Origin of the sequence: Nocardioides carbamazepini (assembly GCF_024614185.1) — a bacterium.
GTDB lineage: Bacteria > Actinomycetota > Actinomycetes > Propionibacteriales > Nocardioidaceae > Nocardioides > Nocardioides carbamazepini.
In genome coordinates this window covers 112,104-215,749 of the sequence record NZ_JAHTLF010000012.1, presented here as the reverse complement: position 1 = coordinate 215,749, position 103,646 = coordinate 112,104, and the positions used below count along the sequence as shown (strand labels likewise).

General features: G+C 72.1%; 103 protein-coding genes, 4 tRNA genes and 1 pseudogene (1 of these 108 only partly in view). 65 read left to right on the top strand and 43 right to left on the bottom strand.

All coding sequences use genetic code 11. The features are described from left to right. Positions 1-46: 46 nt before the first annotated feature. Positions 47-121: pseudogene (locus KVF89_RS30575) on the top strand (LON peptidase substrate-binding domain-containing protein); the annotation flags it as partial. Positions 122-153: 32 nt separating this feature from the next. Here KVF89_RS30575 and KVF89_RS06515 read toward each other — a convergent pair. Both KVF89_RS06515 and KVF89_RS06510 read right to left on the bottom strand, forming a co-directional pair. Next, complete coding sequence (locus KVF89_RS06515; RefSeq protein ID WP_257424412.1) at positions 154-1,131, bottom strand: hypothetical protein; 978 nt, start codon at positions 1,129-1,131, stop codon at positions 154-156. Further along, positions 1,128-1,646 carry a SigE family RNA polymerase sigma factor gene (locus KVF89_RS06510; protein WP_257424411.1) on the bottom strand — a complete coding sequence of 173 codons (519 nt, stop codon included), beginning with the start codon at positions 1,644-1,646 and terminating at the stop codon, positions 1,128-1,130. Before KVF89_RS06510 ends, KVF89_RS06515 begins: the two co-directional genes overlap by 4 nt. A gap of 148 nt (positions 1,647-1,794) precedes the next feature. Between KVF89_RS06510 and KVF89_RS06505 the strand changes: the two genes are divergently transcribed. Continuing rightward, a complete protein-coding gene (locus tag KVF89_RS06505; RefSeq protein ID WP_257424410.1) occupies positions 1,795-2,826 on the top strand; it encodes a DUF3048 domain-containing protein in 1,032 nt (343 codons plus the stop codon). 9 nt (positions 2,827-2,835) lie between these two features. Here the strand turns inward: KVF89_RS06505 and KVF89_RS06500 are convergent, their stop codons facing one another. Next, positions 2,836-3,558 (bottom strand): TetR/AcrR family transcriptional regulator, encoded by a 723-nt coding sequence (locus KVF89_RS06500; RefSeq protein WP_257424409.1) that lies wholly within the window; start codon positions 3,556-3,558, stop codon positions 2,836-2,838. A gap of 182 nt (positions 3,559-3,740) precedes the next feature. Between KVF89_RS06500 and KVF89_RS06495 the strand changes: the two genes are divergently transcribed. The 9 genes from KVF89_RS06495 (at position 3,741) to KVF89_RS06455 (ending at position 13,254) form a co-directional block, all read left to right on the top strand. Further along, positions 3,741-4,286 carry a hypothetical protein gene (locus KVF89_RS06495; RefSeq protein ID WP_257424408.1) on the top strand — a complete coding sequence of 182 codons (546 nt, stop codon included), beginning with the start codon at positions 3,741-3,743 and terminating at the stop codon, positions 4,284-4,286. A 113-nt stretch (positions 4,287-4,399) separates the two neighbouring features. Further along, positions 4,400-4,960: a YqgE/AlgH family protein gene (locus tag KVF89_RS06490; RefSeq protein ID WP_257424407.1), complete on the top strand. Its 561-nt coding sequence runs from the start codon at positions 4,400-4,402 to the stop codon at positions 4,958-4,960. Between the two features lie 67 nt (positions 4,961-5,027). After that, positions 5,028-5,588, top strand: a complete 561-nt coding sequence (locus KVF89_RS06485) for a TetR/AcrR family transcriptional regulator (RefSeq protein WP_257424406.1) — start codon at positions 5,028-5,030, stop codon at positions 5,586-5,588. Then, on the top strand, positions 5,585-7,081 hold the full coding sequence (locus KVF89_RS06480) for an MFS transporter (RefSeq protein ID WP_257424405.1): 1,497 nt from the start codon (positions 5,585-5,587) through the stop codon (positions 7,079-7,081). The genes KVF89_RS06485 and KVF89_RS06480 overlap by 4 nt, the downstream gene beginning before the upstream one ends. A gap of 20 nt (positions 7,082-7,101) precedes the next feature. Next, the gene (locus KVF89_RS06475; protein WP_372497868.1) at positions 7,102-7,389 is read left to right on the top strand and encodes a DUF3039 domain-containing protein; all 288 of its coding nucleotides are present in this window, start codon (positions 7,102-7,104) and stop codon (positions 7,387-7,389) included. Next, a complete protein-coding gene (locus tag KVF89_RS06470) occupies positions 7,386-9,155 on the top strand; it encodes a DEAD/DEAH box helicase (RefSeq protein ID WP_257424404.1) in 1,770 nt (589 codons plus the stop codon). Before KVF89_RS06475 ends, KVF89_RS06470 begins: the two co-directional genes overlap by 4 nt. 58 nt (positions 9,156-9,213) lie before the next feature. Next, a complete protein-coding gene (locus KVF89_RS06465) occupies positions 9,214-10,017 on the top strand; it encodes an ABC transporter ATP-binding protein (RefSeq protein ID WP_257424403.1) in 804 nt (267 codons plus the stop codon). A 56-nt stretch (positions 10,018-10,073) separates the two neighbouring features. Next, positions 10,074-11,105, top strand: coding sequence for an iron-siderophore ABC transporter substrate-binding protein (locus tag KVF89_RS06460; RefSeq protein ID WP_257424402.1), 1,032 nt, complete (start codon positions 10,074-10,076; stop codon positions 11,103-11,105). A gap of 19 nt (positions 11,106-11,124) precedes the next feature. Then, the gene (locus KVF89_RS06455; protein ID WP_257424401.1) at positions 11,125-13,254 is read left to right on the top strand and encodes an iron ABC transporter permease; all 2,130 of its coding nucleotides are present in this window, start codon (positions 11,125-11,127) and stop codon (positions 13,252-13,254) included. A gap of 14 nt (positions 13,255-13,268) precedes the next feature. Here the strand turns inward: KVF89_RS06455 and KVF89_RS06450 are convergent, their stop codons facing one another. After that, complete coding sequence (locus KVF89_RS06450; RefSeq protein ID WP_257424400.1) at positions 13,269-13,775, bottom strand: winged helix-turn-helix transcriptional regulator; 507 nt, start codon at positions 13,773-13,775, stop codon at positions 13,269-13,271. 65 nt (positions 13,776-13,840) lie between these two features. Here KVF89_RS06450 and KVF89_RS06445 point away from each other — a divergent pair, with 65 nt between their 5' ends. Next, the gene (locus tag KVF89_RS06445; RefSeq protein ID WP_257424399.1) at positions 13,841-14,314 is read left to right on the top strand and encodes a PaaI family thioesterase; all 474 of its coding nucleotides are present in this window, start codon (positions 13,841-13,843) and stop codon (positions 14,312-14,314) included. Positions 14,315-14,463: 149 nt separating this feature from the next. Here KVF89_RS06445 and KVF89_RS06440 read toward each other — a convergent pair whose 3' ends face one another. Together KVF89_RS06440 and KVF89_RS06435 are read right to left on the bottom strand one after the other, a co-directional pair. Continuing rightward, positions 14,464-15,738, bottom strand: coding sequence for an MFS transporter (locus KVF89_RS06440; protein ID WP_257424398.1), 1,275 nt, complete (start codon positions 15,736-15,738; stop codon positions 14,464-14,466). Then, positions 15,735-16,166, bottom strand: a complete 432-nt coding sequence (locus KVF89_RS06435; protein ID WP_257424397.1) for a MarR family winged helix-turn-helix transcriptional regulator — start codon at positions 16,164-16,166, stop codon at positions 15,735-15,737. The genes KVF89_RS06440 and KVF89_RS06435 overlap by 4 nt, the downstream gene beginning before the upstream one ends. Before the next feature lie 76 nt (positions 16,167-16,242). Between KVF89_RS06435 and KVF89_RS06430 the strand changes: the two genes are divergently transcribed. The 3 genes from KVF89_RS06430 to KVF89_RS06420 are packed head-to-tail and all read left to right on the top strand — an operon-like array spanning position 16,243 to position 17,705. After that, entirely contained in the window at positions 16,243-16,782 is a 540-nt protein-coding gene (locus KVF89_RS06430; RefSeq protein WP_257424396.1) for a DUF1697 domain-containing protein, read from the top strand. A 49-nt stretch (positions 16,783-16,831) separates the two neighbouring features. Further along, positions 16,832-17,116, top strand: coding sequence for an ATP-dependent Clp protease adapter ClpS (gene clpS, locus KVF89_RS06425; RefSeq protein ID WP_257424492.1), 285 nt, complete (start codon positions 16,832-16,834; stop codon positions 17,114-17,116). Between the two features lie 7 nt (positions 17,117-17,123). Further along, on the top strand, positions 17,124-17,705 hold the full coding sequence (locus KVF89_RS06420; protein WP_257424395.1) for a DUF2017 domain-containing protein: 582 nt from the start codon (positions 17,124-17,126) through the stop codon (positions 17,703-17,705). A 23-nt stretch (positions 17,706-17,728) separates the two neighbouring features. Here KVF89_RS06420 and KVF89_RS06415 read toward each other — a convergent pair whose 3' ends face one another. The 4 genes from KVF89_RS06415 to KVF89_RS06400 are packed head-to-tail and all read right to left on the bottom strand — an operon-like array spanning position 17,729 to position 21,166. Then, positions 17,729-18,133: a universal stress protein gene (locus KVF89_RS06415; RefSeq protein ID WP_257424393.1), complete on the bottom strand. Its 405-nt coding sequence runs from the start codon at positions 18,131-18,133 to the stop codon at positions 17,729-17,731. Continuing rightward, positions 18,130-19,644, bottom strand: coding sequence for a tripartite tricarboxylate transporter permease (locus KVF89_RS06410; RefSeq protein ID WP_257424389.1), 1,515 nt, complete (start codon positions 19,642-19,644; stop codon positions 18,130-18,132). Before KVF89_RS06410 ends, KVF89_RS06415 begins: the two co-directional genes overlap by 4 nt. Beyond that, the gene (locus tag KVF89_RS06405; protein ID WP_257424388.1) at positions 19,644-20,183 is read right to left on the bottom strand and encodes a tripartite tricarboxylate transporter TctB family protein; all 540 of its coding nucleotides are present in this window, start codon (positions 20,181-20,183) and stop codon (positions 19,644-19,646) included. The genes KVF89_RS06410 and KVF89_RS06405 overlap by 1 nt, the downstream gene beginning before the upstream one ends. Next, a complete protein-coding gene (locus KVF89_RS06400) occupies positions 20,180-21,166 on the bottom strand; it encodes a Bug family tripartite tricarboxylate transporter substrate binding protein (RefSeq protein ID WP_257424386.1) in 987 nt (328 codons plus the stop codon). Before KVF89_RS06400 ends, KVF89_RS06405 begins: the two co-directional genes overlap by 4 nt. 108 nt (positions 21,167-21,274) lie before the next feature. On the opposite strand from KVF89_RS06400, the gene KVF89_RS06395 reads away from it, so the two are divergent. From KVF89_RS06395 to KVF89_RS06365, 7 genes are all read left to right on the top strand, one after another. Then, a complete protein-coding gene (locus KVF89_RS06395) occupies positions 21,275-22,999 on the top strand; it encodes a sensor histidine kinase (RefSeq protein ID WP_257424384.1) in 1,725 nt (574 codons plus the stop codon). Then, the gene (locus tag KVF89_RS06390; protein WP_257424382.1) at positions 22,996-23,703 is read left to right on the top strand and encodes a response regulator; all 708 of its coding nucleotides are present in this window, start codon (positions 22,996-22,998) and stop codon (positions 23,701-23,703) included. The genes KVF89_RS06395 and KVF89_RS06390 overlap by 4 nt, the downstream gene beginning before the upstream one ends. A 10-nt stretch (positions 23,704-23,713) precedes the next feature. After that, a complete protein-coding gene (locus KVF89_RS06385) occupies positions 23,714-24,688 on the top strand; it encodes an acyl-CoA desaturase (protein WP_257424380.1) in 975 nt (324 codons plus the stop codon). A gap of 156 nt (positions 24,689-24,844) precedes the next feature. Beyond that, complete coding sequence (locus KVF89_RS06380) at positions 24,845-25,300, top strand: M67 family metallopeptidase (protein WP_257424379.1); 456 nt, start codon at positions 24,845-24,847, stop codon at positions 25,298-25,300. Position 25,301: 1 nt separating this feature from the next. Next, positions 25,302-25,589 carry a MoaD/ThiS family protein gene (locus KVF89_RS06375; protein WP_257424378.1) on the top strand — a complete coding sequence of 96 codons (288 nt, stop codon included), beginning with the start codon at positions 25,302-25,304 and terminating at the stop codon, positions 25,587-25,589. A gap of 15 nt (positions 25,590-25,604) precedes the next feature. Continuing rightward, the gene (locus KVF89_RS06370) at positions 25,605-26,582 is read left to right on the top strand and encodes a PLP-dependent cysteine synthase family protein (protein ID WP_257424376.1); all 978 of its coding nucleotides are present in this window, start codon (positions 25,605-25,607) and stop codon (positions 26,580-26,582) included. A gap of 74 nt (positions 26,583-26,656) precedes the next feature. Beyond that, positions 26,657-27,505: a DUF3152 domain-containing protein gene (locus tag KVF89_RS06365; protein ID WP_257424374.1), complete on the top strand. Its 849-nt coding sequence runs from the start codon at positions 26,657-26,659 to the stop codon at positions 27,503-27,505. Positions 27,506-27,567: 62 nt separating this feature from the next. On the opposite strand, the gene KVF89_RS06360 is transcribed toward KVF89_RS06365, so the two are convergent. Then, positions 27,568-28,608 (bottom strand): alkaline phosphatase family protein, encoded by a 1,041-nt coding sequence (locus KVF89_RS06360; protein WP_257424372.1) that lies wholly within the window; start codon positions 28,606-28,608, stop codon positions 27,568-27,570. Between the two features lie 89 nt (positions 28,609-28,697). On the opposite strand from KVF89_RS06360, the gene murI reads away from it, so the two are divergent. Both murI and KVF89_RS06350 read left to right on the top strand, forming a co-directional pair. Beyond that, the gene (gene murI, locus KVF89_RS06355; protein WP_372497865.1) at positions 28,698-29,519 is read left to right on the top strand and encodes a glutamate racemase; all 822 of its coding nucleotides are present in this window, start codon (positions 28,698-28,700) and stop codon (positions 29,517-29,519) included. Between the two features lie 23 nt (positions 29,520-29,542). Further along, entirely contained in the window at positions 29,543-30,346 is an 804-nt protein-coding gene (locus KVF89_RS06350; RefSeq protein ID WP_257424370.1) for an MBL fold metallo-hydrolase, read from the top strand. Between the two features lie 118 nt (positions 30,347-30,464). On the opposite strand, the gene KVF89_RS06345 is transcribed toward KVF89_RS06350, so the two are convergent. The 5 genes from KVF89_RS06345 to KVF89_RS06325 are packed head-to-tail and all read right to left on the bottom strand — an operon-like array spanning position 30,465 to position 33,420. Next, on the bottom strand, positions 30,465-30,866 hold the full coding sequence (locus KVF89_RS06345) for a type II toxin-antitoxin system VapC family toxin (RefSeq protein ID WP_257424368.1): 402 nt from the start codon (positions 30,864-30,866) through the stop codon (positions 30,465-30,467). Further along, positions 30,863-31,087, bottom strand: coding sequence for a FitA-like ribbon-helix-helix domain-containing protein (locus KVF89_RS06340; protein WP_257424367.1), 225 nt, complete (start codon positions 31,085-31,087; stop codon positions 30,863-30,865). The genes KVF89_RS06345 and KVF89_RS06340 overlap by 4 nt, the downstream gene beginning before the upstream one ends. 51 nt (positions 31,088-31,138) lie before the next feature. Next, positions 31,139-31,480 carry a hypothetical protein gene (locus tag KVF89_RS06335; RefSeq protein ID WP_257424365.1) on the bottom strand — a complete coding sequence of 114 codons (342 nt, stop codon included), beginning with the start codon at positions 31,478-31,480 and terminating at the stop codon, positions 31,139-31,141. A 39-nt stretch (positions 31,481-31,519) separates the two neighbouring features. Then, positions 31,520-32,197 (bottom strand): response regulator, encoded by a 678-nt coding sequence (locus KVF89_RS06330; protein WP_257424363.1) that lies wholly within the window; start codon positions 32,195-32,197, stop codon positions 31,520-31,522. Further along, positions 32,194-33,420 (bottom strand): sensor histidine kinase, encoded by a 1,227-nt coding sequence (locus tag KVF89_RS06325; RefSeq protein WP_257424361.1) that lies wholly within the window; start codon positions 33,418-33,420, stop codon positions 32,194-32,196. The genes KVF89_RS06330 and KVF89_RS06325 overlap by 4 nt, the downstream gene beginning before the upstream one ends. 129 nt (positions 33,421-33,549) lie before the next feature. Between KVF89_RS06325 and KVF89_RS06320 the strand changes: the two genes are divergently transcribed. The 7 genes from KVF89_RS06320 (at position 33,550) to KVF89_RS06290 (ending at position 48,407) form a co-directional block, all read left to right on the top strand. Next, entirely contained in the window at positions 33,550-34,488 is a 939-nt protein-coding gene (locus tag KVF89_RS06320) for an ABC transporter ATP-binding protein (protein ID WP_257424360.1), read from the top strand. Continuing rightward, entirely contained in the window at positions 34,485-35,282 is a 798-nt protein-coding gene (locus KVF89_RS06315) for an ABC transporter permease (RefSeq protein ID WP_257424358.1), read from the top strand. Before KVF89_RS06320 ends, KVF89_RS06315 begins: the two co-directional genes overlap by 4 nt. 96 nt (positions 35,283-35,378) lie before the next feature. Further along, positions 35,379-36,137, top strand: a complete 759-nt coding sequence (locus KVF89_RS06310) for an SGNH/GDSL hydrolase family protein (protein ID WP_257424356.1) — start codon at positions 35,379-35,381, stop codon at positions 36,135-36,137. 21 nt (positions 36,138-36,158) lie between these two features. After that, a complete protein-coding gene (gene rph, locus KVF89_RS06305; protein WP_257424354.1) occupies positions 36,159-36,866 on the top strand; it encodes a ribonuclease PH in 708 nt (235 codons plus the stop codon). Then, complete coding sequence (gene rdgB, locus KVF89_RS06300; protein WP_257424352.1) at positions 36,863-37,471, top strand: RdgB/HAM1 family non-canonical purine NTP pyrophosphatase; 609 nt, start codon at positions 36,863-36,865, stop codon at positions 37,469-37,471. The genes rph and rdgB overlap by 4 nt, the downstream gene beginning before the upstream one ends. A gap of 101 nt (positions 37,472-37,572) precedes the next feature. After that, entirely contained in the window at positions 37,573-38,181 is a 609-nt protein-coding gene (locus KVF89_RS06295) for a hypothetical protein (RefSeq protein ID WP_257424350.1), read from the top strand. Beyond that, positions 38,178-48,407, top strand: coding sequence for a carboxypeptidase regulatory-like domain-containing protein (locus tag KVF89_RS06290; RefSeq protein ID WP_257424348.1), 10,230 nt, complete (start codon positions 38,178-38,180; stop codon positions 48,405-48,407). Before KVF89_RS06295 ends, KVF89_RS06290 begins: the two co-directional genes overlap by 4 nt. Before the next feature lie 18 nt (positions 48,408-48,425). Here KVF89_RS06290 and KVF89_RS06285 read toward each other — a convergent pair. From KVF89_RS06285 to bcp, 3 genes are all read right to left on the bottom strand, one after another. Beyond that, positions 48,426-48,507 (bottom strand) — tRNA-Leu (locus KVF89_RS06285). Positions 48,508-48,555: 48 nt separating this feature from the next. Further along, complete coding sequence (locus KVF89_RS06280) at positions 48,556-49,815, bottom strand: hypothetical protein (RefSeq protein ID WP_257424345.1); 1,260 nt, start codon at positions 49,813-49,815, stop codon at positions 48,556-48,558. Positions 49,816-49,836: 21 nt separating this feature from the next. Next, positions 49,837-50,331, bottom strand: coding sequence for a thioredoxin-dependent thiol peroxidase (bcp, locus tag KVF89_RS06275; protein ID WP_257424343.1), 495 nt, complete (start codon positions 50,329-50,331; stop codon positions 49,837-49,839). 139 nt (positions 50,332-50,470) lie between these two features. Between bcp and KVF89_RS06270 the strand changes: the two genes are divergently transcribed. The 9 genes from KVF89_RS06270 to KVF89_RS06230 all read left to right on the top strand — a co-directional run bounded on the left by KVF89_RS06270 (position 50,471) and on the right by KVF89_RS06230 (position 55,858). Then, complete coding sequence (locus tag KVF89_RS06270; protein WP_257424342.1) at positions 50,471-51,157, top strand: energy-coupling factor ABC transporter permease; 687 nt, start codon at positions 50,471-50,473, stop codon at positions 51,155-51,157. Next, complete coding sequence (locus tag KVF89_RS06265; RefSeq protein ID WP_257424340.1) at positions 51,154-51,453, top strand: PDGLE domain-containing protein; 300 nt, start codon at positions 51,154-51,156, stop codon at positions 51,451-51,453. The genes KVF89_RS06270 and KVF89_RS06265 overlap by 4 nt, the downstream gene beginning before the upstream one ends. 10 nt (positions 51,454-51,463) lie before the next feature. Continuing rightward, entirely contained in the window at positions 51,464-52,153 is a 690-nt protein-coding gene (cbiQ, locus tag KVF89_RS06260; protein WP_257424338.1) for a cobalt ECF transporter T component CbiQ, read from the top strand. Continuing rightward, positions 52,150-52,920 (top strand): energy-coupling factor ABC transporter ATP-binding protein, encoded by a 771-nt coding sequence (locus KVF89_RS06255; protein ID WP_257424335.1) that lies wholly within the window; start codon positions 52,150-52,152, stop codon positions 52,918-52,920. The genes cbiQ and KVF89_RS06255 overlap by 4 nt, the downstream gene beginning before the upstream one ends. Next, positions 52,917-53,165: a DUF3618 domain-containing protein gene (locus KVF89_RS06250; RefSeq protein ID WP_257424334.1), complete on the top strand. Its 249-nt coding sequence runs from the start codon at positions 52,917-52,919 to the stop codon at positions 53,163-53,165. The genes KVF89_RS06255 and KVF89_RS06250 overlap by 4 nt, the downstream gene beginning before the upstream one ends. Positions 53,166-53,190: 25 nt before the next feature. Continuing rightward, positions 53,191-53,514 (top strand): GroES family chaperonin, encoded by a 324-nt coding sequence (locus KVF89_RS06245; RefSeq protein WP_257424332.1) that lies wholly within the window; start codon positions 53,191-53,193, stop codon positions 53,512-53,514. Between the two features lie 147 nt (positions 53,515-53,661). Beyond that, complete coding sequence (locus KVF89_RS06240) at positions 53,662-54,594, top strand: WYL domain-containing protein (RefSeq protein ID WP_257424330.1); 933 nt, start codon at positions 53,662-53,664, stop codon at positions 54,592-54,594. Next, entirely contained in the window at positions 54,591-55,607 is a 1,017-nt protein-coding gene (locus KVF89_RS30370; RefSeq protein ID WP_257424328.1) for a helix-turn-helix transcriptional regulator, read from the top strand. The genes KVF89_RS06240 and KVF89_RS30370 overlap by 4 nt, the downstream gene beginning before the upstream one ends. Before the next feature lie 83 nt (positions 55,608-55,690). Continuing rightward, a complete protein-coding gene (locus tag KVF89_RS06230; protein WP_257424326.1) occupies positions 55,691-55,858 on the top strand; it encodes a hypothetical protein in 168 nt (55 codons plus the stop codon). A gap of 1 nt (position 55,859) precedes the next feature. On the opposite strand, the gene KVF89_RS06225 is transcribed toward KVF89_RS06230, so the two are convergent. From KVF89_RS06225 to KVF89_RS06210, 4 genes are all read right to left on the bottom strand, one after another. After that, positions 55,860-56,570, bottom strand: coding sequence for a GAF and ANTAR domain-containing protein (locus KVF89_RS06225; RefSeq protein WP_257424325.1), 711 nt, complete (start codon positions 56,568-56,570; stop codon positions 55,860-55,862). Positions 56,571-56,659: 89 nt separating this feature from the next. Further along, complete coding sequence (locus KVF89_RS06220) at positions 56,660-58,099, bottom strand: serine/threonine-protein kinase (RefSeq protein WP_257424324.1); 1,440 nt, start codon at positions 58,097-58,099, stop codon at positions 56,660-56,662. A gap of 78 nt (positions 58,100-58,177) precedes the next feature. Next, positions 58,178-58,253 (bottom strand) — tRNA-Lys (locus KVF89_RS06215). A gap of 71 nt (positions 58,254-58,324) precedes the next feature. Then, entirely contained in the window at positions 58,325-59,902 is a 1,578-nt protein-coding gene (locus tag KVF89_RS06210) for a phytoene desaturase family protein (RefSeq protein ID WP_257424322.1), read from the bottom strand. Between the two features lie 88 nt (positions 59,903-59,990). Between KVF89_RS06210 and KVF89_RS06205 the strand changes: the two genes are divergently transcribed. Continuing rightward, positions 59,991-60,944 (top strand): pirin family protein, encoded by a 954-nt coding sequence (locus tag KVF89_RS06205; RefSeq protein WP_257424320.1) that lies wholly within the window; start codon positions 59,991-59,993, stop codon positions 60,942-60,944. A 3-nt stretch (positions 60,945-60,947) separates the two neighbouring features. Here KVF89_RS06205 and KVF89_RS06200 read toward each other — a convergent pair whose 3' ends face one another. Further along, positions 60,948-61,808 (bottom strand): bifunctional helix-turn-helix transcriptional regulator/GNAT family N-acetyltransferase, encoded by an 861-nt coding sequence (locus KVF89_RS06200; protein WP_257424318.1) that lies wholly within the window; start codon positions 61,806-61,808, stop codon positions 60,948-60,950. A 101-nt stretch (positions 61,809-61,909) separates the two neighbouring features. On the opposite strand from KVF89_RS06200, the gene KVF89_RS06195 reads away from it, so the two are divergent. Then, positions 61,910-62,701, top strand: a complete 792-nt coding sequence (locus KVF89_RS06195) for a nucleotidyltransferase domain-containing protein (protein ID WP_257424316.1) — start codon at positions 61,910-61,912, stop codon at positions 62,699-62,701. 79 nt (positions 62,702-62,780) lie between these two features. Here the strand turns inward: KVF89_RS06195 and KVF89_RS06190 are convergent, their stop codons facing one another. Together KVF89_RS06190 and KVF89_RS06185 are read right to left on the bottom strand one after the other, a co-directional pair. Next, positions 62,781-64,046: an HNH endonuclease signature motif containing protein gene (locus KVF89_RS06190; protein WP_257424313.1), complete on the bottom strand. Its 1,266-nt coding sequence runs from the start codon at positions 64,044-64,046 to the stop codon at positions 62,781-62,783. Between the two features lie 167 nt (positions 64,047-64,213). Continuing rightward, positions 64,214-64,882 carry a DnaJ family domain-containing protein gene (locus tag KVF89_RS06185; RefSeq protein ID WP_257424311.1) on the bottom strand — a complete coding sequence of 223 codons (669 nt, stop codon included), beginning with the start codon at positions 64,880-64,882 and terminating at the stop codon, positions 64,214-64,216. Between the two features lie 69 nt (positions 64,883-64,951). Here KVF89_RS06185 and KVF89_RS06180 point away from each other — a divergent pair, with 69 nt between their 5' ends. Beyond that, on the top strand, positions 64,952-65,554 hold the full coding sequence (locus KVF89_RS06180) for a TetR/AcrR family transcriptional regulator (protein WP_257424310.1): 603 nt from the start codon (positions 64,952-64,954) through the stop codon (positions 65,552-65,554). Positions 65,555-65,711: 157 nt separating this feature from the next. Here KVF89_RS06180 and KVF89_RS06175 read toward each other — a convergent pair. Both KVF89_RS06175 and orn read right to left on the bottom strand, forming a co-directional pair. Beyond that, positions 65,712-65,787 (bottom strand) — tRNA-His (locus KVF89_RS06175). A 67-nt stretch (positions 65,788-65,854) separates the two neighbouring features. After that, on the bottom strand, positions 65,855-66,472 hold the full coding sequence (gene orn, locus KVF89_RS06170) for an oligoribonuclease (RefSeq protein ID WP_257424308.1): 618 nt from the start codon (positions 66,470-66,472) through the stop codon (positions 65,855-65,857). Between the two features lie 94 nt (positions 66,473-66,566). On the opposite strand from orn, the gene KVF89_RS06165 reads away from it, so the two are divergent. The 3 genes from KVF89_RS06165 to KVF89_RS06155 are packed head-to-tail and all read left to right on the top strand — an operon-like array spanning position 66,567 to position 68,855. Next, the gene (locus KVF89_RS06165; RefSeq protein ID WP_257424306.1) at positions 66,567-67,070 is read left to right on the top strand and encodes a MauE/DoxX family redox-associated membrane protein; all 504 of its coding nucleotides are present in this window, start codon (positions 66,567-66,569) and stop codon (positions 67,068-67,070) included. Then, a complete protein-coding gene (locus KVF89_RS06160) occupies positions 67,070-67,804 on the top strand; it encodes a DsbA family protein (protein WP_257424304.1) in 735 nt (244 codons plus the stop codon). Before KVF89_RS06165 ends, KVF89_RS06160 begins: the two co-directional genes overlap by 1 nt. 31 nt (positions 67,805-67,835) lie before the next feature. Continuing rightward, on the top strand, positions 67,836-68,855 hold the full coding sequence (locus tag KVF89_RS06155; protein ID WP_257424301.1) for an adenosine deaminase: 1,020 nt from the start codon (positions 67,836-67,838) through the stop codon (positions 68,853-68,855). A 79-nt stretch (positions 68,856-68,934) separates the two neighbouring features. Here the strand turns inward: KVF89_RS06155 and KVF89_RS06150 are convergent, their stop codons facing one another. Both KVF89_RS06150 and KVF89_RS06145 read right to left on the bottom strand, forming a co-directional pair. Next, on the bottom strand, positions 68,935-69,591 hold the full coding sequence (locus tag KVF89_RS06150) for a hypothetical protein (RefSeq protein ID WP_257424300.1): 657 nt from the start codon (positions 69,589-69,591) through the stop codon (positions 68,935-68,937). A gap of 18 nt (positions 69,592-69,609) precedes the next feature. Then, complete coding sequence (locus tag KVF89_RS06145; RefSeq protein WP_257424298.1) at positions 69,610-70,416, bottom strand: ABC transporter ATP-binding protein; 807 nt, start codon at positions 70,414-70,416, stop codon at positions 69,610-69,612. 178 nt (positions 70,417-70,594) lie between these two features. On the opposite strand from KVF89_RS06145, the gene KVF89_RS06140 reads away from it, so the two are divergent. Beyond that, positions 70,595-72,172 carry a 2-isopropylmalate synthase gene (locus tag KVF89_RS06140; RefSeq protein ID WP_306809137.1) on the top strand — a complete coding sequence of 526 codons (1,578 nt, stop codon included), beginning with the start codon at positions 70,595-70,597 and terminating at the stop codon, positions 72,170-72,172. On the opposite strand, the gene KVF89_RS06135 is transcribed toward KVF89_RS06140, so the two are convergent. The 4 genes from KVF89_RS06135 to KVF89_RS06120 form a co-directional block, all read right to left on the bottom strand. Continuing rightward, a tRNA-Arg gene (locus KVF89_RS06135) sits at positions 72,134-72,206 on the bottom strand. The two genes, KVF89_RS06140 and KVF89_RS06135, sit on opposite strands and share 39 nt — an antisense overlap. Before the next feature lie 19 nt (positions 72,207-72,225). Next, positions 72,226-73,566 carry an NAD-dependent malic enzyme gene (locus tag KVF89_RS06130; RefSeq protein ID WP_257424489.1) on the bottom strand — a complete coding sequence of 447 codons (1,341 nt, stop codon included), beginning with the start codon at positions 73,564-73,566 and terminating at the stop codon, positions 72,226-72,228. 119 nt (positions 73,567-73,685) lie between these two features. Then, positions 73,686-74,129 carry a universal stress protein gene (locus KVF89_RS06125; protein ID WP_257424296.1) on the bottom strand — a complete coding sequence of 148 codons (444 nt, stop codon included), beginning with the start codon at positions 74,127-74,129 and terminating at the stop codon, positions 73,686-73,688. A gap of 78 nt (positions 74,130-74,207) precedes the next feature. After that, the gene (locus tag KVF89_RS06120; protein ID WP_257424294.1) at positions 74,208-75,638 is read right to left on the bottom strand and encodes an aminopeptidase P family protein; all 1,431 of its coding nucleotides are present in this window, start codon (positions 75,636-75,638) and stop codon (positions 74,208-74,210) included. Positions 75,639-75,709: 71 nt separating this feature from the next. On the opposite strand from KVF89_RS06120, the gene KVF89_RS06115 reads away from it, so the two are divergent. From KVF89_RS06115 to ettA, 5 genes are all read left to right on the top strand, one after another. After that, a complete protein-coding gene (locus KVF89_RS06115) occupies positions 75,710-76,831 on the top strand; it encodes a PrsW family intramembrane metalloprotease (protein ID WP_257424292.1) in 1,122 nt (373 codons plus the stop codon). Then, on the top strand, positions 76,828-78,567 hold the full coding sequence (locus KVF89_RS06110; protein WP_257424290.1) for a GTPase domain-containing protein: 1,740 nt from the start codon (positions 76,828-76,830) through the stop codon (positions 78,565-78,567). Before KVF89_RS06115 ends, KVF89_RS06110 begins: the two co-directional genes overlap by 4 nt. An 8-nt stretch (positions 78,568-78,575) precedes the next feature. Continuing rightward, complete coding sequence (locus KVF89_RS06105) at positions 78,576-80,159, top strand: GTPase (protein ID WP_257424287.1); 1,584 nt, start codon at positions 78,576-78,578, stop codon at positions 80,157-80,159. A 190-nt stretch (positions 80,160-80,349) separates the two neighbouring features. Next, positions 80,350-80,763, top strand: coding sequence for a single-stranded DNA-binding protein (locus KVF89_RS06100; protein ID WP_257424285.1), 414 nt, complete (start codon positions 80,350-80,352; stop codon positions 80,761-80,763). A gap of 9 nt (positions 80,764-80,772) precedes the next feature. Further along, positions 80,773-82,455 carry an energy-dependent translational throttle protein EttA gene (gene ettA / locus KVF89_RS06095; protein WP_257424283.1) on the top strand — a complete coding sequence of 561 codons (1,683 nt, stop codon included), beginning with the start codon at positions 80,773-80,775 and terminating at the stop codon, positions 82,453-82,455. Positions 82,456-82,692: 237 nt separating this feature from the next. On the opposite strand, the gene KVF89_RS06090 is transcribed toward ettA, so the two are convergent. The 3 genes from KVF89_RS06090 to KVF89_RS06080 all read right to left on the bottom strand — a co-directional run bounded on the left by KVF89_RS06090 (position 82,693) and on the right by KVF89_RS06080 (position 85,138). Further along, positions 82,693-83,202 (bottom strand): MarR family winged helix-turn-helix transcriptional regulator, encoded by a 510-nt coding sequence (locus KVF89_RS06090; RefSeq protein WP_257424281.1) that lies wholly within the window; start codon positions 83,200-83,202, stop codon positions 82,693-82,695. A gap of 4 nt (positions 83,203-83,206) precedes the next feature. Then, positions 83,207-83,776 (bottom strand): GNAT family N-acetyltransferase, encoded by a 570-nt coding sequence (locus tag KVF89_RS06085; protein WP_257424280.1) that lies wholly within the window; start codon positions 83,774-83,776, stop codon positions 83,207-83,209. Between the two features lie 147 nt (positions 83,777-83,923). Beyond that, a complete protein-coding gene (locus KVF89_RS06080; RefSeq protein ID WP_257424278.1) occupies positions 83,924-85,138 on the bottom strand; it encodes an acetyl-CoA C-acetyltransferase in 1,215 nt (404 codons plus the stop codon). Between the two features lie 56 nt (positions 85,139-85,194). On the opposite strand from KVF89_RS06080, the gene KVF89_RS06075 reads away from it, so the two are divergent. Next, a complete protein-coding gene (locus tag KVF89_RS06075; RefSeq protein WP_257424276.1) occupies positions 85,195-86,100 on the top strand; it encodes an acyl-CoA thioesterase in 906 nt (301 codons plus the stop codon). Here KVF89_RS06075 and KVF89_RS06070 read toward each other — a convergent pair whose 3' ends face one another. From KVF89_RS06070 to KVF89_RS06050, 5 genes are all read right to left on the bottom strand, one after another. Next, a complete protein-coding gene (locus KVF89_RS06070) occupies positions 86,101-86,886 on the bottom strand; it encodes an enoyl-CoA hydratase/isomerase family protein (protein ID WP_257424275.1) in 786 nt (261 codons plus the stop codon). It lies immediately after the preceding gene. Positions 86,887-86,907: 21 nt separating this feature from the next. Continuing rightward, positions 86,908-87,471 carry an RNA polymerase sigma factor gene (locus KVF89_RS06065; RefSeq protein WP_257424273.1) on the bottom strand — a complete coding sequence of 188 codons (564 nt, stop codon included), beginning with the start codon at positions 87,469-87,471 and terminating at the stop codon, positions 86,908-86,910. A gap of 90 nt (positions 87,472-87,561) precedes the next feature. Then, positions 87,562-88,224: a hypothetical protein gene (locus KVF89_RS06060; protein ID WP_257424272.1), complete on the bottom strand. Its 663-nt coding sequence runs from the start codon at positions 88,222-88,224 to the stop codon at positions 87,562-87,564. A gap of 137 nt (positions 88,225-88,361) precedes the next feature. Continuing rightward, positions 88,362-88,763 (bottom strand): globin, encoded by a 402-nt coding sequence (locus tag KVF89_RS06055; protein ID WP_257424270.1) that lies wholly within the window; start codon positions 88,761-88,763, stop codon positions 88,362-88,364. Positions 88,764-88,770: 7 nt separating this feature from the next. Beyond that, positions 88,771-89,745 (bottom strand): mechanosensitive ion channel family protein, encoded by a 975-nt coding sequence (locus tag KVF89_RS06050; protein WP_257424268.1) that lies wholly within the window; start codon positions 89,743-89,745, stop codon positions 88,771-88,773. An 83-nt stretch (positions 89,746-89,828) separates the two neighbouring features. Here KVF89_RS06050 and KVF89_RS06045 point away from each other — a divergent pair, with 83 nt between their 5' ends. Together KVF89_RS06045 and KVF89_RS06040 are read left to right on the top strand one after the other, a co-directional pair. Beyond that, positions 89,829-90,209 (top strand): hypothetical protein, encoded by a 381-nt coding sequence (locus KVF89_RS06045; RefSeq protein ID WP_257424266.1) that lies wholly within the window; start codon positions 89,829-89,831, stop codon positions 90,207-90,209. A 9-nt stretch (positions 90,210-90,218) separates the two neighbouring features. Next, complete coding sequence (locus KVF89_RS06040; protein ID WP_257424264.1) at positions 90,219-90,578, top strand: DUF5130 family protein; 360 nt, start codon at positions 90,219-90,221, stop codon at positions 90,576-90,578. Between the two features lie 166 nt (positions 90,579-90,744). Here KVF89_RS06040 and pepN read toward each other — a convergent pair whose 3' ends face one another. After that, positions 90,745-93,318, bottom strand: coding sequence for an aminopeptidase N (pepN, locus tag KVF89_RS06035; RefSeq protein WP_257424262.1), 2,574 nt, complete (start codon positions 93,316-93,318; stop codon positions 90,745-90,747). 162 nt (positions 93,319-93,480) lie between these two features. Between pepN and KVF89_RS06030 the strand changes: the two genes are divergently transcribed. The 10 genes in view from KVF89_RS06030 to KVF89_RS05985 are tightly spaced (at most 57 nt apart) and all read left to right on the top strand, a layout consistent with a single transcriptional unit that may run on beyond the window. After that, positions 93,481-94,905, top strand: coding sequence for a CHAP domain-containing protein (locus KVF89_RS06030; protein WP_257424260.1), 1,425 nt, complete (start codon positions 93,481-93,483; stop codon positions 94,903-94,905). Positions 94,906-94,962: 57 nt separating this feature from the next. Then, positions 94,963-95,604, top strand: a complete 642-nt coding sequence (locus KVF89_RS06025; RefSeq protein ID WP_257424258.1) for a mycothiol-dependent nitroreductase Rv2466c family protein — start codon at positions 94,963-94,965, stop codon at positions 95,602-95,604. Positions 95,605-95,658: 54 nt separating this feature from the next. Beyond that, positions 95,659-96,819, top strand: coding sequence for an N-acetylmuramoyl-L-alanine amidase (locus KVF89_RS06020; RefSeq protein WP_257424256.1), 1,161 nt, complete (start codon positions 95,659-95,661; stop codon positions 96,817-96,819). A 35-nt stretch (positions 96,820-96,854) separates the two neighbouring features. Beyond that, positions 96,855-98,654: a methionine--tRNA ligase gene (gene metG / locus KVF89_RS06015; RefSeq protein ID WP_257424255.1), complete on the top strand. Its 1,800-nt coding sequence runs from the start codon at positions 96,855-96,857 to the stop codon at positions 98,652-98,654. 25 nt (positions 98,655-98,679) lie between these two features. Further along, on the top strand, positions 98,680-99,516 hold the full coding sequence (locus tag KVF89_RS06010) for a hypothetical protein (protein WP_257424488.1): 837 nt from the start codon (positions 98,680-98,682) through the stop codon (positions 99,514-99,516). A gap of 1 nt (position 99,517) precedes the next feature. Then, positions 99,518-100,408 carry a GNAT family N-acetyltransferase gene (locus tag KVF89_RS06005; RefSeq protein ID WP_257424253.1) on the top strand — a complete coding sequence of 297 codons (891 nt, stop codon included), beginning with the start codon at positions 99,518-99,520 and terminating at the stop codon, positions 100,406-100,408. 41 nt (positions 100,409-100,449) lie between these two features. Further along, positions 100,450-101,352, top strand: a complete 903-nt coding sequence (locus KVF89_RS06000; RefSeq protein ID WP_257424252.1) for an alpha/beta hydrolase — start codon at positions 100,450-100,452, stop codon at positions 101,350-101,352. A 51-nt stretch (positions 101,353-101,403) separates the two neighbouring features. Beyond that, complete coding sequence (locus KVF89_RS05995; RefSeq protein WP_257424250.1) at positions 101,404-102,429, top strand: FecCD family ABC transporter permease; 1,026 nt, start codon at positions 101,404-101,406, stop codon at positions 102,427-102,429. A 27-nt stretch (positions 102,430-102,456) separates the two neighbouring features. After that, on the top strand, positions 102,457-103,434 hold the full coding sequence (locus KVF89_RS05990) for an ABC transporter substrate-binding protein (protein WP_257424248.1): 978 nt from the start codon (positions 102,457-102,459) through the stop codon (positions 103,432-103,434). Then, positions 103,431-103,646, top strand: partial view of an ABC transporter ATP-binding protein gene (locus KVF89_RS05985; RefSeq protein ID WP_257424247.1) — the beginning only. The gene runs 567 nt beyond the window's last position; 216 of the gene's 783 nt are visible here — the first part of the coding sequence; it begins with the start codon at positions 103,431-103,433; the stop codon falls past the right edge of the window. Before KVF89_RS05990 ends, KVF89_RS05985 begins: the two co-directional genes overlap by 4 nt.

Genomic DNA, 103,646 nt, shown 5'->3' with positions numbered 1-103,646 from the left:
CTACGAGGTCGGCGACCACGGCAACCAGTCGCTCTACCGGGTCGGCGTGCGACTGCAGCTGACCGACGTCGAGGCCCGTGAGGACGGAAGCTTCGACATCGTCGCTGTAGGCCGCGACCGGATCCAGCTCGACCGGCTGCTGACCCACGGTGACTACCCCGTCGGCGAGGTCACCTGCTCAAGCGAGAGCGGCGGCTCGTCGGACACGACCGTCGTCGGTTGGGTGTCGCCGTCGGGGCTGTTGAAGGCGCTGACGTCGACCGTCCAGCCGTCGGCGCGGCAGATCGAGGCCCAGTTGCCCGTGAAGCCGCTGGTGTCGGAGCCGTCGCCGCCGTCGCCGGAGCGCGGCCACAGCCAGGACCCGTCGGGGAGCTGACGGCCCTCGGGCCCACACCTCTTCTCCGGCGAGTACGCCGTCCGCTTGGCCAGGCAGGCCGGATCGGCGGCGCACTTCTGCTCGCGCATCCCGCTGGCCCACGAGATGCACTCCTGTTCAGGGGAGCGGGGAGGCAGCGCCGGCGGCGGGTTGGCCCGATCGAACCCTCTCACGTCCGTGGCGGTCTCGGCGGCGTCGCGGATGGCCTGGCTCCAGGTCTTCTGGTCCGCGTCGACCAGCGACGCGTCACAGCCCGCGGGCTTCGGGCCGGGGTCCAGGGACCGGGCCCAGCCCTCCGGGTCGACGCTCCCGTCGTAGAACCTGACCTCGACGGCCGCGCCGTCGAGGCGCAGTCCGATCTCCAGGCCGCGCTGGTAGGGCGCATCGGGCTGGTCCCACACCGGCGTGGTCGTGAGGTCGGTGACCTCGCCGTCGGGCAGGTGGTCGAGCAGCCGCTGCACCAGGGCGTCGTCGTCGGGCAGGCCGCGCTGGCCGTCGCCCGGCGCGGTGCTTCCGCCCGCGGGCGGGGTGGCGACCGGGAGGTCGCGCGCCGTCCCGCCGCCGGGGGACGACGCCCAGGCGACGGCGCCGACGGCCAGGGCGGCGACCACCGCGCCGGAGACGCCGACGGTCGCGCGGCGCCGGCGCAGCCGACGGCGGCCCCGGCGGGCGCCGCCGGCCACCAGGTCCGCGACGTCCGGGTCCAGCCGCTCCGCGGCGCGCTCCATGACGGTGGTCAGGTCGTGCTCGTTCATCGCAGTGCCTCCTTCCGCATCCGCGCCAGGGCGCGCATGCTCCGATTGCGGACCGCTCCCGAGGTGAGTCCCAGGGCGTGCGCGACCTCCTCGACGGACAGGCCGTCGAGGTGCCGCAGCACCACGACGGCCCGGTCGACCGGCGCGAGGTCGGCGAGTGCCTCGGTGAGCGCGAGTCGCAGGTCGGTCGTCCCGGCGTGATCCGCACCGCCGTCGGCGCCGGCCGTGTCGAGGCCCGGCAGGTCGGCGTACGGCACCTCGGTGCTGCTCGCCCGCCGCCGGGCACTGATGAAGGTGCGGGTCAGCACCGTCTGGGCGTACGCCGCCGGGTTGTCCAGGCGCGGTCCGCGGCGGCGGTGCATCCGCACGTAGACCTTCGCCAGGGTCTCCTGGACCAGGTCCTCGGCCTCGGCCCGGTGGCCGCAGAGCAGCCACGCGGCGCGGTAGAGGTGTGGCGCCCGCGCGCGGGCGAACTCCTCGAACGGATCGGGGACCGGGGGGTCAGGCTCGAACACGGCACTCCTGGGACGTCGTTGCGCTTCCTCCTGTACGACGCATCGTGCGCCCATCCCGTCACAGGCCGTCGCCGCGGAAGCGGACCCCGCCGCGCGACACGCGGGGGCGGCTCCATCCTCGGGGCGCGGCGTGGGACAGACTGACCGGGTGCGTGCTTCCACCCTCCGCAGCGCCCTGCCCGCCTCGCTCGTCGTGCTGAGCCTCGTGCTCGCCGGATGCGGAGGTGGGGACGACGGTGACAAGAAGTCGGGGGACGGCGGGAGCTCGGAGACGACCCCGGAGCCGGAGGTGCCGCAGATCTGGCCGCTGACCGGCCTCGAGGCGGAGGCGGGCGAATCCGTCGAGCTGGACCATCCGGTGGTGGTGACCAAGATCGACAACTCGCCGTCGAGCTCACCGCAGGTCGGGCTCAGCAAGGCCGACCTCGTGGTCGAGGAGCTGGTGGAGGGCGGGATCACCCGGCTCGCTGCGTTCTACTACTCCCAGCTCCCCGGCGACATCGGCCCGGTCAGGTCGATGCGGGCCAGCGACATCGGCATCGTGGCGCCCGTCGGTGCAGTCATCGCGACGAGCGGTGCCGCTCGGGAGACACTGCCCCGCATCGACCGCGCCAAGATCAAGTATTTCAGCGAGGGCGGGCCCGGCTTCTACCGCAAGTCCGGCCGCAGCGCGCCGTACAACCTCTTCACCGACCTGAAGAAGGTCGCCGAGGCGGCCGAGGACGGCAAGACGTCGCGCCCGGCCGACTACCTGCCGTGGGGCACCGAGGCGGACTTCGCGGGCGGTACGCCGGCCCCCACCCTGTCCGCGCACTTCGGCAGCCGGACGACGAACTGGCGCTTCGAGAACGGCACCTACACCAACACGAACTCCAACGCCGCCCAGGGCGACCACTTCGAGGCTGGCTCGGTGCTGGTCCTGCGGGTGAAGGTGGTCGACGCCGGCTACACGGATCCCGCGGGCAGCTTCGTGCCGGAGAGCAGGTTCGAGGGCACCGGCGCCGCGCAGCTGTTCCACAACGGCCAGGTGGTCGAGGGCACCTGGTCCAAGGACAAGGTCAACTCGACGCTGACCTTGGCCACGGCTGACGGCGCGGAGCTCAAGGTCCCGGCCGGCAAGGTCTGGATCGAGCTGGTGCCGGTCGACGCCGACAACGGATCGGTGACCGTCGGCCAGTAGCGGCGGCCGTCACTCCGGGTCGGCGGTGCCCTTGCCGTCGGCGACCTCGACCGTGCTCGGCAGCGCGATGCCCTGCTCCACCAGGCTCTGCACGCCGGCGAGCAGGAAGCCGATGGCGCTCTCGACCCGGCGGGCCGCGGCCTCTGGGTCGGCGGCGGTGGCGACGGACTCGCCGGCCGAGGACATCGCGCCGAAGAAGATCCGCGCGAAGGTCTGCAGCATGTCCTCGTCGAGGTCCCACGCGCCCGCGTCGAGGGTGGCCCGGACGATCTCGACGATATTGGCGAAGGTCGAGCGCTCCTCCTGCTCGCGGTAGCGCTCGTAGCCGAGGACCGCGGGCCCGTCCTGGATCACGATGCGCCGGTACGGCGACTCCTGGACGACGTCGAGGAAGGAGCGCAGGCCCTCGGTCGCCTTGCGCCACGGGTCCTTCTGGCCACGCAGCGACTTCTGGATCCGCTTCGCCGCCTCCTGCTCGACCCGTTCGAAGACGGACTCGAACAGGGCCTGCTTGCCGGAGAAGTGGTGGTAGAGCGCGCCCTTGGTGACCCGGGCCCCGGACACGATCGCGTCGAGCGAGGTGGCGGCGTACCCCTTCTCGGCGAACAGTCGCTCCGCGACGTCGACGAGGGCTCGCTTGGTCGAGGCGGAGTACGACGCCCGCCGCGAGCCACCTGGAACGCCCGGCACGGGGACCTTGGGGACGAGTTTCGACACCGATGCCTTCGCCACCGACTCAGCATAGGCGCGCGTCGCGGTCGCGCGTGACACCGGTCACTGCCCGTCGTGGGCGGGATCACGGTGTCGTGCCCTTGGGCGTACCGCTGGTCTGCTCCATACTCGTAGTACGTACCAGCGGTATGTCGGATCTCCCGAGTCCGAACGACCGCCGATCGAACCGAGGAGTGCTGACCATGACCTGGACGGCCTTTCACAACCGGGGCGAGACCCTCCGCTCCGTCATCGCGACCTCCGCCGTCCGCCGTGACGGCATCCTGCCCATGGACGTCGACGGCGTGTCCACTGCGTTCCGCGACGAGCTCGACCTGCTGGCTGCCCTCACCCTGAAGTGGCACACCCGCCTGTCCGGGCAGATCGAGCGGATGCTCGCCCACCAGCCGATGGACCTCGACGAGGCCGTCGCGATCGCGTGGAGCAACACCGCCCACGAGCTGCCCGGCGTGCGGATGATCATCGACCACTACCGGACCCACCCGCTCGACGACGCGATGGCGTCGGCGATGGCCGTGGCCTGCTTCAAGGAGCGCCACCTGCTCGCGGTGATGGCCGGCCGCACCAGCCTCGGCGACGCGGCGGCGGCCCGGATCGGTGCCGAGATCGAGGAGCGGGCCCGCCTGCTCCACCGCGGCCTCCCGATGATCGCCCCGGACGCGGTGTACGTCGAGCCCGAGGTCCGCGGTTCGCTGTTCGAGCGGCTGCGTGCCGTGGTCGCCGCCTGAGGCGCCGGCCCACCGAACCCCTCCGGGTGCGGCCCCGGGCCCGACGCGACCTCCTCCCGGAACCGCGCCCGGGTCCGGGGTCGCTTTGCGTCCGCACAGGGGATGATGGAGGCATGTCGAGCGAGCTGAGTGCCGGAGACCTGCTGCTGGCGTCGCCCGACCTGTTGGATCCCAACTTCGTCGACACCGTGGTGCTGCTGCTCGACGTGAACGACGACGGCGCCCTCGGCGTCGTCCTCAACCGACCCACGGCGCTGCCGGTCTCCGAGGTGCTGGGGGAGTGGGGCGAGGTGGTCGAGGAGCCGGAGGTGCTCTTCCAGGGCGGCCCGGTCGCGACCGACGGCGCCCTGGCGGTGGCGCTCGCCGCGCCGGGAGGCGAGGACGCCGCCGGGTTCCGCCCGGTGTGGGACCGGATCGGCCTGCTCGACCTCGACACCCCGCGCGAGCTGGTCGACGGCAGCGTCGACCGGCTGCGGATCTTCGCCGGGTACTCCGGCTGGGGTGCGGGGCAGCTCCAGGCGGAGATCGCCGAGGGCAGCTGGTACGTCGTACCGGGGCAGGTCGACGACGTCTTCGGCGGTGACACCCGCGACCTGCGGCGTCAGGTGCTGCGACGCCAGCCCGGCGACCTGGCGCTGCACGCCACACGCCCGTCGGACCCGGAGCTCAACTGACCTTCCGCCTCGATTTGATACTTCAATGTCTCATGTGAGACATTGAAGTCTCATCTAGGAGGAGATCATGACGACCCGGGACACGGTGCTGGCCGCCGCCCAGCGCCTGCTCGCCACCGACCCGACCGCGTCGATGGCGCAGATCGCCACCGCGGCCGGTGTGGGGCGAGCGACCGTCCACCGGCACTTCGCCAGCCGCGAGGACCTGCTTCACGAGATCGGCCGCCGCTCGCTCGACCGCTGGGCCGAGAGCATGGCCGAGGCGGGCCTGGCCGAGGCCGTCGCGTCCGCCGATCCCGAGCGGATCCGCGCCTGCCTCGACGACGTGATCGGGCGCTTCGTCGTCGACGCCGACGAGCACGGGATCGCGTTGACCGACCCGACCGTCGTCAACGCCCCCGCCCTGCGCGAGCGCGCCGACGAGCTCTTCACCCAGGAGATCACGCTGTACGCCGCGGCCCAGGCCGCCGGCCTGCTGCGCTCCGACGTCCCGGCCCGCTGGCTGGGCCACACCGTCTACGGCCTGCTCGTCGCCATCCGCGACGCCCTCCTCGCCGGTGACATCGCCCCACGGGACGCGCAGGCGCTCGTCCGCTCCACGTTCCTCGAGGGAGGTGCGGTCCGATGACCGCCACGGCCCCCCGCAGCGCGACCCCGCGCACCGCCGCTCATCAGGACCGTCGCCGCTGGGGCGGCCTGGCCGTGCTCGCGGCCAGCCTGCTCGTCGTCGTGATGGACATGACCGTCCTCAATGTGGCGCTGCCCGACCTGACCGAGGACCTCCACGCCGGCGCGCTCGCGCAGCTGTGGATCGTCGACGTCTACTCACTGGTGCTCGCCGGCCTGCTCGTCCCCGTGGCGGCGCTCGCCGACCGCTGGGGCCGGCGCCGGATGCTGCTCACCGGCTTCGCCATCTTCGCCGTCGCCTCCCTCGGCGCGCTGATCGCGCGGAGCCCGGGTGACGTCATCGCGGTGCGCGCCCTGCTCGGCATCGGCGGCGCGATGATCATGCCGGCCACGCTCTCGCTGATCCGGGCGCTCTTCCCGGACGCCAGGGAGCGGGCGTTCGCCCTCGGCCTGTGGGCCGCGACCGCCGCCGTCGGCGGTGCCATCGGCCCGATCGTCGGCGGTGCGCTGCTCAGTGCGTTCAGCTGGCACGCCGCCTTCCTGGTCAACGTGCCCCTCATGGTGGTCGCGCTGGTCGCCGGGCTCCTCCTGCTCCCCGAGAGCCGGTCGGAGAAGCCCGGCCGGGTCGACGCGCTCGGCGTACTGCTCTCCGTGGGCGGCATGATCGCGGCCGTCTACGGCATCAAGCACCTCGGCAAGGGCGATCTCGACGTCGTCACCGTGCTCGTCCTGGTCGCCGGCTTCCTGCTGCTGACGCTCTTCGTGCGACGCTGCCTGCGTCAGGACGAGCCGATGCTCGCCGTCCGCCTCTTCGCCAACCCGGTCTTCCGCTCCGGTGTCGCCACGGCGCTGGTGAGCAGCACCGCGATGATCGCGCTGCTGTTCGTCGGCTCGCAGTGGCTGCAGCTGGTCCAGGGCTGGAGCCCGCTGATGGCAGGGGTCGCACTACTGCCGATGGCCCTCGGTGGCCTGATCGGCCCGCCGCTCGCTCCGGCCGTCGCCGACCGGTTCGGCGCGCGCAACGTCATCGTCGCGGGTCTCGTGGTCCTCGCCGCCGGACTGCTCACGCTGTGGCTGCTGCCCCGCCCGATGCCCTACGTCGGCATCGCCGTCGCGCTGCTCCTCGTCGGCTTCGGTACCGCGGCCCTGGGTCTCGGCTCCGCGCTGATCATGGGCTCGGCGCCGGTCCACCAGGCCGGTTCCGCCGCCGCGGTCGAGGAGATGTCCTACGAGGTCGGCGGCGTGCTCGGCATCGCCGTGCTCGGCAGCCTCGCCGGCGTGGTCTACCGCCACGGCCTCCCGGTGGGTGCGGATGCCGCGGCCGTCGAGTCCGTCTCGGGCGCGCTCGGGACGCCGTTCGAGTCGGCGGCGCTGGCGTCGTACACCGACGCGTTCGGGGTCGTCGGCCTCGTCGGCGCGGTGATCACCCTGGTCGTGGCGGTCCTGGTGTGGCGCGGACTCCCGAAGGACGTCGATGTGTCCGGCGGTCACTGACGACCACTAGACTGCACGACGTGACCACGATCGGCTTCTCGACAGAAACGGACGTCCGCGAGGACCGCCGCACGGTCCCGACCGATGAGGGCGACCACGAGCGTTTCTCCCACTACGTGGAGAAGGACAAGCTCACCGAGGCGATGGTCATGGGCACGCCGGTCGTGGCCCTGTGCGGGAAGGTCTGGGTGCCCAGCCGGGCGCCGGAGAAGTTCCCGGTCTGCCCGGAGTGCAAGGAGATCTGGGAGGGCCTGGGCGACGGCAAGGGCGATGGCAAGGGTCCGGAAGGGTCCGGTCCCGACGCATGACCTCGCTCGGTCCGGCCTGGCCGGAGCGGGCAGCCTGGGGCACGGCGCCGTCGCTGCGTGCCTGGCAGTCCGCCGCGCTGGCCGACTACCTCGCCCGCACCCCGCGTGACTTCCTCGCCGTCGCGACCCCCGGCGCCGGCAAGACGACCTTCGCCCTCACCGTCGCCGCCGAGCTGCTCGGCCGGCGGCTGGTCGACCGGCTGATCATCGTCGCGCCCACCGAGCACCTCAAGATGCAGTGGGCCGAGGCCGCCGCGCGGGCGGGCCTGCCGATCGACCCGACCTACTCGGCCGGCTCCGGCAAGATCTCCAGCGACTACGTCGGCGTCGCCGTCACCTACGCCGGGGTGGGGGTCAACCCGCTGGCGATGCGGATCCGCACCGAGCGCTTCAAGACCCTCGTCATCCTCGACGAGATCCACCACGCCGGTGACTCGATGAGCTGGGGCGAGGGGGTGCGGGAGGCCTTCGAGCCGGCGGCGCGCCGGCTGGCGCTGACGGGTACGCCGTTCCGCTCCGACATCAACCCGATCCCGTTCGTCACCTACGCGCCCGGCGAGGACGGCGTGCCGACGTCGGTGGCCGACTACACCTACGGGTACGCCGAGGCGCTGTCGGACCACGTCGTGCGGCCGGTGCTGTTCCTGGCCTACTCCGGACAGATGAGCTGGCGGACCCGGGCCGGCGACGAGGTCGCCGCGTCGCTGGGAGAGCCGCTCACCAAGGACATGACCTCGCAGGCGCTGCGCACCGCGCTGGATCCCCAGGGCGCGTGGATCCCGTCGGTGCTGGCCGCGGCCGACAAGCGTCTCTCCGAGGTGCGCCGCCACGTGCCTGACGCGGGTGGGCTCGTGATCGCCTCCGACCAGGACAGCGCCCGCGCCTACGCCAAGCTGCTCAAGCAGATCAGCGGCGAGTCGGCGACGGTGGTGCTCTCCGACGAGAAGGCGTCGTCGAAGAAGATCTCGGCCTTCAGCGAGGGCGACAGCCGCTGGATGGTCGCGGTCCGGATGGTGTCCGAGGGCGTCGACGTCCCCCGGCTCGCGGTCGGCGTGTGGGCGACGACGACGTCGACGCCGCTGTTCTTCGCGCAGGCCGTCGGCCGCTTCGTGCGCGCCCGCAAGCGCGGTGAGATCGCCTCGGTGTTCCTGCCGTCGGTGCCGAACCTGCTCTCCTTCGCCGGGGAGCTCGAGGCGCAGCGCGACCACGTCCTCAAGCGCAAGGTCAGCAGCGACGGCGACATCTTCGCCGCCGAGGAGGACCTGATGAACCAGGCCAACCAGGGCGACGGCGCCTCCGACGAGCTGGAGATGATGCCGTTCGAGGCGCTCGGCTCCGAGGCGCGCTTCGACCACGCGCTGTACGACGGCGCGCAGTTCGGTCACGAGGGCGAGGTCCACGTGGGCTCGGAGGAGGAGATGGACTTCCTCGGCATCCCGGGCCTGCTCGAGCCCGACCAGGTCAGCGCGCTGTTGCAGCAGCGGCAGGCGGACCGCCGTCGTACCCGGCGCCCGGAGTCGTCCGGGACCGAGCGTGCGGCCGACACGGTCGCCGAGGTGACCACGCACGAGCACCTGGGTCTGCTGCGCCGCGAGCTGAACTCGCTCGTCGCCTCGTGGCACCACCGCACCGGGCAGGCGCACGGGATCACCCACGCCGCCTTGCGCAAGGAGTGCGGCGGACCGGCGGCGGCGGTCGCCAACGGCGACCAGCTGCAGAAGCGGATCGACCGGATCCGGGAGTGGGCGGTCCGCAAGACGTCGTGACCCACGCACGGGCCGCCCTATAGGGAAGCCTGGCCTAACTTAGGTTACGCTGCGTCGCGTGACGACGGTGCTCGAAGGACGCGACCTGGTGCTGGGCTACCAGCGCGCCACGGTGGTGCACGGGGTCTCCGTGCGCCTCGTGCCCGGTCAGGTGACCGCGTTGATCGGTCCCAACGGCAGCGGCAAGTCCACGGTGCTCCGCTCGCTGGCCCGGCTCCATCCGGTCGCCGAGGGGCGGATCACCCTCGACGATGCGGACGCCGCCCCGCTGAGCGCGAAGGAGTTCGCCCGCCGGGTGACCCTGCTGTCCCAGTCGCGGCCGCACCCGTCGGGCCTCGAGGTCCGCGACGTCGTCGCCTTCGGCCGCCATCCCCACCGCGGCCGCTTCGCCGGCGTCACCGACGCCGACCGGGCCGCCGTCGACCATGCCATGGAGGTCACCGGCATCGACGACATGGCCGACCGGCCCGTCGACCAGCTCTCCGGCGGCGAGCTCCAGCGGGTCTGGCTGGCCACCTGCCTGGCGCAGGACACCGCAGTCGTGCTCCTCGACGAGCCGACCAACCATCTCGACCTGCGCTACCAGGTCGAGACCCTCGATCTGGTCCGCGATCTCGCGGACCGGCATGGGACGGCGCTCGGCGTCGTTCTCCACGACCTGAACCATGCCGCCACCGTGGCCGACCAGGTCGTGCTGCTGCACCAGGGCACCGTCCGCGCGGTCGGCGCGCCCGCCGACGTACTCACGGCCGAGCACCTCTCGGCCGTGTACGGACTGCCCATCCGCGCCTTCGTCGACCCGGACACGGGCGCGGTGCGGGTGGAGGCCCAGGGCAGGCACCACCGGCACCGCTCCGGCTGACGCGCCGACCCACCGAACGCCAACCGAACCCCCACCGAACCACAGTGAGGAACCCGATGAAGACCCGACCGATGACCGCTGCCCTGACGCCGGCGCTGGCGCTGCCGCTCGGCCTGCTCCTGGCGGCCTGCGGCACCACCGACACCGGATCCGACGACAAGGCGGCCCCCAAGGCCAACGACTCGGCCGAGTGCTCCGCCGACGAGACCACGACCTCGACCGGGCCGGTGACGCTCACCGACAGCTACGGCCGGACCGTGGAGCTCGACAAGCCCGCCGAGCGCGTGGCCGTGCTCGAGTGGCAGCAGGTCGAGGACGTGCTCACCCTGTGCCTGACCCCCGTCGCGGTCGCCGACGCCGAGGGCTATGCCACGTGGGACACCGCGGAGGAGCTGCCCGATGGCGTCACCGACGTGGGCACGCGCGGCGAGCCGAACCTCGAGACCCTGTTCGGGACCAACCCCGACCTGGTCATCGTCGAGGCCTACACGGCCGAGGACGAGATCCTCAAGCAGCTCGCGAAGTACGACGTCCCGGTGCTCGCCACCAAGGGCGCCGACGCCGCCGACCCGGTGGCCAACATGCTCGGCACCTTCGAGCTGATCGCGCAGGCGACCGGCCGCGAGGAGCGGGCGCAGGTCGTCGTCGACGACTTCAACGCCCACCTGGCCGAGGCGAAGGAGAAGGTCGCGGCCACCGACGCCACGGAGTTCGTCTACTTCGACGGCTGGGTCCAGGGCGGCAACGTCTCGATCCGGCCCTTCGGCCAGGGTTCGCTGATCGGCGAGCTGGGCGAGGCGCTCGGTCTCACCAACGCCTGGACGGGAGAGGTCGACGAGGCCTACGGCCTCGGCCAGACCGACATCGAGGGCATGAGCGAGCTGGGTGACGCCACCTTCTTCTACACCGGAACCGTGGATCCCGAGGGCGACGTGAACGCCACCCTCGCCGAGAACGCCGTCTGGCAGAAGATCCCGGCCGTCGCCGAGGGCCGCAGCCACGCCTTCCCGGCCGGCATCTGGACCTTCGGCGGTCCGCGCTCGGCGGAGCAGATCATCGACGCGTACGTCGACCTCCTGACCAAGTAGGCAGCGTAGGCACGCAGCGATGACCGTCGAGCAGCAGCAGCCCGTCACCGCGGACCGGACCGAGCCGACCGAGGCAAGGCCACGGCTCGGGGCCCCCGGCCTCGCGGGCGCCACCGGCGCGCTGCTGCTGCTCGTCGTCGTCCTGCTGGGGGCGTCGCTGTGGCACCTGACCCAGGGCACGTCGGCGATCGGCGCGGGCGACCTCGTCCGCTGGCTGTTCGGCGACCGTGACGGCTCGGGCCCGGGGGCCGACGCCGGCGACGTCCTGATCGGATCCCGCGTCCCGCGGCTCGCGGCGGGCATCGCCGTCGGCTTCGCCCTCGGCGTGGCGGGTGCCCTCTTCCAGTCGCTGGCCCGCAACGCCCTCGCGTCGCCCGACACCCTCGCCGTCACCGGCGGCGCCTATCTCGCCGTGACCGTCGTGGCCGCCTTCGGCGTCACGGTGCCGATCTGGGCGTCGGGCCTCACCGCCTTCGTCGGCGGCTCGATCGCCGCCTTCCTGGTGCTCGGTCTCGCCGGCGGCGCCGGTACGGCCACGACGCGGCTGGTCCTGGCCGGCTCGGCGGTCGCCCTGGCCCTGCAGGCTGGCACGTCCACGCTGCTGATCCTGTTCCAGGAGGAGACCACCAGCCTGTTCGCCTGGGGGAGCGGCTCGCTCAGCCAGCTGGGCCTGCGCACCTTCCAGCAGGCCGCGCCGGTCGTCGTCGTGTGCACCGGCGCGGCGCTGCTGCTCGCCCGCCGCCTCGACCTGCTCGGCCTGGGCGACGACAGCGCGGCCGTGCTCGGCGTACCGGTCCGCTCGACGCGTGCGGTCGGCACGGTGCTCGCGGTGCTGCTCACCGCGGCGTCGGTGACCCTGGCCGGCCCGATCGGCTTCGTCGGCCTGTTCGCCCCCGTGATCGTGCGCCTGTGCGGCCGGGTGCTGCCGGCGCTGAACCGGCACGCCGTGCTCATCCCCGCGGCGGGACTGACCGGTGCGGTCGTCGTCGTCGCCGCCGATGCCCTCATCCGGGCGATGCTCGGCGCCGACGAGGCGATCTCGATCCCGACCGGCATCACCACCACGCTGATGGGTGCGCTGGTGATGATCGTCCTGGCCCGCCGCAGCCGCGACTCCGGGCCGACCCGGCAGACCGCGGCGGCGCGGGTGCGGGTGGGCAGCCGGGTCCGCTTCCTGGTGGTGCTCGCGGTGGTGGTCGTGGCCACTGTCGCCGTGACCCTGCTCAGCCTGCTCGCCGGCGACACCTGGCTGAAGGCCGGCGACCTCTCTCTGTGGCTGCGGGGGGAGGCCGCGCCGCTCATCCAGTTCGCGCTCGACGAGCGCGCCCCCCGCGTGGCCGCGGCCGTGCTGGGCGGCGCGGCGCTGGCGCTCTCCGGCGCCCTGGTCCAGGCGACCTGCCGCAACCCCCTGGCCGAGCCGGGGATCCTCGGCATCACCGGTGGCGCCGGCGTCGGCGCCGTGGTGGTCGTGACCGGTGCCGGCGTCTCGCAGGCCGCGAGCAACGGCGCGATCCTGGTGGGCGCGGTGACCGGCGCCCTCGTCGCCTTCGCCCTCGTCTACGGCCTCGCCTGGCGGCACGGACTCGACGCCGATCGACTGCTGCTCATCGGCATCGGCACCTGGTACGGCGCCGCGGCGCTCACCACGTTCCTGCTGGTGCGCTCGAACCCCTGGGACACCCCGCGGATCTACACCTGGATGTCGGGGACGACGTACGGTCGCACCTTCGAGCAGGTGCTGCCCGTCGCGGTCGTGCTCGCTCTGGCGCTGCCGCTGGCCTGGCTGGTGCGTCGCGAGCTGGACCTGCTCGCCCTCGACGAGGACACGCCGCGCCTGGTGGGGGTGCGCCTCGAGGCCGTCCGGCTCGTCGTGCTGGTCACGGCGGCCCTGCTCGCCGCGACCAGTGTCGCCGCGGTCGGCGTGGTCGGCTTCGTGGGACTGGTCGCGCCGCACATGGCGCGGGCGCTGGTCGGCGGGCGGCACGCCCGCTCGGTGCCGGTGGCCATCCTCATCGGCGCGGTGCTGCTCGGCGGCGCCGATCTCATCGGCCGGACCGTGATCGCGCCGGCCCAGGTCCCCGCCGGGCTGGTGGTGGCGCTGATCGGCGCGCCGTACTTCGTCTACCTGCTGGCCCGCTCCCGGGCCTGAGTCCCGCTGCCGGGTCAGCCGGCGAAGGGTCGGACGCCCGGCCCCGGTCGGGTGGCGACCTGCCGGGGGTCGGCCAGGTGGTGACCGGCCGCGCACCGCAGCTCGACGTGCACCGGCTCCTCGCAGTCGCGGTGCACGAACACGGTCGGCGGGCCGCCGGGGTCGGCCAGGTGGCGGTCGCCCCAGTGGCTGATCGCGAGCAGGATCGGCTGCAGCTCGAGTCCCTTCGCGGTGAGCCGGTACTCGTGCCGGGTGCGGGCGCCGTCCTCGCGGTAGGGCTCCTTGCGCAGGATGCCCTGCTCGACCAGGGACGTCAGCCGGTTGGTCAACACCTGGCGGGGGATGCCGGCGTGCCGGCGGATGTCGTCGAAGCGGCGTACGCCGAGGAACACCTCGCGCAGCACGACGACCGTCCACCGCTCGCCCAGGATCGCCATCGCCCGGCCGAGCGTGCAGTTGTCGACCGACCAGGCGAGCGCGGGCGGGGAGCTCGGGGGAGCGTCGGTGGTGGTGCTGCTCATCGGGCCAGCATAGGGCGACCCAGGTCTCATTGACAGACTCAGCCTGCGCTGGTCTGATGGCAGCCATGACTGAGTCCGCGACCAAGACCCAGCTCGACGCCGTCGACCCCCTGACCCTCGACGGCTTCGAGCAGCTGCACGCGATGCTCGAGGGCCGGCTCCCGACCGCGCCGATCGCGGAGACCCTGGGGTTCGTGGGCTTCGAGGTGCCCGAGCGTGGGACCGCGATCTTCGAGCTCGACCCCGAGCTGCGCCACTACAACCCGATCGGCAGCGTGCACGGCGGGGTGTTCGCGACCCTCCTCGACTCCGCCTGCGGGTGCGCGGTCCACTCCACGCTCGCGGTCGGCGAGGGCTACACCTCGCTCGACCTGACCGTGAAGTTCCTCAGGCCCGTCACCGTCGACTCCGGTCGGCTGCGCGCCGTCGGGACGGTGCTGCAGCGTGGTCGCCGTACCGCTCTGGCGGAGGCGAAACTGTACGACGGCCGCGGGAAGCTGGCCGCCTACGCCAGCTCCAGCTGCATGATCTTCAGCTAGCGCGACCCGGCGCAGTTTGAACCCCGATTCGCCCTGACCCGGCGCAGATTGAACGGGCAGTCGTTCAACCTGCGCCGGGTGGGCGTCGAATCTTGTTCAATCTGAGCCGGGTCGGCGTCAATCCGAGCTCAATCTGAGCCGGGTCGGCGTCAGGCCAGATCGCCCAGCGCCTCGGCCTGGGCCTCCTCGGGCGAGTGCGGGGCCGGTGCCTCGTCGTGCAGCGCGGTGCTGACGGTGCGCGCCCCGGCGAGCATCACCACGACGCCGACGGCCACGGCGATGCCGCCGAACCAGAACGGCGCCGCCGAGCCCTGGTGCTCGGCCAGCTTGAGCGCGACATACGGTCCGACGGCGCCGCCCGTGAAGCGCACGAACGAGTACGCCGACGACGCGACCGGTCGCTCGACCGGGGCCGCGCCCATGACGGCCTCGGTGACCAGGGTGTTGATGACGCCGAGGAAGGCGCCGGCCACGACGATGCCGACGATCACGACGGCGGCGGTGTCGGCGCCGAGCGCCATCGCGAGCAGGTCGAGCGCGAACAGCGCAAGCGCCCCGACGAGGGCGGGCACGGTGCCGACCCGGCGCCGCACCCACGGCGCGAGCGCGACGGACGCGATCGCGAGCAGCACGCCCCAGCCGAAGAAGATCCAGCCGATCTGCATGATCCCGGCCTCAGGCAGGGCGAACGGTCCGGCGGCGAGCAGCGAGAAGAAGCCGAGGTTGTAGCAGACCGCGACGGCCGCGATCACCGCGAGGGCAGGGTGGGCGAGCGCCTTGAACGGGTCGGCGAGCGTCGTACGACGCGGCGCGGGCGGGGTCGCGGGCAGCAGGACCGCCGTCGCGACGAGTGCGACCGTCATCAGCACGGACACGCCGAAGAACGGGCCGCGCCACGACTGCTCGCCGAGCAGGCCGCCGACGAGGGGGCCGGACGCGATGCCGAGCCCGAGGGCGGCCTCGAACAGGATGATGGCCTGCCCGAGCGAGCCCTTCGACGAGCTCACGATCGTGGAGAGCGCCGTCGCGATGAACAGGGCGTTGCCCAGGCCCCAGCCGGCACGGAAGCCGATCACGGCACCCACCGAGCCGGACATGCCGGCCAGGCCGGCGAAGACGATGATCAGGGCCAGGCCGGTGAGCAGCGTCCGCTTGGCGCCGATCCGGGTCGAGACGACACCGGTGATCAGCATCGCGACGCCCATCACCGCCATGTAGCTGGTGAACAGCAGCGACACCTGGCTCGGCGTCGCCTCGAGCTTGGCGGCGATCTCCTTGAGGATCGGGTCGACCAGGCCGATCCCCATGAACGCGATGACGCAGGCGAAGGCGACCGCCCACACCGCGCGCGGCTGGCGCAGGAACGAGCCGCCGGAGTCGGCGGCGATGGGCGTATGGGTGCCGGAGTCGGCGGTGGCGGTCACGAGTGTCCTTCCGTGGGTTCGAGGACGGCCTGGAGCACGGCCACGGCGGTCGCGAGGTCGTCAGGGGAGAGGTCCGTACGACGGGCGAGGCGCTCGGACACGAGCGCGGCGCTGAGCCGCCGGATGCGCCGCAGCTCGGCGCGGCCGGCGTCGGTGAGGTCGACGAGGCTGCTGCGGGCGTCGGCCGGGTTGGGCGCCTTGGACACCCAGCCCAGCTCGACGAGCTGGCGGATCTGGCCGGTCATCGTCGGCTGCGAGCAGCGGTCGACCTGGGCGAGCGCGGTGATGCCGAGGGGGCTGAGCTCGTCGAGGATCGAGAGCACGCGGGTGCCGGCGCTCGGGGCGTGCTCGCGCCGGACGAGTCGCACCAGCCGGGCGGCGTACACCGTGAGGTCGCTGCTGAGGCCGTCGGTGTCGGGGGTGCTCACATCCGCCAGTCTACATAGGAAACCTATGGAAAAGTCACGGGATGGTGGCGCACCCCACACCGGGATAATGAGCACCATGCCGACCTACGTCGCGTTCCTGCGCGCCATCAACCTCGGGCCGAACCGCAAGTTCCCGAAGGCCGACATCGTCGCGGCCACGGAGGCCGCGGGCGGGACGGACGTCCGCACCCACATCAACACCGGCAACGTGCGGCTCACGATCGGGCTGCGGTCGCGCGCCAAGGTGGAGGCGGCGCTCGAGAACGCCTACGAGGCGCAGACCGGCTTCGCCGTCCCCACCATCGTCTTCACTCCTGCCGAACTGGTCGCGATCGCCGAGGACGCCCGTGCCCTCGGCGCCGAGCGCCCTGACCTCGAGCGCCACTATCTCTACCTGCTCAAGCAGGAACCGGACCCGGCGGCGATCGCCGCGATGGAGCAGCGCGGCGACGACGTCAACACCGTCGTGGTCCGCGGCCGGGTGGCGCACGTGCTGCTCGGGCCGGGGTACGTCGCCGGGGGAGTGGACCCGTACAAGACGGAGAGGGGGCTCGACGTCGTGGCGACCAACCGCAACGTCAACGTCGTCACCACCCTGGCCGAGAAGTGGGCCTGATCGCCTCCTGTGACACCATGGAGTCGTGACAACCGCGAGCCCTGTCGAGGTGGATCCGGGAGTCCAGGAGGACCTCTCCCTCGACGCGACCACGAGACTCGACACCCCCTGGGTGACGATCGTGTGGAACGACCCCGTGAACCTGATGTCCTACGTCACCTTCGTCTTCCAGAAGCACTTCGGCTACGGCAAGAAGAAGGCGGAGAAGCTGATGCACGAGGTCCACGAGGAAGGGAAGTCCGTGGTCAGCACCGGGACCCGCGAGGAGATGGAACGCGACGTCCAGGCCATGCACGAGTACGGCCTGTGGGCCACCCTGTCGAAGGCTGAGTGAGCGCACCATGTCTGGTTTCGTCCGGCATCGCCGGAGCAAGCGCATCCACGCGACCTTCCCGGTCTTCGAGGCGGACCTGCTCCGGTCCCTCGCCGCGCAGATCGTCGAGCTGCTCCACAACGAGTCGGCGATCCCCAGCGCCACCCGCGATCCGCTGGAGCAGATGCTGGACTTCTCGGGTCCGACCACCGAGCCCGAGGACCCGGTCCTGTTGCGGCTGTTCCCCAACGCCTACCGCAACGACGAGGAGTCGGCGGGGGAGTTCCGGCGGTTCACCGAGGGAGCCCTGCGCGACGGCAAGTCCCGCGCCGCCGCGACGATCATCGACGTGCTCGAGGAGGCCGGGCTGCCGACCGAGCCGACCGACGAGGACCTCACGATCGACGTCGAGCTCGACCAGGAGACGGCGCTGGTCTGGATGCGCTCGTTCACCGACCTGCGGCTCGCGCTCGGCACCCGGCTCGGGGTCGAGGAGGGCGACGAGGAGTACTGGTACTCCCTGCCCGACGACGACCCGCGGGCCCAGGCCCACCACATCTACGAGTGGCTGGGCTTCCTGCAGGAGACCCTGGTCCACGCCGTGCGCTGAGCCGGGGATCGCCGCCGGTCACATCAGCCAGCCGGCTTGACCGCCAGGACGGGGCACTGCGCCTCGAGGATGATCCGCTGGGCGACGCTGCCGAGCAGCAGCTTGCCGACCGGGGTCCGGTGCCGGATCCCGACGACGATCAGCGTGGCCTGCTCCTGGTCGGCGGCCGCGATGACCGCGTCGGCGACGTCGTTCACCACGTCGTGGCGTACGACGACCTCGAGCCCGTCGGCGACCAGCCGGTCGCGCAGCGCGGCGATGTCCGCGTCGTGGGCGAACCGGGCGTCGACCAGGCTGCTGCCCAGCGTCGCGTTGACGACGACCAGGCGGGCGCCGTCCTTGCGGGCGAGTCCGGCGGCGTGCTCGAGGGCGGCCTCGCCGTACCGGTCCGCGCTGTAGGCGACCACGATGCTCGCGGGGTGGCTCATCGCTCGATCAGCTCCTTCTCGTCCTGCGGGCTGGGGGCGGGCGGCTCGGCCGGCCTGCGGAGGCCCGCGACGGCCATGGCGACGAGCAGCAGCGCCATGACGGCGTACACGACGACGGCGACCGGCTCGCTCCACAGGGTGCTGACGTCGCCCTGCGAGATCTTCAGTGCGGTCGTCAGCTGCTCCTCGAGCTTGGGGCCGAGGATCACGCCGATGATCAGTGGCAGCACGGGGATCCCGAAGCGGCGCATGAAGAAGCCGAGGATGCCGAGGACCAGCAGCAGCGCCAGGTCGAAGGCCTGGAAGTTCACGCTGTAGGCGCCGAGGGAGGCGAAGAAGAGGATGCCGGCGTAGAGATAGGGCCGGGGGATCCGCAGCAGCCTGGCCCACAGTGGCGCCATGGGCAGGTTGAGGACGAGCAGCAGCGCGTTGGCGACGAACAGGCTCGCCAGCAGGCCCCACACCAGGTCCGGGTGGTCGTCCATCAGGGTCGGGCCGGTCTGGAAGCCGTAGCCCTGCAGCGCGACGAGCATGATCGCGGCGGTCGCCGTGGTCGGCAGGCCGAGGGCGAGCAGCGGCACCAGGGTGCCGGCGGCCGAGGCGTTGTTGGCGGCCTCCGGTCCGGCGACGCCCTCGATCGCGCCCTTGCCGAACTCCTCGGGGTGCTTGGTGAGCCTCTTCTCCGTCGCATAGGACAGGAACGTCGGCAGCTCGGCGCCGCCGGCCGGCAGCGCGCCGAACGGGAACCCGAAGGCGGTGCCGCGCAGCCACGGCTTCCAGGAGCGGCCCCAGTCCTCCTTGCTCATCCAGGGCTGCCCGACGGGGATGATCTCCAGCGGCTTGCGGCGCAGGTGCGCGGCGACCCAGAGGGCCTCGCCGATCGCGAACAGCGCGACCGCGACCACGACGATGTCGATGCCGTCGGCGAGCAGCGGCTCGCCGAAGGTGAGCCGGGCCTGCCCGGTGCTGGTGCCGACCAGGCCGATCGCCAGGCCGAGGAAGAGCGCGATGAACCCGCGCAGCTTGGACGCGCCGAGCACGGCGGTGACGGCGAACAGCGCCAGCATCATCAGCGCGAAGTACGACGGCGAGCCGAGGGTGACCACGATGTCGGCCACCTGCGGGGTGACGATCCACAGCAGCACCGTCGCGATGCTGCCCGCCACGAACGAGCCGATCGCGGCGGTGGCGAGGGCCTGCGCCGCTCGTCCGGCCTTGGCCATCTTGTTGCCCTCGATGGCGGTGATCACCGAGGACGACTCGCCCGGCGTGTTGAGCAGGATCGAGGTGGTCGAGCCGCCGTACATGCCGCCGTAGTAGATGCCGGCGAACATGATGATCGCGCTGTCGGCACCGACGCTGTAGGTCACCGGGAGCAGCAGGGCCAGGGTCATCGCCGGCCCGATGCCGGGGAGTACGCCGACAGCCGTGCCGAGCAGTACGCCGAGCGCGGCGAAGAGCAGGTTCTCCGGGGTGAGGGCGGTCTGGAAGCCGTCGAGCAGCAGGTCCATCAGAGCACACCGTCCAGAATGCCGGCGGGGATGGGGATCCCGAGACCGACGTAGAAGCCGTACCAGCTGCCGAGCGACAGGGCGACGCCGACGGCGATGTCCCGCACCCAGTTGCGGCTGCCGAGCACGGCGGCCGAGCCGGCGAAGAGCAGCGCGCCGGTGATCGCCCAGCCCAGCACGTCGATCAGCGCGATGTTCGCGACCAGCACCAGGGCGAGCAGGCCCACGGTGCGCACGTCGGTGCCCTGGGTCAGGTCGATGTCCTCGCCCTCCTCGGCCTCCGGCCGGTCGCCGCGCGCGGTGGCGACGGCGAGCAGGACGCCGAGGAGCACCAGGACCCCGCCGACGACGTACGGGAGGGTGTAGGGCTGGACCGGCTGGTCGGCGAAGCCGTCCTCCAGGCCCCCGGCGTCGATGAGGACATAGCCTCCGGCGAGCACCAGGAAGGCGGCCAGGCCGTACTGCGCCTTGTCGACGACCCGGCTGCCGGGCTGGCTGCCGGGCTGGCCGCCGGGCTCGGGGATCTCGTGGGTGCTCATGCCAGTCCCAGCTCCTTGAGGGTGTCGGCGACGCGGTCGTCCTGCTCGGCGAGGAAGTCCTCGAACTCCTGGCCGGTGGCGAAGTTGTCGGTCCAGCCGTTGGCCTCGAGGGCCTCGCGCCACTCGGCCGTGTCGTGCATCTCGGTGAGGAGCTCGGTGAGGTACTCCCGCTGTGCGTCGGAGATGCCGGGCGGCGCGAGGACACCGCGCCAGTTGGTGAAGACCAGGTCCACCCCGGCCTCGGTCAGGGTGGGTGCGTCGATCCCCTCGAGCCGCTCGGCGCCGGAGACGGCCAGTACCCGCAGCTTGCCGTCCTCGATCTGGCCCTCGAACTCGCCGAGACCGGACATGCCGACGTCGATCTTGGCGCCGAGGAGCGCGGTCGTGAGCGGGCCGCCGCCGTCGTAGGAGATGTAGTTGACCTTCGTGGGGTCCACCCCGATCGCGTCGGCGAGCTGCATCGGGAACAGGTGGTCCGGGCCGCCGTTGCTGGAGCCGCCGCCGACGGCGAGGCCGCCCGGGTCCTCGCGCCACGCGTCGACCAGGTCGTCGATCGTCTCGAACGGCGAGTCGGCGGGCACGAGGATGCCCTCCTGCTCCTCGACCAGCCGGGCGATCGGCGTCATCTTGAGCGGGGTGGCTCCGGACCTGTTGGTGTAGACGGCGCCGACCACCCCGAGCCCCATCAGCATCATGAGGTCGTCGGCGCCCTTCTCGTTGACCAGCCGCTGCATCGCGACCGTGCCGCTCGCGCCCTGCACGTTGGTGATCTCGAAGCGGCCGGTGAGGTCGTTGTCCTCCATGGCCCGGGCCGCCGCCCGGCCGGTGAGGTCGTAGCCGCCGCCGACGCTGTTGGGGATCATCATCCGCAGCCGCCGATTGCTCGGGTCGTCCGAGCCGCGGGTGACCCCGCAGCCGCTGACGACCGCGGCGAGCGCCAGGGCGAGGAGGAGCGCGACGAGCGTGCGTCCTGGGCGATGCATGGGAACCTCCGGATCGGGTGGTGACCGCTGTCACGTGCGATCCGTGCCAGCATGTCGGTGGCTGTGGCGGGCGTCACGCTTGCGGACGCAAAGGAGGTTGTGGTCGTTGTGGTCACGCCGATCAGGCGGTTGAACTGGCGCCGCGGCGAGCTGACGCTGGCGGCGAAGGTGCTGCTCCTGCAGCTCGTCGTGATCGTGGTGCTGCTCGTCGCGGTCGGCGTGCTGAGCATCCGCCAGTCCAACGCCGACTTCGCCGACGAGCGGGGCGCGCAGATGCGCTCCGTGGCGGAGTACGTCGCCGTGCAGGACTTCGTCCGGACCGGGCTCGAGGACGTGCGCGGCGGCGCCGAGCTGTGGCAGGTCACGGCCGACCTCACGTCGTACGCCGAGCGGGGGGTGCGTCTCTCGGGTGCGACCGACGTCCTCGTCGTCGGTCCCGACGGCACCGTCCTCGCGGCCACCGACGCCAGCCGGGTGGGCGAGCGGGCCGACCTCGGCGGCGACGAGGTGGCGGCCGGCCGGGGCGGGACGACCGACGTCGACGCGGGGGGCGAGCGCCGGGTGGCCGCCTACGCGCCCGTCATCGCGGACGCTCCCGGGGACAATGGCGCCGTCGGTGCCATCGTCGCCGAGGCCGCCTATCCGTCCCTGGGCGACCAGCTCGCCGAGGCGGTGCCCGAGCTGGGCCTCTTCCTGGGGCTGGGCGCGGTGCTCGGCCTCGTCGGTACCGGGCTGGTCGCGCGCGTCGTCCGGCGCTCCACGCGCGGCCTCGGCACCACCGAGCTCACGCACCTGGCCGACCACCGCGAGGCGCTCCTGCACGCCATCCGGGAGGGTGTCGTCGGCGTCGGCACCGACGGCCGGGTGACGGTGATGAACGACGCGGCCCGCGCCACCCTCGGCCTCGACGGCGTGCCGGACCCGGTCGGCCGAAGGGTCGACGACCTCGGCCTGGACCCGCATGTCGTGGCACTGCTGACCGGCGCGGGCGCCCCGGACTCCGAGCAGGTACGCGACGCGCTCGCGCTGGTCGGCACCCGGGTCGTCGTGTTCAACCGCGGCGACGCCTCCGCGGAGGGCCGCGGGATCGGCACCGTCACGACCCTGCGGGACCGCACCGAGCTCGTCTCGCTGCAGAGCCAGCTCAGCTCGAACCTGTCGATCACCGACACCCTGCGCGCGCAGACCCACGAGTTCGACAACCGGCTGCACACGATCTCCGGGCTGGTCCAGCTGGGGGAGTACGACGAGGTCGCCGCCCTCGTCGGCACGCTGACCCGGCATCGGGCGGACGTGGGGGAGCGCGTGGCGCGGCGGCTCGCGGACCCCGCGGTGGCCGCGCTCGTGGTCGCCAAGCACGCCGTCGCCGAGGAGCGCGGCGTCGTGCTCGAGCTCGACCCCGGCTCGCGCCTGCCCGCGCTCGCGCCCGACGCGAGTGCCGACCTGACGACGGTCCTCGGCAATCTCGTCGACAACGCGGTCGACGCCTGCGCCGGGCGGCCGGGCGCGCTGGTCGAGGTCTGGGTGCTCGCCGACGACCTCTCCGTCCAGGTCCGGGTCCGCGACAACGGCTCCGGCATTCCCGACGACCTGCGCGACGCCATCTTCGTGCGCGGCTTCTCCACCAAGGAGGAGGTGCTCGGCGGTCGCGGCATCGGGCTGCCCCTGGTCCGGCTCATCTGCGTGCAGCGCGGCGGCGAGGTGGTCGTGGACGACGCGGACCCGTCGCTCGGAGGAGACAGGCCGGGGGCCGGAGGAGACGGGGGAGGCGGCGCCGAGTTCCGTGTCGTGCTCCCCATCGGTCCCGTCGTCGGTCAGGATGGGCGACCGTGAGCCGGGTGTTGCGCGTCCTCGTCGTCGACGACGACTTCATGGTCGCGCGCATCCACGGCCGGTTCGTCGAGCAGACCGACGGCTTCGAGGTCGCCGGCACCGCCCGCACCGGCGCCGAGGCCCTGGAGCTCGCCGCCACCCTGCGGCCGGATCTGGTGCTGCTCGACGTACACCTGCCCGACCTCTCCGGACTCGAGGTCCTCGAGGGACTGCGCGGCCAGTCCCGGGAGCAGGGCCGCGATGTCGCGGTGGTCATGGTCACCGCCGAGCGCGGTGCCGCCGCCGTGCGTGCCGCCCTCCACGGCGGCGCTCTGCAGTACCTCGTCAAGCCCTTCGAGTACGACGACCTGGCCGACCGCCTGCGCCGGGTCGCGGCCACGCTCGCCACCTTGCCGGGCAGCGGCGGCGAGCGCGAGGAGGAGGTCGACCAGGCCACGATCGACCGGGCGTTCGGGGCGGGGCGCCCCGCTGACCCGCCGCCGGGCCTGCCCAAGGGACTGAGCCCGGAGACGGCTGAGCTCGTGCTGCGGGCCGCTCGTGCCGCCGGCGAGATCTCGGCGTCGGAGACGGCCGAGGCCGTGGGCCTCTCCCGGGTCACGGCACGGCGCTATCTCGAGCACTTCGTCGACATCGGCACTGCCGAGGTGCGGCTGCGGTACGGCGGCACCGGACGCCCGGAGCGGCGGTACCGGGTCAAGGCTTAGGCTTGGCTTCGTGACCGCGATCGACGATCGTCCCGAGCCACCGACCCAGCCACCGACGCAGCCGGCGGCCCTGCGGGCCACCATGGCCGGCGACACCCAGGGCTTCTGGGAACGTCTCGCGCTCGGACTGTTCATCGCCGTGCCCTTCATCGCCTTCCTCGCCGCCGTCCCGGTCGCGTGGGGCGGGTGGCTCGGCTGGAGCGACGTCGCGATCACCTTCGTGATGTACGGCCTGACCCTGCACGGAGTGACCGTCGGCTACCACCGGCTCTTCACCCACAAGTCCTTCAAGCCCAACCGGGCCGTGAAGATCACCCTGGCGGTCCTCGGCTCGATGGCGATCGAGGGCCCGGTGATCCGCTGGGTCGCCGACCACCGCAAGCACCACAAGTACTCCGACCGTGACGGCGATCCGCACTCCCCGTGGCGCTACGGCAACAGCCTGCGCGGCCTGACCAAGGGCTTCGTCTGGGCGCACGTCGGCTGGCTGTTCGATCCCGAGCAGACCCCGATCGACAAGTACGCCCCCGACCTGGCCAAGGACCGCGACCTGATCCGGATCTCCCGGCTGTTCTGGCTGTGGGTGCTCACCTCGATCCTCCTCCCACCGCTGCTCGGCTTCCTGCTCACCTGGTCGTGGCAGGGCGCGCTGACGGCGTTCTTCTGGGGCACGGTGGTCCGGATCGGCCTGATCCACCACGTCACCTGGTCGATCAACTCCATCTGCCATACGCTCGGCGAGCGCCCCTTCGCGTCGCGCGACTTCTCGGGCAACGTGTGGTGGCTGGCGATCCCGTCGGGTGGCGAGTCCTGGCACAACCTCCACCACGCCGACCCGACGTCCGCGCGCCACGGCGTGCAGCGCTTCCAGTTCGACACCTCCGCCCGGATCATCTGGGTGCTGGAGAAGCTCGGCTGGGTGCGCGACGTCCGCTGGCCCACGCCGGAGCGGATCCGGGCGAAGTCGGTCACGCCCGCCGGCTGAGTGGCGGAATGACTCGTCAGTAATCGTTGCGGTTTGGGACCAAACCGCAACGATTCGGGTCTGCGGCATGGGGTTTGTGCCCAATCGCCGCCGCTGCCGTGGCCGCCCTTCGGGCCGATGCCGGCCGAGCCCGCGCGACGCCCTACGCTTGACCGCGTGTTGCGCATCGATCAGGCGACGTACGACGCCATCGTGGAGCATGCCCGGCGGGACCACCCGGTCGAGGCGTGCGGGATGGTCGCGGGCCCCCTCGGCAGCGACCGGCCCGTGCGGCTGATCGAGATGGTCAACGCTGCGGGCAGCCCCACCTTCTACGAGTACGACTCGACGGACCTGCTGCGTCTCTACCGCGAGCTCGACGACCGCGACGAGGAGCCGGTGGTGATCTACCACTCCCACACCGCGACCGAGGCATACCCGAGCGTCACCGACATCAACCTGGCGAGCGAGCCCGGCGCGCACTACGTGCTGGTCAGCACGCAGGAGCACGGGAATAACGCGGGCCCCGTGGAGTTCAGGTCCTACAGAATCATCGACGGCGTGGTGACCGAGGAAGAGGTCACGATCGCCGCGGCAGTCGACACCAATGACGCAGCAGAGGAGCACAGCTGACATGGCCATCGAGGTCCGGATCCCGACCATCCTGCGCACCTACACGGGTGGCGAGAAGGCGGTCAACGCCGACAGCGCCGGTGCGGGCACGCTGAGCGCGCTGATCGACTCCCTCGAGGCCAACCACCCCGGCATCAAGGACCGCCTGATCGACGGCGAGGACCTGCGCCGGTTCGTGAACATCTACATCAACGACGAGGACGTTCGCTTCATCGGCAGCCTCGAGGCAGCGCTCTCCGACGGCGACCAGGTCGTCATCCTGCCGGCGGTCGCCGGCGGCGCGCGCTGATCGCCCGCTGAGCCCATGACGCGCTACGACAGCCTGCTCGCCTCCGTCGGCAACACGCCGCTGGTCGGGCTCCCGCGGCTGTCGGCGCCGTTCAACACCGCGGGCTCGCCGGACGGTCGCGGGATCCGGATCTGGGCCAAGCTCGAGGACCGCAACCCGACCGGCTCGATCAAGGATCGCCCGGCCCTGCGGATGATCGAGGAGGCGGAGAAGGACGGCATCCTGCGTCCCGGCTGCACGATCCTCGAGCCCACCTCGGGCAACACCGGCATCTCGATCGCGATGGCGGCCAAGCTCAAGGGCTACCGCACCGTCTTCGTGATGCCGGAGAACACCTCCGAGGAGCGGCGCCAGCTGCTGCGGATGTGGGGCGCCGAGATCGTGTCCTCGCCGGCCGCCGGCGGCTCCAACGAGGCGGTCCGCGTGGCCAAGCAGATCGCGGCGGAGCACCCCGACTGGGTGATGCTCTACCAGTACGGCAACGCCGCCAACGCGCTCGCGCACGAGGAGGGCACCGGCCCCGAGATCCTCGCTGACCTGCCCTCGATCACGCACTTCGTCGCTGGCCTGGGCACCACGGGCACGCTGATGGGTGTCTCCCGCTTCTTCCGTCGCGCGAAGCCCGACGTGCGCATCGTCGCCGCGGAGCCGCGCTACGGCGAGCTCGTCTACGGCCTGCGCAACCTCGACGAGGGCTTCGTTCCCGAGCTGTACGACGCGGAGCTGATCGACAGCCGCTTCTCGGTCGGCCCGCGCGACGCCGTACGCCGGGTCCGGGAGCTGCTCGAGCTCGAGGGCATCTTCGCCGGCATCTCCACCGGCGCGATCCTGCACGCCGCGCTCGGCCAGGCCGCGAAGGCGGCGAAGGCCGGGGAGGCCGCCGACATCGCGTTCGTCGTCGCCGACGGTGGCTGGAAGTACCTCTCCACCGGTGCCTATGAGGGCACCGTCGACGAGGCCGAGGACCGGCTCGAGGGCCAGCTCTGGGCATGAGATCACCCCACGGCGTTCTTGTCCTCCGCTTCGCTCCCCCGAACAACGCCACGGGACCCCGATTCCTCAGCCGGATGATGGTTCCTAGAGCGCTCATCGGGCTCCTGCTGGCACTCTCCGCCGCGCTGGCGTTCCCGGCGGCTCCCGCGGCCGCCGATGACCTGCCGCCGCTCGCCCAGGTCCAGCCGCCGTCGTACGACGGCGCCCGGAAGTATGGCCGCACCCTGAAGGCCGACCCCGGCACCTGGGCGCCGGCACCCGAGCGGATCGGCTACCAGTGGCTGCGCGACGGGGTCCCGATCTCCGGCGAGGTGAGCCGCCGGCACGAGATCGTGCCCGAGGACGTCGGCCACCGGCTCGACCTGGTGGTCGTCGTCGGCGCGACCGGGTACGCCGACACCGCCGTCCAGGTGCGGGTGGGTCGGGTCAAGCATCGGGTCGGCGTGCGTCGTACCGTCCGCTACAGCGTCCGTACCCGCGGCGCGGTCGGCGGCGTCGACGTCGCCGACTTCCGCCGTCTCGCCCAGGAGACCTACGACGACCCGCGCGGCTGGCGGGCGCGGGGCGTCCGCTTCCGGCAGGTGAAGCACGGCGGCGCGTTCACGCTGTGGCTCTCCCAGGCGCGGCTGGTGCCGTCGTTCTCGGGCTCCTGCAGCGCGACCTGGTCGTGCCGGGTCGGCCGCAACGTGATCATCAACGTGGACCGCTGGCGCGACGCGTCACCGGCGTGGAACGGCGCCGGCCGCTCGCTGCGCGACTACCGGCACATGGTCGTCAATCACGAGACCGGGCACTGGCTCGGCCGCGGTCACGCCTCCTGCCCGCGCCGGGGTGCGCTCGCGCCGGTGATGATGCAGCAGTCCAAGGGGACCCAGGGCTGTCGCTTCAACCCCTGGCCCACGCCGCGCGAGCTCGGCCGCTGACCTGGTGTGAGAGACGCCGACGGGCGGAGCCCGCCAGGTCCTCACGTCCAGGCGGGTCCAGGTCACTTCCAGGTCAGGTCCTGGGCGTGGTTCCACAGGCTGTCGGGCACGGGCCCGACGCCGAGGATGTCGAGGCTGACGTTGGCGACCTCGCCGTTGCGGATCGGCTGCGGGACGGCCCCGAAGCCGGGGCGGGCGCGACCCGGCTTGGCGCGGTCGGGGTTGAGCTTGTAGAGCTCCGTGTTCGGCACCCCGGCGCCGGGGCCCCAGAAGGCGAACGCGACCCGGTAGTTCTCGCGGTTGGTCTTGATCGCGTGGTTCCGCGTGCCGGGGATGCCGCCGTGGTCGGAGGTGAGCACGACGACCGTGTTGCTGCGCAGCGCCGGCGTGGACTCGATCTGGGCCATGATCTTGCCGACGATCCGGTCGACCTTCGAGACCGCCTTCAGGTAGGTCGCGGACATCCAGCCGTGGTCATGCCCGACCTGATCGGGCTTGCCGAGGTGGAGGAACGAGAACGACGCCGGGTCGGTGGCGAGGTCGGAGCGCAGCGCCTTCGCGACGGCACCGTCCTTCTCGACCTGGATCACGTTGGGCTCGATGGCGGCCGGCCAGGACCGCTCGAACAGCCAGAACTTCGACTTGGTCGCGTAGACCGCGGTGGTGCCGCCGGCCGCCCGGACCTGGGAGAACACCGAGTCGACGTCGTGACCGGCGGCCTGCTGCACCGTCTTGGTCACGGTGTCGTCGTTCCAGGTGACGCCGTGTCCGCCCTTGGCCGCCTTGATCCGGCGGCCGGTGACCATGCTGGTGTGGTTGGGCAGGGTGACCGTCATCTCGAGCTGGGTGCGGGCGTTCAGGGTGCCGGCGCCCTCGTCCTTGATGAGTCGGTGCAGGTTCGGCGTGCCGGTCCGGCCGAGCCTCTTCAGCGCACGGGGGTTGAGGCCGTCGACCGAGATCGCGACGACGTGCTTGTTGTTGACCGTGTCGCGACCGGGGTCGGCACGGTCGGCCGTGGCGGGCCCGGATCCGGGGAGCCCGAAGCCGGCCACGACGGCGGCGATGGCAACGGCCAGGGCAGCAGGACGACGCAGGATGATCACCGGACGAGCCTACGTCGCCGGCACGCCGGGGACGTGATCTCGGTCCCGGAATGCCGACCGGGGCCACTACGACGCCGTAGTCTGACCGGGTGCGGCACCTGGACCACCCCGACCTCGACGCGCCGATCGGGATCTTCGACTCCGGCTTCGGGGGCCTCACGGTCGCGCGGTCGGTCATCGACCAGCTGCCGCACGAGTCGATCACCTATGTCGGCGACACGGCGCGCCAGCCCTACGGCCCCAAGCCGATCGGCGAGGTCCGCGAGTACGCCCTCGAGTGCCTCGACCACCTCGTCGCGCAGGGGGTGAAGGCCCTCGTCATCGCCTGCAACTCCGCCAGCGCCGCGATGCTGCGCGACGCCCGCGAGCGGTACGACGTCCCCGTGGTCGAGGTGATCTACCCGGCCACCCGGCGCGCGGTGGCCGCCACCCGCAACGGCCGGATCGGCGTGATCTGCACCCGCTCGACCGCCGAGTCGATGGCCTACGACGACGCCTTCGCCGCGGCGCCCCAGATCTCCCTCACCACGCGGGCCTGCCCGCGCTTCGTCGACTACGTGGAGGCGGGGGTGACCGGTGGTGACGAGCTCATCGCCGTCGCCCACGAGTACCTCGACCCGCTCACCGAGCTCGGCATCGACACCCTGATCCTCGGCTGCACCCACTACCCGCTCCTGACCGGCGTCATCTCCTACGTGATGGGCGACGACGTCACGCTGGTCAGCAGCGCGGAGGAGTGCGCCAAGGACGTCTACCGGATGCTGGCCGACACCGGCCTCATGCGGCCGACCGGCGCGCCGTCGTACTCTTTCGCGACGACCGGCTCGCCGGCGGAGTTCGAGACGATCGGGCAGCGGTTCCTCGGACCCGAGCTCGTCGCGGCAGGTCAGTTCGCAGGGGGTGTGCGTTGACGGGTGACAGCAACGATGCCGAGATGGCGCCGGAGACGACGGCGCTGCGGGTGCCGCCCGCCGACAATTCCGTGAAGGTGACGATCGTCGGCTGTTCGGGCTCCTACCCGGGTCCGGACTCGCCGGCCAGCTGCTACCTCGTGCAGGCCACCGACGCGCTGCGCACCTGGAGCCTGGTGCTCGACATGGGCAACGGCGCGCTCGGCGCCCTGCAGCGCTACGTCGACCCGCTCCAGGTGGACGCCGTCTTCATCAGCCACCTGCATGCCGACCACTGCGTCGACATGACCAGCTACTACGTGCTGCGCAAGTACCACCCCACCGGTACCCAGCCGAAGATCCCCGTCTGGGGCCCGAAGGGCACCGCCAAGCGACTGGCCAAGGCCTACGACCTGCCCCGCAAGCCCGGCATGGAGGAGGAGTTCTCCTTCCGCGTCTACGGCGACCCGGTCGACATCGGTCCGTTCCGCGTCGAGCCCTACGAGGTCGACCATCCCGTCCCGGCGTACGGCCTGCGCGTCTCCGCCTTCGGCAAGGTCCTGGCCTACAGCGGCGACACCGGCCCCACCCCGGCATTGATGGACATCGCGGCCGACGCCGACCTCTTCCTCTGCGAGGCGTCCTTCCGCGACTGCGACGACAACCCCCCGAACCTGCACCTCACCGGCGTCGAGGCCGGCGAGGTGGCGACCAAGGCCGCCGTCAAGCGCCTCGTCGTCACCCACGTCCCGCCCTGGCACGACGCGCAGACGATGCTCGCCGAGGCCGCGGGGGCGTACGACGGGCCGACCGAGCTGGCCGCGCAGGGCACCGTCTACGAGCTGTGAGGTGGACGACGCCACCGGGCGAGCTCCAGGAGTCGCTGGCGAAGGCCGAGGAGCCGAGGAAGCGACGAGAGCCCGGCTCGGGCCGGTGATCGATCCGCGCCGCCGGCCGCGTGACCGGTCAGGCGACCACGACATCCGCGTTGCTGTGGCCCGAGGCGCCACGGCGCAGGCGAGCGTCGCAGGTGACCAGGGTGGCATCGAGGCTCTCGGCCAGCGCCAGGTAGGTCGCGTCGTAGGCGGTGAGGTTGTCGCGCAGCGACCAGATCCGGGGGAGCAGGTCGTCGACCGCCCATCGACGCGCGGGGAACACGGCGAGGTCCTCCAACGCGGCGGCGGCCCGCGATGCGGTGATCTGATCGCTGCGTGCCCAGCCGCGCAGGACCGAGGCCGTCTCGACCACGGCGAGATGCGGGAGGTGCAGGTCGCCTGCATGGCCCGCGAGGCGCTCGTCGATCGCGGCGGCTCGCGGGGTGTTCATGACGAGCTCCGCGAGGGCCGAGGCGTCGAGGACTGCCGTCACCGCTCGCGCTCGGCCTGCAGGACGTCGGCCGCGCTGGTGGCGGGTGCCGTCGCACCCCGGAGCCGAACCCGGTCGCGCCACTCTTCGTAGGTCGGTCGGGAGGCCGTCCGTTCGAGCTCCTCGCGGACGTAGTCGGACAGGCTCATGCCCCGGCGAGCCGCGCGCTCCTTGAGGACGCGACGCAGGTCGTCGGAGACGTTGCGGACCTGGAGGGTGGACATGCATTCCAGTCTAGCCGCATGCAATACGCATGCCGCGTCCCTGCGATGAACTCAGTCCGGAACGGACGCGAGCCGTTGCTGGCCCCAGCCGAACCGGGTCTCGCACACCCAGTCCTCCAGGTCGCTCGAGAGCTGATGGATCTCGGCCTCCCAATCCCGGTACGGCTCCGGCCCCCAGATCTCCTTCTGGAACACCTCGTCGTCGATCGCCACGACCGTCAGCCGCAGGGCGACCCACCCGGGCTCAGGCAGGTCGAAGTGGTGCGCGCGGGGAGTGACCCACTCGAGCCGCACCTCGCAGAGCTCGGCCGGGCTCAGCAGGCTCGCGACCAAGCCGTGCAGGCGTCGCTCCACGCGCTCGGGGCTCTCCGGCCAGGGGAACGGAAGGGGCACCCGCGTCAGTCAACAGCACCCGCGTTCGGGTGGCCATCCCTATTCGGGCGGGTGACCCGCGTCCCTGATCGTCAACGCGATCTGGACCCGGTTGGTGGTCTCCAGCTTCTCGAACAGCTTCGACACATGCCCCTTGACGGTCGGTACCGACAGGTGGAGCTCGGCGGCGATCTCGGCGTTGGAGAGACCGCGCCCGACGGCGCCGGCAACGTCGAGCTCGCGCTCGGTCAGGCGGTCGAGGCGGCGCTGGGCGTCGGCGGCGCGGCCGTCGCCGGAGCCGGTGCGGACCCGCTCGATCAGGGTGCGGGTGACGGACGGGGAGAGCATGGGGTCGCCGTCGGCCACCTTGCGGAGGGCGGCGACGATCTCCGGCGGTGCCGTGTCCTTGAGCAGGAAGCCGTCCGCCCCGGCCGCGAGGGCGCCCACGACGTAGTCGTCGGCGTCGAACGTCGTCAGCACGATCACGTGGGGCGGACACGGGTCGGCGTGCAGGATCCGGGTCGCCGCGAGGCCGTCGAGGACGGGCATCCGGATGTCCATGAGGACCACGTCAGGCCTGAGCTCGCGGGCGAGGGCGATGCCGGCGCGGCCGTCCGCGGCCTCGCCGACGACCGCGATGTCGGCCTGGCCTCCGAGCATCAGGGTCAGCGCGGAGCGCACCAGCGGGTCGTCGTCGACGACGACGACGCGGATCTGCTCGCTCGCCTGGTCCGTCATGGTGTCTCCTCGTGGCCGGGTTCCTGCTCGGCCGCCCACGGTAGCCAGGCGTGCAGGACGAAGACGTCGGCCCCCGGGGTGTCGGGGCACCGCTCGATGCGGTGCTCGAGGGTGCCGCCGCGCAGCTCGGCCCGCTCGGTGAGGCCGACCAGGCCGAGGCCGGCGCCGGGGGTCCGAGTGGGGCCGAAGCCGAGGGCGTTGACCAGCACGACGTCGACCCCGTCGGCCGGCGAGCCGCTGACCCGGATCCGCAGCGTGGCCGCGGGCGCGTGCTTGGCGGCGTTGGTGATGCCCTCCTGCACGATCCGGTACACGGTGCGGCCGACGATGTCAGGCAGCGCGCCATCGGCAGCCACCAGCTCGTCGTCGTACTCGATGGCGGTGCCGGCCTGCCGGGCGTCCGCGATGAGTGCCTCGAGGTCCCGGTGGGTCGGCTGCGGCCCCGTCAGCGGGCCGGTGCCCTCGGTGCCGTTGGTGTCGCGAAGCACGCCGAGCACCTCGCGCAGGTCGTTGAGGGCCTCGTGGGCCTTGGCCTGGATGACCGCGACGCTGCTGCGCATCTCGTCGGCGGAAAGGTCTTCGCGGTAGGTGAGAGCGCCGGCGTGCATGGAGATCTGGGAGATCCGGTGGGCGAGCACGTCGTGCATCTCGCGGGCGATCCTGGCCCGTTCGGTCGACCGGGCCTGGGTGGCGCGCAGGTCGCGGTCCGCCTCGGCGGTCTCGGCGCGCTGGCGCAGCGTCCACACCAGCTCGCGACGCGAGCCGATGAACATGCCCCACGCCATGATCGCCAGCACCACTGCCACGGTGACTGTGACGTTCACCCACCACGGATCGACCGTCTCGCTCGGCTGGACGGCGTAGTAGATGAGGCTGACCACGACGTTGAGGACGCCGGCGACGATCACCTGCCACCACCGGCGCCGCGTGGCCAGCGACACCGTCGCGAGCGTCGCCGGCCCCGCGGAAAGTGAGCTGACCGGCGCCACGAGCAGGGTGAGGATCGCGATGGTGAACGGCCACCGCCGGCGGAAGGCGACAAGCACGAAGGCGAGCAGGCCGACCACGAGATCGACCCAGAACAGCACCGGGCTGCGGTCGAGCTGCGCGTCCATGATCGGTGTCCACACCAGCAGGCCGATGGCGGCGGCGAGGAGGTAGCGCCAGACCTGGCTGTACCAGCGCAGGGGAGGCTGGTAGTCGTCGGGCGTGGGCGCGTCCATGGGTCGAGGCTAGGACCTGCGGGCGGGTGGCGGGCAGCGCCCCGGGACCGGAGCGACACCTACTTTGGTCGGGGCGACTCGCGACGCGGGTTCGATGTGCGCGGGCGTCGGGTCGGGCAGGCTGGAGCCATGATCACAGTCGATCGACTCACCAAGACCTACGGCGCGTACACCGCCGTGGACGACGTCAGCTTCGCCTGCCAGCCCGGCCGGGTGACCGGCTTCCTCGGTCCCAACGGTGCCGGCAAGACGACCACCATGCGGGTGATGGTCGGCCTCACCCTGCCGACCCGTGGCCAGATCACCATCGGTGGCCTGCAGTACCACGACATCCCGAACCCGGGCCGTCACGTCGGCACGCTGCTCGACGCGTCGGCGCAGCACGTCGGACGCTCCGGCCGGGAGATCCTCTCCATCGCCGCGCAGACGATGGGCCTGCCGAAGACCCGGGTCGACGAGATGCTCGCCCTGGTCGGGCTCAACGACGACGAGGCCGGTCGCCGCCTGCGCAACTACTCCCTGGGCATGAAGCAGCGCCTCGGCATCGCCCACGCGCTGCTCGGCGACCCCTCGGTCCTCATCCTCGACGAGCCCGCCAACGGTCTCGACCCGGCCGGCATCCGCTGGATGCGCGGCCTGCTCAAGGGGTACGCCGACCGCGGCGGCACGGTGCTGCTGTCCAGCCACCTGCTGCACGAGGTCGAGCAGATCGCCGACGAGATGATCCTCATCGGGCGGGGCAAGATCGTCGCCCAGGGCGACCGCGACACCCTGCTCGCCGGGGCCAACGGCACGCCGGTCACCATGGTGATCTCGCTCGACAACACCGCGCTCGGCGCGGCGCTGACCCATGCCGGTCACGCCGTGGAGCCCGCCGGCGCGGGCCTCAAGGTGCAGGCGAGCCCGGAGCAGGTCGGTCGCGCCGCCCTGACCGCGGGCGTCGTCCTCACCGACCTCCGGTCCGGCGGCGCCGGCCTGGAGGACCTGTTCCTCGAGCTGACCTCGGCCGACGCCCGCGAGGCCGTCGCCGGCGTCGGCGCCCCGACCACCGGAGGTATCCCGGCATGAGCACTACCGCAGCCCCCACCCTCGACGTCTCCGGTACGCCGCGGACGCCGCTCTCCCGGCTGGTCGGGGTCGAGGTCCGCAAGGCTATCGACACCCGCGCCGGCTTCTGGTTCGCGACCTCGATCGTGGGCCTGGTCCTCGTCGTCCTGCTGATCTACACCCTCGCCGCGCCCGACAGCGACAAGAACTTCGAGGACCTGCTCGGCGTCGGTGGCGGTGTGCTCGGCTACTTCCTGCCGATCCTGGTCATCATGCTGGTCACGAGCGAGCAGTCGCAGCGCAACGGCCTGGTCACCTTCACGCTGGAGCCCCAGCGCTCGCGGGTGGTGGTGGCCAAGTTCCTGGCCGGAGTCAGCCTGGCCGCCACGGTGATGGTGCTCGCCGCACTGCTGGCCGTCGTCTTCACCGGGATCGCCGCCGCGACCGGCGCCTCGCCCGAGTGGTCGGTCGACGGCAACCTGCTGTTCAACGGCTTCGTGCTGGCCAACCTGATCGGCATCCTCGTCGGCTTCGCCATCGCGACGCTGCTGATGAACACCCCGGCGGGCATCGTCGCCTACTTCGTCTACGCCCTGATCCTGCCGACCGCGGTCGGCATCCTCAGCGAGCTGAGCTCCGGATTCGAGAAGATCGCGCCCTGGATCGAGTTCAACACCGCCCAGATGCCGCTGTTCACCGGCGACTACCAGCCCTCGGGCGAGGAGTGGGCGCAGATCGCGACCTCCGGGGTCATCTGGCTGGTGATCCCGCTGGTCTTCGGCGTGATGCGTCTGCTGCGCATCGAGTTCAAGTGATCGACTAGCACCACCCACCCCGGCGCTTCACCGAAGATTGCCGGACACGTCACCGTGGCGGAGCCTGCGTGTAGCGGGCTCCGCCACGGTTGTCCCGTGGGCAACGGATACCTGCGGTTCGCCGCCCTCGGCGACAGCACCACCGTCGGGCTCGGAGATCCGCTCCCCGGCGGGGGATGGCGGGGCTGGGCCCGGCTGCTGGCCGAGTCGTTGCGGGCGTCGTACGACGTCTCGTTCTGCAATGTCGCCGTCTCGGGCGCCACCGCCGCCATCGTGCGGGAGCGCCAGCTCGACGAGGCCCTGGCCCACCGGCCGGACCTCGCCTCGCTGCTCGTCGGCGTCAACGACACGCTGCGCTCGACCTGGGACCCCGACCGGCTGCATGCCGACCTGCACCACGTCGCGGGAGCGCTGGTCGGTGGCGGCGCCACGCTGATGACCGTCCGCTGGCACGACCACGCGGCGCTGCTCGGCCTGCCGCGGGTCCTGGTGCGACCGATGGCGGACCGCATCGCCACCGTCAACGAGGTGTACGACGACCTGCACGCGACGTACGGCGGGCTCCGCCTCGACCTCGCGCTGATGCCGGAGGTGCTCGACCGCGCCTGCTGGTCGATCGACCGGTTCCATCCCTCTGAGTCCGGGCACCGCGCCCTGGCGCGGGCGTGGGGGGAGCGGCTGCGCGCCACCGGCCTGGAGTTCCCCCTGCCGAGCCTGGAGCCCGGCGGCGGCCGCCCGCCGAGCTGGCGCCGCGACGTGGCGTGGATGGTCGCCGAGGGGGCGCCGTGGTTCGGCCGGCGTGCGCGGGACCTGGGGCCGTGGGCGGTCCGCCGGGCGCTGGCGGCAACGCGCTGAGTCCTCGGTAGGTTGCTCTCCATGAGCACCCGTGAGGACGGCCGCGCCGACGACGAGCTGCGCCCGATCAAGATCACCCGCAACTGGCTCGACCACCCCGCCGGCTCGGTGCTGGTCGAGTTCGGCCGGACCCGTGTGCTGTGCGCGGCATCCGCGTCCGAGGGCGTGCCGCGGTGGCGCAAGGGCTCCGGTCTGGGCTGGGTCACCGCGGAGTACGCCATGCTCCCCGCCTCCACCAACACCCGCTCGGACCGCGAGTCGGTCAAGGGCCGGATCGGCGGCCGCACCCACGAGATCAGCCGCCTCATCGGCCGTTCCCTGCGGGCGGTCATCGACGACAAGGCGCTGCGGGAGAACACGATCCAGATCGACTGCGACGTGCTCCAGGCCGACGGCGGCACCCGCACCGCCGCCATCACCGGCGCGTACGTCGCCCTCGCCGACGCCTGCGCGAAGCTCGGCGTTCCTGGCGCGCTCACCGGCTCGGTGGCCGCCGTGAGCGTCGGCATCATCGACGGCGTACCGCGCCTCGACCTGCCCTATGTCGAGGACGTGCGGGCCGAGACCGACATGAACGTCGTGATGACCGGCGACGGCAAGTTCGTCGAGGTCCAGGGGACCGCCGAGGGTGCCGCCTTCGACCGCGCCGAGCTCGACGCCCTCCTGGCGCTCGCCGAGAAGGGGTGCGCCGATCTCACCCGCCTGCAGCAGGATTCCCTGCGTTCGTGAAGGTCCTCGTCGCGTCCCGCAACGCCAAGAAGCTCGAGGAGATGCGCCGGATCCTCGCCGAGCACCTGACCGAGCGCGCGGTCGAGGTGGTCGGTCTCGACGACGTCGCCGCGTTCGACGAGCCGGTCGAGGACCAGCCGACGTTCGAGGGCAACGCCCTGCTCAAGGCGCGCGCGGGGGTGGTGGCCACCGGCCTGCCCACCCTCGCCGACGACTCCGGTCTGTGCGTCGACGCCCTCAACGGCATGCCCGGCGTGCTGTCGGCCCGCTGGTCCGGCCCGCCGAAGAGTGACGACCGCAACAACGAGCTGCTCCTCGCCCAGCTGCACGACGTCCCCGACGAGCGTCGTACGGCCCACTTCACCTGCGCCGTCGCCGTCGTCCACCCCGACGGCCGCGAGCTCGTCGTCGAGGGCCGGATGGACGGCCGGATCATCCGCGAGGTGCGGGGGAGCGGCGGCTTCGGCTACGACGTCCTCTTCGTCGCCGACGAGCACCCCGGCCTCACCACCGCGGAGCTGTCCCGCGAGGACAAGGACGCCATCTCCCACCGCGGCAGGGCGCTGCGCGAGGTCGCGCCACTGGTGGCGCGGCTGCCGGGCTGATCCGGTCGAGAGTCAAGAATCTCGCGAAGCCCTCCGGCGGCCGTGGGGCTGGCCCTAGGCTCCGAGGTCGAATCCGGGATCCTTCGCTCCGAGGTGGCCGTATGTCCTTGTCGTCCCGTCTGTCCCGAGAGACGGGCGCTGGCGTCGTGCTCGCCGTCGTGCTTGCCGGCCTCCTCAGCGCGTGCTCGGACGGGACGGGGCCGACGAGCACACCGGTCGCGGGCCCGACGGCGGATCTGACAGCGGCGGCCGCGGCCGACCCGCCGCCGAGGCCGAGCGACGAGACCGAGCTGCTGGCACGACCGGAGACCCGGGTGATCCAGCGGTGGGCCGCCGCCTTCGCCGAGGTGGTCAACGCCGAGGAGGACGACTTCGCGGCGGCGGCACCCACCATGACGAGCGCCGGCCTGGAGCGGATGGCGATCTACACCCGGCGCGACCGGGGGCGGTACTTCCCCGGACCGCTGCCGGTGACGGTGGTCGGCATCCCCGAGCCGAACGACGAGGACGTGACCATGGTCCGGGCGTGCGTCTGGATCGGCGGCTGGTCGCAGGAGTCGCGCACGGACCCGCGACGCGAGCCGCGCGAGGTCATCCCGGTCGTGATCGGCGTGGTCGAGCAGGACGGGACCTGGCTGGTCGACGGCATGGGCAACCGCAAGAAGGGCAGCTGCGCAGGCATCGACGTCCCCGGACGGAGTGAGGGGTGAGTACGCCGGTGACCGGCCCGCGCCGGGCCGTGGCGTGCCTCGCCGCCCTGCTGTTGACGCTCGGCCTGTGCGCGTCGCTGGGCCCTCGGGCCGTCGCCGCCGAGACCACTGCCACCACCCCCAGGGCGATCGCGACCGAGGGCGCCGGAACGGTCTCGGGCGCGGTGACCGACACCGACAGCGGCCTGGGGCTCGGCGGGATCGACGTCACCGCCTACTGCAGCTACGACGGCGACGGATACTCCTACTGGGAGTGGTGCTGGGACGATCTCGGCGAGCCGATCACCACGGTGACCGCGAGTGACGGGCACTACCAGCTGACGATGCCACCGGGCAGCTACCGGATCGGGTTCGTCGACCCCGAGCGGAGCCACTTCGCCGAGTACTACCCGCGGGCCGAGCTCGTCGAGAACGCCGCGGACGTGACACTCGGCGCCGACGCCGTGGTCACGGGGATCGACGAGAGCCTCCGTCGCGGCGGCCGCATCACCGGGCGGGTCACCGACCCCGACGGCCTGTCACTGGACTCCGCCGACATCGAGGCCTACCGCGAGGACGACGGTGACCTGGGGGCCGAGGAGCTCTACGCCTTCACCGACGACGACGGGTACTACACCCTCGGGCCCCTGCCCGACGGCGACTACCGGCTCGCCTTCTCCGCCTGGGGGTACGTCTCCGAGTTCTACGCCGACCAGCCCAGCCTCCAAGCGGCGGATCCGCTGCAGGTGCGCGACGCAGCGACGCTCACCGCCGACGCCGGCCTCGGGACGGGCGCCTCGATCTCCGGCACCGTCACCGACGAGGACGGTGCGCCGCTGGAGGACGTGAGCGTGACGGTGTACCAGTACGAGCCGGTCTACGACTACTGGGACTGGTGGGACAACACCACGACGGATGCCGCCGGTCACTATGCGCTGCGCGCCCTGACGCCTGGGACGCCGTACCGGATCGGCTTCGAGTCGAACGACGGCACGTACGTCGGCGAGTTCTACGACGACCGGGACAGCCTCGACCGGGCCACGGACATCGTGCTCGCCGAGGAGCAGACCTTCACGGCCGACGCGGCCCTGGCGACCGCCGGCAGGATCGCCGGAGTGGTGACCGCGGCCGACGGAGAGCCGATGCCGGACGTCGAGATCGAGGTCCACCGCGAGGTGGACGGGGACCTCTCCGCGGCCGAGTTCTACGGGTACACCGAGGCGGACGGCTCCTACGAGGTCGGCGGCCTGCCGGACGGCGACTACCGCGTCGCGTTCCAGCCCTATGACGAGGTCCACGCGCACGAGTTCTACGACGACCGGCCCACCCTCGAGCAGGCGGACGTGCTGCACCTGGCCGGCTCCGCGACGCTGGCCGCGGATGCGCAGCTGGGCCTGTTGAGCGTCATCACCGGCACCGTCACCGACGAGGGCGGTGCTGCCTTGGCCGACATCTCGGTGGAGCTGTACGACGGCGACGCCGGTACCGGCGAGTGGAACTCGTCGACGTGCTGCTGGCAGACCGACGCCGGCGGTAACTACCGGATCGCGGTCGCCCCAGGGCGCTACACGCTCGGGTTCGAGGACCCCGCCGGGGTCCACCGCAGCGAGTTCTACGACGATCAGTCGACCCTCCAGCAGGCCGACGAGATCATCGTCGGCGAGAACGGCACCGTCGTCGCCGACGCCAGCCTCGAGCTCGGCTCCTCGATCACCGGCACCGTCAGCGACGAGGACGGCGCGCCGCTGGAGGCCGTCCGCGCGGTGGTCTACCAGTACGAGCCCGACTACGACTCCTGGTACTGGTGGAACGACTCCGCGACCGACGAGGACGGGCACTACGCGATCGGCGGGCTGAGCCCGGACACGACCTACCGGGTCCGGTTCCTGTCGGACGACGGCGCGTACGTCGAGGAGTACTACGACGACCAGGACAGCCTCGCGCAGGCCACCGACATCGTGCTCGGTGGCCAGCAGACCTTCACCGCCGACGCCGTGCTCGCCCGGGCCGCACAGATCACCGGGACGATCAGGGGAGAGGACGCACAACCCCTGGCCGAGGTGGGCGTCACGGCCTACCGGCTGGACCCGGCGAGCCAGGACTGGCTCTGGGCGGACAGTGCCTGGAGCCCGGACGGCAGCTATACGATCGGCGGACTGGTCCCGGGGACCTACCGGGTCGAGTTCCGGCCCGACGACCCGTTCCACCGCGAGGAGTACTTCGACGACGCCGCCACCCTCGAGGACGCCGACGACGTGACGCTCGCCCAGGGACAGGTCGCCACCGTCGATGCGACGTTGACCCTCGCGTACGGCGCGATCTCGGGCGTCGTGACCGGCGCCGACGACGAGCCGCTGGCCGATGTCTGGGTGAGCGCCGAGGACGGCAGCGGCTCGTGGTACTCGACCATCACGGCCGAGGACGGCAGCTACCGCCTCGCCCGACTCACTCCCGACGCCTACCGGGTCCTCTTCGACACCGGGGCCGACGACTTCCACGGACCGGAGTACTACGACGGCGCGGCCACCGCCGACCAGGCCACGCCGGTCACGGTGACCCTCGGCGACACCACCACCGCGGATGCGGACCTGCCCGTCGTCGGCGGCGCCCTCACCGGGACCGTCCGCGGAGCCGAGGGCTCGCCCCTCGATCACGTCCGGGCGACGCTTTACCGCCACGACGGCGATCCCGGCGGCTGGTACGCCGTGGCCTGGACGTCGACGACGAGCGATGGTGGGTACCGCTTCCGTCGCCAGCCCGCCGGCACCTACCGGATCGGCTTCGAGACCGACGACGGCGTGCACCTGTCCGGCTTCCACGGCGGCGCGGACCTGGCCGGCGCCACCGACATCGACCTTCGACTCGGTGAGCTGACCACCGTCGACGCGACCCTCGCGGTCGGCGCGGCGATCGCCGGGCTCGTGACCGGCGCCGACAGCGAGCCGCTCACGGACGTGACGGTCACGCTCTATCGCGTCGACCCCGACACCGGCACGTCGGCCGAGCGCACGGCGTCGACCGGAGCGGACGGTCGCTATCGCTTCGGACCGCTGCCCGCGGGCACCTACCGCCTCGGCTACCGGCACGAGCAGACCCATGCCACCGAGTACTTCGACGACACCGCCTCCCTGGACCAGGCGCAGGACCTGGAGCTCGACCTGGGCGAGAGCGTCACCGCCGACGCCGTGCTCGCTCCTCGGATCGCCAACGTCGCGGCCCCCACGATCGAGGGCACCCCGCGGATCGGGGAGCTCCTCACCGTGGACGTCGGCACCTGGAACTACGACGACGCGACCTACACCTACCAGTGGTACCGGGACGGGGCGCCGATCGTCGACGGGAACCAGACGGACGGCTCCATGTACGCCGTCGGCCCGTCCTACACGCCCACCAACGACAACGCCTGGCTCTACGGCACCGACCTGGGCACCCAGCTCACGGTCCACGTCACCGCGGCCAAGCCGGGCCACCTCCCGACGGAGGTCGCGTCCGCGGCCGTCGGCCCCGTCCTGCCGGGCCTCATCGCCAACCTGACGCCGCCCGCGATCAGTGGCACGGCCCGGGTAGGGGAGACGCTGTCGGCCGGGGGCGACACCTGGCAGCCGGCCTCGGTCACGCGCGCCTACACCTGGCTGCGCGACGACCGGCCCACCGGAGTCACGGGCACGTCCTACCCACTCGCCGCCGCCGACCTCGGCGCCCGGATCTCGGTCCGGGCGAGTGCCAGCAAGGACGCGTACGTCACGGCCTCGGCGAGCAGCGCGGTGACCGAGGAGGTGGCGCTGGGCGTCATCGTCAACCAGAGCAGCGCGGCCCTGAGCGGCATCCCGCGAGCCGGTGAGACCCTGACCGCCGACCCGGGGACGTGGCACCCCGCCGACGTGACCCCGCGCTACCAGTGGCTCCGCGACGGTCAGCCCATCGGCGGCGGCACCGAGCAGACCTACCTGCTCACCGAGGCCGACGCGACCCACGCGGTCTCCGTCGAGGTGACGGCCACCAAGACGGCGTACGCCCCGACCGGCTCGACCTCCTCGGCCACCCCGCGAGTGACCTACGGGCTCATCGCGAACACGACGGCGCCCTCGGTCGGCGGCACCATCCGGGTCGGGCAGATGTTGAGCGTCGATCCCGGTGCCTGGAGCACCGACGACCTCACGCTCGCCTACCACTGGCTGCGCGACGGCCAGCCCACCGGAGCGACGGGCGACAGCTACCAGCTCGCGGCCGCCGACCTCGACCACGAGATCTCGGTCCGGGTCGAGGCCACCCGCGCGGACTACGACCCCGGCTCGGCCACCTCGGCCGCGGTCGGGCCGATCGCGCTCGGACACTTCGCCAGCATCGCGCCGCCCTCGGTCGAGGGCACCCCGCAGGTGGGCGGAAGACTGAGCATCGCCGGCAACTCCTGGGAGCCGACGCCGCAGGCCGCCACCTACCAGTGGCTGCGCGACGGCGACCCGATCGACGGGGCGACCGAGACCTCCTATCTGCCCGGCCCGGCCGACGTCGACGGCCGGATCTCGGTCGAGGTGCGCGTCACCCGCGACGCCTACGAGCCGGCGGTGCTGCGCAGCGAGGACACCACGGCGGTCGCGCTGGGACAGCTCGACAACACCGAGGAGCCCACGATCAGCGGCTCGGCCCGGGTCGGGAAGACGCTCAGCGCCAGCGCCGGTGCCTGGGCACCGGCCGGAGTCACGCCGGCCTACCAGTGGCGCCGCGACGGGGAGCCGATCGGGGGAGCCACCGCATCGACGTACCTGCTCGTCCCGGCCGACGCGAACGCCCGGATCACGGTCGCGGTCACCGCGACGCTGGAGGGGTACGCCGCATCGCCGGCGGTGAGCCCCGAGGTCGGTCCGGTCACCTACGACGTCGTCACGAGCCTGGCACCGCCGAGCGTCACCGGCACCGCTCGGGTCGGCGAGACGCTCACCGCCACCGACGGCGACTGGGCGCCGACCGGCACCGCGGCGGCCTACCAGTGGCTCCGCGACGGCTCGCCCATCCCCGGCGCGACGGCGCGCACCCGGGTGCTGCGCGCCGCGGACCTCGGCGCGCGCATCAGCGTCGAGGTCACCGCGTCGCTGGCGGGTCACGATCCCGGTCGGACGACCTCGGCGGAGACGGCCGCGGTGACGGAGGGGGTGCTGAGCAACGTGACCTTGCCCTCGATCAACGGCATCACCCGCGTCGAGCGGACCCTGAGTGCCGAGCCCGGAGCCTGGTCGCCGGTCTCGGTGGACGCCTACGCCTACCAGTGGCTGCGCGACGGCGACCCGATCGACGACGCCACCGACGCCACCTATCTCCTGACCGACGAGGACCTGTCGAGCGAGATGGGTCTGCGGGTCACCGCCACCAAGGCCGGCTATCAGCCGGCCGCCGCCGCGTCGGCCCCGACGGCGGCGATCCGGGCGGCCAACCACGCACCGTCGGCCGAGGTCACCGTCACGCCCGGCCCGACCGGCGCGGCGCCGTACCAGACCACGATCGAGGTCCGCGGGGACGACCCGGAGGGCGATCCGCTCACCTACCGCATCGACCTCGGGGACGGCACGGCACCGCAGACCGGCAGCCTCTCCGACTCGACCGCGGTGATCGACCACCTCTTCACGGCCGTCGGCTCGTTCGCGGTCCGGGTCCAGGTCGGCGACGGGGAGAGCACGACGACCCGGATCTTCCGCGTGACCGCGCTGCTGCCCGAGCCGCTCGTGGCAGTCGGCGGCGACCCGGTCACCGCTGTGGCCGGAGCATCGGTCGCTCTGGACGCGGGCGCCTCCCGGCCGGCCGGTCTCATCGACTCGTATGCCTGGGACTTCGGCGACGGTCACCACGGTTCCGGAGTGGCGGCTCGCCACACCTATGCCGCTCCCGGCACCTACACCGTCGCCCTCACCGTGACGGCCGGCTCCGAGGTGGCCACGGCCACGACGACGGTCACCGTCACGGCAGCGCCGGTCGCTCCCGGGCTCCAGGTCCGGATCAAGGACGGCTCGACGCCGCTGTCCGGTGCTCAGGCGACGGTCAGGCTTCCCGACGGGTCTCGGATCAGTGGCGTGACCGACGGCACCGGAAGCACCACGCTGCACGGGCTCCCGGATGGCAGCGCGGCCGTCGACGTGTGGGCGCCGGGCTACCTGCCTGCCACCGTGGCGTCGACCCTGACCGACGGCGGCGGCAGCCTCGATGTCGCCCTGGTCCGCGGCGATGTCGGCTCGGCGGTCATCGAGTCGCACCCGCTCACTCTCGACGAGCTCTGGGATCGTGGCATCGACCTGGACGCCGCCGAGAACCAGCACATCTTCGAAGCCGAGATCCAGCTCCACTTCGTCCAGGAGGTGGAGCAGCCCGAGCCGGAGGATCCGCGCACCTACGAGCCCGCCAGCCTCCCGGTCACGCTCGTCGCCGTGGAGGGCGGCGGCTACCACCTCGGCTGCGCGGCCGGATGCCCGGGCGGGGGCGGCGGCAGCGGCGGCGGGCTCACGCTGGGCGGCGCGACGTACACGCCTACGATCATCGTTGTCGAGGGTGCCCCGATCATCGAGTGGCTGGTGATCCCGGTCCGTGGCTCGTGGGCGAAGGAGTTCTTCGACGTGTCCATGATCGTGCAGAACCTCGGGACGGGAGCGGCCGCCTTCCGTCCGGGTCTGGCCACCCTCGAGCTGCCGACGGGCCTCTCGCTCGCGACGACCTGGGAGGGCGACCAGCAGGCGCTGACCCGTGACGTGCCTGCCATCCCGGCCGGCGGCAGCGAGACCATCAGCTGGACCGTGCGCGGGGACATGCAGGGTCGCTACGACCTCCATGCGAGCTACGACTCTGTCCTGGACCCGTTCGACGCCCCGATCAGTCTCCTCGCCAGGAGCGCGAGCCCGCTGCACGTGTGGGCGGGCTCGGCGCTGACCCTCGGGGTCGAGGTCGACGCCGAGGTGGAGCGGTGGATGCCCTACCGGGTCACCACCACGCTGACCAACAGCACCTGCGCCGCGCTCGGAGCCGGCTGCGACGAGATCGGGCCGACGTTGCACAACGTCCGGCTGGCTCTCGGCGAGCGACCGGAGGACGCACCGGCCGACCAGGCGCGCTTCGTGTACGGGCCGAACGAGCAGACCGAGGCCTTCGCGATGAGTCTGGCTCCCGGCGAGTCGGTCTCGGTGGACACGATCGTCATGCCGGGCATCGGGACCGATGACGACGATCCGGCGACGCCGGTCCCTTTGGGGGATGCGGAGGTGGTCAAGGAGAAGGTCGTGCGCGTGATGCAGCTCGACACGGCCCGAAGCATGCTGGCCCAGACCGGTGGTACCGAGATCAACATCGACGACGAGATCCACGTCCACCCGGACCTCACCCCGCACACCCCTGTCACGATCGAGACCGCCGACAACGGCACGGGCGACGAGCGGATCGAGCTCACCTGGGACCCGGTGAGCCTGCCGGGTCGGACGGTGACGGGCTATCGCGTCTACACGCGTGACTCACTCACCGGCGGGACCTGGCGGGTGCTTCCGGCCGGGACGGGGTCCACGACCTGGCCCGCCGGCACCACACAGGCGAGCTATCCCCTCGGGATGCCCGGCCTCGGCGGCTACTTCACCGTGATCGCCGTCTACGCCGGCGGCACGCTGGCGACGCACCGGCTCGCCTTCGGGCCACCGCGCTACGTCGCGATGGGCGACTCGTTCAGCTCCGGGGAGGGGGTGCCGGTCTTCGACCCGGGCACCGCAACCGATCTCGATCCCGACGACGGGCCCTCGACCTGGGAGAAGGCCTGGGCCCTCGTCACGGGGGACGAGGTCGGTAACACCTGTCACCGCTCGGGCAAGTCCTACTCCCGCCTACTGGCCTCCGAGCCGCAGTTCGAGGAGTGGCTGACGCCGGCCATGTTCGCCGCCTGCAGCGGTGCCATCGCCAAGGACCTCGCCGAGCCCAACCCGAACAACCAGCACGAGCCGGCCCAGAACGCGTCCCTCTCCCAGGCCACCCGGGCGGTGACCCTGACGATGGGCGGCAACGACGCCGACTTCGGCGGCATCATCGCGTCCTGTCTCAACCCGGTGAAGTCGTGTGCCGCCGAGCTGTACGGCAACTCAGGGGTGCGCTGGGAGTGGCTGGCGCGCACCGAGGTCGAGCTGACCAAGGCCTTCGACACGGTCACCAGCGCAGCCGAGGTGGTGAGCACGTGTGCCGCGGCGGCCACGATGATCGGACTCGTCGACTGCGCCAGAAAGATGCGCGACTACGGGCTGGCGCTGAAGCGCCTCGGCGGCGACCGGGACCGGGACGCGTCGGCGATGTTCGTCTACGCCGGACAGCTCAGCAAGCGGCTGGAGGCGTCGTACGAGGATGCCCTCGGCAAGGCCCCGAACGCGACGCTGTACGTCGCCGACTACCCCAAGCAGCTGAGCGCCGGCCGCGCCTCGAAGGCCTGCGAGGTGACCCCGCTCGGCGGGTTTAGCGTCATCGACCCCGTCGAGGGCGTGCTGCTCAACGGCTTCGTCGACGACCTCAACGAGCAGATCCGGGCCGCGCTGGCGAAGGTGCAGGCCCGCCACCCGGACCGGTCGGTGGTCTACGTCCCGGTGGCCTCCAGGTTCCAGGGTCATGAGCTGTGTGTCGACGGCGAGCTGAACCCCGAGACGGCCTTCAACCCGCTGATCAATCCCGCCTTGAGCTGGCCCGACGCCTACGGCGCCGTCGCGTACTCCTTCCACCCCAACAAGCGCGGGCAGGAGCTCTACCGCGACGCGTTCCAGGCGGCGATGACCGGCCAGACCCGCGAGCTGGTGGAGATCGACACGTCCTCGATCCAGGCGGCGCAGGGCGAGGTCCCTCCCTTCACGGCGGCCGTGGTGGCCCGGGTCCGCCACTCCGCGGTGACCCCGGTCGAGGTGAGCCTCCTCGGTCCCGGTGGGCAGATCGTCCGTGCGGGAGACGAGGGCACCACCTCCGGGGACGCCGACGGTGTGGCCTGGCTCCGGCTGGCCGATCCGGCGCCCGGACTGTGGAGGGTCCAGGTCGAGTTGGCCGACCCGGCACCGGCCGAGGGCGCGAGCCTGCGGACGCTCCTGGCCGGGGTCGTCGACCCCGACGAGCCGTCGGCCCCCACACTGGTCGAGGTCGAGCTGTCGGTCCAGTCGGATCCGGGGACACCGGTCGCGTCGGCCACCGTGTCCGGCCCCACTGCCGGCTCCTACCGGTTCGACGCCTCCGACTCCCACGGCCAGGGCGACGAGGAGCTTGACGTCGACTGGCTCTTCGCCGACGGCACCACCGCCACCGGGCGAGTCGTCGACCACCAGTTCCCGACGGGCGTCGCGCCGTCGGCCATGGTGACGGTCACGACCCAGGACGGTCGCTCCGCGTCAGCCGATGTCACCCTCGCCCCGCAGCCGGATCCGGCACTGGTGTCCGTGGGTGAGCCGGCCATCACCGCCGACGTGGCGCCGGGCGAGCCCATCGTGCCCGGTGTCACGCTCACCGCATCGGGCGACTGGATCCCGCAGCCGGCGAGCTCGGCGATCCGGTGGCTGCGAGACGGTGAGCCGATAGGCGGGGCGAGCGCCGCCACCTACCAGGTCACGGCGCAGGACGCGGGACACGCGCTGCGCGTCGAGATCACCGCCGTACGGGACGGGTTCCAGCCCGGCGTCGCCCGGAGTCCGGTGCTCGCCGTCGCCGACGGGCCGCAGGAGCCGACGATCGCGAACGACGTGCGCCCGGCGATCACCGGCACTCCCACGGTCGGTGAGACGCTCACCGTCACGACCGGCACCTGGTCGCCGGTGGACGTCGTGTTGAGCTATGCGTGGTTCGCCGCAGGCACGGCGATCCAGGGCGCCACCGGCACCGGCCTCACGCTGACCATCGCCGAGCTGGGCAAGGCGATCACGGTGCAGGTGACGGCGACGAGAAACGGCGCGTCGCTCCGCGTCACGACCGCCGCCACGGCCGAGGTCCGTGCGGCCGTCGGCGGTGGGGGCGGGGGTGGTGTGACGGATCCCTCTGTCGGTCCGGACAGCCCTGCCTGTGCGAGCGCGACCGACACCCTCGCCTCGGCTCAGGCCGTGCTGGCCGAGGCCGGCGAACGGCTCAAGAGCGTCAAGGCCAAGCTCAAGAAGGCGAAGAAGACGGCCCAGGTCAAGAAGCTGAGGAAGAAGGCCAAGAAGCTGAAGCAGCGCCGCAACGACGCTCGGGCCACCGTCGCGACCGCCGTCGCGTCGGTGGACTCCGTCTGCTGAGCCCAGGACGAGGGCCGGTGCCGAAGGCGGGACTCGAACCCGCACACCCGAAGGCACAGGTACCTAAAACCTGCGTGTCTACCAGTTCCACCACTCCGGCCTGAGCGGGCACGAGTCTAGTGACTCTGGTGACGTGGCCGGATCCGGCTCACTCCGTCCACTGCCAGGCGTCGAGGATCTCGGTGAACCTGTCGAGCACGTCGTCATCGCCGTCCTTGAGGGAGACGGTGATGGAGTAGGCCGTGTCGCCGCTGATGACGAGATAGGAGCGCTGCGCGACGTCGACGTCGTTGTCGTTGGTGCGGCTGATGTCGACGCCGAGCGCGCTCTGGCCGTCGATCGTGGTGTCGTCGATGTCGATCGTGGACGCCGTGGCGTCGCCGGCCGTCAGCGCCTCCTTCCAGTCGTCCTTGAGGTCCGCCGGGTCGCTGCTGCCGTAGGCCGACTGGATCTCGACGATCACGTTGCCGCGCGCGGCGTTGAAGGTGGCGCCCCAGATGAACACCCGGTCGAGGGTGGCCGCGTCGGGGCTCTGCGCCGTGAGCTCGTCGGTGCCGTCGATCCAGCCCTTCGGCAGGTGTGCCTCGTAGCCGGTGCCCTGGATCGCCGGACCCCCGAGGTCGGGGGCGTCGCTGCCGTCGTCAGTGGGCTCGTCGGTGTCGTCGGGGTCGTCGGAGGGGTCCGTGGAGTCCGTGGGCTCGGCCGAGTCGGTGGTCTGCGATGCCGGATCGTCGGCGGCCTTGTCGTCGTCGCTGCCGACGACGGCGATGATGCCGATGATGCCGGCGACGACGAGCACGAGGGCCACGGCGATGGCCGCGACGATGAGGCCGGTCTTGGACTTCTTCGGCGGCGTCGGCTGGGACCAGGCCGCCGGGGGCGGAGCCGGCGCGCCGTACGGCGGGGCGGGCTGCTGCGGCGTGGGCTGGGGCGGCGGCATGATCGGCTGCTGCGGGGGTGTCACCGGCGAGGTCGTCGGCGGTGCCATCGGCGAGGTGACCGGGGGCTGCGTGGGGGCGGTGCCGCCGGGGCCGTAGCCCGGAGGAGCGGCGGTCCCGGCATCCGGGTCGAGGCCGGCGACCAGCGGCTCGGGCACCCGGCCCAGCGCGAAGCCGAGCACCGCGACCGCCCACTGGCAGCCGCGGACGTCGGCGCTGCCGCGGTCCCGGGCGAGGCGCTGGCCGGCGGACTCGACCGCGTCGGTCGGGTTGGCGCCGCTGTCGAGCATGGAGACGAGAGCGTCGAGGGCGCCCAGTCGCACCGCGTCGGTGAGCAGGTTGATGGTGCCGCCGGAGGCCTGGCCCTCGTCGAGGTAGTCGTCGAGGGAGCCGCGGAAGGCGGCGGCGTCGCGGAACAGTGTGTGGCCGTGGTCGCGGGCGAGCTGGGCGAGCGACTGGTGCAGCTTCATCGGGTGTCCTTCGGATCCGGGTCAGGCAGGCGGGACGGGAAGGCCGAGGTCCTTGCGGAGCTTCGCCACGTGTCCGGTCGCCTTGACGTTGTACTGCGCGAGCTCGATCCCGCCGTCGGTGTCGACGACGAAGGTCGAGCGGATGACGCCCTCGACGACCTTGCCGTAGAGCTTCTTCTCGCCGTACGCGCCGTACGCGCGGTGGACGGCGAGCTCGGGGTCGGAGAGCAGGGTGATGGTGAGACCGTCGCGCTCGCGGAACTTGGCGAGCTTCGTCGTGGTGTCCTTCGAGATGCCGACCACGGTGTAGCCCGCTGCCTGCAGGGAGTCGAGGGAGTCGGTGAAGTCGCACGCCTGCTTGGTGCAGCCGGGCGTCATCGCCGCCGGGTAGAAGTAGACGATCACCTTCCGGCCCTGCTTCAGGAGGTCGTAGAGGTCGACCTCCCCGTCCTGGTCGGACGCGAGGGAGAAGTCCGGCGCGCGGTCGCCGGCGGACAGCCTGGCCTGGTCGCTCATGGGATGCGTACTCTCTTGGTGGGCGGGTGCTGTTGCAACAGCAATGCAATAAGGTGGCCGAAGAATGAGTCAGTGCTCGTGACCATCTAACTACCCCGGTGGCGGACCGCCGAACACCGGATCGAGTACAGGAGCAACCATGCACGTCCCGGACGGCTTCCTCGACGCCCCGACCTCGGTCGCGACCGGCGTCGTCGCCGCTGCCGGCGTGGGCATCGCCCTGCGCAGGGCGCGCGCCGAGCTCGACGACCGCACGGCGCCGATGGCCGGACTGGTGGCCGCCTTCGTCTTCGCGGGCCAGATGATCAACTTCCCGGTCGGTGCCGGCACCAGCGGCCACCTGCTCGGCGGTGCGCTGGCGGCCGTGCTGGTCGGCCCGTGGACGGGGGCGCTGTGCATCAGCGTCGTCCTCCTCGTCCAGAGCCTCTTCATGGCCGACGGCGGCCTGACCGCCCTCGGCACCAACATCACGCTGATGGGCCTGGTCGGCGTCGTCGTCGGGTACGCCGTGTTCCGGCTCGTGCTCGTCGTCCTGCCCCGCAAGCTCGGCTCGGTGCCGGTGGCCGCCGCCCTCGGCGCCCTCGTGTCCGTGCCCGCGGCCGCCACGGTCTTCACCCTGCTCTTCGCGATCGGCGGCACCGCCGACGTCTCCGTGGGCAAGGTGCTGGCCGCGATGGTCGGCTGGCACGTCGTCATCGGCATCGGCGAGGCCGTCGTGACCGGCCTGGTGGTCAGCGCGGTCATCGCCTCACGGCCCGACCTGGTCCACGGCGCCCGCGGCCTGGCCCGGCGGACGGCCCTGCGCACCGGGGAGGTCGCGGCATGAGGAACCGTCGCTTCCTGCTCGCCGGGCTGCTCGTCGCCCTCCTCCTGGCCGGCGTCGGCAGCTACTACGCCAGCAGCCACCCCGACGGTCTCGAGTACGTCGCCGGCAAGACCGGGTTCGGCGACTCGGCGAAGGACCCGGTCGACACCGGGTCCCCGTTCGCGGACTATGAGACGTTGGGCGTCGACAACGACCGGCTCAGCGGTGGCGTCGCCGGCGTCGCCGGCGTCGGACTGACGCTGCTCATCGGCGGCGGCCTGTTCTGGGCGCTGCGCCGCCGCGAGCCCCAGGACTGACGGGACCGCCATGGGCGCGGGGCACGGGCACCGGCTGCACTTCCACGGACACTCCGTGGTGCACCGCGCTCCGGCCCACCTGAAGATCCTGCTGCTGCTCGGCTTCGTGCTGACGGTCGTCGCCACGCCCCGGGAGTGGTACCCCGTCTTCGGCGGCTATCTGGCGCTCCTGCTCGGTGTGGTGCTCCTGGCACGGGTGCCGCTGACCTACCTGCTGCCGCGGATGGTCGTCGAGGTGCCCTTCCTCCTGTTCGCTGCGCTGATGCCGTTCGTCGCCGAGGGCCCGCGGGTCGCCCTCCCGCTCGGCGGGTGGGAGGTCTCGGTGTCCGAGTCCGGCCTGATGGCCGCCTGGGGCCTGGCGGTCAAGGGCACGCTCGGCGTGCTGGCCTCGCTGACCCTGGCCGCGACCACAGAGCCGACCGACGTGCTCCGTGGCCTGCAACGGCTGCGGCTGCCCGACCTGCTCGTCCAGATCATGGGCTTCATGATCCGCTACCTCGACGTGGTCACCAGCGACCTCGGACGGATGCTCACCGCCATGCGCTCGCGTGGGGTCGACCCCCGGTCACCGCGCCACTGGCCGGCGCTGGCGCGTACGCTCGGGGCGCTGTTCGTGCGGTCCTACGAGAGGGGGGAGCGGGTGCACCTCGCCATGCTGTCCCGCGGGTACGACGGCCGGCTGCCCGGGGACGCGCGATGACGCCCGTCCTGGAGATCCGCGATCTCGCCTTCGCCTATCCCGACGGCCACCAGGCGCTCTTCGGCGTGGACCTCCACGTCCACCAGGGCGAGCGGGTCGCGCTGCTCGGGCCCAACGGTGCCGGAAAGACCACGCTGGTGCTGCACCTCAACGGGATCCTGTCCGGGGAGACCGGCCACGGGGACGGCAGTGTCGCGGTCAGCGGCCTGCCCGTCACGAAGAAGAACCTGCTCGAGATCCGCCGCCGGGTCGGCGTGGTCTTCCAGGACCCCGACGACCAGCTGTTCATGGGCTCGGTCCGTGCCGACGTCGCCTTCGGCCCGGCCAACCTCGGTCTCAAGGGCGCCGCGCTCGAGAAGCGGGTGCTGGACGCGCTCGACCGGGTCGGCATGGCCGACTTCGCCGACCGGCCGCCCCACCACCTCTCCTTCGGCCAGCGCCGCCGGGTCGCGGTCGCGACCGTGCTGGCGATGGAGCCGGAGATCCTGGTGCTCGACGAGCCCAGCTCCAACCTCGACCCCGCCTCGCGTCGCGAGCTCGCCGACATCCTGCGCGACCTGGACGTCACGCTGCTGATGGTCACCCACGACCTGCCCTACGCCCTGGAGCTCTGCCCGCGGGCGGTCGTGCTCAGCGACGGCAGGGTCGTGGCCGACGGGAGGACGTACGACGCGCTCACCGACGAGGCCCTGATGCGTGCCCACCGGTTGGAACTGCCCTGGGGTTTCGACCCACGCACCATCGCGGTTGATAGCCTGCCCCGGTGAGTGAGACTCCCTCTGACATCGAGCGTGAGATCGAGGAGGCGCGCGAGCGCCTCGCGGGCACGATCGACCAGCTGCTCTACCGCTCGCACCCCAAGACGATCGTCAGTCGCGAGGTGGCCCAGGTGAAGGCCCACTTCGTCGACACCGTGACCGGGGAGCCGCGCACCGACAACATCCTCAAGGCCGTCGGTGGCGTCGTCGGCGTGATCGCGCTTTTCGCCGTCCTGCGCAAGATCACCCGCTGAGACCCCGACCAGGGTGAACGCGCACGTGTCCGACAAGACCCCCATCAAGATGCTGCACGACCGCATCCTGTGCGAGGCCGACACCGAGGCCGGCGAGCGCCGCTCCTCCGGGGGCATCGTCATCCCCGCGACCGCCGCGATGGGCGCCCGCCGCCTGGCCTGGTCGCGTGTCGTGGCTGTCGGCCCGCACTGCCGATCCGTCGTCACCGGCGACAAGGTGCTCTACGACCCCGAGGACAAGGCCGAGGTGGAGGTCTCCGGCGACGTGTACGTCGTCATGCGCGAGCGGGACATCCACGCGGTCGCCGCCGAGCGTCTCGGCGACGAGGCAGCGGGCCTCTACCTCTGACAGCCGGCCCGAGCCTGGGGCCTGGTGCGGACGGTCGTCGTACGTGGCAAGTAGCGTCATCCCCACGGGCTCACACAGGACGAGTGGGGAGGGGCCGGGGTGGCCAAGGTACCGGGACGGGACCAGCGCGGACCGATGGAGCGACTCGTGCGCATCGCTGCCGTGCTCCAGGCCTATCCCCAGGCCGGCGTGAGCGCGGCTCGGCTCGACCGGGTCGCCGGGTTCCCCGCGTCGCCGGGGCACGACCAGCTCAAGCGCGAGATCCGGCACCTCGAGCGGCAGGGCTGGCGGATCGAGAACATCGCCCCGGCCGGCTCGCCCGCGGTCTACCGGATGACGACGGTCGACAACCGCCTGCGCGTGCGTCTCACGCTCGGCCAGCAGGCGGCGCTGCGGCGGGCCGTGCTGCTCGCCGACCGCGGCGATCTCGCCCAGCGGCTCGGCCTGACCGACGACATCGGTGCGCCCACGAGAGACCGGTCCGACGCGCCGGTTCCGACGGTCCCGGCCGCGGTGCAGGTGGCCGCGCCGGAGCCGCTGCGCCTGGTCGTCGACGCGGTCCGCGACCAGCGGGTGCTGCGGTTCGGCTACAAGGGCGCGCCGCGCGTCGTCCATCCGGAGTCGGTCCGCAGCCAGAACGGTGTCTGGTACGTGCGCGGCATCGAGGAGGGCGATGTCGCCGATCCCGATCCCGATCCCGAGGGCGCGGTCGTGAAGACGTTCGTCGTCTCCCGGATGCTCGACGTCGAGTCCGACGACCTGCGCAGCGCACGGTCGCTGCCGCCGGTGCGACATCCCGAGCTGCACCCCCTGTCCTGGGAGATCGACCCGCCGGTCGAGGTGACCCTCCGGACGCCGGCCGGCTTCGAGCCCGACGTACGCCGTTGGCTGGGGGAGCCGCTCGCGGTCGAGGCCGACGGCGACGACGTGCTGCTGCGCTACCGGGTCACCCATCGCGCGGCGCTCCATGCGCGGCTGGTCGAGCTCGATGACCGGGTCCGGATCGAGGGCCCTCCCGAGGCACAGGCGGACCTGGTCGCCTTCCTGGCGGCCGCACGAGGCGCGGGGGCCGACCGGTGAGCGACGTCCCGAAGTACGTCACCAGGATCGCCCGGCTGCCCGAGGTGTTCGCCCGGCTCGCGGCCAGCCCCGACGGGCTCGCCCTGCAGGACCTGGCCGACGCCTTCGACACCTCCGTGGCCGAGCTGCGGCAGGACCTGCTGGCGTTCTACACCGCCGACATCGGCGGCGAGTGGCTGCTCTCGCGACCTGAGGTGCTGGAGTTCCTGGGACCCGACGGCGACACCGAGGACCCCGGGACGGCCGACGTCGTCCGGCTCGTCGCGGAGAGCCCGATCGACCTGGGCGTCGAGTACGTCGACGCCGGTGAGCTGGGCCGCGTCCACGCCGCGGCCCAGGCGCTGCTGGAGATCGAGCCGGACAACGTCGAGCTGGCCGAGGCCCTCGACGTACTGGCCGAGACGATGTTCGGTCAGGCCGCCGGCGAGGCGACGACCGACGGCGCCGGCACGGAGTCCCCGGCCGCCGCCCCGAACGGGCTGCTGCCGCGGCTGCGCCGGGCGCAGGGGGAGGGCCGGGTGGTCCGGATCGTGTACTCGCGGGCCTGGGAGCCGGGCGTCACCGAGCGCGAGATCGAGCCCTGGCGGCTGGTGCAGACCCGACGCGGCTGGGAGGTCGATGCCGGGCCGGTCGACGACCAGGGGCGGATCCGCACCTACCTGATCTCCAACATCCGCTCGGTCGAGGTGCTCGACCGCGCCTTCGTCGTCCCCGATGACGTGGACGACCTGCTGGCCCGCCAGCGTGCCACCACGCGCGTGCGGGTGCTGCTGCCGCAGGAGTCCCGCTGGGTGGCGGACTTCTATGCCGAGCAGGTGAGCTTCGTCGAGGACGACGAGCGGGACGTCGTCGTCGACCTCGAGCTGCTCCCGCCGGTCGAGGACCGGATCGGCCGGCTGCTGCTCACCGCCGGCCCGACCGCGACGGTGCTCGACCCGCCCGCGCTCGACAGCGCCGGGGTCGTGCTCGCCGAGGAGCTGCTCCTCCACCACACGTCGCCGCGTCCCGCGTGACGGGCGCCGGTACGATGGCGCCGCAGCTCAGGACGCGGGCTGCCACGGGGGTCGGTCGACCCCACGGCACAGCAGGAGCCCGCATGTCCGACCAGGCCAGCGTCCACGTCACCGTCGACGGCTCGCCCGTCCCCGGCCTCGTCCTGAAGTGGGACCGCCACCGGGCCAACGCGCTGGTCACCTACGAGGCCGACGGCCGCGTCCACACCCAGTGGGTCCCCGCCGACCAGGTCGTCCCGGTCGGGTCCTGAGTCAGCCTCCGTTCGGGGGAGGGTCGGCGAACTGCCGGCTGGCCGTGTCGACGACCTCCTGCGCGATGTCGCGCAGCTTGATGTTGCCGGTGCTGCTCGCGCGCACGAGGAACTGGAAGGCTCGGTCCTCGGGGATCCGGTAGCGCTCCATGATGATCCCGATCGCCGTACCGATCGCCTGGCGCGTCGTCACCGACTCGTTGAGCTGGTGCTCGTGCCTCGCCCGGCCCAGCGCGATCGACGCGTGCGCGGCGAACAGCTCGGCGAGCTGGATCGCGTCGGGATCGATGCCCGGCTCCCAGGAGTAGAAGTTGAGGCCGCCGAGGGTGCTCTGGTCGCTGTAGAGCTGGAGCCCCATCTGGGCGTGGAGGCCGTGACCGGCCGCCTCCTCGACGTAGCGCGGCCAGCGCTGCTCGGTCGCGATGTCCTCCATGACCGTCACGCCGCCGGTGCGGATCGCGTCGTAGCAGGGACCCTCCCCGAGCTTGTACTGGAGCTCGTCGATCTCCCACACCAGCGGGCCGGTCCCCGATCGGGTCTCGATCCGTCGGTTGCCGTGGGTGATCGAGATCCCGACGTGCTCGAAGCCCGGCACCGTCTGCTGCGCCGCGCGGACGATGGCGTCGAGGGTGTCGTCGAGGGAGCGGTGGCTGTTGATGGTCAGGGCCGCTTCGGTCAGGGCCGCGGCGACGCTGCCTTGGTCGTGGAGCATCCGGGGGACACCTCCTGGGGTCGGGCACCAGGTACCCGGCCCACGTCCGTGTCAGACGACCGCGGCCGGGATCGGCGCACCGACCGCTCTCAGGACGTCGACCGCGCCAGGCAGGCGAACCAGCGCTGACCCTGCACGAACGCCGTGCCGCTGGGCGGCAGCACGAACACGTCGTACTCGCCCTTCGGGCGGGTGCCCCCGGTGCCGGCGTCGTAGGCGCGCAGGGTGGCGGCGGTACAGGTGCCCACCGCCTCGGTGTCCGCATCGACGGCGTCCGTGGTGACGTCGGTCGTGTCGTCGGCGAGCTGCCCGACCGCGAAGGTGAACCAGTTGTCGTCGGCGCAGTCGCCCTGCGTGGCGCTCAGGGTCTGGCCCAGCTGCTGGACCCCGCTGTAGCAGGCGCCGAGCTCGGGTGCGCCGGTCAGCGGGTCCACGGCGTTCGTCCGATCCGTCGCGTCCGTCTCGTCCGTCGGGCCAGGCCGGGCTCCGGCGGGTGGGTCGCCGCCGTCCTCCGGGGCGAGCAGCACTCCGCCCAGGCCGCCGATGCCGAGCCCGGCCACCGCGGCGGCGAGGGCGAGCGGCCAGCGTCGACGCGCGGACGTGGCCGGCCGGGACGGCGGAGGCGGCGGCAGGGGGCGGAGCTGGGTGAAGCTGGCCTGCGGGCCACCGACGACGACCCCGCCACTCGCCTCGGCACCGCCCGCCCGGATCTCCCGCAGCGCGTCGTGCAGCTCGCGCGCGGTCCGATACCGGTCGGCGGCGTCGTACGCCGTGGCGACCCGGATCACCCGCATCAGCGCCTCGCTGCCGGGCACCGAGGGGTCGGGGAACTCCGTGCGCAGGCTGGCGAGCACCTGGTCGATCGGGACCGGGCTGCCGTCCCGGGAGCGCCGGGGTGAGGCGCCGGAGATCATGGCGTGCAGGGTCGCGCCCATCGAGAACACGTCGGACTGGGGCGCGGGGGCCGAGAACGAGAAGGCCTCCGGAGAGGCGTAGGCGGGGGTCAGGGCCTCGAGGCTCACGGACGGGTCCTGGCCGGGCTGGGGGAGCGCGGCCAGGCCGAAGTCCGAGAGCCGCGGGGTGCCCCAGGCGTCGATCAGGATGTTGCCGGGCTTGATGTCGCGGTGCAGGATCCCGGCCTCGTGCGCGGCGGCGAGGGCACTGGTGACGGCGAGCCCGACCTCGATCGCCTCCGCCACCCGCATCGGCCCGTTCTGCGTGAGATAGGAGGCCAGGCTGCCGTGGGTGCACAGCTCCATCACGAGGTAGGGCCGGTTGTCCCGGGTGATGCCGACGTCGATCAGCGACACCACGTGGGGGTGGCCGCTGATCCGGCTCACCGCCGTGGCCTCGCGTACGAACCGACGGCGGTTGCTGCCCTCGTCGAGCACCCGGTTGTCGATCTTCACCGCGACGTCGCGGTCCACCGCGAGCTGCCGCCCGCGCCAGACCGTGGCGAAGCCGCCCCGGCCGATCTGCTCGATCAGCTCCACGCCGGGCAGGAGGAGAGCGGGCTGGGTCGGTTCCACGCCGGGCATCGTAGTGAACGCCGGCCCGAGACGACTCGAGGCCCTCGTCCCCGGGGGGAGGAGGGCCTCGATCCTGCTTGGTACGCCATCAGGGACTCGAACCCCGAACCCGCTGATTAAGAGTCAGCTGCTCTGCCAATTGAGCTAATGGCGCATGCGTTGAACGCGAGATGGAACATTACCAGCGTACGCCGAGCCGGGTGAAATCGCCGCCCGTCCCCGGCCTCAGCGGGACTCGAGCGCGGCCCGCGCGGCGTTGTGCCCGCCCAGGCCGGAGACCGCGCCGCCGCGCCGGGCTCCCGATCCGCAGAGGAGCACGGCGCTGTGCCCGGTCTGGACACCCCAGCGCTCGGCCGGTGTCTCGAGCCGGGCGCGGGCCGGGGCCCAGGGCCACTCGAGGTCCCCGTGGAAGATGTGCCCCCCGGGCATCGCGAGGTCCGCCTCGATGTCCTGGGGGATCTTGGCCTCGATGCAGGGCGTGCCGTCGGGGGCGCGCAGCACGACGTCCTCGATCGGGTCCACGAGCACCGCGTCGAGTGACGCGATCGCCCGGCGGACCGCCTCCTCGCGCATGCCGTCGGGGTCGGCGTCGAAGAGACGGGCCGGGGTGTGCAGGCCGAAGTAGGTCAACGTGTGGGTGCCGGGTGGGACGTCGCCGAGGATGCTCGGGTCGGTGAGCGAGTGGCAGTAGACCTCGCCCGGCAGCGGGTCGGGCAGCTCGCCGCGCCGGGCCGCGGCCCAGGCGACCTCGAGGTCGGATGCCGTCTCCGCGAGATGGAGGGTGCCGGCGAAGGCGACCTCCGGGTCGACGCCGGAGCGCAGCCGGGGCAGCCGGGAGAGGAGGAGGTTCACCTTGAGCTGGGCACCCTGGGGCTTGCTGGCGGGGTCCTCCCCCTCACCGAGCAGGATCCGCAGCACCCAGGGCGCGACGTTGGCCAGCACCGACGTCGCCTCGACGGTGTGCTCGCGGGCGCCGTCGTGCCAGCGCACCTCGACCGGGTCGCCCGCCGCGTCGCCCTGCGGGCGGATCGCGCTCACGCCGGCGCCGGTCACGATCTCGGCGCCTGCCTCGGTCGCGGCCCGGGCAAGGGCGTCGGTGACAGCGCCCATCCCGCCGATGGGCACCCGCCACTCGCCCGTCCCGTTGCCGATCAGGTGGTAGAGGAAGCAGCGGTTCTGCACCAGGGACCGGTCGTGGAGTGACGCGAAGGTCCCGATCAGCGCATCGGTGCCCACGACGCCGCGCACCAGGTCGTCGCGGAAGCGGCGCCCGATGGCGACGCCGATCGGCTGCTCGACGACGTCGCGCCAGATCTGTGGGTCGACCTGGGCGCGCAGCGCGGCGTCGGTGGCCAGCGGCTGGGTCAGGGTGGGCGCCACGGCCCGGGCGAGATCAGACACGCCGTCGTAGAACGCGCGCCAGGCGTCGTACTCGTCGTCGTTGCCGGTCAGCTCGCGGAAGGAGGCGCGGGTGGCCTCGCCCTCGGTGCGCTCCACCAGGAGCCCGGTGGGGCGGCCGTCGCGCACCGTGGGGGAGTACGACGCCGTCGAGCGGCTCACGAGGGCGAGGTCGAGCCCGAGGTCGGTGACGATCCGGTCGGGTAGCAGCGACACCAGGTAGGAGTAGCGCGACAGCCGGGTCGGGAAGCCGGGGAACGCCGGGGCCGAGACCGCGGCGCCACCGACGTGGCCGAGCCGTTCGAGCACCAGGACCGAGAGTCCGGCGCGGGCCAGATAGGCCGCCGCGGTCAGGCCGTTGTGGCCGGCGCCGACGATGACGGCGTCGTACTTCCCCCGGGTCATGAGGGGAGCCTAGGGGTGCGGGAATGACTCGTGGTGAGTTATGGTTGACATGGCAACCAATCCGACCAGCCACCTGGAGGTGGATGCGATGCCTGCCATCACCGTCGACGACCTGACCGTCCTGCCGCGTCTCACGACGCCGGGACTCGGCGACCAACCCCGCCCTGTCTGGCAGGTGAGCACCGCGCCGCAGGGCTACGAGGGGGAGGGCTTCCCGGTCCGGCGGGCGTTCGCCGGGATCGACATGTCGCACCTCGACCCGTTCATCATGATGGACCAGATGGGCGAGGTGGAGTACGCGCCCGGTGAGCCCAAGGGCACGCCCTGGCACCCGCACCGCGGCTTCGAGACCGTCACCTACATCATCGACGGCGTCTTCGACCACCAGGACAGCCACGGGGGCGGCGGCAGCATCACCAACGGCGACACCCAGTGGATGACCGCCGGCAGCGGGCTGCTGCACATCGAGACGCCGCCCGAGTGGCTGGTCCAGCAGGGCGGCCTGTTCCACGGCATCCAGCTCTGGGTCAACCTGCCCAAGGCCGACAAGATGAACGACCCGCGCTACCAGGACATCCGCTCCGGGGAGGTCGCGCTGCTCACCACCGACGACGCGGGCGCCCTGGTCCGGGTGATCGCGGGCAGTGTCGACGGGCATGCCGGCCCCGGGTCGACGTACAGCCCGATGGCCCTCGTGCACGCCACGATCGAGCCGGGTGCCCGGCTCGACCTGCCGTGGCAGGTGGAGCACAACGCCCTGGTCTACGTCCTCAACGGCTCCGGCACGGTCGGCGCCACCGAGCCCAGCCCGCTCCACACCGGCCAGACCGCCGTCCTCGGCGGCGGCGACTACCTGACCATCACCGCCGACGGACGGCAGGAGGGCCGCTCGCCGAAGCTCGACGTGATCGTGGTCGGTGGCCGCCCGATCCGCGAGCCGATCGCGTGGGCGGGGCCGTTCGTGATGAACACCAAGGCCGAGGTGATGGCTGCCTACGAGGACTTCCAGAAGGGCCGGTTCGGGCTGCCGATCGGCGGCTGATCGCTAGAGCGGCTTCTCGAAGAACGCCTCGGCGTACGGGTTGTCGTTGTAGCGCGCTATCCGCGTGTAGCCGGCGCGCTCGTACATCGCGATCGCCTCGAGCAGGGTCCCGTTCGTGTCGAGGACGACGCGGCGGTGGCCCTGCCCGGCCGCGAGCGCCTCCAGGTGGCGCAGCATCCGCCCGCCCAGGCCGGCGCCACGCCAGTCGCCGTGCACCCACATCCGCTTGATCTCGGCCGTCCCGTCGTCGAGGACGGGACGGATCCCGCCGTACGCGACCGGTTCGCCGCCCGAGGTCGCGATGACATACGTCGCCCCTGGCTCGGGTGCGTCGGGCCCGCCCGGATCGAACCCGGCGGGGAGGCGGGCGTCGAGCTCGGCGAAGTAGCGCCGGGTCGCCTCCCGGGCCACCGGCGCGTCCGAGGCCACCTCCTCCAGCCGGACCGTCGCCGCCCGCACGAGGATGTCGGCGGTCCGCAGGGCGTCGGCCAGGCGCTCCTGCTGGCGCCCGGTCAGTGGGGCGACCAGCTCGACGGCTCGCCGTTCGGAGCGATGCTCGAGGTCGTCGTACGCGTCCTGGCCGGTGGGCGTGAGCCGGACCAGCCGGCGGCGGCGGTCGGTCTCGTCGGGAACGGTCGTGACCAGGCCGTCGGCCTCGAGCCGGCGCAGCATCCGGGACAGCTGGCCCGAGTCGAGATCGAGCCGGTCGCGCAGCGCGCGCACGGTCGTGCCGGGGGTCTCGCCGACCTCGAACAGCAGCCTCGACACCGCCAGCGGTCTGCCGGTCCCGAGGAAGGAGTCGTCGAGCACCCCGATCCGCTGGGTGTAGGTCCGGTTGAACCGGCGCAGGACGTCCGTGAGCATTCTCTGACTTTAGTCAGATGAAATATCGCTGTCGAGTGGCGTGCTCCGCTTGTTACGGTGCTCCGCCTCTGCCGGACTGCTGAGCCGCAAAGGATGACGACGTGCATGCGCACATGGAGTTCCTCGACCGACTGACGCCGATCCTCCAACGGGACGAGAGGATCGTGGGACTGGGCCTGTCGGGCTCGATGGCCGACGGGACGGCGGACGAGCACTCCGACGTCGACCTCGTCGTCGTCCTCCGTGACGAGGCCTACGACGAGGTGATGGCCGACCGGCTCGGGCTGCTCCGGTCCTGGACGTCGTTCGTCGACGGGTTCACCGGCGAGCACGTCGGCGAGCCGCGGCTGATCATCGCGCTCGTCGGCCCACCGCTGCTCCACGTCGACTTCAAGTTCGTCCGGATCTCCGACGTCGCGGACCGCGTCGGCGACCCGGTCGTCGTCTGGGAGCGCGATGGCACCGTCGCCCGGGCGTTGGCGGCGCAGCCCCCGGCGAGGGAGCGGTACGACGCCCCGTGGGTCGAGGACCGCTTCTGGACCTGGATCCACTACGGCGCGACGAAGCTCGCCCGGGGTGAGCTCTTCGAGGTGATCGGCTTCCTCGGGTTCCTGCGCGAGGTGGTCTACGGTCCGTTGGCCGCGGAGCTCACCGGCACCGGTCCCCGCGGCGTACGTCGCATCGAGGCCTTTGCACCGGACCTTGCGAGCGACCTCCGGTCGACCGTCAGCGGGTACGACGCCGCCGAGGCGGCTGCGGCACTCACCGCCTGCGTCGACATCTACCTGAGTTGGACCGCGCGACTGGCCACGCCTCCGCGCCGTAACGAGTTGGCGGCGCGCCTGGTGGGGGACTTCCTGCGCGGGGTCGTCGGGCAGCTCGAGCGCGACTGAGCGTGGTGCCGGCAGGCGAGTGAGTCGCCGGCGGGTGCCTCGGCCGTCGCGTCCGGAAGGACGAAGAGCATCTGTCGGCCTATGTGCGTCGGTGGAAGCGGATGTCGCCGTTGGGGAGCCGGTCGTGGATATAGGCGTGGTCGTGGATGCGGTGATGGTGGTGGTTGCACAGGCTGATCGCGTCGGCGAGGTCGGTGGATCCACCTTCGGACCAGGGGGTGAGGTGGTGGGCCTCGGTCCACGCGGCGGGGATCGAGCAGCCCTCGGCGCGGCAGTGTCGGTCGCGTAGCCGCAGCGCACGGCGTTGGGCTTTGGTGAACAGTCGCATCCGTCGGCCGAGGTCGAGGACCTCGCTGTTGGCGCCGAGGACGGCGGGGATGATCGAGGCCTGGCAGGCCAGCCGGCGTGCTTCCTGCGCGGAGATGGCTTCTTCGCCGTCGCCGGCGATCACGCCCGCGGACGCGAGGTCGCTCAGCAGTTGGGCGAGGCTGAGGGTCACGAGCACGGTGGTGGCATCGCCGCCGTGCTCGGGGAGCTGGTCGGGGTCGAGGGCTTCGAGCAGGGCGGTCAGGGCGTGGGCGTAGGCGCGGTGCTGTGGCATCCGTTCGCCGATGTCCCCGGTCTCGCCGTTTGTCGATCCACGGTGGAGACGCCGGGGTGAGGTGTAGGCGTGCAGGTAGTGCTGGAGCCGTTGTGTCACCGGGGTGGGCAGGGTTCCGGTGATCCGGGTGCGGCCGTCGCCGAGGTCGCGGAAGCGTAGGGATGCCTTCTGGCGGGCTCGGCGTTCCTCGTCCTCGAGTCGTCGACCGTCCTCGGCCTCGGCGATGTCGGGGGCGACGACTTCCAGGATCCGCTGGCCCAGCCGTTTGAGGTCGCGGGGCGGGTGGTGGGCGGCGTACCCGATCAGCGTCGCCTCGGCCTCGGCTGCCAGCTCGGGACCGAGGTCGGTGGGGAGCTCGTCGACCGCGGTGGTGATGACCCGGGCCTGGGCTGTGGACACGGTCCCGGCGCGCATCCCGGCTGCCACCGCGGGGTGCTGCTCCAACGCCGTGGCGAGGTGCAGGTCGGCGCGGGCGGTGCGGGGGTCGGTCCGGGTCGCGTGGGCCAGCCAGGCCGCCACGTCATGAGCACCGTGCTCGGCGGCGATGTCGTCGCTGGTGGCGAGGATCCGGGCCTTGAGCTCGGCGACCTGGGCCTCGGCCCGGGTGAGGTCGACCAGCGCGGCCTGTTTGTCGGTGACCGACATGAACACCGGCTGCACATCCGCAACCCGGTCCAGCACGTCGCAGACCTCGCTCGCGCACGCCACCACCGGGTGCAACGCGGCGAGTGTGGCGGCGGACATCGGCTGCTCCTTCCGGTGGGCGCGACAACGAGGTCTCGCCTTCCAGGAGGAGCCTCGGCGGCTCAGCGGTCGTAACGCACCTGGCAGGTGCGCGCCCTGTCCTGCAACGCTGGGCCTCAGGTCCCCGGGACCACTCGGAGCATCCCGCCGTACGGCCTGCGCCCATCCTACCCTCGACCGAACAGACGTTCTAACCCGTCGCCCAGGCTGGGGATAACGGGGTTGGGGGCGACGGACTCGGGAACGACGTGCCTTCGCGAGGTCGCCGGGGCGGGAGGGGTCCTGCGCCGACGGGTTCGCCTTCGGAAGAGTCGTCGGCGATTGCGGTCATTCGGCTTCGCTTCTGCGCGCGCCTTGGCAGCTTCGTCGGCCTTCTTGCGGGCTTCCTCGGCTCGGGCCGCTCTGCGATCGGCCCACGCGGCCACGGTGGCCTCGATGTCACGCGGCATGGTGATCAGGGGCGGCCCCGCTGGGAGTTGGTAACGGGCGCGGATGACTCGCTCGTTGAACTGCTCGACCTCGCGGCGCACGGCGAACTCGTTCGAGAGTCGATCGAGCTGCTCGTCCAGCGCGGCGTCATCTTTGCGGAGCTGGATCGACGGCGGCACCATCACGATCCGCTCCCGCCTCATGAGGCTCTTGAACCACCAGTCGGGGTCGTGGTGGTCGGGCAGGTCGAGCGGCTTGCCGCTGCCCGGCAGGTTGTCGAACTCGCCGCGCTCGATCGCCTTGCGTATCCGCATGTCGGCGATCAGCGCGATCGCCACCTCGGTGTCGAACGCGAAGGCGGCGGGGTCGTAGAACGCGAGGGGCGGTCGCGACTCTGGCTCCGTCATCAGCCCTCCTGTCGGCCGGGTCTCCAGTCACCTGTATTATGTCATGTGTATTGGAAACGAGGAGGCACGGTGCCCAAGCAGGTCGATCATCGCGAGCGACGCGAGTCCATCGCCCATGCGCTGTGGACGATCGTCGACCAGCAGGGCTGGGCGCGAGCGACCATGCGCGAGGTCGCCCGCGAAGCGGGGGTGTCGCTGGGACAGCTACAGCACTACTTCTCGTCTCGTGCGGAGATGCTGGCCTTCGCCATCGAGTTCGCCGCCGAGCGGACGTCGCAGCGTGTCGCGCAGGGCATGGCTGTGCTCGACCAGCCTCCGCATCCTCGCGACGTGCTGCGCGTGGTTCTCGTCGAACTTCTCCCTCTTCGACCTGACGCTCGGGCCACGAGTCGTGTGAACGCGGCTTACGTTCTCGAAGCGATGCACGACCCGACGCTGCATCAGCAGGTTGCCGTCGGGCTACGCGACGGCCGCGCGATGGTCGAGCGCCTCGTTCGACAGGCGGTGAGCGACGGGCAGATATCCCCGAACCGCGACCCGGCGATCGAGACGGATCTCATCCTTGCGTTGACCGGCTTCGCGCCGCTCCTGGAGCTCAACGTCGTCGAACCGCAGGCAGCGCTCGCGGCCATCGACCAGCACCTGGACCGACTCTTCGGTCCTGCGTCGTGACGGAACGAGGAGGGCGTGCTCGGCCGAGTCGAGACTGTTCGCGGTGGACCCGGTTGCTTGCGGTCGTGGGCGACCAGTAGTCGTCCGAGACCGTAGAACGGAGAGGCCCAGCCCGGACCGGAGTGATCCTCCGACCGAGGGACTGGGCCTCGCCATCTGGGGTGAGTAACGGGACTTGAACCCGCGACATCCGCGACCACAACGCGGCGCTCTACCAGCTGAGCTATACCCACCATGGCTCTCGAAGAGCCGGGGACGAGTGTAGAGGCAATCGGTCCCGAACGAGGAATCGGTAGGCGATCAGGCGGTGCCGAGGCCGGTGATCGAGCCACCGTGGCGCGCCGCGGCCTCCTTGGCGGCGTCGGAGTCCGGGCCGGGGAGCGGCACGAAGACCGTGTCGCGGTAGTAACGCAGCTCCTCGATGCTCTCCTGGATGTCGGCCAGGGCGCGGTGGTTGCCGCGCTTGGTGGGGGCGTTGAAGTACGCGCGCGGGAACCAGCGCCTCGACAGCTCCTTGATCGAGGAGACGTCGACGATCCGGTAGTGCAGGAAGGCGTCCAGCACCGCCATGTCTCGGGCCACGAAGCCGCGGTCGGTCGCCACCGAGTTGCCGGCGAGCGGCGGCCGGCTGTCGGGCGGGCAGTGCTGGCGCAGGTAGTCCATCACCTGCTCCTCGGCCTCCTGCAGCGTCACGCCCTGCTCGAGCTCGGCGAGCAGGCCCGAGGACTCGTGCATGGTGCGGACGAACTCGATCATCTGGTCCAGCGCCTCCGCGGGCGGCTTGATGATGACGTCGACGCCGTCGCCGAGCACGTTGAGGTCGAAGTCCGTCACCAGCGCCGCGACCTCGATGAGCGCGTCCGCTCCGAGGTCGAGGCCGGTCATCTCACAGTCGATCCAGACCAGTCGTTCGTTCACGAGCCTGCACCCTACGCCGTACGCCGTCGCACTGTCGGGTTCTGGGCGCCGGGTTCTCAGGAGCCGCTCAGCGGGGCCGGTTAGCCTCGCCGCCATGAGAGGGACACTGGCCTGGGTGGGTCTGGCCGCCCGGCTGGTGACCGGTGGCGTGTGGATCGTCGCCGGTGCGCTGAAGATCACCGAGCCGGACGCGAGCATCGCGGCCGTGCGGGCCTACCAGCTGCTGCCGTCCTCGGTGGCCGAGGTCGTGGGCATCGCGCTGCCCTCGGTCGAGCTGGTCGTCGGCCTGGCGCTGGTACTGGGCGTGTTCGCGCGGGGCGCGGCGATCGTGTCCGCCGTGCTGTTCGCGGCGTTCATCGTCGGCATCGCGTCGGTGTGGGCGCGTGGCATCGAGATCGACTGCGGCTGCTTCGGTGGTGGCGGGGCGAAGGCCGGCGCCGCGTCGGCGTACCCCTGGGAGATCGCCCGTGACGTGGCGCTCCTCGCCGCCTCCCTCCTCGTCGCGTTCGTACGACGGACCCGACTGTCCCTCGATTCCCTACTGTTCAACCCGGGGCCCGATGAGCGGGCCACCGTCACCGAAGGAGCCGTGCACTGATGTCGTCGAACTCGAAGGCCAAGGTCCGGGCGGAGAAGGCCGCCGCGGAGCGGGCCGCGCAGGCCCAGCGCGAGAGCCGGCGCCGGATCATCACCATCGGGGCCGTGCTCGGCGTCATGGTGCTCATCGTGGGCGGTTCGATCCTCGTCAGCGTCCTCAACAAGGAGGAGGTCAAGGCGGTGGGTGCCGGGTCCAGCGACTACGGCGTGACCATCGGCGACGCGGACGCACCGCACTCGGTCATCGTCTACGAGGACTTCCTGTGTCCCTTCTGTGGGCAGCTCGAGACCGCGACGCGCGCCGACTTCGAGCGGCTCGCGGCCGACGGCAAGGTGTTCGTCGAGTACCGCCCGTTCGACCTGCTCAGCCAGAGCTTCGGCGACTACCCGATCCGCGCGGCGAGCGCCTTCGCCCTGGTGCTGGAGAAGTCCGGCCCCGAGGTCGCGAAGAAGTTCCACGACCTGCTCTACGAGAACCAGCCCTCCGAGGAGGAGCCGGACTCGGTGACCGACGACGACCTGGTCGACCTGGCCGTCGAGGCGGGCGCGACCGAGGCCGACGTCCGTGAGGGCATCGAGGGCGTCTCCCACAAGGACTGGGTGACCAAGGCGACTGCCGAGGCCGACAAGGCCGGCATCCAGGGGACGCCCACGGTCCTGCTCGACGGCGAGGTCTACCAGGACGGACGCACGATCCAGGACCTCGCCGAGAACCTGGTCGCGGAACTCGAGTGACCGGGGTGCGGCCGACTGGCAGGATCGCCCCGTGCTGAGCAACTTCGTGGCGGGCCTGCCGAAGGCCGAGCTCCACGTCCACCACGTCGGCTCCGCGTCGCCGCGGATCGTGTCCGAGCTGGCCGAGCGCCACCCGGGCACGGTCCCGTCCGACCCGGACCTGCTGCGGGACTTCTTCGCCTTCCGCGACTTCGCCCACTTCATCGAGGTCTACCTCACCGTCGTCGACCTGGTCCGCACGCCCGAGGACGTCCGGTACCTCACCTACGAGGTCGCCCGCGAGCTGCACGAGGGCCAGTCCGTCCGGTACGCCGAGCTCACCTGCACGCCGTACACCTCGGTGCTGCCCGACGACCCCGCCCGTGGCATGCCGATCGAGGCGTACACCGAGGCGATCGAGGACGCCCGGGTCGCCGCCGAGCGCGACTTCGGCCTGGTGCTGCGCTGGATCTACGACATCCCGGGGGAGTCTGGTGTCCCGGCGGCCGACGCCACCCTCGGGTTCGCGCTCGACCACGCCCCCGAGGGGCTGGTGGCGTTCGGCCTCGGCGGCCCGGAGATCGGGGTGCCGCGCGAGCAGTTCGCCCCGCACTTCGCGGCAGCCCGTGCGGCCGGGCTGCGCTCGGTGCCGCACGCCGGCGAGACGACCGGGCCCGAGACGATCTGGACCTCGCTGCGTGAGCTCGGCGCCGAGCGGATCGGGCACGGCACGTCGGCCGCGCAGGACCCGGCCCTGCTCGCCCACCTCGCCGAGCGCCGGATCCCGCTCGAGGTCTGCCCGTCGTCCAATGTCGCCACCCGCGCGGTCGCCTCGCTCGCCGAGCACCCGCTGCCGATCTTCGTGGACGCGGGGGTCGTGGTGACGATCAACTCCGACGACCCGCCGATGTTCGGGACCACGCTCAACCGGGAGTACGAGATCGCAGCCGAGCTGCTCGGCCTCGACGAGGCCGGACTGGCCGACCTGGCCCGCGCCGGCGTGGACGCGTCGTTCGCCCCGGACGACGTCAGGGCCCGGCTGCGGGCCGAGATCGCGGCGTACGCCCGCTAGAAGGGCCGTTGGGAAAGCGTCAGCCCCACGGGGCTCATACCTCCCGCGGGGCTGTCACCGTTGTACGGCGTGCGCCGGGTCAGGCGTGGGAGGCGCGCCGCAGTCGGCGGGCTGCGGCGTAGGACTGCTCGCGCAGCCGTTCGACCCAGGCGTACTGCGCCAGCCCCGGCAGCGGGTTGACCACCGGGTCGAACGACACCTCGGTCTCCTCCGGCAGCGGCATCTCCAAGGTGAGGTCGCCGAGCGGGTGCCACTCGCGGCCCACGGCGGCCCAGCACAGCTCGTAGCCCCGGACGTCGACGGGCCGGGCGCCGATGACCAGGGGGCCGATGGGGCTGCGGTAGGGGAGCAGGGTCGTCAGCGGCCAGTGCGCGTTCCACGCCGGCATCAGCAGGTGCCGGGTGATCGGGTCCCAGCCGGTGCTCGCGAGCAGCAGGTCGGCGTACCGGGTCTGGCCCTTGCGCAGGCGCAGCGCCAGGCCGTGCACGTCGGGGACGGGTCCGGGCAGGCCGAGGGCACGGGAGATCCGGACGATCACCTCGTCCTCCCCGCCCTGGTCGATCCACGGCACGCCGATCGGCCGGCCCGATCCGGGGCGGGCCAACCGGCCGGCGTACATCTCGCCGTCGGGGTGGAGGGGCTTGTCGGGGTGTCGGACCGCGGCGACGCCACGGGTGACCGTCGCCAGGGCGCGTCCGGCGAGGTCGGCTGCGGTGGTGATCACGGGGTTGGCCATGGCCCCGTGGTACCCCGGTCAGGCGCTGTGCAGCCGGGCCGGGGGCAGTGCGCGGGCGCGCCAGCGGCCGGCGTCGTGGTCGACCTCGATCGGGTGCTCGAAGGTGCGGGTGATGGTCTCGGTCGTGACCGCCTCGGCGACCGGGCCGGCGATGACGACCCGACCGTGCGCGAGCAGCAGCGCGTGGGACGTGCTCGTCGGCAGCTCCTCGAGGTGGTGGGTGACCAGCACCGACGCGACCTCCGGCGCCGTGTGGGCCAGCCGGTCGAGCACCGAGAGCAGCTGCTCGCGGGCGGCGACGTCGAGGCCGGTCGTCGGCTCGTCGAGGAGCAGCAGCTCGGGCTGGGCGATGAGGGCCCGCGCGATCAGCGTCCGGCCGCGCTCGCCCTGGGAGAGGTTGGGCCAGCGGGCGTCGCGCCGATGGGTGAGGCCGACCTCGGCGATCAGCTCGTCGGCGGTCCGCATCTGCTCCTCGGTGGCGGACCAGCGCATCGGCAGCTCGATGGTGCCGGTGATCCCCGTGAGTACCACCTGGTGGACGCTCAGTCCGGACTGGAGCGGGTGGCGCGGGTTGACATGGCCGATGTGGCGGCGCAGCTCCTGCAGCTCGACCCGGCCCAGCCGCTTGCCGAGGACGTCGACCGTGCCGGAGGTCGGGTGGACCTGGGCGCTGCAGAACCCGAGCAGCGTGCTCTTCCCGGCGCCGTTGGGGCCGAGCAGCGCCCAGTGCTCGCCGGCCCGCACCGTGAGATCCACGCCGTGGAGGATCTCGTTGCCTCCGCGGCGGAAGACGACGTCGTGCAGGTCGAGGACGGTCGGGCTCATGTCAGGCGGTTCCTTGCTTGTCTGCGCTTGTCTACTTGTCTGAGGAGTGGCTAGAGTCTAGGCCATGCGGATCACCGGCCTCCTCCTTCCCTGCCGCGGCGGGGCCTGGTGCGGCTGGCTCCCCGTCGTGGAGTGATGCGTGCGCCGGCCACCTCCACGATCGGCAAGGAACACCCGCATGACCAGCATGACCACCACCTGGAACCGCCAGCGTCCCTCCGGGATGCCGTCCCATCGCTACCGCGACGTCTTCGACCGCGTCGACGTCCCCCTCACCGAGCGCGCGTGGCCGGCACGCCGGCTCACGGCCGCACCGCTGTGGGTGCCCGTCGACCTGCGCGACGGCAACCAGGCCCTCGCCGAGCCGATGGATCCGGAGCGCAAGCGTCGGTTCTTCGAGCTGCTCGTCGCGATGGGCTACAAGGAGATCGAGGTCGGCTACCCGTCCGCCTCGCAGACCGACTTCGACTTCGTCCGGCTGCTCGCGTCGTCCGACCTGGCGCCGCCCGACGTGACGATCGTGGTGTTCACGCCGGCGCGCCGCGACCTGATCGAGCGGACGGTGGACTCCGTGCGCGGGCTGCGCAACCCGGTCGTGATCCACCTCTACACGGCGACCGCACCGACCTGGCGCGACGTCGTGCTCGGGCACTCGCGCGACGCCCTGAGGACGCTGGTGCTGGAGGGAGCCCGTGACGTCCTCGAGCTGTCCGCGGACCTGCCCGACGTGCGGTTCGAGTTCTCGCCCGAGGTCTTCAACCTCACCGAGCCCGACTACGTCCTCGACATCTGCGACGCGGTGACGGCCCCGGCCCTGTGGGACGCCACCCCCGAGCGGCCGGTGATCCTCAACCTCCCCGCCACGGTCGAGGTCGCCACGCCCAATGTGTACGCCGACCAGATCGAGCACATGCACACGTCGCTGGCCCGCCGCGACTCCGTGATCCTCTCCGTCCACCCGCACAACGACCGTGGCACCGGCATCGCCTGCGCCGAGCTCGCCGTGCTCGCCGGCGCGCAGCGGGTCGAGGGCTGCGTGTTCGGCAACGGCGAGCGCACCGGCAACGTCGACATCGCCACCCTCGCGCTCAACCTGCACGCCCAGGGCATCGACCCGATGGTCGACTTCTCCGACATCGACGAGATCCGCCGCACCGTCGAGCACTGCAACCGGATCGAGATCCACCCGCGTCATCCCTACGTCGGCGACCTGGTCCACACCGCGTTCAGCGGCACCCACCAGGACGCCATCCGCAAGGGCCTCGCCGAGCACCGCACCCGCGCCGCGGAGCTCGGCAAGCCGGAGGGCGAGATCGAGTGGCGGGTGCCCTACCTGCCGGTCGACCCCGCCGACCTCGGCCGCAGCTACGACGAGGTGATCCGGGTCAACTCCCAGTCCGGCAAGGGCGGCATCGCCCACCTGCTCGAGACGGTGTTCGGGGTCGAGCTGCCGCGGCGGCTGCAGATCGACTTCAGCCGCCGGGTCCAGGTGCACACCGACGCGACCGGTGGCGAGGTCACCGCGGCGCAGCTGTGGGCGCTGTTCGAGAGGACGTACCTGACGGGCGCCGCGCAGGACGCGGCCTCGAGAGGGACCGTGCTGGCGTCGTACCGGACGGGGGTGGGGGCCGGTGCCGACACCGAGCCGCTCACCCTCGTCGAGTACCGCTCCGACGACGGCTCGACCGCCTGGGCGGCGAGCCGGTCGGACGATGGGCGCCCCCGGCAGGAGTCGAACCCGCAACCATCGGAGTAGAAATCCGCTGCGCTATCCATTGCGCCACGGGGGCCTGGGGCCGAGGGTATCGCTCAGTGTCCGGCGATCGCGGCGGCGACCGCGTGATGCACCTCGGGGTGGAAGACGGAGGGCATGATGAAGTTGGCGTTCAGCTCGTCGTCGCGTACGACGTGCGCGATGGCCTCGGCGGCGCGGAGCATCATCTCCATCGTCACCTCGGAGGCGCGGGCGTCGAGCAGGCCCCGGAAGACCCCGGGGAAGGCGAGCACGTTGTTGATCTGGTTCGGGAAGTCGGAGCGGCCCGACGCGACGACGGCGGCGAAGCGCGCGGCGGCGGCCGGGTCGACCTCGGGGTCGGGATTCGCGAGGGCGAAGACGACCGGGTCGGCGGCCATGGTCGGGATCCACTCCGGCCTGAGGATGCCGGGGGCGCTGACGCCGATGAACACGTCGGCGCCCTCGAGCACCTGCTGCAGGCCGCCGGTCCGCCGTTCCCGGTTGGTGAGCGCGGCCAGCTCCCGGTGCGCGGCGGACAGGTCCGGGGCCCCGTCGACGAGTGCGCCGTTGCGGTCGACGACCACGACGTCGCGCACGCCGGCCGCGAGCAGCAGCTTCACGATCGCGGTGCCGGCCGCGCCGCCGCCGGAGACGACGATGCGCGCCGTACCGACCTCCTTCTTCACCACGCGCAGCGCGTTGGTGAGGGCGGCGAGCACGACGATCGCCGTCCCGTGCTGGTCGTCGTGGAAGACCGGGATGTCGAGACGCTCGCGCAGCCGGGCCTCGATCTCGAAGCACCGCGGTGCCGCGATGTCCTCGAGGTTGATGCCGCCGAACCCAGGTGCGATCAGCTCGACGGCGCGCACGATCTCGTCGGTGTCCTGGGTGTCGAGGCAGATCGGCCAGGCGTCGATCTCGCCGAACCGCTTGAAGAGCGCGGCCTTGCCCTCCATGACCGGCAGCGCCGCGCCCGGCCCGATGTTGCCCAGGCCCAGGACGGCGGAGCCGTCGGTGACGACCGCGACGGCGTTGCCCTTGATGGTGAGGCGGCGTACGTCCTCGGGGTTCTCCGCGATCGCCATCGACACTCGACCGACGCCGGGGGTGTAGGCGAGCGACAGGTCGTCGCGGGTCCGCAGCGGGACCTTGGAGGCGACCTCGATCTTGCCGCCGAGGTGGATGAGGAAGGTGCGGTCGGAGACCTTGTGGACCTCGACGCCCGCGACCGCCGCGACTGCGGTCTGGAGGTCGGCGGCGTGCTCGGCGTCGGCCGCCGAGCAGGTGACGTCGACGGTGAGCCGCTGGGGGCTGGAGTCCGCGACGTCGATCGCGGTCACCATCCCGCCGGCTCCGGCGATCGCGGTGGCGACCTCGCCCACGACGCCGTGGTCGACGGTCGTGTGGAGGCGCATCGTGATGGAGTACGACGAGGCAGTGGCAGTCCTGGTGGGCACGGACCCAGTCTCGACCCGTCCGGGGGTTACTCGGAAGTCGCGGGCGTCCTCGGGCGATCGCGCGGGCCGGCCACCGGCTACTTGCGCTCGTGCGTGTGCGCGACGTACACGTCGCAGGAGGCGTGCGCGGCCACGTCGCGGGCGATGCTGCCGAGGACCCGGCCGGCGATGCCCTGGACCCGCTTGTTGCCGACGACGATCAGCTCGGCGCCGAGCTGCTCGGCCGCGGCCACCAGCGCCTCGCCGGGCTTGCCGTCGGAGGCGGCGGTGGTGACCTCGACCCCGGGGTGGGTGCCGCGCAGCGCGTTCGCGACCTTGGCGGCGACCTCCTCGGCGTCCCGCTCGGAGCTGAGGATCAGGGTGTCGCTCCCGATCTGCACGGTCTCGGACTCGTACCGGCCGAAGGCGGAGACGATGTGCAGCCGCGCTCCCAGGGCCTGGGCCAGGGTGGCGGCCTTCTCGGCCGCTGCCAGCGCGGTGTCGCTGCCGTCCACGCCGGTCACGATCGTCTTGTCCGCCATCGCTCACTCCTGTCCGAGCCCGACCGAGTTGTCAGGGCAGCAACGTAGCGCAGCGGCACGGCACCACGCGGGGTCACATCACCCGCGGAGGGCGGCCATCCACTCCTCGACGGCCTCGGGGCTGCGCGGGAGCGCGGCCGAGAGGTTGTCGACGCCGTCGGCGGTGACGACGACGTCGTCCTCGATCCGGATGCCGATGCCGCGCAGCTCCTCGGGGACGAGCAGGTCGTCGGCCTGGAAGTAGAGGCCGGGCTCGACGGTCAGCACCATGCCCTCGACCAGCTCGGCCTCGCGGTAGGCCTCCGGGGCGGCCTGGCCGCAGTCGTGGACGTCCATGCCGAGCATGTGGCTCACGCCGTGCAGCGTCCAGCGGGCGTAGACGCGCGAGTCGGGGGAGAGCGCCTCGTCGACGCTGACCGGCAGCAGGCCGAGGTCACCGAGCCCGTGGGCCAGGACCTGCATCGCGGCGTCGTGCCCGGCGAGGAAGCGCTCGCCGGGGCGCAGAGCCGCCAACGCGGCGTCCTGCGCCCGCAGCACCAGCGTGTAGAGGTCGCGCTGGAGCGGCGAGAAGGTGCCGCTGACCGGCAGCGTGCGGGTGACGTCGGCGGTGTAGAGGTTCGCGCCCTCGACGCCCATATCGCACAGGACCAGCTGGCCGGGGACGATCGGGCCGGAGTTCTCGATCCAGTGCAGGGTGGTCGCGTGGGGGCCGCCGGCCACGATCGACTCGTAGCCGAGGTCGTTGCCCATCGTGCGGGCGCGGCGGAAGAAGGTGCCCTCGAGCCAGCGCTCGCCGTGCTCGATCACCCGGTCCCACTCGCGCACGCAGTCCTCGAAGCCCAGCGTGGTCGCGTCGACCGCGGCCTGCAGCTCCGCGACCTCCCAGGCGTCCTTGACCAGGCGCATCTCCGAGGCGACCCGGGCCAGCTCGCCGTCGCGGCCCACGTCTCCGGCCACCAGGCCGTCCACGACGGCGGAGACGCCGCGATGCACGCGGGTCTTCGCGCCCTTCGCCAGATCCGCCTCGAGCTCGTCGACGTGCTTGACCGGCAGGCCGAGGGCCGCCTCCAGCTCGCCGGCGGACGGGCGCTTGCCGGCCCACAGGGCGCCGTACTGCCGGTCGCGGAAGAACTCGTCCGTGTCACGACCCGAGCGCGGGCGCGCGTAGAGCACCGAGGAGCCGTCGGGCTCGACGACCAGGACGGCGTCGGACGTGTGGTTGCCGGAGTAGTAGGCGTGCGCGGTGTCGGCGCGGAAGCGGTAGTCCGTGTCGTAGGCGCGCACCTGGTAGCCGCCGCCGGGCAGGACCAGGCGCTCGCCGGGGAAGGCCTCGGCCAGGCGGGTACGGCGGGCGGCGGCGAGGTCGGCGACCGGATGGCGCGCGACATCGTCCTCGCGCTCGTCCCAACCAGTCCGCATGAAGGCGGCGTAGGCCTCGGGGACGGCCGGGTCGTGCTGCTCCGTCTTGGGGGCGTTCTGGGGGCTGTCGCTGGTGATGTCCGCACTCACATCGTCACTGTACGCTCGCCCGCACACACGGCGATCGGGGGCGCGGCAGCCGCTCCCGATAGGGTTCCCCCATGCCTGCAGCCCGCCGCAACAGTGTTGCCTTCACGGTCCTCGTGACCGTGGCGGTGGCGCTCGGCGCGCTGCTCACCCTACTGATCCTCGCCCTGTCGGGCGCCCCGACCATCACGTTGCTGGCGACGGCCCTCGCCGCGCTGCCGGTCGGACCGGTGCTGGCGGCGTACCTCTGGCTGGACCGCTACGAGCCCGAGCCGCGCGCGCTGCTCGTCGCCGGCCTCGCGTGGGGCGCCTTCGTCGCGACCATGGCCGCGATCGTCGTCCAGGGGCTCGGCGGCCTGCTCGTCGGCTTCACCGACGACTTCTCCCTGGCTGTCGCGGCGCCGGTGATCGAGGAGGCCAGCAAGGGCCTGTTCCTGGTGCTGCTGCTGTGGTGGCGGCGCGCGGAGGTGGACGGGATCCTCGACGGCATCGTGTACGCCGGCATGGTCGGTGTCGGCTTCGCCTTCACCGAGAACATCCTCTACCTCGCCGCCGCCTGGAACGGCACCGACGGCCTGGGCCCCGGCGGCATCGAGGCCGTGACCGGGACCTTCGTGATCCGCTGCATCTTCAGCCCCTTCGCGCACCCGCTGTTCACCGCGTTCCTCGGCATCGGCATCGGCATCGCCGTCAGCTCTAGGAGCAGGACGGTGCGGTGGCTGGCCCCGCTCGGCGGCTACCTCCTCGCGGTGCTCGCCCACGCCGTCTGGAACGGCTCGACCGTGTTCGGGTTCGGCAGCTTCGCCATCGTGTACGTCGTGATCATGGCGCCGGCGTTCATCGGCATGATCGCGCTGGCGTGGTGGGCCCGGGAGACCGAGGCCCACGTGCTGCGGATGGCGCTCACCGACGCCGCGCGGCGCGGCCTCCTGCCGGCCACCGACATCGGGTGGGTCGTGGACCTGCGCGCCCGTCGCGACGCCCGTCGCCACGCCCGCCTGCAGGGCGGGCCGGAGGCGGAGCGCGCGATGCGCGACTATCAGCAGGCCGCCATCGAGCTCGGCTATCTGCACCACCGGCTGCTGCGAGGCACCGCCCCTGCCGACTGGCAGACGCGCGGTCAGGACTTCCTCGGTCGGATCCAGGCGGCCCGGCCGCGGATCGCATTTCCCGGACAGGTGGTACCCCAGCGATGACCCTCGGCGCCGATCTCAGCGACAGCTTCCTCGGGAGCAGGATGCTCACCGAGGTGGTCCGTCTGCACGGATCCCTGCTCAACGCGCCGCTCCCGCTCGACCTCCCGGGCGTGGGCGCGCTGCGGGTGGGGCGCGAGCACATCATCGAGCAGCTCGAGGACTACATCATCCCGCGGCTCACCGAGCTCGACGCCCCGCTGCTGGTGGTGGTCGGTGGCTCGACGGGAGCCGGCAAGTCCACCCTCGTCAACACACTGGTCGGCAGCCGGGTCACCGTCCCGGGCCTGCTGCGTCCCACGACCCGCTCGCCCGTCCTGGTCCACCACCCCGAGGACGGCCGCTGGTTCGGTGCCGACCGGCTGCTGCCCGAGCTCGCGCGCGTCCAGCAGGCCACCAACGACCAGTTCGCGATCCAGCTCGTCCCCAGCACCGCGGTGCCGCGCGGGCTGGCGGTCCTCGACGCCCCCGACGTCGACTCGGTCGACGAGCGCAACCGCGAGCTCGCCGCCCAGCTCCTCGCTGCCGCCGACCTGTGGCTGTTCGTGACCTCCGCGGCGCGCTACTCCGACCAGGTCCCGTGGGAGCACCTCAAGAACGCCGTCGACCGCAACACCGCCGTCGCCCTCGTCCTGAGCCGGACGCCGGAGGAGGACGTCGCGACCGTCTCGGTCCACCTCGCCCGGATGATGGCGGCCCGCGGGCTCAAGGACAGCCCGCTGTTCGCCGTCCCACAGGGCACGGTCAGCGACGAGGGACTGCTGCCGGCGTCGTACGGCACCGAGATCAAGGGCTGGCTCGAGGCGCTCGCGGCCGACGTGGCCGCCAAGCGCGAGGTCGTCAACCAGACCGTCGCCGGCGCGGTGCGCACGGTGACCCGCAAGGCGTTCCCCATCGCCGATGCCGTCGCCCAGCAGGTCGAGGCGGTCGGCGAGCTGCTGACGGTCGCCGACCAGGTGTACGACGACGCGCAGACCGCGCTGCTCGCCGCCGGCGGTGACGGCACGCTCCTGCGCGGTGACCTGCTGGCGCGCTGGCAGGAGTTCGTCGGCAGCGGTGAGCTGACCCGCACCCTCGAGGCCAAGGTGGGCTTCGTGCGCGAGCGACTGGTCAACGCGATCAAGGGCAAGCCGCAGCAGGCCGAGCGGGTCGGCGTGGCGATCGAGATGGGCATCGAGGCACTGGTCGCCGACCATGCGGAGCGGGCGGCCGCGACGGCGGCCGCCGCCTGGCGGGAGCGGTCGTACGGCGAGGCGCTGCTCAGGTCGACGACCGACGACCTCACCCGGGCCGGGCGTGGTCTGCGCTCGCACGCGGAGCAGGAGATCCGGAGCTGGCACGAGGAGCTCCAGGAGTTCGTCAAGCACGAGGCCGGCGACGCGCGCCACAGTGCCCGCTTCCTCGCGCTCGGGGCGCGCGGACTCGCCGTCACGCTGGGCGTCGTGGCGCTGGCCGGCCCGGAACCACAGGGTGCCGCGGCCGAGTCGGTGCGGCTGGGCCGGACCCTGTTGGAGAGCACCCTCGGCGCCGCCGGCGCCGCCCGCGTGGTCGACCAGGCCCGCGGCACGCTGACGCGTCGGCTCACCACCCTGATGGCCGCCGAGCGCGCCCGGTACCTCGCGCCGGCCGCTCAGTGGGAGCTCAAGCCGGATGCTCCGGACCAGCTGCGCCAGGCAGCCCGACGAGTGGACGACCTGCGGTTCGCCGCGGCGAAGAAGGGGACGGGTGGACACCTGTGACTGCACCGTTGGCTGAAGGGCTCGACGACAGGATCCCGGGGGACCTCGCGACCCGTGGCACCTCGATCGGCACCCGGGTCGCCGGCCTCGGCGCGGCGGTCGACGCCGCCCGCGGTCGGGTGGCGGACGCGGTGCTCGACGACGTCGCCACGGCCGTGGAGAAGTCCACCGGGCGCCTGCGCCTCTCGGCCCGGCACACGGTGGTGGCCATCGCCGGCGCGACCGGCTCGGGCAAGTCGTCGACCTACAACGCCCTGACCGGCCTCGAGCTGTCCTCGGTCGGCATCCGCCGCCCCACGACCTCCTGGGCCACGGCCGTGGTGTGGGGGAGCGAGGGCGCCGGGGAGCTGCTGGACTGGCTCGGCATCCCGCCGCGGCACCAGACCATGCGTGACTCGATGCTCGACACCCGGTCGGAGTCGGAGTTCGACGGCGTCGTCCTCCTCGACCTCCCGGACCACGACTCCACCGAGGTCGCCCATCACCTGGAGGTCGACCGGCTCGTCGCGGTCGCCGACCTGATGGTGTGGATCCTCGACCCGCAGAAGTACGCCGACGCGGCGGTCCACGACCGCTACTTCAAGCCGATGGGTACCCACCAGGGCGTCATGCTGGTCGCGCTCAACCACATCGACACCGTGCCCCCCGAGCGCCGCCAGGCGATGATCGACGACGTCAAGCGGCTGCTCGCCGAGGACGGGCTGCCCCAGGTGCAGGTGCTGCCGATCTCGGCGAAGGAGGGCATCGGCATGGCCGAGCTCCGCGCCGAGATCCTGCGTCGGGTCAACGACAAGCGCAGCACCAGCCTGCGGGTTGAGGCCGACATCGACGCGGCCGCGGGCCGCCTCGAGCAGGCCGGCGGCACGACGGCCGCGCCCGAGCTGCCCGGACATCGCGTCGAGGAGGTCGAGGACCGCATCGCCGACGCTGCCGGCATCTCCGCGGTCGTCGAGGGCATCGAGCGGACCGTGGGGGAGCGGGCCCGGAGCGCGGTCTCGTGGCCGCCCATCGCACTGCTGCGGCGCGGCGAGGACGCAACGGGGTCCGACCCCGAGGTCGCGCCGCTGGACCGGGCCGCGGTCGACACCACGGTCCGGGCGCTCGCCGACGAGGTCTCCGACGGCATCGGCCCGGCCTGGGCGCCGCGGGTCCGTGACGCCGCGTCGGCGCGGCTGGCCGCGACCGGCGAGCGGCTCGAGAAGGGCCTGCGCGGCGTCGACCTCGGTGGCCGTCTGCCCGCCTGGGTGAGTCTCGTCCGGCTGCTCCACTGGCTGCTCCTGCTCGCCGCCGTCGGCGGCTTCGTCTGGTGGGGCGTCGCTGCGGTGCAGGGCACCACGAAGGACCTGTCCGAGGTGGCCGGCCTCCGGCTCCCCGCGGTGCTCGGCATCGGCGGGCTCGTGCTCGGGCTGCTGCTCGCCGGGGTCGGCGGGATGCTGGTCCGGGGTCTGGCCCGCCAGCGCGCCGACCAGGCCGACGAGCGCCTGCGCGGCGTCGTCCACCAGGTCCTCGAGAGCGACGTCGTGCAGCCGATCGGGGCCGAGCTGGCGTCGTACGCCGCCTTCCGTCGCGGCATCGAGACCGCGCGCGGCTGAGGTCCGCGTAGGTCCAGTCCCGCGCGGCACAGGGCTCTGTGGGGAGGCCGTCGGATCTCCACAGGACCCGTCGGTGCACGGCTCCGTCCACAGGTGGCCCATGCCCTGGGGCGCACCGTCGGCCCGGTGGCGTGGACTCGTCGGCGACCGGTCGCTCCCGCGGCCGGCACCGACGAGAGGAGAGACCGAGATGTCCCACCAGACGATGGTCACCGTGCAGGGCTGGATCGGCACCACGCCGATGCTGAGGGAGGTCGGTGGGGTGCCCGTCCTCAACTTCCGGCTGGGCTGCACCCCACGCCACTTCAGCCGCGCCTCCGGCACCTGGGTCGACGGCCAGCCGCAGTGGTACGGCGTCAGCGCGTGGCGCCGTCTCGCGACCCACGGCGGGCCGTCCCTGCACCAGGGTGACCCGGTCCTCGTGCACGGCCGGCTCGAGCACCGCACCTACGTGAACAAGAGCGGCCTGGAGGTCGTCGCCCTCGAGATCGAGGCCCTGACCATCGGCCACGACCTCACCCGCGGCGTCGCGACCTTCGTCAAGGCCGCCTCCGCCGCTGCGGCGGGAGACCCCGACCACGACCGGGGGGCCGCCGCTGCGTAGCCTGGGGGCATGGCTGAGTACGTCCTCTCTCTGCGCAATGTGCGCAAGGCCCACGGCGACAAGGTGGTCCTCGACAATGTCACGCTGTCGTTCCTGCACGGCGCGAAGATCGGCGTCGTCGGCCCCAACGGCATGGGCAAGTCCTCGCTGCTCAAGCTGATGGCCGGGCTCGACCAGCCCAACAACGGCGACATCGTCCGCGATCCCGACGCCACGGTCGGCATGCTCCAGCAGGAGCCGCCGCTCACCGAGGGCAAGACGGTGCTCGAGAACGTCGAGGAGGCGGTCGCCGACACCAAGGCGAAGATGAAGCGCCTGGAGGACGCCTACATGGAGATGGGCGAGCCCGACGCCGACCAGGACGCGCTCATGGCCGAGACCGGCGAGCTGCAGACCGAGCTCGACAACATGAACGCGTGGGACCTCGACAGCCGCCTGGAGCAGGCGATGGACGCGTTGCGCTGCCCGCCGTCGGACGTGCTCGTCGACAACCTGTCCGGTGGTGAGCGCCGCCGCGTCGCGCTGTGCAAGCTGCTGCTGCTGCAGCCCGACCTGCTGCTGCTCGACGAGCCCACCAACCACCTCGACGCCGAGTCGGTCCAGTGGCTCGAAGGACACCTCAAGTCCTACCCGGGCGCCGTCCTGGCCGTCACCCACGACCGGTACTTCCTCGACAACGTCGCCCAGTGGATCGCCGAGGTCGACCGCGGCTCGATCCACGGCTACGAGGGCAACTACTCGACCTACCTCGAGACCAAGAAGGACCGGCTCAAGGTCGAGGGCGCCAAGGACGCCAAGCGCGCCAAGATGCTCGAGAAGGAGCTGGAGTGGGTGCGCTCCAACGCCAAGGCGCGCCAGACCAAGTCCAAGTCGCGTCTCGCCCGCTACGAGGAGCTGGCCGCGGAGGCCGACAAGGCCCGCAAGATCGACGCCGCCGACATCAACATCCCGCCGGGTCCGCGCCTCGGTGACGTCGTCCTCGAGGCCGAGCACCTCACCAAGGGCTTCGAGGGCCGGGTGCTGTGGAACGACATCTCCTTCACGCTCCCGCGCGCCGGCATCGTCGGCGTCGTCGGTCCCAACGGTGTCGGCAAGACGACGCTGTTCCGGATGATCACCGGTGGCGAGGAGCCGGACTCCGGGAAGCTCAACGTCGGCCAGACGGTGAAGATCTCCTACGTCGACCAGAGCCGGGGCGGCATCGACCCCCAGAAGAACGTCTGGGAGGTCGTCTCCGACGGCCTGGACTTCATCAAGGTCGCCAACTTCGAGATGAACAGCCGCGCCTACGTCGCGTCGTTCGGCTTCAAGGGTCCGGACCAGCAGAAGAAGGCCGGCGTGCTCTCCGGCGGAGAGCGCAACCGTCTCAACCTGGCGCTGACCCTCAAGCAGGGCGGCAACATGCTGCTCCTCGACGAGCCGACCAACGACCTCGACGTCGAGACCCTGTCCGCGCTCGAGGACGCGCTGCTCGACTTCCCGGGCTGTGCCGTCGTGACCTCCCACGACCGCTGGTTCCTCGACCGTGTCGCCACGCACATCCTCGCGTGGGAGGGCACCGAGGACAGCGAGGGCGAGTGGTTCTGGTTCGAGGGCAACTTCGCCTCCTACGAGGAGAACAAGATCGAACGCCTCGGCGTCGAGGCGGCCCGGCCGCACCGGGTCACCCACCGCCGCCTGACGCGTGATTAGGCGCGAGCGTGTCGCCGCCGGGCGGGGCTCCCGCTCCGGCCGGCGGCACGCTCGCTCCGGTCGCTCGTTCCTCGCTCCCTGCGTCTCACGTTCCTCCGGCCTGCGCGGCTCGCCCCTGGCGGCGCCACGCTGCCGCGCGCGCGGTTGGCCTTCGTAGGCCCACCGTTCGCCTGGCGGCCACACGGTCGGTATTGATGGCGCGAGCGCGTCGCTCGTGCCTCGCGCCGCAGAGCCCGGCTACCTGATCTCGCGCTCCGGGTGCGCGCAGATCAGCTGGTCGCAGACCGCGTTCATCACCCGGCCCAACGCCAGCAGGTCGTCAGGGTCGACGAGGTCGATGAGCGACTGGCGCACGGTCTCGACGTGGTCGGGAGCCGCTGTGCGCAGCATGTCCTGGCCGGCGTCGGTGAGTCGGCAGTCGACGCCGCGACCATCCTCGGGGGAATCCTCGCGGACGACGAGACCCGCTGCCTCCATCCGCTTGACGGTGTGCGTGACGCGGCTACGGCTGTGGGCGAGCGCGGCGGCGAGCTGGGCCATCCGCAGGGTCCCCTCGGCCTCGGAGAGCCGGACCAGGATCTCGTACTCGACGGCGGAGAGTCCGTGCTCGCGGCGCAGGTCCTCGTCGAGGCGGTCCAGGAGCAGGGTGGTGCCGAGGAGGAACGAGCGCCAGGCGCCTTGCTGGTCCTGGTCGAGCCACCGCGGCTCGTGGCCGGTCGCCACGGGCCCAGCGCTCTCGTCAGTCACCGCGTCAGTCTAAGGCGATCCTCATCAGCACCCGAGGGTGTCCGTTCAGGACGGACGTGGTGTCGGCGACGTACCGGAAGTCGGCCGCCTCGAAGTTGGCCCGCAGGCCGGCGTAGGCCATGGTCTGGTCGACCTTCGCGGCACCGTTGTCGAGCGGGTACGCCTCGACCGCGGGTGCTCCCTGCCCGCGCGCGAACTCGACGGCACCGGCGATGAGGTCATGGGAGATGCCCTGGCCGCGGTGCCCCGGCCGGACCCGGATGCACCACAGCGACCACACCGGCAGGTCGTCGACCTGGGGGATCTTGCGGTTGCGGGCGAAGGTCGTCGCCGAGCGGGGCGCGACCGCCGCCCAGCCGACCGGTACGTCGCCGTCGTAGGCCAGCACGCCGAGCGGCCCGTCCTCGAGCAGCCGGGCGACGTACGCACCGCGCTCCTCGCCGCGCATCGCGTTGTTGACCGTGGACGGGATCCGATAGCTCAGGCACCAGCACACGCTCGCGTCCGCCCGCTTGGGCCCGACCAGCGCCTTCACGTCCTCGAAAACGGTGGCGGGCCGCACCTCGATGCTCATGCACCGCAAGGTACGGCCCGCCACCGACACCCACCCGGCTCAGGTTGAACTGCAGACGACGCCGACCCGGCGCAGATTGAGGTGCCAACTGTTCAATCTGCGCCGGGTCGGGGGTCAGGCGTGTTCAATCTGCGCCGGGTCGGGGAATCAGCTGAGCCGCTCCAGGATCATCGCCATGCCCTGGCCGCCGCCGACGCACATGGTGATCAGGCCGGTCGACTTGTCGTGCCACTGCAGGGAGTTGAGCATCGTGTTCTGCAGGCGGGCACCGGTCATGCCGAAGGGGTGCCCCACGGCGATGGCGCCGCCGTTGACGTTGAGCTTCTCGATCGGGATGCCGAGGTCCTCGGCGGACGGCAGGACCTGGGCGGCGAAGGCCTCGTTGATCTCGGCGAGGTCGATGTCCTCGATGCTCATGCCGGCGTACTTGAGGGCGTTGCGCGTGGCCTCGACCGGGCCCAGGCCCATGATCTCGGGGGACAGGCCCGAGACGCCGGTGGAGACGATCCGGGCGAGCGGGGTCAGGCCCAGCTCGGCGGCCTTGGTGTCGGACATGATCACGACCGCGGCGGCACCGTCGTTGAGCGGGCAGCAGTTGCCGGCGGTGACCACGCCGTCGGGGCGGAAGACCGGCTGCAGCTGCGAGATGGCGTCGTAGGTGACGCCGGCGCGCGGGCCGTCGTCCTTGGTCACCACGGTGCCGTCGGCGAGGGTGACCGGGGTGATCTCGCGCTCCCAGAAGCCCTCGGCGATCGCCTTCTCGGCGAGGTTCTGCGAGCGGACGCCGAAGTGGTCGAGGTCCTCGCGCTTGAGGCCGCGCATCCGCGCGACGTTCTCGGCGGTCTGGCCCATGGCGATGTAGACGTCGGGGAGCAGGCCGTCCTCGCGCGGGTCGTGCCAGTCGCGCCCGCCCTCGGCGTACCCCTGGGTGCGCCCCTCGGCGTCGGCGAACAGCGGGTTCTTGGTGTTCGGGATGTGGTCGGAGGTGCCGAACTGGAAGCGCGACACGGTCTCGACGCCGGCGGAGATGAAGACGTCGCCCTCGCCGGCCTTGATCGCGTGGAAGGCCATCCGCGAGGTCTGCACCGACGAGGAGCAGTAGCGGGTGACCGTGGCGCCCGGGATCTCGTAGCCCATCAGGGCGGTCACGATCCGGGCCATGTTGTTGCCGGCCTCGCCACCGGGAAGACCGCAGCCGAGGAGCAGGTCGTCGACGTCGTTGGGGTCGAGCGCGGGGACCTTGTCCAGCGCGGCCTGGGCGATGAAGGCGGTCAGGTCGTCGGGACGGAAGTCCTTGAGCGATCCCTTGTTGGCCCGGCCGATCGGCGTACGAGCTGCGGAAACGATCACGGCCTCAGGCATGGAGACTCCTAGATGCGAGATGAGAGGCGGAACCAGCACAGCGTAGTCTGCGCCGCGTGCGTCACCGCTACGACTGCCCCCTGCGCTGGGGTGACATCGACCAGCTGAGCCACGTCAACAACGTGAAGTACGTCGACTACCTCCAGGAGGCGCGGGGCGCCCTGCTCCACGCCTGCCGAACGGCCGCGGGGGTCGAGCATCACCACAACGACGCCTACGTCGTGCGCCGTCACGAGGTGACCTTCCGAGCACCGCTGCGCTTCCGGTTCCAGGCGGTGGCGATCGACTCCTGGGTGAGCGAGATCCGCGCGGCCAGCTTCACCCTCGACCACGAGGTGTTCGAGGAGCAGGCCGACGGCACCCGCACGGTCTACCTGCGTGCCCGCACGGTCCTGGCGCCCTTCGTCCTCGAGACCGGGACGCCGCGCCGCCTCGACGACCAGGAGCGGAACGCGTTGGCGCCGTACGCCGAGCTGGGCGAGGTGCGCTCGCGGCCGGTGCTGGTCGACGTACCCCGGGACCGGGCCTCGCACTACCCGGTACAGGTCCGCTTCTCCGACCTCGACATCTACCGCCACGTCAACAACGTGAAGTACTTCGAGTACTTCCAGGAGGCGCGGATCGCGACGATCCGGCGCGTGCAGCACGGGCTGAAGGACTTCCCCCGGATCGCGAGCGTGATCGCCCAGGCGGACGTGGAGTACGTCGCCCCGATCGTGCTGCGGCCGCAGTCCTACGACTGCTGGTCGGTGATCTCCCGGATCGGCAACAAGTCGATGGTCATCGAGTCCGAGATCACCGACGGCACCGACGGCACCGACGGCTCGGCCGGTGGGGCGGTGCTGGCCCGCTCGAAGGTGGCGCTCGTCTTCTTCGACGTCGAGACCCAGCGCTCCGTGACACCCGCCGCGGGCTTCCGCGAGGCTCTCATCGAGACGCTCGGCGACATGGTCGTCGGCTGATCACCAGCCGGGCGGCAGGCGGGTGAAGTCGGGTTCCCGGCCCTCGGCGAAGGCGGTCAGTGCCTCGATGTTGGCCGGCCCGCCCATCAGCTCGGCGAAGGCCGCGTTCTCCCGGTCCCGGGCGGCCCGGATCGCGGCGCGATGCGGCTCGACCAACGCCCGCTTGACCGCGACCAGCGACGAGATCGGCTTCGCGGCGAGCACCTCGGCGTGCCGGCGCGCGGTGCCCATCAGGTCCTCGGGCGCGCAGACCTCCTTGACCAGGCCCATCTCCCGCGCCTCGGACGCGCTGATCCAGGCCGAGGACAGGAGCGCCCAGGCCGCGTTCTGGCGGCCGACCAGCGCCGGGAAGAGGTACGACGACGCCGCCTCGGGCGCGACCCCGAGTGAGGTGAACGGGCACTTGAGCCGGGCCTCGGCGGACATGAGGCCGAGGTCCGCGAAGCCGAGGATCGTGGCGCCGATCCCCAGCCCCAACCCGTTGACGGCCACGACGAGCGGCTTCGGGAAGTCCACCAGCGCGTCGACGAGGCCGACGAAGCCGTGCTTGCCGCGGGGGAAGCCCGGATCCGTGGCCAGCCGGTGCATCTCCAGCAGGTCGGTGCCGGCGCTGAAGGCACGCCCCGCCCCGGTCAGCAGCACGACGGCGACCTCGGGGTCCACGGCCGCGGCGAGAAGAGCGTCCGCCGTGGCGTCGTACAGCTCCTCGTTGAAGGCGTTCAGCGCCTCGGGGCGGTCGAGGGTCAGGGTGCGGACCCGGTTCTCGTCGCAGACCTGCAGCGTCATGCGCCCAGGATAGAACCTGTTCTAACCGGTGTCCGGGGAGGTGCCGCCGAGCCGCGCCCGCAGCCGCTTGAGCCCACGGTGCCGGGCGACCCGGACCGCGACGGCGGTCATGCCCAGAGCCGCGGCCGTCTGGCTCACGTCGAGGTCGAGCACCTCGGTGCAGGCGATGACATCGCGCTCCCGCGGCGGCAGCACCGCCAGCGCCTGTCGTACCCACTCGTCGGCGAGGAGACCGGTCTCGGGCCCGGGGGCGGGCCGCTCCGCGTCGGCGGCGAGAGTGTCGAGCCCCCGGATTCGGGTGGCCGTGCGACGCGACGCATTGGCCGCGTGCTTGCGCGCGATGCCGAACAGCCAGCCACCGAAGTCCGACGAGCTCCCGGTGAAGTCGGCGATCCGCTCGGCCGCGACCAGCCAGGCCGCGGCGGCGATGTCGTCGGGGGCCTCGCCGCCGGGCGAGGAGCGGGCCTCGAGCCACAGCAGCAGCCGACCCGCGTGCGCGCGATAGAGCTCGCGCCACGCTGTGGAGTCACCGCGCTTCGCAGCAGTGACGAGCTCGTCGTCGGCCCGCACCGGACGTGTCCCCACCCCTGTTGTCCTGGCAAGGTCCGGACCTCTCCCCGGACCACGCGTCCCATTGTCCCGCCCGCGAGCCTGAAGCGGGACATTTGCGCTCGATCAGTGCGTCGGGCGCTGCTGGTCGCCCACGCCGTTCGGGCCCCTCGGGCCGTCGACCGGGCCGCCGGGTGAGGCACCCTCGCCGGGCTCTCGATCGTGGCCCTTCGCCTCGCCGCGCGCCTTGTCCTTCTGATGGCCCTTGGCCTTGCCGTGGGATCCCTGCGACGCGCCCTTGCCCTTCGCCTTGCCGTTGCCCGGGGTGGCCTGGCCGTCCCGGCCGCCCGGGGTGCCTTGGCCGGTCCCGTCGCCGCGGCCCTTCTCCGCGCCGGCGCCGCCCGGATCGGTGGCGCGGTCGGGCGTGGAGGACGTGGAGGTGCCCGGCAGCCCCGGGGACAGGGGACTGCCGGGCGTGGCTACGTCGGAGTGTGGGGTTCCGACGTCTCCGGGACTCGGTGTGCCGGACGGTCCGATCCGGGACGGGCTGTCGGCGGGGGAGTGTGGGCTCCCGCCGCCGGTGGGGATGCCCGCTGCCCAGGTGGCGGTCGCGATGACGGCGACGAAGCCGGTCGCGACGACCGCACGGAGTCCGGCCGACCGAGTCGATCGGGGGTTCGCCGCCTGCGAGCCGGCACTCAGGTGGGTGAGCATGCCGAGGAACGTCGGGTCCGGCTCCAGCGTCGGTACGTCGACGCGGAGGCGCTCGGTCGGGCGCTTGCGGATCATGGCCTGCTCTGCTGGTGCGGGGGGATGCGGCGGCGATCTCGGTCCCCACCCGGATCGGGGACCGCTCTCAACCGGAACATGTCGCCGCGCCGGCGAGGTGTTACATCAGCGCGGAGAAAGTTCGCGGAGGGAGCGGCTCAGCCGGGGGTGTTCACCATGAAGGTGGCCGCGTGGGTGACGTACTCCCAGAACCGGGCGTCCTGCTCCGGGGTGAGGTCGACGCTGTCGAGGCCCGCGCGGAAGTGCTTCAGCCAGCGGTCCCGCGCGTCCGTGTTCACCTCGAACGGGGCGTGCCGCATCCGCAGGCGCGGGTGCCCGCGGTTCTCGGAGTACGTCGTCGGGCCGCCCCAGTACTGCACGAGGAAGAGCAGGAAGCGCTCCTCGGCGGGACCGAGGTCCTCCTCGGGGTACATCGCACGGAGCACGTCGTCGGCGGCCACGCCCTCGTAGAAGGTCGCCACGATCCGCCGGAAGGTCTCGAACCCGCCGATCTCCTCGTAGAAGCTCGTCTCCTCGCTCGTCCGGGGTCCCGTGGTCATGCAGCCATCATCCCTCGTGGCCCGAGGCGGCCGGCGTCGCCCCCGGCTCCTGGTCGAGGTGCCGGCGGTCCTCGCGGTGCCAGACGACCCGCTGGGCGAACGGGATCTCGATGCCCTCGTGGTCGAAGCGTGCCTTGATCCGCTGGCGCAGCGCCCGGGCGACGGCCCACTGCTCGAGCGGGGCGGTCTTGACCATCACCCGCAGCGTCACCGAGTCGGGGGCGAGCATCTCGACGCCGGTCACCTCCGGCTCCTCGATGATCACGTGACTGAACTCGTCGTCCTGCCACAGGTCGTGGGCGACCTCGCGCAGTACGCGCTGCACGCGGGCCAGGTCCTCGGCGTACCCGACGCCGATGTCGACCACCGCGCGCGACCAGTTCTGGCTCTTGTTGCCGACCCGGACGATCTCCCCGTTGGGGACGTACCAGACCGTGCCGTTGATGTCGCGCAGCCGGGTCATCCGCAGCGTGACCAGCTCGACGGTGCCGTTGGCGTCGCCGACGTCGACGACGTCGCCCACGCCGTACTGGTCCTCGATGAAGATGAAGATGCCCGCGAGGAAGTCCTTGACCAGCGACTGCGCGCCGAAGCCGAGTGCGATGCCGATGATGCCGGCGCTGGCGATGATCGGGGCGATGTCGACGCCGACCTCGCTGAGCACCATCGTCCCGACGATCGCGACGATGACGAACGTGATGATGCTCTTCAGGACGCCGCTCATGGTGGCGGCCCGCTGCTTGCGCCGCGCCGCGACGGCACTCTCCACCCGCTCGGGGAGCACGCCTCGCTCGGCGCGCCGGGCGAGCCGGCCGACGACCCGGTGCAGCAGCCAGCGGATCACCAGGCCGAGCAGGATCAGGCCGATGATGGCGAGCGGTGTCCCGATGAGGACGTCGGACCACTCGGACAGGCGACGGTTCCCGGTCACGTCCCAGGCCAGGTCGCAGACGGTCTCTCCATCGGCGCAGGGGCTTTCCATCCGCCCAGTGTCCCAAAGCCGCCTGACAGCCGCCGGGGACACCACCCCTCCACGCGGGATCGGGAGCCGATAGCATCCTCCTCGTGACCAGCACTGCCGTACGCCGCCTGATCGCCGTGTGCTCCCTCGTCGGGGTGAGCGCCCTGCTCGTCGTCGCCGGAGCGGGCTCCGCCTCGGCCGACACCCCGGAGCCGCGCCCGGGCAACGGTGCGGCCAGCTGGGAGCCCAAGCCCGACATCGACGTCCTCAACGCCTGGCTCTACCTCGGCGGTGTCCCGCTGCTGGTGTTCGTGGTCATCACGCTGCTCTACGTCGCCCCGGCACTCGCCCGCGGCGAGAACCTCGGCATCAGTGCGCTCGAGACCGAGAACCAGTGGCTCGGCGGTCCGCGCAAGGCGGCCGGTGAGCTGGCGGCCCCCGACTCCGAGGACTCCAAGGCCGGCGGCGCCGGCGGCAGCTGGTAGTCCGCCGCCATGAGCACCCCCACGCTGAGCGCCACCGAGCGCGCTGCCCTCGATGTCACCATCCGCACCGCCGAGCAGGCGTGCCGAGCCGAGATCTCGGTGTTCGTGGGCTCCGCGAGCGGGAACCCGAGGGACTTCGCGACCAGTCTGCACAACACGCTCGTGCTGCCCGCGCGCAGCATCCTGATCATGGTCGATCCCGAGCGCCGCGTGGTCGAGATCGTCACGGGCGGTCACACCCGTGAGCGGCTCACGGACGAGGAGTCGGACCAGGCCGTCGCCGCGATGACCGAGTCGTTCGCGTCCGGTGACCTCGCCGGTGGGCTGACCCGCGGCATCGAGCTCCTCGGCGAGCTCGCCAAGGACTGACCCGGCCGGCCCCTGCGCCGCCGACCCGGCGCAGATTGAACTGCGCAAAGCGCCGACCCGGCGCAGATTGAACTGCGCAAAGCGCCGACCCGGCGCAGATTGAATTCGGATCATTCAATCTGCGCCGGGTCGGCGCGTTTCCGGCCTCAATCTGCGCCGGGTCGGGCTAGCGGGCGGCGTCGGTGGCCTGGGCGGCGAGTGCGCGGGCCACGTCGGCCCGGCCCTCGCGGACGTAGCGAATGGCGCCGGGGTTGACCGTCTCGGCGTGCGTGGCCAGCCAGGCGTCGACGGTGTCGAGCGTCGCCTGCGTGGCGATCAACCGCGGGAAGATGTGCTCCAGCGCGACCGACGCCTTGTGGCTGCCGAGTCGCTCCCAGGCGCCGGCGACCTCGGCGAGATAGCGCTCGACGTACGGCGCCAGGACGTCGTCCTGGCCGGACTGCCAGAACGCGAAGACGACGCTGCGCTGGGTCTCGTTGGGCACGGACGGGTCGAGCAGCGCCTGGGTCCAGGCGCGCTCCTTGGCGTCGGCGGTGCCCTGGGCGGCGCGGACGGCGGCGGACTTCTCCTGCCCGGAGATGGTGTTGTCGGCGGCCAGCTCCGCGTCGATCCGCGCGTCGTCGGCGCGACCGACGCGGGCCAGTGCGCTCAGGAGCGTCCAGCGCAGGTCCTGGTCGACCGCGAGGCCGTCGAAGGTCAGCGAGCCGTCGAGCAGCCCCTCCACCTCGTTGACCGCCGTCTCGCTGGCCGCGGCCGCGGCGTAGGCGCGGGCGAAGGTGAGCTGGTGGTCGGTGCCGGGCTCGGCCGCGGCGAGCAGGTCGCGCAGGCCCTGCTCCCAGCGGGCGGCCAGTGCGGAGCGGCCGGCCGGGTCGCTGTAGACGGCGACGGCCTGGGCGGCGTACGCCGGGATCCGGCTGACGCCCCAGGCGTCGGTCTCGCTGCCGATGTTGCCGAGCACCAGCTCGACGAAGTCGGTGGCGGCGAGCTCGGCGTCGCGGGTCATGTCCCACGCGGCGCTCCAGACCAGGGCCCGGGCGAGCGAGTCGTCGAGGTCGGAGAGGCGCGCGACGGCGGTCGCCCGGGAACGCTCGTCGAGGCGGATCTTGGCGAACGCCAGGTCCTGGTCGTTGAGCAGGAGCAGCTCGGGCTGGGCCTTGCCGACCAGCTCGGCGAGCTCGGTGCGGCCGCCCTCGATGTCGACCTCGACGTAGTCGGTGCGCACCAGGCGCCCGGTGTCCGAGCTGTTGTAGAAGCCGATGCCGACCCGGTGACGCCGCAGCGTCGGGTGATCCGCCGGCGCCGCCTGGTTGACCGCGAACGACGCGTAGGTGCCGTCGGCGGCCAGCTCGAAGGCGGGGGAGAGGGTGTTGGTGCCGGCGGTCTGCAGCCACTCCTGGGCCCAGCCGGTCAGCTCGCGGCCCGACGCCTTCTCGAGCGCGGTCAGCAGGTCGGAGAACTCGGTGTTGCCGAACGCGTGGTCGTGGAAGTACTGCTTGAGCCCGGCCAGGAACGGGTCGAGGCCCACCCAGGCGACGAGCTGCTTGAGCACCGCCGCGCCCTTGGCGTAGGTGATCATGTCGAAGTTGACCTCGACCGCGTGCAGGTCGACGTTGTCGGCCGCGATCGGGTGCGTCGAGGGCAGCGAGTCGGCGCGGTAGCCGGTCTGCTTGCGGGCGTTCGTGAAGCCGGTCCACGCGTCGTCGTACGACGTCGCGAGCGCCTCGGCGTGGTAGCAGGCCCACTCCGCGAAGGACTCGTTGAGCCACAGGTCGTCCCACCACTTCATGGTGACGAGATCGCCGAACCACATGTGGGCCATCTCGTGCAGGATCACCGAGGCGCGGAACTCGTAGAACGAGCGCGGCTGGCGGGAGCGGGGGAGGTACTCGTCGCGCAGGGTCACCGCGCCGGCGTTCTCCATCGCGCCCATGTTGTACTCCGGCACGTAGAGCTGGTCGTACTTGCCGAACGGGTACGGGTAGCCGAAGGCCTCCTCGAAGAAGGCGAAGCCCTGCTTGGTCAGGGTGACGATCTCGTCGCGGTCGCGCTCGAGGTATTCCTTGAGCGACTGGCGGCTGTAGTGGCCGAGCGGGATGGTTCCGTGGGCGCCCTCGTAGACGTCCTGGATCTCGTAGTAGTCGCCGGCGACGATCGCGGTGATGTAGGTCGACATCGGCTTGGTCGCCGGGAAGTTCCAGATCGCGACGCCGTCGCGCACGGGCGCCGGCTCCGGGGTCGCCGCGTTGGAGACGACCTTCCAGTGGGCGGGAGCGGTCACGTTGAACGTGAACGGCGCCTTGAGGTCGGGCTGCTCGAAGGTCGTGTAGACGCGGCGGGCGTCGGGGACCTCGAACTGCGAGTAGAGGTAGACCCGGCCGTCGGCCGGGTCGATGAAGTGGTGCAGGCCCTCGCCCGTGTGGGAGTAGGTGCAGTCGGCCTTGACGACCAGCACGTTCTCGGCCTGGAGGTCGGGCAGCGCGATCCTGCTGTCGGCGTACGCCGTGGCGGGGTCGAGCGGCGCGCCGTTGAGGGTGAGCTCGTGGATGGTCGCGTCGACCAGGTCGGCGAAGGTGGCCGATCCGGGCTGGCGGCAGGTGAAGGTCAGCGTGGTGGTCGACCCGAAGGTCGTCACGCCCTCCTCCGTCGCGCCGGAGAGGTCGAGGTCGATCACGTAGGACGTCACGTCGACGAGGGCGGCGCGGGTAGCCGCCTCGTCGCGGGTGAGGTTGGTGCCGGGCATGGGGGTCATCCTCGCATCCGCGCGAAGTTGTCCGACAATCCTCAGGCAAGGCGCGAACTACAGCGATGTAACTCGCAAATGTCAACGCGACACGCCAGTGACTGGTGAGATTTTCGGGACTTTTGTTGCGTTCTGGGGCGGTTGTGCCCGATGGTGTTCAGCATGCGCACTCCAGGCCGGACCGCGCGCTGGGGGACCACGACCGCTGCCAGCACGCTGTTGGCGTCGTACCTCGTCCTCGCCGGTCCCTCGACCACCACCACCGCGGAACCGGTGATCCCATCGGCCGGCACCACCTACCTGTGCAGCGGCTACGCCGCCTGCAACCAGGCGGGCTACTCCGACGCGGGCTACGGCGCCGCCAACGGCACGATGTACTGGCAGATGTACGCCGGTCACAACTGCACCAACTACGCGGCCTACCGGATGATCCGGGCCGGGATGCCCAACAAGCGTCCCTGGACCGGCGGCGGCAACGCGAGCGAGTGGGGCAAGTACATGAGCTCCATCACCGACCAGACGCCGAACGTCGGCGCCATCGCGTGGTGGGGCAAGTACTCGAACGGATCGGGCTCCGCGGGCCATCTCGCCTACGTCGAGCGGGTGGTGTCACCGGACGAGATCATCGTCTCCGAGGACTCGTGGGGCGGCACCTTCCACTGGCGCTCGATCACCCGGGCCAGCGGGCGGTGGCCGACCGGCTTCATCCACTTCGTCGACCGCCCGACCACCCCGACTCCGACCCCGACTCCGACCCCGACGCCGACCCCGACCGACCCGGTGTTCACCCAGACCGGCGCCCCCGTCGTCAACGGGCCGCTGGTGGTCGACACGACGGTCAGCGCGACCGCGGGCAGCTGGTCCCCGGTGCCCGCCGAGAACCGGTGGCGCTGGTTCGCCGACGGCGTCCGGATCGCCGACAACATCACGTCCAGCCTGGCGCTGACCCCGGACCTGGTGGGGAAGCAGATCAGCCTCCGCGTGGTGGCGAAGCAGGAGGGGTACACGACCTACGTCTCGCCGTTCTACGACGTCGGGCCCGTCGTCGCCGGCGTGGTCCACCCGACGGCCCCGGCGACGATGAGCGGTACGCCGGAGCTCGGCCAGCTGCTGACGGTGACCCCCGGCGCCTACGACCAGCTGGACGCGGCGGTGAGCTACCAGTGGCTGCGCGATGGTGCCCCCGTCGCGGGCGCCACCGGGGCGACGTACCAGCTCGCGGCCGAGGACGTCGGCACGTCGGTGTCGGTGCAGGTCACCGGCGCGAAGCCGCAGTTCCTCGCCCACACGGAGACCCTGCCCGCGACGCCGCGGGTGACCAGTGCGGCGGTCGTCACCCTCAAGACCAAGTCGAAGAACGGGCGGGCCATCGCCAAGGTGCGCGTGACCGCAGCGGGGAAGCTGCCGGTCACGGGCAAGGTGCTGGTCCGGATCGGGTCGTGGAAGGGCGAGGTCCGCCTCCGCGACGGGCTCGTGAAGGTCAAGGTGCCGATGGCGCGGGGCACGAAGGCGGTGCGCGTGCGCTACCTGGGCTCGGCGGTCGTGCCCCGGTCGCCGAAGGTGACCGGCACGGTCGACGTCTCCTGACCCCGCCACGGAACGGGCGCGGGGAATGCCCGCGCCCGGCTCGGGGTTGGGCCGGTCATGGCTGACAACTCCGCGCCCGCGCCCCACCGGGCCGACTTCTGGTTCGACCCGCTGTGCCCCTTCGCCTGGATCTCGTCCCGCTGGATCCTCGAGGTCGAGCAGGTCCGCGACATCGAGGTCGCGTGGCACGTCATGAGCCTCGGCTACCTCAACAAGGACAGGGAGCTCCCCGAGGAGTACCGCACCATCCTGGCCCCGGCCTGGGGTCCGGTCCGGGTCCTGATCGCGGCCCAGCAGCGGTACGGCGACAAGGTCCTGCGTCCCCTGTACGACGCGTTCGGGCAGCGGATCCATGTCGACGGCCGCCGGCTCCACGAGGAGCCGGACGGCGGGATCGCGCTGATCGCCGAGGTGCTGGCCGAGGCCGGGCTCGAGGCCGACCTGATCGAGGCCGCCACCGACGCGTCGTACGACGACGCGGTGGCGCGCTCGCACCACGAGGGCATGGACGCGGTCGGCGACGACGTCGGGACGCCGACGATCCACATCGACGGATCGGCCTTCTTCGGACCCGTGCTCTCCAAGATCCCGCGGGGCGAGGAGGCCGGGCGGCTGTGGGACGGCTGCGTCGCCGTCGCGTCGTTCCCGTACTTCTACGAGCTCAAGCGGACGCGCACCGGCGACCTCGATTTCTCCTGACACGCGGGCCCGGGCCCGTGCGCGGCCGGGGGTGATGGCGCATGCTCGGGAGTCATGACCTTCTCGGACCTCTCGCTGCGCCGCCGCGACCTCGCCACGCTCGGAGCCGCCGTCGTGGCGCTGCCGCTCGTCGGGCTTCGCCCGGGCCCGGCCGCGGCGGCGCCGGCGACCGCAGGTGCCCGACTCCGGCTGCGCCCTGACCGGGGCGGGCCCGGCGGCGCGGTCGACGTCGCGCTGACCCCGGACCCGCAGGTCGCGGCCCGGGGCGCGGTGCTGCGGACCGCCGCCCGTCGTACCGACCGGTTCGCGCTGCTCGGCGTCACCTGGTCGGCCGGAGCCGGTCAGGTGCGGGTGCGGGTCCGTGGGGTGGGCGGTGCGTGGGGTCCGTGGCGGGCCGTCCCGGCGCTGCGGGACCTGCCGGACCGCGACACCGTCGAGGGCCGCCGGCCGCGTCCGGGGACCGAGCCGCTGTGGGTCGGCGACAGCGACGGCGTCCAGGTCGAGGTGACCGGCGCGGTGCGAGACCCGGTGCTGACCCTGGTCGACCCGGGCGACGACCCGCGCGACGACGGCCACGACGACGGCCACGTAGGCCGCCCACGGCGCAGGTCGCTGCGCCCGAAGGTCCGCAGCCGCCGCTCGTGGGGTGCCAAGGAGCGCTGGGCGAGCGGCCGGCCGAAGAAGGTGAAGACCGTCGAGCAGGTGCACGTGCACCACACGGCGACCGGCAACGACTACCGCAGGCGCGATGTCCCCCGCATCCTGCGGGCGATCTACCGCTACCACACGCAGAGCCTCGGCTGGTCCGACGTCGGCTACAACTTCTTCGTCGACCGGTTCGGCCGGATCTGGGCCGGGCGCCGGGACCCGGACCGGGAGATCCGCGGCGCGCACACGCTCGGGTTCAACCACACCTCGGTCGGCATCGCCGTCCTCGGCTCCTACCAGGAGGCCGCCCCGACGCCCAGGGTGCTGGCCGGGATCGCGAAGATCGCGGCCTGGAAGCTGCGGAAGTACCACCGCGACCCGCTCGCGACGACGTCCGTGAGGTCGCACGGCAGCGACCTCTACCCGGCGGACACCTGGGTGACGCTGCCCGTGATCGACGGCCACCGCGACACGAACGAGACCGAGTGCCCCGGTCAGTACCTCTACGACGCCCTCCCCGACATCCGGCTGCGCACCGCCCGCCGGATCCGGAGAGCCCGCCGCTGACGCCCGGTGGCGGGAGCGACCCTAGGATTCAGGTCATGACGCATGTCCTCTCCGCTGTCGCCTGGCCCTACGCGAACGGCCCCCGTCACATCGGCCACGTGGCCGGCTTCGGTGTGCCCTCCGACGTCTTCAGCCGGTACCAGCGGATGGCGGGCAGCGACGTCCTCATGGTGTCGGGCTCCGACGAGCACGGGACGCCGATCCTGATCGCCGCCGACGAGGCGGGGGTGACCCCCCAGGAGCTGGCCGACAAGAACCACCGCCTGATCGTCGAGGATCTCGTCGGCCTGGGCGTCAGCTACGACCTCTACACCCGCACCACCACGCGCAACCACCACGCGGTCGTGCAGGAGCTCTTCCTCGGCGTCTACGAGAACGGCTACTTCGTCGAGCAGACGACGTACGGCGCCATCTCGCCCTCCACCGGACGCACCCTGCCGGACCGCTACATCGAGGGCACCTGCCCGATCTGCGGATACGACGGCGCCCGCGGCGACCAGTGCGACAACTGCGGCAACCAGCTGGACCCGCACGACCTGATCGACCCGCGCTCGAAGATCAACGGCGAGAAGCCGGAGTTCATCGAGACCCAGCACTTCTTCCTCGACCTGCCGGCGCTGGCCGAGGCGCTCACCGCATGGCTCGACGGCCGCGAGGCGACCGGGCTGTGGCGGCCCAACGTGATCCGGTTCTCGAAGAACATCCTCGAGGAGATCCGGCCGCGGGCGATGACCCGCGACATCGACTGGGGCATCGCGGTCCCGCTCGAGGGCTGGCAGGACAACCCGACCAAGAAGCTCTACGTCTGGTTCGACGCCGTCATCGGCTACCTGTCGGCCTCCATCGAGTGGGCCCGCCGCACGGGCGACCCCGACGCCTGGCGCGCCTGGTGGAACGACGCTGCGTCGACGGGGGCCCTGTCCTACTACTTCATGGGCAAGGACAACATCACCTTCCACTCCCAGATCTGGCCGGCCGAGCTGCTCGCCTACGCCGGGAAGGGCGACAAGGGCGGCACGCCGCGCGAGTACGGCGAGCTGAACCTGCCGACCGAGGTGGTCTCGAGCGAGTTCCTCACCATGGAGGGCAGGAAGTTCTCGTCCTCGAAGAAGGTCGTGATCTACGTCCGCGACCTGCTCGCCCGCTACCAGCCCGACGCCTTCCGCTACTTCGTCGCCGCGGCCGGGCCCGAGAGCCAGGACTCCGACTTCACGTGGGCCGAGTTCGTCCGGCGTACCAACGACGAGCTGGTCGCCGGCTGGGGCAACCTGGTCAACCGGACCGCGACGCTGATCGCCAAGAACTTCGGGGAGATCCCGGCCGCCGGCCCGCTGGCGCCGGAGGACGAGGCCGTGCTGGCCGCCACCGAGGCCGCCTTCGACACGGTCGGCGACCTGATCGGCCGCCACCGCCAGAAGCAGGCCATCGGCGAGGCGATGCGGGCGGTCGCGGACGTCAACAAGTACGTGTCCGACTCCGAGCCCTGGAAGATCAAGGACGACCCGGAGCGTCTCGGCACGGTCCTGCACGTGATGGCACAGTGCGTGGCCGACCTCAACCTGGTGCTCAGTCCGTTCCTGCCGTTCTCGGCCAACGAGGTCGACAAGGCGCTGGGTGGCACCGGCGCGGTCGCCCCCATGCCGGTCATCGAGGACGTCACCGACCTCGACGACCCGGAGCGGAGCTATCCGATCATCACCGGCGACTACACCGGCTTCCCCTCGTGGCGGCGGCACCCGGTCGAGGTCGGTCGTGCCGTCGCGAAGCCGACCCCGGTCTTCGTGAAGCTCGACCCCGCGCTCGTCGAGGAGGAGCTGGCTCGCCTGGACGGCTGAGCCGGAGGGGAGACGACCAGCCGTGATGCCGCTGCTCGACCTGGGGAGCCGGAAGCTCTGGCGCGCCCTCGGCCGCCCGGTCGACCTCGCCGGCGAGCATCCGTGGCTGCGCGCCCCGACGAGCACGGGCGCCGTCGTCCGCGACGGGTGGCTGGCCGCCGAGGCCGACCGTCAGGGCGGGTACGTCGACGAGGAGTCGCCCGGCGCCGGCCTGCTGCCGTCCATGGCGGCTCTCGACGGTCCCGGGTTCCGGGCGGTCGACCTGGCCCCGGAGGTCCGGGACTTCTACGAGCACACCTCCGACTGGCGGGTCGAGGTGTGGAGCTCGTGGGCGCCCTGGGCCTGGCCGGGCGGCGAGCTGGTGTCCCGTCTCTTCGGCAAGCGGGTCGAGCAGCTCGCGCTGCCGATGCGGCCGCTCGACGTGGCTCACGGCATGGACTCGCGGGTGTCGGTGATCCGCGACGCCGCCGGCCGCCAGGTCGCTGCCGGCTGGCTGCGCGCCCTGCGTGCCACGGGCGAGGTCGTCTTCAGCGGCTGCTACTCCGTCCGCACGCTCCCGGGTGCCGACCGGCCGTCGGTGCACGTCGCCTTCCCGCTGGAGTCCGGCAACGTCCAGGTCTTCCTCCGGCCGCGGGTCCTGCCGGACGGCTCCTTCCGGCTGGACTCGCCGCCCGGGCCGTTCGGTGCCGACGGCGCCTACGTCGTCGTCGAGGACGGTGGGCGCACCCACGCTTCGCGGGCGCCCGTGCACGAGACCTTCCACGTCCATCTCGACGACCGCGGCGTGCTGCGCACCGACCACGAGCTGCGGATGTGGGGCGCGACCGCGATGCGGCTGCACTACAAGCTGGAGCGCGGCTGACATGGGTCACGGGCACGACGTCTGGTTCACCGAGGACGCCGCGGAGTTCCTGGCACGCGCCGGGGAGCGGCTCACCGGCGACCCGGTGACGAGCACGGTCGTCAGCACCATCGCCCACCGGATCCGCGACCACGGGCGGGGAGACCTGCCGCACTGCTGGTTCGCGGTCGTGACCGCCCCGGACGGCGGCTTCGCGGGGATCGCGATGCGCACGGCGCCGTTCGCGCCGTACCCCGTCTATCTGCTCGCGATGCCCGACGCCGCCGCGGCGGCGCTGGCCGACGCGCTCCTGGCTCGTGGGGAGGACGTCGGTGGGGCCACCGGGCTGCGGCCGGCGACGGACGTGTTCGCCGCCGCGCTCGCCGAGGCGACCGCCCGCACGGTGGGCGGGGAGCTGCACCACCGCCTGTTCGAGCTGGGCGCGCTGGTCGACCCGCGGCCCGTGCCGGGTCGCCTGCGGGCGGTCCGCGAGGACGAGGCGGAGCAGGCACTCGCCTGGATGCGGCAGTTCTTCGTCGACGCCGACGAGCAGGCCGGTCGCGCTGCCGGCCACGACGGCGAGGCGGGGGCGTTCGGGATCGAGGACGTGCGGCGCAAGCTCGCCGAGGGCGTGCTGTGGTTCTGGGTCGACGACGCGGACCGGCCGGTGCACCTGACCGGCGCGAACCCGCCCGCCTTCGGGGTCAGCCGGATCGGGCCGGTCTACACACCGAGGGAGGAGCGCGGCCGCGGCTGGGCGGGCGCCGCCGTCGCCGAGGTCTCGCGGCTGCTGCGGGAGCGCGGCGACCGCGTCATCCTGTTCACCGACCAGGCGAACCCGACCTCCAACGCGCTCTACCAGGCGCTCGGCTACGTCGCGGTCGCCGACACCGTGCGGGTCGACATCGACTGATCCCCGGCGAGGGCGGCCGTAGGGCGGCCTAGGGTGCGGGCATGGCTCTCCACCCCCAGGCCCGCAAGGCCGCCGCGAACGCCGCGGGGCAGCTCCCGGTGACCGACCCCGGCTACGACATCGCCGCGGAGCGGGCGCGCGCCCGCGCGGCCGCCCTGGCGCAGGAGCGGCCGGCGGTCGCGGAGGTGCGTGAGGTCGACGCGGGCGGCGTGCCCGCCCGCCTCTACCTCCCCGAGGGATACGACGCCGTGGTGGTGCACGCCCACGGGGGCGGGTTCGTGTTCAACGACATCGACGTGCACGACGCCGCCGTGCGGCGGTTCGCGAACCTCAGCGGCATGGCCGTGCTGAGCGTCGACTACCGGCGGCCGCCGGAGCACCGGTTCCCGGCCGCGCCCGACGACATGTCCGCGGCGGTGCGCTGGCTGGACGACCGGCCCGAGCTGGCCGCGCTGCCCACCTTCGTCCACGGCGACAGTGCCGGCGGGAACCTCGCCCTGGTCACGGCGCTGCGGCACCCGGGCCGGTTCACGGGGGTCGCGCTCGTCTACCCGTTCCTCGACCCCACCGCGGCCTTCGAGTCCTATGCGACCGGCCCCGAGGGCTTCGACCCGGCGGAGGCCGCCTGGTACTGGCAGCAGTACGCCGCCACGCCGGCCGACCTCGAGCACCCGGACCTGGCGCCGCTGCGCTCGGACGCCCTCGGCACGCTGCCGCCGACCTTGGTCACCACCGCCGAGCACGACCCGCTGCGCGACGAGGGGGAGCACCTGGCGCTGCTGCTCGCCGAGGCCGGGGTCGAGGTCGTCGGCACCCGCTCCCTCGGTCAGGTGCACGGCTTCTGGCGGCACACCGACGTCTTCGACGCGGCCGAGCCGCTGATGTGGCAGGTCGCCGGCTGGATGCGGATGCACGTGGGCAGGGCCGGTCGCCGCCGGCCCTGACTGCTGCGGTAGTTTCCTTGTTGCAAACTCATTGCAACAAGGAGGTGGAGGGTGGCGCGTCGCTGGACCGCCGGCCTGCTCGCCGTCCTCCTCCTCTCCGTGGTCGCCGGCACCGCCCTCGGCGCGATCCACGTCCCGTTCGGCAGCGTCGTGCAGGTCGTGGGACACCACCTGTTCCTGCTGCCCGGCGAGCAGACCTGGAGTGCGCCGCGCGACTCCATCGTCTGGGAGGTCCGGCTGCCGCGCGTCCTGCTCGCCGCCGTCGTCGGCGCGGGCCTCGCGGTCTCCGGAATGGCCCTGCAGGCGATGGTGCGCAACCTGCTGGCCGACCCCTACCTCCTCGGTGTCAGCTCCGGCGCCTCCACCGGCGCGGCGGCGGCGATCCTGTTCGGCGTCACCCTCGGCCTCGGTGAGCACGTGCTGTCGGCGAGCGCGTTCGTGGGCGCGATCGCGGCGTCCACGCTCGTGTACGTCGTCGCCCGCTCCGCCGGCCGGGTGACCTCCACCCGCCTCCTGCTCGCGGGGGTCGCGGTGGGCTACGCCCTCCAGGCGGTCACCAGCTTCCTCATCTTCGCCTCGGACTCCGCCGAGGGCGCCCGGTCGGTGATGTTCTGGCTGCTCGGCTCGCTGGCGCTCGCGGCCTGGGGCCAGCCGCTCGCCGTCGCCGTCGTGGTGGTGCTCCTCGCCGTCGCCGTGCTCACCGTGCTCGGCCGGCAGCTGGACGCGCTCGCGGTCGGCGACGAGACGGCACTCGCGCTCGGCGTACCCCCGGAGCGGTTCCGCACCGGCCTGCTCGTCCTGGTCGCGCTCTGCGTGGCCGTCGTCGTCTCGGCCGCCGGCGCCGTCGGGTTCGTCGGCCTCGTGGTGCCGCACCTGGCCCGGCGGGCGGTCGGTGCCGCCCACACCCGTGCCGTCCCGGTCGCCGCCCTGATGGGCGCGATCCTCCTGATCTGGGCCGATGTCGTGGCCCGCGTGCTGCTCGCCCCGCAGGAGATCCCGATCGGGATCATCACCGCGGTCGTCGGCGCCCCGTTCCTGCTGATCCTCGTCCGTCGCCTCCAGGCCACCGCGGCCTGAACCCAGCCGATCCCACCAGGAGAACCCATGCGCCGTCCCCTCGTCGCCCTCGCCACGACCGCCGCCGTGCTCGCGCTGTCCGCCTGCGGCCTGAACGCCGCCGAGAAGCCCGCCGAGGGCGGCTCCGGCCCCTACCCGCTGACCGTCGAGAACTGCGGCGCCGAGGTCACCTTCGACGCCGCGCCCGAGCACGTGGTGCTGCTCAAGAGCGCCGCCGTGCCCTACCTGGCGTCGCTCGGCGTCCTCGACCGGGTGACCGCCCGGGCCGGGGAGTACCCCCGGGCGTACTACGACGACGCCACCTGGGCCGCGCTCGAGGACATCCCGGCGCTGACCGGGAAGACCGATACGTCCGGCCACCTGCTGGTCTCGAAGGAGGTCGTCATCGACCAGGAGCCCGATCTGGTGCTCGGGGAGGTGGACAACCTGAGCCGCGACACCCTCGGCGACGTCGGGATCCCGCTGATCGAGGAGCCCGCGATGTGCGCGGCCGGGCTCGACGAGCCCGGCTTCGACGACATCCGCGACCAGATGACGACCTATGGGGAGATCTTCGACCGGTCCGAGGAGGCGGCGGCGGCCAACGCGGCGCTGGAGGAGCGGGTGGCCGCGCTGACGGCGGAGCCCGCCGCGCGGCGTCGTACCGCGGCCGTGCTCTACCCGACCGTCGGCGGCGGCGTCACCTACGCCTACGGCACCCGCAGCATGGCGCACCCGATCCTCGAGGCGGCCGGCTTCGAGAACGTCTTCGCCGACACCGACGAACGGGTCTTCGAGGTGACGCCCGAGGAGCTGATCGGCCGCGACCCCGACGTGCTGATCCTGCTCCACAGCGCCGGCGACCCGGCGAAGGTCGCCGAGGCGGTCACCGCCCTCCCCGGCGCGCAGAGCATCGCCGCTGTCCGCGAGGACGACCTGATGCCGCTGCTGTTCAACTACGTCGAGCCGCCCACCCCGCTGGCGCTCGATGGTCTCGAGCAGGTCCGGGCGAGGTTCGCCTCATGATCGTCGCGGAGAACCTGCACTTCGGGTACGACGCGCGCCCGGTGCTGCACGGCGTCGGGCTCGAGGCCCGGCCCGGCCGGGTGCTCGGCCTGCTCGGCCCCAACGGCAGCGGCAAGACCACCGCGCTGCGGATGCTCTACGGGTCGCTGCGACCCGCTCGCGGCCGGGTGACGGTGGGTGGCCGGCCGCTGGCGACCCTGCGCCCGCGCGAG

Excerpts from the sequence above, each read along its gene's own strand:
- KVF89_RS06515 (WP_257424412.1), bottom strand. The coding sequence starts at position 1,131 with ATGAACGAGCACGACCTGACCACCGTCATGGAGCGCGCCGCGGAGCGG.
- KVF89_RS06495 (WP_257424408.1), top strand. The coding sequence starts at position 3,741 with ATGACCTGGACGGCCTTTCACAACCGGGGCGAGACCCTCCGCTCCGTC.
- KVF89_RS06490 (WP_257424407.1), top strand. The coding sequence starts at position 4,400 with ATGTCGAGCGAGCTGAGTGCCGGAGACCTGCTGCTGGCGTCGCCCGAC.
- KVF89_RS06485 (WP_257424406.1), top strand. The coding sequence starts at position 5,028 with ATGACGACCCGGGACACGGTGCTGGCCGCCGCCCAGCGCCTGCTCGCC.
- KVF89_RS06480 (WP_257424405.1), top strand. The coding sequence starts at position 5,585 with ATGACCGCCACGGCCCCCCGCAGCGCGACCCCGCGCACCGCCGCTCAT.
- KVF89_RS06470 (WP_257424404.1), top strand. The coding sequence starts at position 7,386 with ATGACCTCGCTCGGTCCGGCCTGGCCGGAGCGGGCAGCCTGGGGCACG.
- KVF89_RS06460 (WP_257424402.1), top strand. The coding sequence starts at position 10,074 with ATGAAGACCCGACCGATGACCGCTGCCCTGACGCCGGCGCTGGCGCTG.
- KVF89_RS06455 (WP_257424401.1), top strand. The coding sequence starts at position 11,125 with ATGACCGTCGAGCAGCAGCAGCCCGTCACCGCGGACCGGACCGAGCCG.
- KVF89_RS06450 (WP_257424400.1), bottom strand. The coding sequence starts at position 13,775 with ATGAGCAGCACCACCACCGACGCTCCCCCGAGCTCCCCGCCCGCGCTC.
- KVF89_RS06445 (WP_257424399.1), top strand. The coding sequence starts at position 13,841 with ATGACTGAGTCCGCGACCAAGACCCAGCTCGACGCCGTCGACCCCCTG.
- KVF89_RS06430 (WP_257424396.1), top strand. The coding sequence starts at position 16,243 with ATGCCGACCTACGTCGCGTTCCTGCGCGCCATCAACCTCGGGCCGAAC.
- KVF89_RS06420 (WP_257424395.1), top strand. The coding sequence starts at position 17,124 with ATGTCTGGTTTCGTCCGGCATCGCCGGAGCAAGCGCATCCACGCGACC.
- KVF89_RS06415 (WP_257424393.1), bottom strand. The coding sequence starts at position 18,133 with ATGAGCCACCCCGCGAGCATCGTGGTCGCCTACAGCGCGGACCGGTAC.
- KVF89_RS06410 (WP_257424389.1), bottom strand. The coding sequence starts at position 19,644 with ATGGACCTGCTGCTCGACGGCTTCCAGACCGCCCTCACCCCGGAGAAC.
- KVF89_RS06405 (WP_257424388.1), bottom strand. The coding sequence starts at position 20,183 with ATGAGCACCCACGAGATCCCCGAGCCCGGCGGCCAGCCCGGCAGCCAG.
- KVF89_RS06400 (WP_257424386.1), bottom strand. The coding sequence starts at position 21,166 with ATGCATCGCCCAGGACGCACGCTCGTCGCGCTCCTCCTCGCCCTGGCG.
- KVF89_RS06375 (WP_257424378.1), top strand. The coding sequence starts at position 25,302 with ATGGCCATCGAGGTCCGGATCCCGACCATCCTGCGCACCTACACGGGT.
- KVF89_RS06370 (WP_257424376.1), top strand. The coding sequence starts at position 25,605 with ATGACGCGCTACGACAGCCTGCTCGCCTCCGTCGGCAACACGCCGCTG.
- KVF89_RS06365 (WP_257424374.1), top strand. The coding sequence starts at position 26,657 with ATGATGGTTCCTAGAGCGCTCATCGGGCTCCTGCTGGCACTCTCCGCC.
- KVF89_RS06350 (WP_257424370.1), top strand. The coding sequence starts at position 29,543 with ATGGCGCCGGAGACGACGGCGCTGCGGGTGCCGCCCGCCGACAATTCC.
- KVF89_RS06340 (WP_257424367.1), bottom strand. The coding sequence starts at position 31,087 with ATGTCCACCCTCCAGGTCCGCAACGTCTCCGACGACCTGCGTCGCGTC.
- KVF89_RS06330 (WP_257424363.1), bottom strand. The coding sequence starts at position 32,197 with ATGACGGACCAGGCGAGCGAGCAGATCCGCGTCGTCGTCGTCGACGAC.
- KVF89_RS06325 (WP_257424361.1), bottom strand. The coding sequence starts at position 33,420 with ATGGACGCGCCCACGCCCGACGACTACCAGCCTCCCCTGCGCTGGTAC.
- KVF89_RS06320 (WP_257424360.1), top strand. The coding sequence starts at position 33,550 with ATGATCACAGTCGATCGACTCACCAAGACCTACGGCGCGTACACCGCC.
- KVF89_RS06315 (WP_257424358.1), top strand. The coding sequence starts at position 34,485 with ATGAGCACTACCGCAGCCCCCACCCTCGACGTCTCCGGTACGCCGCGG.
- rph (WP_257424354.1), top strand. The coding sequence starts at position 36,159 with ATGAGCACCCGTGAGGACGGCCGCGCCGACGACGAGCTGCGCCCGATC.
- KVF89_RS06295 (WP_257424350.1), top strand. The coding sequence starts at position 37,573 with ATGTCCTTGTCGTCCCGTCTGTCCCGAGAGACGGGCGCTGGCGTCGTG.
- KVF89_RS06280 (WP_257424345.1), bottom strand. The coding sequence starts at position 49,815 with ATGAAGCTGCACCAGTCGCTCGCCCAGCTCGCCCGCGACCACGGCCAC.
- bcp (WP_257424343.1), bottom strand. The coding sequence starts at position 50,331 with ATGAGCGACCAGGCCAGGCTGTCCGCCGGCGACCGCGCGCCGGACTTC.
- KVF89_RS06270 (WP_257424342.1), top strand. The coding sequence starts at position 50,471 with ATGCACGTCCCGGACGGCTTCCTCGACGCCCCGACCTCGGTCGCGACC.
- KVF89_RS06265 (WP_257424340.1), top strand. The coding sequence starts at position 51,154 with ATGAGGAACCGTCGCTTCCTGCTCGCCGGGCTGCTCGTCGCCCTCCTC.
- cbiQ (WP_257424338.1), top strand. The coding sequence starts at position 51,464 with ATGGGCGCGGGGCACGGGCACCGGCTGCACTTCCACGGACACTCCGTG.
- KVF89_RS06255 (WP_257424335.1), top strand. The coding sequence starts at position 52,150 with ATGACGCCCGTCCTGGAGATCCGCGATCTCGCCTTCGCCTATCCCGAC.
- KVF89_RS06230 (WP_257424326.1), top strand. The coding sequence starts at position 55,691 with ATGTCCGACCAGGCCAGCGTCCACGTCACCGTCGACGGCTCGCCCGTC.
- KVF89_RS06225 (WP_257424325.1), bottom strand. The coding sequence starts at position 56,570 with ATGCTCCACGACCAAGGCAGCGTCGCCGCGGCCCTGACCGAAGCGGCC.
- KVF89_RS06210 (WP_257424322.1), bottom strand. The coding sequence starts at position 59,902 with ATGACCCGGGGGAAGTACGACGCCGTCATCGTCGGCGCCGGCCACAAC.
- KVF89_RS06205 (WP_257424320.1), top strand. The coding sequence starts at position 59,991 with ATGCCTGCCATCACCGTCGACGACCTGACCGTCCTGCCGCGTCTCACG.
- KVF89_RS06200 (WP_257424318.1), bottom strand. The coding sequence starts at position 61,808 with ATGCTCACGGACGTCCTGCGCCGGTTCAACCGGACCTACACCCAGCGG.
- KVF89_RS06190 (WP_257424313.1), bottom strand. The coding sequence starts at position 64,046 with ATGTCCGCCGCCACACTCGCCGCGTTGCACCCGGTGGTGGCGTGCGCG.
- KVF89_RS06185 (WP_257424311.1), bottom strand. The coding sequence starts at position 64,882 with ATGACGGAGCCAGAGTCGCGACCGCCCCTCGCGTTCTACGACCCCGCC.
- KVF89_RS06165 (WP_257424306.1), top strand. The coding sequence starts at position 66,567 with ATGAGAGGGACACTGGCCTGGGTGGGTCTGGCCGCCCGGCTGGTGACC.
- KVF89_RS06160 (WP_257424304.1), top strand. The coding sequence starts at position 67,070 with ATGTCGTCGAACTCGAAGGCCAAGGTCCGGGCGGAGAAGGCCGCCGCG.
- KVF89_RS06150 (WP_257424300.1), bottom strand. The coding sequence starts at position 69,591 with ATGGCCAACCCCGTGATCACCACCGCAGCCGACCTCGCCGGACGCGCC.
- KVF89_RS06145 (WP_257424298.1), bottom strand. The coding sequence starts at position 70,416 with ATGAGCCCGACCGTCCTCGACCTGCACGACGTCGTCTTCCGCCGCGGA.
- KVF89_RS06140 (WP_306809137.1), top strand. The coding sequence starts at position 70,595 with ATGACCAGCATGACCACCACCTGGAACCGCCAGCGTCCCTCCGGGATG.
- KVF89_RS06130 (WP_257424489.1), bottom strand. The coding sequence starts at position 73,566 with ATGCGCCTCCACACGACCGTCGACCACGGCGTCGTGGGCGAGGTCGCC.
- KVF89_RS06125 (WP_257424296.1), bottom strand. The coding sequence starts at position 74,129 with ATGGCGGACAAGACGATCGTGACCGGCGTGGACGGCAGCGACACCGCG.
- KVF89_RS06115 (WP_257424292.1), top strand. The coding sequence starts at position 75,710 with ATGCCTGCAGCCCGCCGCAACAGTGTTGCCTTCACGGTCCTCGTGACC.
- KVF89_RS06110 (WP_257424290.1), top strand. The coding sequence starts at position 76,828 with ATGACCCTCGGCGCCGATCTCAGCGACAGCTTCCTCGGGAGCAGGATG.
- KVF89_RS06100 (WP_257424285.1), top strand. The coding sequence starts at position 80,350 with ATGTCCCACCAGACGATGGTCACCGTGCAGGGCTGGATCGGCACCACG.
- ettA (WP_257424283.1), top strand. The coding sequence starts at position 80,773 with ATGGCTGAGTACGTCCTCTCTCTGCGCAATGTGCGCAAGGCCCACGGC.
- KVF89_RS06085 (WP_257424280.1), bottom strand. The coding sequence starts at position 83,776 with ATGAGCATCGAGGTGCGGCCCGCCACCGTTTTCGAGGACGTGAAGGCG.
- KVF89_RS06080 (WP_257424278.1), bottom strand. The coding sequence starts at position 85,138 with ATGCCTGAGGCCGTGATCGTTTCCGCAGCTCGTACGCCGATCGGCCGG.
- KVF89_RS06070 (WP_257424275.1), bottom strand. The coding sequence starts at position 86,886 with ATGACGCTGCAGGTCTGCGACGAGAACCGGGTCCGCACCCTGACCCTC.
- KVF89_RS06060 (WP_257424272.1), bottom strand. The coding sequence starts at position 88,224 with ATGATCCGCAAGCGCCCGACCGAGCGCCTCCGCGTCGACGTACCGACG.
- KVF89_RS06055 (WP_257424270.1), bottom strand. The coding sequence starts at position 88,763 with ATGACCACGGGACCCCGGACGAGCGAGGAGACGAGCTTCTACGAGGAG.
- KVF89_RS06050 (WP_257424268.1), bottom strand. The coding sequence starts at position 89,745 with ATGGAAAGCCCCTGCGCCGATGGAGAGACCGTCTGCGACCTGGCCTGG.
- KVF89_RS06040 (WP_257424264.1), top strand. The coding sequence starts at position 90,219 with ATGAGCACCCCCACGCTGAGCGCCACCGAGCGCGCTGCCCTCGATGTC.
- pepN (WP_257424262.1), bottom strand. The coding sequence starts at position 93,318 with ATGCCCGGCACCAACCTCACCCGCGACGAGGCGGCTACCCGCGCCGCC.
- KVF89_RS06030 (WP_257424260.1), top strand. The coding sequence starts at position 93,481 with ATGCGCACTCCAGGCCGGACCGCGCGCTGGGGGACCACGACCGCTGCC.
- KVF89_RS06025 (WP_257424258.1), top strand. The coding sequence starts at position 94,963 with ATGGCTGACAACTCCGCGCCCGCGCCCCACCGGGCCGACTTCTGGTTC.
- KVF89_RS06020 (WP_257424256.1), top strand. The coding sequence starts at position 95,659 with ATGACCTTCTCGGACCTCTCGCTGCGCCGCCGCGACCTCGCCACGCTC.
- metG (WP_257424255.1), top strand. The coding sequence starts at position 96,855 with ATGACGCATGTCCTCTCCGCTGTCGCCTGGCCCTACGCGAACGGCCCC.
- KVF89_RS06010 (WP_257424488.1), top strand. The coding sequence starts at position 98,680 with ATGCCGCTGCTCGACCTGGGGAGCCGGAAGCTCTGGCGCGCCCTCGGC.
- KVF89_RS06005 (WP_257424253.1), top strand. The coding sequence starts at position 99,518 with ATGGGTCACGGGCACGACGTCTGGTTCACCGAGGACGCCGCGGAGTTC.
- KVF89_RS06000 (WP_257424252.1), top strand. The coding sequence starts at position 100,450 with ATGGCTCTCCACCCCCAGGCCCGCAAGGCCGCCGCGAACGCCGCGGGG.
- KVF89_RS05990 (WP_257424248.1), top strand. The coding sequence starts at position 102,457 with ATGCGCCGTCCCCTCGTCGCCCTCGCCACGACCGCCGCCGTGCTCGCG.